Source organism: Flagellimonas flava (assembly GCF_050617915.1).
GTDB lineage: Bacteria > Bacteroidota > Bacteroidia > Flavobacteriales > Flavobacteriaceae > Flagellimonas > Flagellimonas flava_A.
The window spans coordinates 1-115,343 of sequence record NZ_JBODQE010000008.1; the positions used below are offsets into that span (position 1 = coordinate 1).

Here is a 115,343-nt window from a genome sequence, read left to right on the forward strand (position 1 = left end):
ATTCTAATTACAATAATGTCAATGAACAAACTGATAACCAGTTGAAAATCAACTTATTTTAAGTGGACACTAGTGATGGTAAATACATTGGAAACTTTGAGCCTAAGGGCACTTCATCCCTGGAAAAATATAGAATACAAGACAAAAAGCTACTCATGTGAGTGGCTTTTTGTTGATGGATGTACCGGTTATTTAAACAGGTGGTTTCTAAGCTATGTGGCTGCATGATCAAACATAGACTTGGTTGTCGGTAGTTCGGCCAAGAAGTTCAATAACCCAAAATCATGAATCATTCCATTGTAGCGCACTATGGTCACAGGTACACCCGCTTTATCAAGTTTTCCCCCATAGGCTTCTGCTTCATCCCTTAAGATATCGTTCTCTGCAACTTGAATCAAAGTCGGTGGGAGGCCTGTCAATTGTTCCAAAGAAGCTTGGAGCGGAGAAGCATAAATGGATCTTCTTTCTTCTGGATCTGTCGTATACTGGTCCCACATCCATTTCATGATCGGAGTGGTCAGGAACCTGTCCTTGGCATATTTTTCATATGACTTTTGGGAAAATGAAGCATCCGTTACCGGCCAAAGAAGCACTTGTAGCTTGATATCGGGTCCACCCTGTTCCTTGGCTTTAATGGCAGTTACCGTTGCCATATTGCCCCCTACGCTGTTTCCGACCAAGGCCAATCTTGATCCATCAACATTGATCTGTTTCCCATTTTCGGAGACCCATTTGGTGGCAGCATAAATTTCATTGATGGCCTTCGGGTACTTAGCCTCCGTGGATGGGGTATAGTTTACAAATACCGCCGATAAGCCAGATCTTACAACCAAGTCCCGCACCATCCGCTTATGTGTGGGGTAATCTCCCAAAATCCATCCGCCACCATGAACGAAGATGAATACCGGAAGTTCCCCTTCCACGCCTTCGGGGCGAACAACGTTCAAGCTGATTTCGTATCCATCCGCCTCGATTGTTTTTTCTGATTCCTCGATACCAGAAAAATCAACATCCGCAGCGGCCTGTGCCCCAATTAAGACCTGCCGGGCATCTTCTTTTGAAAGCGTCTCCAGGGCAGGTCCACCGGAGGTATTGAGAGCTTTTAAAAACTCTTTGGTTCCTCGATCAAGGTGTTGATCTGTCAAATAGTCCTCTACTTGACCCTTTACCGGATTGTTTATCGCAATAAGTATTAAAAGTTTAATTAAAGTCTTCATCATTTTAATGTTTTGTTATTTCGCGGCTGTTGCCTCCAGTTCCACCACTGTGGTTTCAAACAGTTTACTGACCTCCACCACGGTTATTGCCGTTCTAATGTTGTTCGATACAATCCATTCCTGAATGGTTCCAAAGTTCTGGCCCAATTCATCAAAGGATGTGGTATACAAAGTAATCCGGGTAATATCCGTGTTTTTGTATCCTGCCTTTGCCAGTACCTCTTCAAGGTTGGCAATCGATAAAAGCAACTGACTTTTGAAATCAGCCGTACTAGAGATGCCGTTGGCATCGATTGCGGTCTGACCTGATATGTACAAGGTGCTTTCAGGGTTCTTTACTTCAATGGCCTGAGCGTAATGACGCTCATCTTGCCATGTCCAGGGGTTGATTTCTTTTCTTTCCATGTTTTTCTCTGTTTTTTCTTGAGCACGAAGGTTTGCTATCGTTAGCAGCACAATTGCTAAAACTGTAATTCGTTCCATCTCAAATGTTATTAAAAGTTTATGGTACAAAGTTGAAAAATGGACAAAGGCCATACCTGTGAGCCAACTCACGTAAGTAGCCCATCAGTTGTGATTTGGGTCACAAAAACACTTGCTAGTAGTGGAGTCGACTTAGGGTTTCTCGGGAAACACCTAAATAAGCCGCTATTTGTGTCTTGGAAATTCTTTGCCCAAGGGAAGGGTATTCCTTTAAAAATTGCTCGTACCTTTCTTTTGGATTTGTGGTGAGCAGGGAAAGGATTCGTCGTTGGGAGCTCATGAATCCCCCATTTGATTTTTGGAGCCAAAAGGCCCCCATTTTTGGTAGTCCCTTACTTAGTTTTTGGTAGCCTTCCAAAGTAAGGTAACATACCCGGGTAGCTTCCAAGCATTTTAGGGAGTAGGTTGCCTCCGATCGGTTGAAAAAAGCATTAAAGTCACTCTCCCACCAGTCCTCCATGGCAAAGGAAACGATATGTTCGTTGGCGTTCTCATCATGGTACACAAGCTTCACAAGCCCGGAAACAATGAAATATGCATATTTGATCGGATCACCATTTTGAAAAATGAAATCACCCTTTTCGAATTCCCTTGTCTTGAACTGGGTAAGCACAAAAGCGAACTCCTGATCGGTCAGATCAACGATTTCTTCAAAATGGTTCCTAAGTCTTTCGTGCATTAAAGTTTATTTTAAAATGATGAATCCTATCATCGATGCTTTTACAGAAAGGAAAATCAAGTTCCATAGAGTTCATTTCCATTCGGGTATACGTCCAAACGACCAACGTATTTCTTGAAATTACTTCACAATAGGGAATATAACAAGCAGCAACCTTAGAACCCTGGCCGTTACGATGAGGTTGATGCGTAGAGCATCTTAGTTTTGTAGAACATTCCCATTCAAGCTATTTGTTAATTTAGTAAACCGGATGCGTATCTACAAAACAAATACTATTTTACCCTAGCAACCCTAAAAACACAACCATGATCTCAAAGGAACATAATACTATCATTCAGTGGAATGATTTTGTAAAAATAGAAATGAGAATCGGTACGGTAATTACCTGTGAAGTTTTTAAAGAAGCAAGAAAACCCGCTTATAAAATGATCGTTGATTTTGGAGATTTCGGATTTCGTAAAACATCTGCCCAGATAACCGACCTATACCGTCCAGAGAACGTGATTGGCAAACAAGTTGTGGCGGTCATGAATTTCCCGCCCAAACAGATAGCGAACTTTATTAGCGAGTGTCTGATTTTGGGTGGTGTTGGTGAGAACAATGAAGTGACTTTGATTCAACCTGAGCGAGAAATACAGAATGGAACCAAAATAGGATAAAATGATACTCGAAGTTGCCTACTAAAATTTCAGGTATGATAAATCAATCATCTAAGAAGGAAATCTTTCGCGTTCCCAACTTCTATCTTGAACCAGGGTAGACATTTTGTCTCGGATGGAGTTTAGATTAATCCCATAAAATCAACGTTTCTAGGGAATCTACTAATTCACTCCGAAAAGTCTCAATAACTCGCCCATTTAAGGGAGGTAAATCTGTAGAAAGGTGAGAAATATAAACGGTATATAATCAATGATGATATATTCCTATATTAGTTAATAACTATATTCCCCTGTTGTACGTCTTATGACAAACAACTGTTTAATAAAGCAAAACGGGATAGCTGAAAACCGATTAGAGTAAGCACTTAAAACTAAAACTGACCAAATATGAAATCAACTTCAAAATTTTTAATTACTACGATTTGCTATACAGTATTTTCAACTATTTCAGTATTCGGACAAATAACAGACGAACAAAAACTTTTGTATAAAACAGGAAATCCAGCTGATTGGCCAAAAGACCAAGATGCAGTTGTGTCTGCACCAAATAATCATAAAATACTATTGGAAAATGATAAAGTAAGAGTTTTAGAAGTAACCGTCTTACCAAACGAAATTGAGCCAGTACATCATCATCAATGGAAAAGTGTCTTATATATTATGGATGCAGGAGATTTCATTGACCGAGACGCAGAAGGTAATGTGATTATGGATACTCGGAAGTTACCTGAACCTCTTGTTTTTCCTTTGACAATGTATAAAGACCCTGAAGCACCTCATACGGTAGAAAATTTAAGCGATACGAAAACTATTCGGCTGATTAGAGTAGAAATGAAAGAATAAAATACGAACGCACAACAATGGCTATAAGTAATTGCTTGGTCTCGCCTGCTTCTGAAAATCCTCGCGGATTTTCAGTTCGGTATGTACTTGCAAAGTTAAGTGCTAACCCACGCAACTACTCATAGCCGAGACCGTTGTGCTTAATTTAAATTAAACGAATTCAATAACATTAGAAAATAGAGATATGAATGAAATACTCCAGGAATATGCTTTGATTGCTGAAATCATATCAGCGATGGCTGTGATTATTTCACTGATTTTCGTTGGTTTTCAAATTCGAGATAATACTAAAGCTACTCAAGCATCGACATTTCATGAAATTACGACTCTAGATATTCAATTACTTTTAAGTTTTGCAAATTCTAAAGAATCGGCAAGAATAGTTTCGTGTTTTAGAGCTAGTCCCGATTCATTGACCGAAGAAGAATACAATCAAGGTTTTTACTTTTTTGCTGCAGAAGTGCGTCACGTCGAGAATTTATTTTTACAGCACAAAAATAAAATGCTGAATGAAAGAGATTGGAATTCTAGAAAAGCTCTAGTTGAAGGTGTAGTGCAATCACCTGGTTTTGGAGCGTTATTAAAAAGTCCGTTCTTACAATTTTTTGATGGATCATTTATTGAATTTGGAGTAAATCAAAGAGAAAAATTAAGTGAAATAAAAGATAAATACCCTATTAACAGCCTCCTTTAAAGGCTAAAAATTTCTAACCAATCAAAATAATGGATTAAAGAAAGACTAAGCACAACAATGTGTATAAACCATTGAATCGGTTCATACACGAACACGTTAGCCACAAGTTTCATAATTGGGTAAAAGCAAACAATAATTAATCAATAAAAAGTTTTACTAAAGTGATTTCAACCTCAAATCCGATACTAGAATTTGGTCCTATCACTACCGCTATCATTTTTGGAATTGTTCAGGCAATACTTATTATTTACTTTTTCAGTATAAAAAAGAGATACCGACAACATAAACTGATTGTTTACATTATTACGGTTTTGCTCATTATGCAAATTGAATCCTTTTTTTTGCGTACGGGTTATATGAGCTATTACCCTCATATATTTATGACATCCATCCCATTTATATTCCTATTAGGTCCATTTACATTCTTATATTGTAAATCACAAATGAACCTAAAAAGGCTCAAGTTCGAATTTTTTCATCTAACTCCATTTCTGTTTTATTTTATTTATTCATTCAACTTCTTTTTTCAACGAGGTGTATTTAAAAAGTCCATATACCTCATGGAGTTTCGGACAAATATTCCAACAGAATTAGTAAAACCACATTTTTCGACTGACCCGTGGAACATTCAGGGTTGGGTAGTCGTTGAACTTTTGTCCTTGCATTTGTTTATTTATGGATGCGTTTCAATAGTACAAATCATAAAATATAGAAGAAATGATAAAAAAGTTGAACGGGAAAAAATTAACTGGTTGACGTATGTAACAGGTATTTTGATATTAGGCAGCCTGATTCTTTTCTTCTCGCAAGGAGGCAAGATTGAAGGTTATGTATTCTTTAAAAGTCCATTTCCACATTATTCTGCAGATCTGTTTAGTGTTTTTGCTATGTATCTTATTACTCTTTATCTCCTTGGTAAAACTGATCTTTTTAAATTCCCGAGTAAGAAATACTCTAAGTCATCATTATCCTCATTTTACAAGAGAGAAAAGCTTAACCAAATTACCACCTTGATAGAAACTGAGAAGCTCTATCTCAATGAAGATTTTTCATTAAAAATGCTTTCCGAAAAAAGCGGCCTAAGTACTCACAATATTTCACAAATTCTGAATGAGGAATTACAAGTTGGTTTTATAACTCTCACAAACTCCTATAGAATTGAAGAAGCCAAAAGACGGCTATTAGGTGATGAGTTTAATTTAAAAATGGAACAACTGGCTTATGATCTTGGTTACAAATCCAAGTCCACTTTCTTCTCGGCTTTCAAAAAGGAAACGAATTCTACACCTTCAAATTATAGGAAAAAAAGTATTCAATAGTATTTTCCGATTGGTTCGAACCAAAAATCTTAGGAAACATATCCAACCGTACTCAGTCAAAAGTACATTAGCTGGAAACTTTTAAATAATGAAAAAACCAATTATTATTGGAACCCTATTAATTATTGGACTCTTGACTTTGACACAATCTTGTTTTTACAGCCCAAGATATATTTATCGTGTTGTTGCTTGGCAAGATGCTGACTATGATGACTTTGAAAAATTTAAGTATGCAGACATTAAAAGGGCGCATGTAGCATATAAATTCATTAATGGCACAAAAGCACAAACAAGTGATGTGGTTAAAACCTTTGAAGAAGATTCAACCATATCCAATCTGGATAACTTCTTAAAGAAAAAAAAGACTCATTCCTTTATTGTAATAAGGAATGATACATTATTATACGAAAATTACTTTTCTGGTAATGATCGTAATTCATTACAAACATCGTTTTCGGTCTCTAAATCAATTTTATCGCTATTAATGGGTATCGCCATACATGAAGGTGCAATCGGCAACATTGAGGATCCAATTACAAAATATGTTCCAGAACTTGAGAAAGAAGATATAAGATTTAGAGATATTACAATTATGCATTTGCTAAAAATGCAATCAGGTCTTTCTTATTCCCATAATATAAGCTTCCCATTTGTTACTGGAGATAGCCCTAAAACCTACTATCATCCAAACTTGAGAAAAGTAGCTATAAAGCATTCTAAAATCGAGCAAAAACCAGGAATTAAATTTAAATACAATAATTACAATGCTTTACTAATTGGTCTAGTCTTAGAGCGCACTACTGGAAAGTCCATTTCAAAATATTTAGAATCCAAAATATGGCAAAAGATTGGAACGGAGTATGATGCCACATGGAGTACCGACGAAAATAATTTTGAAAAAATGGAAAGCGGGTTTAATGCAAGAGCCATAGATTTTGCAAAAATTGGAAAACTAGCTTTAGATAATGGAAAATGGCAAAATAATCAAATTGTGCAATCTTCTTGGATTGATGAATCTATACAACCTAAAATGGATAGCACGTATCAAAATTTTAGTAATCCAAAATTTTGGACTTACAACTACCTTTGGTGGGGAATTCCAGAAAAGAATACAAAATCTGACTTTATGGCTATAGGCAACTTAGGGCAGATAATATATGTTTCTCCAAGGGCCAACACTATAATAGTGAGAAACGGTGATGAAGCAGAACTTTTTGATGATAGTGATTGGATCATACTCTTTCAGAACTTTATAGAAAATACTCTTAAACCTAAAGAGTAAACTTATTATACATATGTTCTCCATTGACAACTTAAAAACTAAACCCATCTTAACATATGTTTATTGGACTGCTAAAATCGGAATGGGATTAACTTTTATAATATCTGGAATAAGAAAATGTCCTGGAATAAAATTTACTATTTTAACAAATGACAACCCTGTTGGCTCATACTTTAATGCAATGTATGAAACGGGATTTTACTGGAACTTTATTGGTTACTTTCAAATAATCATAGGTGTTCTAGTTTTCTTTAATCGATTTGTAGTGCTATCTAGCATTCTTATGATACCAGTAACAATAAATATTTTTATTATTTCTGTGGGGCTTCATATGAAAGGAACACCTGTGATAACTTCAGCAATGGTTCTCGGGAACCTATATTTATTGCTTTGGCATTATAGAAATTATAAAACAATATTTATGCGACCATTATAAGAGTATTGCTCAGATAACATAAGACCCAGTGTCTACCAATGTGTATAATCCATAGTTACTCTATAATTCAGATAATATTACTCCTTTTAATTTGTACTGATTCCTTACCCGGAAATCCTTAGGGATTTCCCGCAACGGATTCATACATAAACCGTTAGCCACAAGCTATTTAAATATTAGAATATGAAAACAGTATTATTATTTATCTTAATTTTTACGATTACTATATCCTGTAGTAAAAAAGGTGTAATAGATATATCAAAGGAACGAGAAAAAATTTTAGAACTACATAATGCTCAAAGAGATTATCATTTTAATAAAGACTCAAATGCCTTTGCCAACCAGTTTTCCGATAATTTTATAGGTATAGGTAATGGAGTCATCAGCAGTTCAACAAAAGAAGAAAGAATATCACGCTATAACAAATACTTCTCAGCAGTCGAATTTGTTAAATGGGATGATGCATCAGAACCAATAATTAGGTTTTCAGACGATGGAAGTATGGCGTACACTTTAGTTGACAAAATCGTAACCCTAACTTATAAAGATCAGAAAGGGAATAAAATTCAAGAAGAAACACACTTTGCTTGGACAGCAATTTATAAAAAGTATAATGAAGAATGGAAAATTGATAGTGTTACGTCAACCCAAAAACCTGTTGATACAGAAGACTAAAGCCAGTGGCTAACAACGTGTATAATTAATTGCGGCAGGAATTTCCAAACGGAAAATCCAGCCTGATTCGCTAAATTAGTGGCTATGGCGGAAAAGTCCATTTGACGTTTTCCGCAACGAAGCCATACACGAGACCATTGTGCTTCATTATGACCAACCAGTAACCAATGATAAAATTCTTTAGAAAAATTAGACAAGATTTACTTTCAGACGGTAAAACAGGAAAGTATTTTAAATACACAATTGGAGAAATTGTCCTTGTCGTTATTGGAATTTTGATTGCTTTACAAATTAACAATTGGAATGAGGAAAGAAAGTTAAGAGATACCGAATTAACTTATATCAACAATATCAAGAGAGATTTACAACTGTCAATTACGGAAATTAACCGATTTATCAATAGACGCAATTCACTAATTAATTCAGCATATATCGTATTAGAATATTTTAATGGCAAGCCTGTAGCAGATTGGAATTCTTTTAATAAGCATATAGTAGACATCTACACATGGCAAAGTTTCTATCTAATTGACAATACCTACCAAGAATTGAAAAACTCGGGTAATTTTGCTGTTATCTCTAATGACTCAATCAAAAATGAATAACTGAATTTGGACTTACTCTATAAAAAATTAAAGACTTCCGAAAATCATTGGAGACATGACGCAGAACAAACACTATATCCGGGTAGTTATGAAAAACAAGATATAAGTTCTATGTCAAGGAATTACTTTTTTCAGCAGTCAAACGGAAAAATGGGAGCATTTGGAAATTTAAACGAAGAAACCTTTGGAGGTATATTTAGTGACCAAAAACAAAAAAATGGTTTCGCTTTTGCCATAAACAATTTTGAAATAATGAATGGAATATTTTTTGCAAATGAATAAAAAATGTGAGGAGATTATTTTACTAATTGACAATGAATTAAATAAATAACGAAAGCACAACAATGTATAACCGTAATTACGGTTATACGAGACCGTTATGAGTCAGCGACCAACTTCGACATAAATTTGAAAACATGAAAATTTCAACAATCATCTTAGCAATTGCATCGGTTCTTGCCATTTCGTGCAAAACTGACAAAGAAGAAACCTTCGGAAAATTTCAGTTTGCTACTCCTGAGCAAGTCGGCATGAATATGGATTCGCTTGCCAAAATTGAATCAATGGTTAAAGAATATATCGAGGCAAAAAAGTTCCCTGGAGCTGTCACTCTAATTGCTAAAAACGGAAAAATTATATACGAATCGGAAGTGGGTTTGGCAGATTTTGCACAGTCTGTGCCCTATCGTAAAAATCATTTGTTCAGAATGGCAAGTATGACAAAACCTGTTGTATCCGTAGCGGCGATGCAACTTATAGAAGCTGGCAAACTCAAATTGAATGATCCGGCTAGCAAATACATTCCATCTTTTGATTCAATGGAAATTATCACTGGTTTTAATCCTAAGGACACCACTTGGACTAGCGTCCCGACTAAAACACAACCTACTGTACATCAACTTCTTACTCATACTTCAGGCTTAACATATGGATTTGAGGACCATGGAGATGCTATTTTTATGAAACATAAAATACCTGCTCTTAACACGTATCACGATTGGACGCTTCAAAATAAAATGAATCGATTTGGCAATCTTCCTCTTGTTCATGAGCCTGGAAAAAAGTGGACTTACGGATTGAGTACTGATGTACTCGGGCGGGTAATTGAAGTAGCTTCAGGAATGGAATTGGATGATTATATCAGAGAAAATATTACTAAGCCCATTGGTGCTACCACATTTGATTTCTACTTTAGTGATTCCAGCGCTTCAGCAAATCTGACTCCTTTATTTGGTGCCGATTATGTAACCGATACCTTAGGCCAGTTTGAGCCTTTGAAGTTAGAAGATCATCCGCTATATATTCCAGATTACCCAATTGCAGGAGCGCAGACCTATTTTTCAGGTGGAAGCGGAATGACAGGGACTGCAAGAGATTATTTCCTGTTTTGCCAGACCATGCTGAACGATGGGATATTGGGTGAAACACGAATATTAAAACCAGAAACTGCTCAACTGATGCACCAAAACCAAATTGATACTATTTCTTATCCTTGGGGTCCTGCACGATTCGGGTTTGGTTTTGATATTGCAACAGCAGACCACCCCAATAAACCCGAAGGAACTTATTCTTGGGGTGGAGCTTTTAGCACTACTTTTTGGATTGATCCGTTGAATGAACTTATAGTCATCCAACTTCGACAGGTCGCATTTTCAGGACATAATGATGAAATTAATGCAAGACTTGAGAAGGTCGTCTATAGTGCATTTATTGAGAATTGAATAACTGCTGAAATACAGCTAACGCCCAGCTAAAATGAACCATGCTAGAGACACCCCTTATTTTCTTTTCAGTTCCAAAAACAGGAACAAAAAGTCTCTTTATCCCGAAATCTGAACTGTTAAACACCTACTTTAATTCCTCATGTAACAAGTTGTGTATCATAAATCCAAAAAAAGTGAAATCTCTTATTCTGATATTGGCAATTTCCTTATTGGTTCTGTCCTGTAATTCCATTTCTGATAAAAATCTAGAGCAAGTGAAGATTACTAGACAAATGGCCGAATTTGAAGAAATTGACGCTCTTTGGCTAATTTGGCCAACCACCGATCATAAAGAAGGTGAATCGGTAGAGAAGGTAACAATGGCTATTATTGATGCGCTTATAAGTGATTTAAAAATTGTTATAAGCTGTGCTGATGACATTGTACTTCGAAAAGCTAAATCCAAAATAGTTGAAAAACATTCAGATTCAAAAAATCTAATTTTTCGTGTCATTCCGTCAATAGAAATTTGGGCAAGGGACATGGGACCGGTATTCGTCGAAGCCAAAAATGGACGCCCTGCCATTGCGGACTTCAATTTCGATTCTTGGGGTTATGGTGATACAACGGACCTGAATTCAGTAACTGAAGAGAAGTATGACGAAAGGGTTGCTGAATTATTGAACCTTCCCCTTATATCAAGTGCAATGGTGAGCGAGGGAGGTAACCGTGAGCTTAACGGTAAAGGGACTGTAATGGTGACTGAGACCGTTGAAAAAGGTCGTAACCCGCGGATGTCCAAGGATGAAATGGAGGCGGAATATCGAAGACTACTTGGAGTCAAAAAAGTTATTTGGTTAAAAGAGGGACTTCTTGAAGATAGTCATACGTTTCTTGGCCCATTATCAACATCTGACAGCACCAAAGCATACACGGTTGTTACGACCAATGGCCATGTGGATGAATTTGCTCGATTTGTCAATGATTCCACTATTCTTTTAGCTAGTATTGACAGTGCTGAATTAAAAGATCCAATCGCCAAGGAAAACCATAGGCGTTTGGAAGAAAACTTCAAAATACTTTCGAAAAGTACCAATCAAGATGGCAATGCATTTAGAATAGTAAGAATGCCATTGCCGCAAACCATCCTCACAACAATGAATCCAGGCGATTACGTATACGATTATATCAAAACACTTGATTATGTTGATGGGAGCGAATTTCCAAAAGGAGATACCATTACCGTGGTAGCACCTGCCAGCTATCTAAATTTCATTATTACCAATAAGGTCGTCATTGGTCAGAAGTATTGGCGAGAGGGAATGCCCGATAAAATCAGACTACAGGATGAAGAAGCAATTCGGATACTTGGGCAAGTTTTCCCAACAAAAAAAGTGGTAATGTTGGATGCGTTAGCTGTAAATTTAGGAGGTGGAGGCTTGCATTGTATTAGTATGCATCAACCAAAGTTGCCATTATATTGAACAATAAATTCAATGCACAACGACGCCTATAACCTATCACCAGCCACGGCTTGTCTTAAGATTCCTATATTGGAGCTTATAAATAATTCTTAACAGTCTGCGCATCAAGGTGCCAGGTCATCGCATAGACAGTAAACAGTAATCCTTTCTAGTACGGTTAAAAGAACATTTTAAGGGAATTCTTTTTCGATTAGTTATCTAAAATCACTGTTTTTTGAAACCGTATAAATCTTTGCTACACAGTTGCACGAAAAACTTTTTATCTTTGCAAGGTGAAATTTTTGGCAATCATATTATCAATGTACTTCCTGGCGCTCAATGTAGTGCCTTGTAGCGATGCAGGCAACGTATCTGATGATTCCCAAGTTATTACAAACCTAGCTTTTGATGGGCACCCTTGGAAATCACTGTGACATTACGGAATATGAGCTATTATATGGAAAGCCCTAATTCTTCTATATTTCGCCCTCAAAAGATTTATGGATTTGCAGAATAACTAATTTTTAGTGCTTCATGAAACCTTTTATCCCTGCTTTCCAGTTTTTGCATAGGTGTTGCATCGATTTTTTTATATTTTTATACCGTGAAATTTTTAACAATCATATTGTCCTTTTACTTTTTGGCGCTCAATGTAGTGCCCTGTGGCGATTCGGGCACAGCTAAAGATGATGCCCAGGTCGTTTCGGCAATGGACTATGATGGCAATCACGACCAAGATTGTGAGCTATGTTCACCATTCTGCCAGTGTCATTGTTGCCATGTGCATACCATTGATTTTGATATAGTCGAATTTCAACCGCTTCAATTAGTGATTTCTCACGTAAACTTTGCCTATTTTAACAGCCTTGGCAAAGATTTTACCCTTTCCCTTTACCAACCACCGCAAGTTTAATTCAGTAGCGGGATAACTATATCCTGTTGTGAGCAAACACCCACTTTCCAACAAGTAGGGATATTAAATCTGTTTTCAACTGAATTAAACATTTCTTTTCTATGATTAACAAAATCATTTCTTTTTCCATAAAGAATAAATTCATCGTGGGTCTGCTTACGTTGGCCCTCATCGGAGTAGGCATCTACTCCATGTCCACGGTTAACCTGGGCTCAGTACCTGATATTACCAACAATCAGGTACAGGTAATAACTGTTTCCCAAAATCTGGGTACAGAAGACATAGAGCAGTTCGTCACTTATCCGGTCGAACTGGCTATGGGCAATCTTCCAGGTGTGGAAGAAATCAGATCCATTTCCCGATTTGGTCTATCGGTAGTCACCATCGTTTTTGAAGACGATATGGGTACCTATCTCCCACGGCAACTGGTGCAGGAAAAGCTCAACGAACTGCAGGAAACCATACCACAGAAATTTGGAAGTCCTTCCATGGGTCCGATTTCTACCGGGTTGGGGCAGATTTACGAATACACCATTCAGCCAAAGGAAGGCTATGAGACTAAGTACTCACCGACTGATTTGCGAACGATTCAGGACTGGGTGGTAAAGCGACAACTTACCCTGTTGGATGGAGTCGTTGAAGTTAATTCCTATGGTGGATACATCAAGCAATATGAGGTAGCCGTCAGTCCGGATAAGCTTAATGCACAAAACATCAGTATTTCACAGGTATTTGAGGCCCTGGCAAGAAACAATGTCAATACTGGTGGGGCTTACATTGAAAAAAACCGGATGTCTAATTTCATCCGGGGTGAAGGGTTGATTCGGTCACTGGATGACATTCGAAAGATCGTTATCAAAACCGAAAACGGTATTCCTGTTACCATAGATGATGTGGCTTCCAAAGTACAGTTTGGTCATCAAGTAAGGTATGGAGCATTTACGCAGGATGGCAAAGAAGCTGTTGGTGGAATCATTATGATGCTGAAGGGATCCAACCCCAATGCGGTGATTCAAAATGTAAAGGAGCGCATGGAAGAAGTGGAGAAATCTCTTCCTGAAGGATTGGAAATTAGCACCATCATTGATAGGAGTGCTTTGATTGCCAGAACTACCAGTACGGTTAAAACCAACCTGATCGAGGGGGCATTAATCGTCATTTTCGCATTGGTGATTTTGCTGGGAAGTTTACGTGGCGGGATCATTACAGCGACTACCATTCCGCTATCCCTACTGTTCGCTTTCATCCTGATGAAGCAGTTCAATGTGTGGGCTAACCTGATGAGTTTAGGAGCCATCGACTTTGGGATCATCATTGATGGGGCGGTGATTATTATTGAGGGGACTGTATATGAAATTCAAAAGCGGATCCGCACAGGTAAAATTAAATTTAATCAGGATGTAATGGACGAACTGGCTTATGAAGCCGGGAGTACCATGATGGGCTCTGCTTTTTTTGGTCAGATCATTATCCTCATTGTGTTTGCCCCTATTCTTTTCCTCACTGGTGTAGAGGGCAAAATGTTTCAGCCTATGGCCTACACCTTTGGATTTGCCATGATTGGAGCTATTGTTTTGTGTCTCACTTATGTCCCCATGATGTCTGCCTTGCTTATGAAGCCCATTGAAAATAAGAAAAATTGGTTTGGCCGCTTTGAGCGATGGTTGGAGAAAATCAGCGATAAAATCATTGGAGGCATTCAACGTGTCTACCTTCCATTGCTGAAAAGTGCTATGCGCTTTAAGGCTGCGGTAATTGTTATAGCCATTGTTCTGCTGGGTATTGCAGGCTTTGCTTTTTCACGAATGGGTGGAGAATTCGTACCTCAACTAGATGAAGGAGACCTAGCCATGCAGGCCTTGATCCGTCCGGGTAGTTCGTTGACTGAATCCCAGGATGTTTCGATCAAAATTGAAAATATCTTGTTGGACAACTTCCCTGAGATCAAAACGGTAACAGCCCGTATCGGAGTAGCTGATATTCCAACGGACCCTATGCCCATGGACATAGCAGACATGTACCTCATTCTGGAAAAAGACAAAGACAAATGGGTAACCGCAGAAAGCAAAGACGAACTTATTGATAAGATCAAGGATAAATTGGATCAGGAACTCGTAGGTGTCAATCTGGTATTTACCCAGCCGGTAGAGCTTCGTTTCAATGAATTGCTGGAGGGCGTGAGAGAAGATATTGCTGTCAAATTGTACGGTGAAGATTTGGAGATTCTTGCTACCAAAGTGCAGGAGATGGCTGATATCATTTCCACAGTGCAGGGTGCAGGAGACGTTAACCCTGAACGGACTTCAGGTTTACCACAAATGACCGTTCGCTACAATCGTGATAAAATAGCACAATATGGATTGGACATTCAAAAACTGAATGATTATGTGAGTGCTGCTTTTGCTGGCGGAGTTGCTGGAGTGGTATTTGAAGGCGAAAAGCGATTTGAGCTCGTCATCCGATTTGATGAGGCGCACCGTCAAAGTATCGACGATGTACGCACTTTGTACATCGACCTTCCGGATGGCATACAGGTACCAATCAAAGAAGTAGCTGACATCAGCTATGTGCCGGGACCTATGCAGATTTCGCGGGACAATACCTACCGAAGAACGTATGTGGGGGTCAATGTAAGAGGCCGGGATGTGGAGTCTGTGGTCAATGACATTCAGGCAAAACTGGACGCTCAACTGGATCTTCCTGCAGGATACTACATCACCTATGGAGGTGAATTTGAAAACCTGCAAAGGGCAAAGCAGCGTCTGCAAATAGTGGTGCCGATCGCTCTGTTTCTGATTTTCATACTGCTCTATTTTGCTCTGGGATCATTTTCCCAATCCATTATGATTTATATAGCCATCCCCATGGCAGCAATCGGTGGTGTATTTGCCCTTTGGTTACGAGATATGCCATTTAGTATCTCTGCGGGTGTGGGCTTTATCGTGTTGTTTGGCGTGGCCGTGTTGAACGGGCTAGTGTTGATCAACCGTTTTAATTCATTAAAGGAAGAAGGCGTGACCAATATCAAGGATCGCATTTTAACTGGGACAAAAGAACGAATCAGACCTATTATGCTTACAGCAACTACAGATATATTCGGCTTCTTGCCGATGGCATTTTCTGGTTCTGCCGGAGCTGAAGTACAGCGGCCCTTAGCTACTGTAGTGATAGGCGGAATGCTTACGGCTACATTGCTTACGCTTGTCGTACTGCCAGTGCTCTATACGTTCGTAGAGGGGCGAAGTGACAAAAAGAAAGAGCTTAAAACCCCTAATGCAAATCTTATTCTTGTATTGCTTATGGTGGGCGGACTTGTAGGAATGCCAACACTGGCGAATGCTCAGGTAACTAAACAGGTTAATACCCTGGAAGAAGCTATCTCCATTGGGTTGGCCAATAATGGAAATGTAAAAGTGGCCAAAACCAACATAGACGTTCAACGTCAAGGAAAGAAGGCCGCATTCAACCCAGGTAAGACAGGTATTGGAATGCAATATGGACAATACAACAGCTTTGAAAATGACCTTTCATTTAGTATTGGGCAGTCCTTTGAGTTTCCCACAGTTTATGGTAAACAGCGCAACCTGGCCAACGAACGGATAGAGGGGGGACAAAGACAGCTTGAAGTAACCGAGAATGAACTTAAATGGAATATCCGTCAAACATGGTACGAATTGGCCTATTTGCACGAAAGGCGTAAGTTGCTCGTATATCAGGACACCATTTATGGACGATTCCTCAATGCAGCAACCATACGGTACGAGACGGAAGCAACTAGCTACCTGGAGAAGGCTTCTGCCGAAACACAGGTAATGGAGGTTCAGAATCAGCTCAAGTTGTTAGAAGCCGATATAGTCATTCAGGAAAAGCAGCTTCAAATACTGTTAAACGATACGACCGGTTTAACATTTTCACCATCGGAGCTGGAGGAACGTCAGGTATTGTCTTTTCAAGACCCTGTGCTGATTGCCAATAATCCGTTCCTCCGGTTTGCGCAGCAACAGGTTGATATTGCCGGAGCGGAGAAATCTGTCACTTCTGCCAGGGTGATGCCGGAATTTTTTGTAGGGTATTTCAACCAGTCTCTGATTGGTGGTGAAACATCGGAAGGAGGTATTGCCGGGTCTTCTGACAGGTTTGGGGGCGTACAGGCAGGCATAGCCGTTCCACTGTTTTTTGGATCCTATAAGGCTGATGTAAAGGCCGCTGGCTTGCGTGAGCAAATGGCCAGGACAAATTGGGAGTATTTTCAGACAACCATTAGGGGGCAGTTTAGTAAGCAAATAGAAGAGATCAACAAGTTTCGAAACAGCCTGAATTATTACAATGAGAAAGCGATTCCTCAGGCCGATCTCATCATTGATAACGCCCAGAAGAGCTTCGAAAGTGGGAATATAGACTATGTCGAATATTTTCAAAACCTAAACCAGGCATTGAACCTCAAATTCAATTACCTCAACACACTGAATGGCTATAACCAGTCGGTAATCAATCTGGAATTCCTAATAGGTCAATAAAAAATTTAAAAGAACAAAATACTAAAAAGAATGAAAAAGCAAATCATATATATACTGGCCCTGGTACTGATGGTATCGGTATTTACAGGGTGTGGCAACAAATCGGCTGATACGGCTGAAGATTCACATGAAAACCACATAGAAGGTGAAGACGGAAATGAAGGTGAAGAAGGCGAACATGGTGAAGAAGGGATGGCCGAGGTACACCTTTCTGATATGAAGTTCCAAAGTTTGGACATTAAGGTAGACGCCCTACCTACTCGGGCACTATCAGGAGTGGTTCAGGCCAATGGCCAGTTAGAGGTACCTCCACAGCACGAGGCAACTGTCACTGCTATTTTAGGTGCCAATGTGACTTCTATTAAAGTAATTGAAGGGGACCAGGTGAATAAGGGACAGGTATTAGGTTACCTTGCTCACCCCAATCTTAGCAGCATTCAATCAAATTATGTTCGTGCATACAGTCAGTTGAAATTCCTTGAAAAGGAATATGAAAGACAGAAAAAATTGTACGAAGAAAAGGTGGGTTCAGGCAAGACCTATCAACAGACCTTAGCTGACTATCAAACCATAAAAGGAGAAGCAAAGGGCTATGAAGCACAGCTAAAACAACTTAATCTGAATGTATCGAAGATTCAAAATGGTGACATATATGAGTACGTACCTGTGGTAAGTCCCATCAAAGGTTACATTGAAAAGGTAGAAGTGCAGCTGGGTCAATTTGTTGATCCTCAAACGGTCATGTTCAGGATTGTCAATACCGATCACATTCATGCCGACCTGATGGTGTTTGAAAAGGATGTGTATAAAGTAAAGAAAGGGCAAAAAATATCTTTTACAGTAGAGTCTGTTCCCGGAACTACCTTGACAGCCAAAATCTATTCGGTAGGTAAGCAGTTTGAGCAAAATCCCAAGGCCGTGCACGTACATGCAGAGATTGATCAAAAAGAAGATTTTTTAATCCCCGGCATGTACATCAATGGGAAAATTCATACCAATACCCAGGAAGTATATGCCCTACCAGAAGACGCTATTGTAGAAGAGGAAGGCAAACCTTACATTTTTACCGCCGAAAAACACCAGGAAGACATCGAGACCGAGTGGGAACTGAAACCGGTGCAAGTAAGAACAGGAGTATCCGAAGATGGCTGGGTGGAAATAAAATTATTGGAACCGCTGCCGGAAGGTACGATGGTCGCCTATAACAATGCCTATTACCTCGTTTCCGAGATGCAGAAAAGCCAGACCTCCCATGGCCATTGAAATTAAACAGGCAAATGCCTTAAAAGGTATAACCCCCAATCGCTAGCAAATGGAAAAAATCGTCAAGAAATTGGAGAGCAAGGGCATACGGCCCACCCCAATGCGTCTGTTGACCTATAAAAAGCTACTGGAAAGCGAGGTGGCCATCAGTTTGGGAGAGTTGGAGAATTTTTTCGAGAAATCGGAAAGGAGCACACTTTTCCGGACGATGAAAACATTTGAGGAAAAAGGCGTCGTACATCAAATAGAGGATGGTACGGGAATTATGAAGTATGCACTCTGCGAGGAAGACTGTGAATGTGAGGTAGGCAACGACCTGCACCTGCATTTTCATTGCACCCGGTGCAACGAGACCGTTTGTTTGACCGACCGTAAAATTCCACAGGTAAACCTGCCCCAAGGATATATGGCGGAGGATATCAATCTGGTCGTAAAGGGAGTATGCAATAAATGCAGTGACAATTTGGAGTAGCCTTTTAGGCCAACAACATCAAAAGAATACGACAATGATAGCAATCTACAAAAAAGACCAAATCATATATACCATCGCAGATCAAGAAATGGATGCCGATGATGGGGCGACCTTGGTCAAGGCCCTGAACGAACATTTGAAAAGCTATGAACGGGCCGCTTGGTATATGGAAATGGAGCCTCCTAAAAAAGGAGTGAAGAAAAGCAGCGGTGAGAGGTTGGATTTTTCCTTTCCCGAAGAAACACGGCTTAAGAAAATAGCCTTGGTGGGCGAAAAAACTTGGCAAGAACGGTTCACCGAATCGCTATTGCCGTTTAGTGAAGCCCATATAAAATATTTCGGACCTGAAGATGGAAACATGGCCAACAACTGGCTCGAACAAACAAGCAATAGCAATACTAACTGAAACATTAATCTTTAAATCTAGAAAATTATGATGGACGATTGGTATTTCGGGGGAATGCACTGGATATGGTGGGGGTTATGGATAATCCTAATCCTTTGGATATTTTTAATTCCCTACCCCACACCGGGACAGAAAAAAAGGAAAGACCGCGCAATAGAGGCCTTGCGGGATCTTTACGCCCTCGGCGAAATCGATGAGGAGGAGTTTGAGAAACTCAAGGCGGTCCTGTTAAAGGACAAAAAATAACAGCGTTTTGCTTTTGACCGGAAGACTATAACACAGTTATCAATGCAAAGAAGAAAAATAGGGATATGGTTTTTGGCAGGTTTTGCCTTTGGGGTCTTTATACTGCAACCCTTGGGGCTATCCCTTTTTCTTTTTGACCGGTTGGGCGATTCCGGTCACTGGCCAAGCTATTTTGGCGAGGCCTTCAAAACCGTATGGGGTCTTACCGATTTTGACCAAATCCTAAAGAACTTATTGTTCGGGATAATGGGAAGCAGCCTTGCCCTGATGTTCTTTTTCAGAAAAAGGCTTTTTCGACTGGACAGTAAACGGATGGAAGGGCATACCGTTCACGAACTGATAAACAAGGGAGAGAGCAGCCAGATGGAATTCAAGTCAAGCTTGCGATGGAACGTACGCCAAGGCAAGGTAAACAAACAACTTGAATTTATAATTGCAGAGAACATAGCTGGGTTTATGAATACCGAGGGTGGTAGGTTGCTCATAGGTGTTCATGATAACGGCAACATCCTTGGTCTAAATCGGGATTTCGAAACCTTGAAAAAACCTGATAGAGATGGTTTTGAGCAATACCTGATGCAGTTGATCTCCCAAAAATTGGGTACCCATTTATGTACACATCTAAAAGTGTCTTTTTGTAAATATGGCGAAAATGACGTATGCCAGATAGAAATAAACCCGGCTAAAATGCCCGTCTATGTGAACCAGGCCGGAAGGTCACGGTTTTATATTAGAATAGGCAATGCCACGCGCGAACTCGATTTGCCCCAAGCCCTGGCGTATATAGATAAGGAAAAGGCACAGTACAACTAAAAACGGGAGGTTATTGGGCCATGCAGGAAGGATTATTTGCACTTCCGTTGCACGATTGTTTTAATTAGTTTGATTAAAAATATACAAATATGGTACAGATAATAAACATAGAGCAGGAACATCTTATTGCCGCTAAAATCAGCGGAAAACTTACAGAAAAGGATATGGAAAAGATGCATCCGCTCATCCACACATCATAGAAAAAGGCCATAAAGTGGATTTCTATTTTGAAATGGAAGATTTTAAAGGCTATACTCTTAAAGGCTTTTGGGAAGACCTAAAGATTGATTCGGCACACTTGGGAGATTACGGCAAGATGGCCTTTGTGGGCAACAAGAAATGGCAGGAATGGGCCGCGAAGGCAACTGATTTTTTCACCAACTCAGAAGTTAAGTTTTTTGATATTTCCGAGAAACAACAGGCCCAAAAGTGGATTAAATCTTAATTAACGATAACAAAACCATTAATAATATGAATGACAAGGAAAAACACGGCAAAGACGATGGTCAAAGCCACGACCACGGCGGCATCTTCGGCAAAAACACCGAACTCTATTTTGCAATTTTGAGTGGGGTTACACTAATCACGGGTTTCTTGTTGGAAAAATTCACAGGGGTTTCAGATAACATCCCTTTTGGACTCTATATAGCAGCCTATTTTTTTGGAGGTTATTTTACCCTGAAGGAGGCCATTACCAAAGTGTCCAAAGGCGAATTTGAAATCGATTTCCTGATGCTGGTCGCGGCTGCGGGGGCAGCCTATCTGGGCGAATGGGCAGAAGGTGCCTTGTTACTGTTCCTTTTTAGTCTGGGTCACGCACTGGAAAACTATGCAATGGGCAAGGCAAAAAAGTCCATCGCAGCATTGACTGACCTCGCGCCTAAAACCGCACTGTTAAAAAAGGATGGCGATACCGTTGAAGTCGGAATTGAAGAGTTACAGATAGGTGATACTATCGTGGTACGCCCCAACAGCAAAATTTCTGCCGATGGTGTAATTGTAAAAGGCAATAGTAGTATAGACCAGTCACCCATTACGGGGGAAAGTGTTCCGGTGGACAAAACACCGATAGAAAATCCCGATAAGGAATATACATCAAAAAGCGATATTCCCGACGAGAATCGTGTATTTTCAGGAACTATCAATGGCAACAATACCCTCGAAATAAAGGTTATCAAAGAGGCAAAAGATTCTACCCTCAACCGCTTGGTTACGATGGTTCAAGAGGCTCAAGACCAAAAATCACCTACACAATTATTGACCGACAAGTTTGAGCGGTACTACGTGCCCTCAGTAATCTTATTGGTCATAGTATTAAATTTTGCTTTTCTGGTCATAGATGAAGTGTGGAGCGAAAGTCTCTATCGTTCCTTGGCGGTACTCGTGGCTGCAAGTCCTTGTGCGCTCGCAATTTCTACGCCTTCGGCTGTATTGAGTGGTGTGGCAAGAGCAGCACGTGGCGGGGTTTTGATAAAGGGTGGCCGCCCGTTGGAAGACTTAGGGGTGCTTACCGCACTGGCCTTTGACAAAACGGGAACACTTACCGAAGGAAAACCAAAGCTTACCGACGTCGAAAGTTTTGACAGTATAGATAAAAAGGAACTGTTGGAAATCGCGATTGCGGTAGAGGAACTAAGCGACCACCCCCTGGCAAAGGCAGTTGTACGGGATGGGATGGAACGGCTCGGGAAAGACACAAAGATTCCAGATGCCGATGATTTGGAGGCCGTACAGGGCAAGGGCATAAAGGCAAACTATCAAGGGAATTCCATTTACATAGGCAATTTGGAGCTCTTCGAGGATATTGATAAGGGCGTTCCCAGCGAAGTATCAGAAAAGGTAAGAGCACTTGAAGGGGAAGGAAAGACCACGATGCTAATAAAAAGGGGCGATGAATTTATAGGGATGCTCGGGCTAATGGATACACCACGACAAAAAGCCAAGGAAACACTTGCCCAACTGAAGAAAATCGGCATCAAGAAGATGATAATGCTTACTGGCGACAACCAGAAAGTAGCAGATGCCGTGGCTGAGGAAATCGGGTTGACCGAAGCACGTGGAAGTCTCCTTCCGGAGGAAAAAGTGGAAGCCATCAAAAAACTTGCGGAACAGGAAAATAAACTGGCAATGGTGGGCGATGGGGTCAATGATGCCCCTGCAATGGCGAACAGTACCGTTGGTATTGCAATGGGTGCAGCGGGCAGCGACGTGGCCTTAGAGACCGCAGATATCGCCCTGATGGCAGACAAACTGGAAACCCTACCCTTTGCCATCGGTTTGAGCAGAAAGGCAAAGTCAGTTATCAGGCAGAACCTATGGGTAAGCCTTGGGGTGGTTGCACTGCTTATCCCGGCGACAATTATGAGCTGGGCAAGTATCGGTATCGCAGTGGCCATTCACGAGGGTTCTACGTTGGTAGTTGTGGTCAACGCGCTACGACTTTTGGGGTACAAAAAATAAGTGCACGGGTCAAATGTGCGCGTGAATGAGGGTATTATGGGCAGAAGACTGAACAGTACAGAAAGAATTCTGATAAAAAGGGAAATCAGGCCTACGCCCGTTCGTTTATCAATTTACAGGCACTTGAGACGAAGAAAAGGCGCGGCAAGTTTCGGTGAAATAATGGAAAAATTTGCCAAAATAAATAAAAAAAAACAACACGGCCAACAGGACCACCTTCTTTCGAACGCTAAAGTTGTTCGAGGAAAAAGGTCTTGTGCATCAAATAGATGATGGGACGGGAATTTTAAAATATGCCATTACGAAAAAGTTAGAGTTGAAAGAGGCCGAACTTGATTTGCATATGCATTTCCATTGTACTCATTGCGGTAAGACCTTTTGCCTGCCCAATGAGATGAAACAGGAGCGGCTGCCCATTAATTACAAAATAAATGAGGTAAATACCGTCCTCAAAGGGACCTGTAAGAATTGTTTGAAAAATGAATAAAAGCACTTTTAAGGTAAGTCAAATGGATTGCCCTTCAGAAGAACAGATGATAAGGATGAAACTGGAGTCAAACCCTCAAGTCAAATATCTGGACTTTGACATTCCAAATAGAAGGTTGGACGTGTACCATCAGGGGACTGCCCAAGAAGTAAACAGAGCGTTGGGCGATTTGAACCTGGGTGAAAAATTCGTGGGAACGGAAAAGGCCGAAATGCCCATTGCCGAAGACGAGACCAAACAAAAGAAAATACTCTGGTGGGTTTTGTACATCAATTTTGGCTTTTTCGTTATCGAAATGACCACGGGTTGGATTTCAGGTTCTATGGGTCTAATTGCCGATTCGTTGGATATGTTGGCAGATTCCATCGTATACGCATTGAGCCTCTTTGCTGTAGGAGGTGCTATTGCGCGAAAGAAGAAAGTGGCAAAATTTAGCGGTTACTTTCAAATGGCGTTGGCCCTGCTGGGATTTTCGGAAGTTGTGAGAAGGTTTTTAAGCAGTAGCGAAACCCCTTCGTTCCAATGGATGATCATCGTTTCCATTTTCGCCCTTATCGGCAATCTCGTTTCCCTATGGCTCATAAACAAGGCCAAAAGCAAGGAAGCGCATATGCAGGCCAGTGCCATCTTTACGTCAAACGATATTATTGTGAACGGCGGAGTAATCCTGGCAGGGGTGCTGGTTTATTTTTTAGACAGTAAATGGCCTGATTTGGTCATAGGCGGTGTTGTGTTTGCCTTTGTGCTGCGTGGGGCTATAAGGATTTTAAAATTATCAAAATAATATGAAAAAGAAAAAAGTAAACTTACGCGATTTAGATACTAATAAACACCAGGGCGAGCACAGCCACGATGATGGACATAATCACAGTAGCCCGAAAGAAATATCCAATTTCGAAACCTATTTGCCAGCAATTTTCAGTTTTGTAATGTTAATGATAGGTATTGCCATTGATTATTTTGATGCCTTTCCCTTTTTTAAGGGATGGGTCAGAATCGTTTGGTACACGGTAGCCTACATTCCCGTTGGGTTTCCCGTTATCAGGGAAGGTTGGAATAGCATCTTAAAAGGCAACTTCTTTACGGAATTTTTCTTGATGTCCATCGCAACTTTAGGGGCGTTTGCCATAGGCGAGTATCCGGAAGGTGTGGCCGTGATGTTGTTCTATGCCGTAGGCGAACTGTTCCAGAACGCTGCGGTCAATCGGGCAAAAGGAAATATCAAGGCTTTGCTGGATGCACGACCTGACGAAGCTTTGGTATTTCGTGATGGGGATTTTGTTTCCGTCAATCCCGAAACGGTCGAAATTGGAGAAAAGATACAGGTGCGTGTGGGCGAAAAAATTCCCTTGGATGGCATTCTTTTATCTGAAAAAGCGTCGTTGAATACTGCTGCTATTACAGGCGAAAGCAAACCCGATACCATTGCAAAGGATGAAAAGGTCTTTGCCGGTAGCATCAACCTCGATGGGGTCATCGAAGTAGAAACGACCAAGGAATTCAAGGATAGTTCCATAGCACGAATTTTGGATATGGTACAGAACGCCACCGCACGTAAATCGAAAACGGAATTGTTTATCCGAAAGTTCGCAAGGATTTATACGCCCATCGTTGTTTTCCTTGCTATTGGCCTGACTTTCTTACCCTACTTTTTTGTGGACGATTATGTGTTTAGGGATTGGTTGTACAGGGCTTTGATATTCCTAGTGATTTCCTGTCCTTGTGCATTGGTTATTTCTATTCCATTGGGGTATTTCGGTGGTCTTGGTGCAGCATCGCGAAACGGGATTCTGTTCAAGGGTGCATCCTTTTTGGATGCAATGACCAAAGTGAACACGGTCGTAATGGACAAAACGGGAACAGTAACCAAAGGAGTGTTTAAGATTAAGGAAGTAGTCAATAAATCCGCTTTCGAGGAAGCGGAATTTATGCAATACCTAATGGCGATGGAAGAACAATCCACCCATCCGATTGCAAAGGCAATTTTGGAGTACAAGGCGGATGGTGCGGATTTTGAAGCGGCCGAAGTTTCCGAAGTCGCCGGAAAGGGACTAAAAGGAACGGTCAACGGAAAAACCGTATTGGTCGGAAACAAAGCATTGATGACCTCAAACCAAATAGAAGTACCTACTGAAACCGATAGCATTGTAGAATCGACAGTAATGGTTGCTATTGATGGGAAATTCGCTGGATATGTGACCATTGCCGATGAGCTTAAGGAAGACGCGCACCAAGCTATCAAACAAATAAGGGAAGCTGGTATTTCAAAAATCATAATGCTTTCGGGCGATAAAGATTCCATTACACAACAGGTTTCCAAAGAATTAAATATTGATTGGGCAAAAGGTGGCCTACTACCCGAAGATAAACTGAACGAGGTCGAAGAACTCAAGAAACAACCTGATACAACGGTTGCCTTTATGGGCGACGGCATCAACGATGCACCAGTACTGGCGGCAAGTGATGTAGGAATCGCAATGGGCGGTTTGGGCAGTGATGTGGCCATTGAAACGGCAGACGTAATTATCCAGACCGACCAACCCAGCAAAATAGCAAGAGCGGTTAAAATAGGTCGTTCTACCCGAGGCATCGTTTGGCAGAATATCGGATTGGCCTTTGGTGTAAAAATTATCGTGCTTATTCTTGGTGCAGGTGGACTTGCCACAATGTGGGAGGCCGTTTTTGCGGATGTCGGCGTGGCGTTATTGGCGATTTTTAATGCAGTACGGTTACAGCGGATGAAATGGACATAAACGCATAGTAGGCATCCTCGGAGCATTCAAATCTCGATTATTGAGTAAAAATCGAAATAGATATATTCAATCAAGCCAACCGGCAATATCCCACAGTAAGGGATTTGCATGATCCGATCAACAAACCTTTTAAGAATTACCTACCCCTTTACTGGAAGATTAATGTAGATATATTTAGGCTAATCTAAAAATATATTTATTTTAGCATAAATATTATTATAGCAATGTCTAAAATCATTCATTTCTTTATTGGCCTGTTCTTAATCGCTCTACTTGGCTGTGAAAATTTTGGGCCCGAAGAACCTATGGAATTTGAGCTGTTGGACGGGCCATTGGACGGCTTGTCCGTAAGCGAGCAACAACTGTTTTTAGCTGGGGATATTGCCTTTAATGATGATGTTTTTACCGTTGAAAAGGGCCTTGGCCCCTTGTTTGTCGGCACCAGCTGTGCAAGTTGCCATTCAGGGGACGGAAAAGGGCACCCCTTTAATCAACTCATTAGGTTCGGTGACAATGATTTGACCATACCCTCGATGTTGTCCTTTGGTGATGGCAGGAACCAAATTCAAAATAAAGCAATACCTGGTTTTGAACCTGAGAGCGTGCCGGACGGTTACCCATTTTCCATTTTGGTCGCTCCGGCGGTGACGGGATTGGGTTTGTTGGATGCTGTCCCTGATGCGGATATTTTGGCTCTTGCGGACCCATTTGATGAAGACCAGGACGGTATTAGCGGAAGAGCGCACTACAATCTGCCTCCTGAATTCTCAGAGATTCGTGAAAATAGTGTTCCCCAGGGCAACAATTACATCTTCAGATTTGGCAAAAAGGCGGGTAGTTATGACTTGTTGCAACAAACCGTTGGTGCATATAACCAGGACATAGGGATTACATCCCTTTATGACCCCATTGACCCGTTCAGTGGACTTGAAGAGGATCCTGAGATTAGTACCCAAACCTTGAATGATGTCGTTTTTTACCTTAAAACCTTGAAAGCGCCTATTCCCAGAAATCAGACAGACCCTGATGTCATTGCCGGAAAAGAACTCTTTGAATCCGTACAATGTACAGCCTGTCACACTCCCACTTTGACCACAGGGTTTTCCCAGATTGAATCCTTATCCTTTAAGGAATTTCATCCCTACACGGATTTATTGTTACATAATATGGGGCCCGTACTGGATGATGGATTCACTGAAGGCAATGTCGAGACTTCTGAATGGAGAACCCCACCGCTGTGGGGAATCGGTTTATCGGCCAATTCCCAAGGCGGGCAAATGTTCCTGTTACATGATGGAAGGGCTTCGAGCATTGAAGAGGCAATTGAATTGCACGGCGGTGAGGCCGATAATTCAAAAGCCCGGTACTTGTCTCTGACTCCCAAAGAAAAATCACAACTGATAAAATTCATTAATTCCCTATAGGTGCATAGAAAAGATTTTATTAAAAAATTTGGGTGTCTGATAACGGTCCTGCCGGCTTCCTCCGCTTTAATCAGTAGTTGTGCAGGCCTGTATTATGCGTCCTTCGTAGAAGAAGGGGAGATGCTACGAGTTTCAAAGGGTGAGTTTCAACAGATGAAAGGGGGAAAGCAGATTGAACGGGATTTCGTGGTCATCCAGAGCGATTCCATGGGATATCCGATCGGAATATTCAAAACACCAAACAATGGTTATCTGGCCAGTTTGATGCAATGTACCCACAGGGGCTGTGAACTCAACATTGGCGGTGGCATATTTAATTGCCCATGTCATGGCAGTGAGTTTGACAGTTCGGGCAGAGTTTTGGAAGGGCCGGCCGAAGAAAATCTCAAATCATTTGAAATAACCGTCGATAATGAAAATATCTATGTGCATGTCCCGTAAAATATATGCGGCCCTTGTTTTAATGAACATCTACGTTTTAACCCTTAGCTCGCAAACTATCGATAGGGACAGTATTCGGGAATCGATGAATATGGATGCGGTTTATGACCGTCCGTTTTTGACTTTCGATAAGTTTCCTGTCAATCTGGGTGGTTATCTAGAGGCGAACTCAATTTACAGTGTTCAGGACGGATTGTCAGAGGGGCTTTCTTTTCAGGCCCGAAGATTGACCCTTTTCGTTTCGGCATCTATTTCTAAACGCATTAAGTTTTTGACCGAATTGGAATTTGAAAATGGGACAGAGGAAATTGCCATTGAATTCGCCTCCATGGACATTGCTTTGCACCCCTTGTTGAACCTTAGGGGAGGCATCGTACTGAATCCAATAGGATCCTTTAACCAAAACCATGACGGACCAAAATGGGAGTTCGTCGAGCGGCCAGATGTCAGCACCAATTTGTTGCCCGCCACTTTCTCCAATGCCGGATTTGGTATATATGGAAAGGCATATAAGGGAGCCTGGACCTTGGGCTATGAAGCATATCTCACCAATGGCTTTGATACAAGCATTATAGATAACGAGGAAGAAAGAACATTTTTGGCTTCGGTGAAGGAGAATTCCTCGCGATTCGAGGAGAATTTTAGCGGCAATGCCCTCCTCAATGGAAAGTTCGCCATTAAGCATAGAAAATTAGGGGAATTGGGCATTTCCTATATGGGCGGGACCTACAATAGGGAAGAAGTTGACGGCCTTCAGGTTGATACCAAATCAAGGAGGGTAGATGTTCTTGCCCTGGATTTAAATACAGCCATTAAAAAAACGGGGACAAGGTTTATCGGTGAGATGGCCTACATATGGGTCGATGTTCCGGACACTTTTACGCAGCAGTTTGGTAATCGGCAAGTTGGTTTTTTTGTGGATATTGTTCAACCGGTACTAAGGACCGAAGTATTGGACTGGGAAGATGCCGTACTCAACCTGTCGCTCAGAACGGATTATGTGGACTACAACATTGGCAGGTTTGCCCAAACCAATACGAATATTGGGGATGATTTATTCGCAATTACACCTGCAATAAGCTTTAGACCGACGCCACAGACCGTTCTAAGGATTAACTACAGATACCAGTGGCAACATGATATTCTCAACAATCCAGCCTCAAGAACCGCTACATGGTATTTTGGATTCAGCACCTATTTTTAATAAAATATTCTACAAAGCTGCTTTGATTTCATACCGGGTAGAATGTACTTAAGTAAGGTGTGATTTTAAAAGAGCATCGATGGATAATATAATTTAAGTATTTGCTTAAATAATTATATTAATATATCTTTGTCAAAAACAGTACTATGGCACTTGAATTAAGTTGTACACGCGCCGAGGCCGACCAAAAGCAGCTAATGCGTTGTCGCGAAACCTTGGGAACAAACTCAGAGGCGATTGTCGAAATCAGCAAAGTGCTAGCCCTGGCCGGTAACGAAACGCGATTAAGGATACTATTCCTGTTGAACGAGGAAGGTGAGCTTTGTCCCTGCGATTTTGCCGATATACTTGAAATGAGTGTTCCTGCGATTTCGCAGCATATCCGTAAAATGAAGGATGTGGGATTGATTGCTCCGAGACGTGAGGGGCAGACCCTGTATTATTCATTGGTCCGGAATCATAACGAAGTATTGGACAATGTATTTACCAAAATTCAGAAAAATAAAAAGGTAGCATAAAATGGAAACAGGAAAAACCTCGAACAAGGTCGCCTATGCAGGAATATTGACGGCCATAGCGGCATCAGTATGTTGTATAACCCCGGTTTTGGCTTTGATTGCAGGAACCAGTGGAATCGCATCCACGTTTTCTTGGGTGGAGCCATTTCGGCCTTATCTTATCGGTATCACTATACTCGTATTGGTCTTTGCCTGGTACCAGAAAATACGACCAAAAACACAGGAGGAAATTGACTGTGCCTGTAAGGATGATGCAAAACCCTCCTTTTGGCAATCCAATAGGTTTCTTTTTATAGTTACGGTTTTTGCGGGATTGATGCTGGCATTTCCATATTACTCGACTCTATTTTATGCGCAGCCCAGTAAGGACATTGTCTATGTCTCGCAATCCAATATTGTAAAGCATAGTTTTGATGTTGAGGGAATGACCTGCGCAGGGTGTGAAGCCCACGTAGAGAGCGAGGTAAATAAACTGGACGGAATACTATCGGTCAAGGCAAGTTACAAAGGTGCGAATACCGTAGTGGAATATGATAAGACCAAAACCGATTTGGCCGCAATCCAAAAAGCGATAAACAGCACAGGTTATAAAGTAATCGATGGTGAAAACAAAGAAAACGAGTAGATGAAAAAGTACGATGTTTTTGTTATCGGTTCCGGGATGGCAGGGATTACCATTGCCAATAAATGTGCTTCCAAAGGCCTTAAGGTAGGCATTACTGACGAGCTGCCCTACGGTGGAACCTGCGCGCTAAGAGGTTGCGACCCCAAAAAGGTAATCATCGGTGCGACAGAAGTAAGGGATTTTGCAATACGCTTAAAGGATAAGGGTATCGATACGGTTCCCAATGTCAATTGGCGGGATATTATGGCCTTCAAACAATCCTTTGTGGATGCAATGCCGCCCAAAATAGAAAAAGTATACAGGCATAATGATATAGACACCTATCATTCTTCGGCAAAATTTCTGTCCAAAAATACCCTACAGTTGGGAACAGATACTATCGAAGCCGACAAGATTGTGATTGCAACGGGTGCAAAACCAAGGGTACTGGATTTTGAAGGTGGGTACTTGGCACTTTCGAGTACCGATTTCCTCAATCTAAAGGAGCTGCCCCAATCCCTGCTCTTTATTGGCGGAGGTTACATCGCCTTTGAATTTGCACATATCGCCGCCCGTTGTGGTGCCGATGTAACTATTGTACATAGGGGCAAACGACCTTTGGAAAACTTTGAACAGGATATTGTAGTACACTTGATAAATGCCACGAAGGAATTGGGAATAAAACTGGTTCTAGCGACCGAAGTTTCTAAAATCGAAAAGAGAGATAACCACTATACAGTTACAGGAACTACCGACGGTAAAGAAATGACATTTAGAACGGAAACCGTTTTCAATTCGGCCGGTCGCCCGCCTGCAATTTTTGATTTGGAGCTGGACAAGTCCGGAATATCCTTTTCAAAAGAAGGGGTTGCCGTCAACGAATATCTTCAAAGCGCATCGAACCCAAATGTTTATGCGGCCGGAGATGCGGCAGATTCAAAAGGACTGCCCCTGACACCTGTAGCCGTTATGGAAGGACATATTGTAGCTTCGAATATCATCAAGGGGAACACGAAAAAAGTGAGCTATCCACCGATGCCCTCCGTGGTTTTCACTTTGCCAACATTAGCAGCCGTAGGTCTGACCGAGGCAGAGGCCAAATCACAAAAAATCGAATATCAGGTCAATTATAACGAGGTGGGCAATTGGTTCAACGCAGAGCGGTTGAATGTTAAGGAATATGCCTTTAAGACTATTGTCGATAAAGAAGATCATACGATACTGGGAGCACATTTAATTGGTCCCAACGCCGAGGAAACCATTAATTTGTTCGCAATAGCGATAAAGACCAAGATGAGGATTAACGATTTAAGGACGATGATTTTTTCTTATCCAACATTATCCTCGGATATTCCCTATATGCTTTAACAAAATATCAAAATTTATGAAAAGTGATGAATACACTAAAAAGCACTGGGAAGAGGTTTATACCGGAAAAAGTGATGAAGAAGTAAGTTGGTTTGAAGGGAAACCCTCGACTTCATTGGATATTATAGCTTCCCTTGACTTACCTAAAGATAGTTCAATTATTGATATTGGCGGGGGGAACTCAAACCTTATAAGTCATTTGTTGAAAAATGGCTATAACAACCTGTCCATTCTTGATATTTCAGAAAATGCACTTCAGCGTACCAAATCAAAATTAGGCAAGTCAGCCGCAAAGGTGCAGTGGATAAATTCGGACATATTGAATTTTGAACCGACCCAAGACTTTGAGTTATGGCACGACCGGGCTACTTTTCATTTCTTCACACGGGAAGAAGATATCTTAAAGTATATTGACATACTAGGTCGTTCCCTTAAGACGGGAGCGTATTTTATACTGGCAACTTTTTCGACCACCGGGCCAAAAAGATGTAGTGGATTGGAGATTACCCAATATTCTCCTGAAAAACTAAAGGAATTGTTTAAAGTAGATTTCACCCTATTGGAATCCTTTGAAAAAATTCATAAAACCCCTTTTAAAACAGAGCAAAATTTTATTTATAACCTGTTTCAGAAAAAATAATATGGACTACGAGAGAATCCTTTTAAATTCAACCATTACCTGTCCCGAATGTGGACATACGAAAGAAGAGGAAATGCCAACAACGGCCTGTCAGTTTTTCTATGAATGTAAAAATTGCAATAAATTATTGAAACCAAAGGAAGGCGATTGCTGTGTGTTCTGTTCCTATGGTACAGTGGCCTGTCCGCCCATACAGTTACGGTCACAATGCTGCCAATAATTCTCGAAAAAAGTTATCTATTTCTGTTTGTCCTTAACACCCCATTTAAAAACTAAATTGTAACCCTGCATTGATTCCAAACGGGTGTCCAGGTCTTAGTCCTGCCGGTACTCTGGCTACGGCATAGGTTTCATCCAAAAGATTAATAATATTTGCGGAAAGTGTAAAATTCCTATTATAGAAGTACCTTCCGGAAACATCTATTACTAAGTTAGAATCTACCCTGAACGGTCCAGTTATCGAACCGTTACCGGCCTGTGTCCTGATTGCACTGGTATATCGTGCCCCTGCGGATAAATCAAATTTTTTGTGCTCAAGGGCAATATTCAAATTTAATTGGTGCTTTGCGATGTAGGGTATTTCGTCACCTGCAGTTACCTCTCCAAAGATATCGGTATCGCTTTCAAACGAATTTAGGAACTCGGTATCGGTATAGGTGTACGATATTAAAAGTGGTAAACGGAATTTTTTGGTTATCTCATTCAGGGGATTGTAATTCATTTGGATTTCCAAACCACTTACGCGTACCTCACCAGCGTTGAACTGGTCAAGGGTGCCCGTACCTCCTGTTGCCGCTAAGTCACTGCCCAATAAATTTTTGTAATCATTATAAAAACCGATTACTTCCCCTTGTAACCCCTTGTAATTGAATCGGCTACCCAGCTCATAGTTTACGCTTTCCTCCGGCTCTTGCCCTTCTTGACTTCCAGGAGGGGAAAATCCTTTGTGAACCCCACCGAAAATGGACCAATCGTTTGAAAAGTTATAATTGGCTCCCATCCCCGGAATCCATACATTGACAATGTTGGCACGTTTTGATAGATCTGCCCCTAATCTGTTGGGGTCATTACCCCCATAATCTAACCTACCCAATTCAATATTTTCGTATCTCAAACCTGGAGTCAAGGTCAAATTTTCAAGACTCAGTTTATACAAAAAATAGGTCGCCCAAGCTTTTGAAAATGCAATGCGATTGCCCTCGGCCCCTTTTTCACCAACAGTGGTACGAACCAGCTCATTATCTTGAAATGCATAACGGTCTTCCCATTGAAACCTATCTTCATCATCCTCGTGGTACTTTATGCCCAATTCTAGACTTTGGAACCAATCGGTACCCCAATATGCCCTCGCGGTGGATTGAATACCCTTTGAATTATATTTTCTGTTGTTCGCTTTTATTCCAAAAACATCCGCCGGGGTATCTTCATTGCCCAACAGCGCAGTGTATTCGGAAGCATAGGTGCCGGAATCGGAAACAACATTGCTTATTCCAATACGCTCACCAAGGTCCACATCATCCAATTTGTACCAATTGCGCTTGAATCTATTGATATATCCCGTGGTTGTGATGCTAAGAAATGAAGAAGGTTTTATAAGATGAGTCAGTTGATACTGTTGGTGTTCCGCACTCATCACATCTTCAGAGGAAGCCCTGTATCTTTTATAGGGATTTGCATTAAAATCAGCCTCGGTGAGCCCTAAATATGTTTCATTGGATGTTTCTTCTGAAAATTGAAATTTGAAAAGAATTGCTTGGTAAATTTTTGCGTCCTTGCTCGTTTGAAGCTTAAATTTTGCTAAATAATCGGATTTGTCAAATCCGGTATTACCTCCACCATCAAGAATTTTGAATCCATCGGAATTATAGTTGAAATATTGGCTAACGAAACCAAAATTTTCGTAGCTGTCACCTATCGTTATTTCAGTATTTCTTGAATTGTAATTGCCAGCGGACAATATGGCACTGCCAGAAAGGGTTTCCGGTATCTGAGCTGAAATAAGGTTGATTGCTCCACCGGTCGTATTGGGACCGTATTGGATTTGGCTGCTACCCTTTAAGATTTCAACTGCTTGCATTCTACCTATTGTCGGAAAGTAATAGGCCGCGGGCGCACTATAAGGTGCCGGTGCAATTAAAACTCCGTCTTCCATCAAATTAATTTTGGCACTTCGTTCTGGAGATGTCCCGCGCAGGCTTATATTGGGCCGTAAGCCAAAGCCATCTTCCTCATAGACGTTGACGCCGGGTACACTTTTTAACGTTCTATTGATATCGTTGTAATTAAACTTGCTAAGTTCTTTGGCCGAAATATAACTGGCTGACCCTGTTCTATTCTCTGCTTCAAATTTACTCCCTAAAATGGCATTTCCACTTACAACTACTTCTTTTAGCACTTCGGTTTTAATGGATGTAGAATCACCTTTAAAATCGTTATCTTGGGAGAATGCCTCGGTACTGGCAACTATGAAAAGTAGCAACATGAACAGTATAACCTTCATTTTATATTTATTTAGATTAAATACAGATAAGCAAATATAGAAGCATTAGACAATTAAAAAAAATTATTTAGAATGTTTCTAATTAATTATTGTTGAAAGGAAATCGAGCGATGTGTAATTTGGAATGTTTCTCATATAGTTACTTTAAATAATTGTTTGGAGACCACCTTATCAACTTACGTATATTGCATGAAATTGTAGATTATGATACCACGAGATTTAAGCAAGGACGTAAAAACGAGGTTGCAAAGTATCAATGGGCAAATTTGTGGCCTCATTAAAATGCTCGATGAAGATACAGACCCAGAGAAGATTTTAATACAGTTCAAGGCAGCACAGAAAGGATTGGATAAAGCCCATTTTCTGTTACTGGACGAAGTTTATCGAAAAGCTTTGGCCATAAAAATATCCGAAACTGTCAAGGCCTGCCCTGGAAATTGTGGCAATGAAGACCGTATCGAATTTATAAGAAAACAGTTTCCAGATTTGGAATTGGACAACCTAACTGAAAAGATGAAGGAAATCGATGTGCTCAAGGCCAAGCTTGAAGCATACAAAAATGGTTGAATCCTTCCAATTAGCATAGCATTTATGGCCCACGAAACGTGGGTCATTTTTTTTGAAATTTTACTTGGAGACCACCCCACCCACCATTCTACCTTTAAACTGTTGTTATGATTTACTAACAATGAAACGATTTATGAATAATTAAAATTGAAAGAATGAAACGTCAAGTAGAAGTTTTTACGGCCAATTGTCCAGTTTGCGACCCGGTGGTCAAAATGATCAGGGAATTGGCTTGTGATAAATGTGAGGTAACGACCTATGATTTGGTCCAGCAGTGTGAAGACAAGATTTGTCTTGATAAGTTGGATGAATACGGCATAAAGAAAGTTCCCGCTGTGATAGTGAACGGCAAATTGCTGGACTGCTGTAAGGACTCGGCCATTACTAAGGAAAGATTGATGGAAGCAGGAATTGGACAATCATAATTAAAAAACAGTTAAGTATGATTCGCAAAATATTCCCGAAAATATCGCTGAACATTAGCTATCTACTATTGATATTGCTATTGGCCGTAACAGGAACGGCGATGGCCCAGGGTCACGGCCCTTTATATGGTTTGCAGACACCGACTTTGGCCAAAGGTGGTGTAGATCTGAACGTGGCAAGTATGAGTTTGAGCACGGAAGATGAAACGTCCTATATGCTCCGCTATCTGTTTTCCTATGGCATTACGGAAGACCTGCAGATCAACCTGACCACCCCCACGACGATAGAACGGTTGGGTGATGCACCAAGGACAAGGGGCAATAGCAATATGCCCGCCAACGGAGATATAGAGGCTTCCCTTTGGTACCGGTTTTTCTCGAATGCTTTTGGTGTGGGGAAGCGTTTTGAGTCCACCGCCATCGTGGGCGTTTCTGCACCAACCGATGATGTCAGGGGACAGGTCAACGTGGGCAACTCGGTACACGCTGCCATTTCAACGGGCTATGCCTCGCGTACTTGGTATGGATGGATTGGGGGTGGTTATCAATATTATTTTGAGAAAGATGGCGAACAATTGGGCGACCTGCCCTACGCCAGTGCGGTAGTGGGGTATCGCCCCAATATATTTATGGGCGATTACCCAAAGCCCGATTGGCGCATCTTTATAGAATCGTTGGCCGAATTCCCTGGCGACAATAAATTTGAGGGGCAAATGGACTTTACAGATTCGCGCAGTACAAAAATACTGGTCGGGCCCTCTTTTCTGGGACTTTACGGTGCTTGGGGAATATCGTTCGGTGCGATGTTTCCGGTCGTACAGGACTTGACACTTGGGGCAGTGAAAGAAAGGTATCGATTGGCCATAAACTTAAGCTATTGGTTATAAAGCAAGAATTTTAAAAATGTATAAAATGAGAAATATATTTAGAATTATAATAATAGGTCTATTCGGAATTGGTACAGCATCGGGGCAAATTACCAAAGTTGACCAAGAAGTTTATGGAATGGATTGCGCCCCTTGCGCCTATGGCCTAGAGCGGGGACTGAAAAAGATGGATGGGCTTCAGGAAGTGCGTGTCAGCCTCAATGACGGAAAGGCATATATGGGATTGGCTGCCGAGAACGGACTTAAATTACGTAGCATTCAGGAAGAGGTAAAAAAGAACGGTTTTTCGGCAAAAAAAGCTGAAGTGACCCTAATTGGAAACGCAACGAAAGAAGATGGCCAATGGTACATTGAGACCGCTAATGAACGATTTTCGGTATCGCAGGATACGCCTACGGCGTTGTTACAAAAATTAACCGTTGGAACAGCAACCATAAGCGGAACGGTGCAGGATGAGAGAGATGATAACCTCTCTGGCCAATGGTCCATCGTACTAACCAAAATCGAATAGATTTTATGAAGACTATTTCCAAAATGGTATTGGGAAGCAGCTTGGTTGCCGCCCTTCTTCCCTTGATGTGCTGTTTTTGCCTGCTCTGCTATCGGTCGGCGCGGGATTTGGTTTCTTGGGTTCAACTTTTGAATGGGTACATCCTGCCCAACCCTTTCTGACCACCTTTTCGGCCGGTGCCCTTGGGTTCGCCCATTTAAGGAATTTTCAAAATTCAAGAAAATGCAGTGGAGAGGAAACCTGCCAAAACGACAAAAGGAAACGCATTATCAACACTTGGTTTCTCTGGACATTTACATTGCTGATTCTTGCTCTTATGATTTTAAACTACTGGCATGAACTTTAGAAAGCTATTCATTTTTTCGGTTTTTGCTTTGGTTCTTCTCAAATCCGGTTGTGAAAGAACGAAAAATCAATGGCAGTTCGAACGGAAAATTATACTTCCCAAAGAAGCCCGCCCCTTGGCTTTGGCCAAGGATGGGGAAACACTGTGGTTTTCTGACCCGGATTATTTTAGGCTTTATAAAATTGATGATAAAGGCGGGGTATTGGATTCCATCAAAGGCATACAGCGACCGATGAACATCCATTTTGATAATGGCACGCTGTTCATCCCTGAATTTTTGACGGACACCATCTGGCAATATGGATTGGAAAAAAATAAGCCTTTGAAAATCAATAAACGGCCACAGGCCCCCGCAGGGATTTCCGTATATGGGGACACTGTTCTGATAGCCGATTTTTATAACCACCGGATTATCGTTCAGATACCTAACGAAAGTTTTACCATTGGCAGACACGGGCATAAAGATGGAGAACTGCACTATCCGATAGATGTAAAGATGAAAGACAACAAGATATACGTGGCCGATGCGTACAACAATAGGGTTCAGGTCTTTGGGTTCGATGGAGCACACCAAAAAACTATTGGTCAAAACGATAAAATAAGCGTGGCCTCTGGCATTGCTTTAAACCATAGCGAATTAGCCATCACGGATCAAGAAAATAGTAGGGTATTAATTTTTGATCATCAAGGGAAGTTGCTGCAAATATTAAAGGAAAACATTTTCTATCCGACAGATGTTCACTTTGACAAGGGAAGGCTTTTCATAGCCAATTTTAAGGAGAATTCTATAGCTCTTTATAGTAGGTAATATCAATTGGATATTTTTATAAAAACTACCTTATGCGTTCATACTCCGTAAATTCGTACGTAGACTCGCCATTATCGCCTTTATCCAATTCACTCCTGACACGTAATTGTTGGGCAGTTAATAGAATTACAATATGGTATTCTATTGCATTTGAATTAATGTGTTTCAGTTTTCCAGACTCCTCGATAGACCAAGTACCAATTTCGATAAACGAATTGGAAATCTGGCTATGACATGCGAGATCACCAATTCCCCAGGAATAAGTATTTTCTCTTTGTGTATCTCCCTTTACATAACGAATCAAGTCATCCCTGCGACAGTTGTCGAACTGCGCAAATAAGTCTTCTGTTGGTTCCAAATTCCCTAAAGTATCGTTCGCTTGCCCTATGAACTGAGCGGTTCTTTTCCAATCTCCCACCAAATTATCGGGCGTAAAGGAGAGGTTGATCGTTTCTTCAGAAGAATTTTCACCATTTTTTTCGCATGATGATGACATCAACAAAAACAGGGAAGAAAAAAGAAGTATATGTTTTCTCATAGCATAAAGGAAATTTAGTGGTTTTTTGAGTGTTTCACTTTTTCAGGGTTCCCTCAACTTCCCTGTAATTTCAATAATTTTGATTCTGTAGACTATTGGAACCTTACTCATCGGCATTTTGCTCGAAAACTCATCAATAGACTTAAAATGCTTGTTTTCTATTTGGCTCGCTAAACTTCTTACACCTTCGGTAAACAAATGTAGTTGGTATTTTGCATCTGTCCCATGAAGTTCTTCAAATGCACCATGTACCGCAATCGATTTCCAATTGTTCGTTGTGACTATTTCATCTACCTGAATAGAAACGAAACGGTTGTTTCTCATTGCATTTATTTTGTGGCCCTCTCCAGAATAGCTTATAACACTATTACTACTTTTATCATAGTAGTATGTTATGGGAACAACGGATGGGGCTCCTTGTGAAATATAAGCTAGGCGACCAATATAATTGGAGCCAAGTAGGCGCAGACTATTCTTTTTGTCTAGGTTTTTTATCATTACTCTTAGTTTGATGCTTAAGCTTATCTTTTTACCATTATCCTATAACCTGAAATTTTGAAAAAAACGTAACTGTGGCAAAAAGGTCAGAAAGAAGATCGTCGTTCGTGTAATACGATAAGCAAGCCAATTGGCAAGCTTGTCGATAATACTTGTCCCTTGCTTCAGTGAACTAATTGTTACTTCCCTGCACTCCCTTATTACCTTTTCAAAGTCTGTACGAAGGTCCTTTGCAAAAACTGGAGAAAATATTTCTACGTTCATTTCAATACTCCCATAGCAACTAAGGCTGTTTAGATTAAATGACCCTATAGTCGCCCATTTATTATCAATTACAGATGCCTTGCCATGTAGAACAGACCTGTTCCACTCATATACCTGAATGTGATTATGTAGAAAGGATGTATATAAATAGGTAGCTGCCCTATGCACCAGGGGTACATCACTGATTCCTGCCAATATCACAATTATTTTTATGCCCTTTTTACTTGCTTTTTTTAGGGCTTTTGATATCCTGATTCCAGGCAAGAAATAAGAGCCAATGATCACCACCTCTTTTTCGGCGTGGGAAATGGCATGGGTATAGGCATCACAGACTTCCGTTTTGCTTTTTAGCCAGTCGTTTTGAAGGATTCCAAGTTGTGCAGTGCCCGTAGAATGGGGAACGGCTTTTATTTTGTTTGAGCTTCCTTGTCTAAAGAAATAATCCCTACAGAGTTTTTCCAGGTCTGCCGCCGCGGGGCAATCCAGATGTACGGCATAATCAAGCCAGGGATTTGAATCAGGGAAACCACGGTATTTGTCGGCAATATTGATTCCGCCGATCAATGCTGATTTTCCATCACCAACGACCACCTTGTGGTGCATGCGCCTGCCGAGATAAAAATTGTTCCAAGAAAACAAAGGGGAGAAGAAACGAAGCGAGATACCGTGTTGAATCAAATCGTCAACAAAACTATCGGAAAGGCGGGCACTTCCATAGGCATCCAATAAAACATATACTTTTACCTTTCTTTGGGCAGCTTCTTTCAATTGAGTTGCAACCCGACTTCCTGTGGAATCGTTTTCAAAAATATAGGTCTGCAGATGGATTTCTTTTTGTGCCCCCTTGATTATTTTTTCCAACTGCTGGAAATACTCTTCCCCTGAATGTACCAGCTGGATGTATTTTTCTTCATGATTCATATCACACGTTATTTTGCTCGTATTTCTTTTGTTGATTTATGAACGTCCCATCTATTGCCTTAAAAAATAAACCAAGCCCATGGCCACCAAAACGACCGATCCTGCAATAACAAAAGGATAGTAAAACCCGCCAGCTAGCAACCAAGTCCCCAAAATGGGCCCCAAAATCTGCCCAATGCTGTTTGTGGAGCTTTGTATGGAAATGTTTCTTCCGGTATTCTCCTTGGATATTAAAGAGACCGATGAAAGCAGATTTGGGGTTACCATTGCCCCACCACTGGCGAACACTATTATCAGACCATATACAGCTAGCTCGTTAGTCAAAAAAGGAAATACAATAAGCGAAAGCCCGGTTATCAATAGTCCTACCGTGATTTGCTGTTTCAAGCTTAGTATCTTTTCTCCATAAGAGGCAAAAACAGGCTGTAAGACCGCCATCACCGAACCACAGAGCATAAATCCAATCCCAACTTGATTGCTATTGAATGCAAGTTTGTCCTTGCCATAAATCGAAAAGACGGTTTCAAAGAGGGTCACGACAAATTGCATCACGAATGATAGCAATAACAAGATGACAAAATAGCCACTAAAGGTAAAATTGAATTTTATCGTTTTACCCCTATCCCGTTTTTCGATTATTGTGTTTTTCAACCATTTTGAAACAACGAAAAATATCATCAAACCTAATACCGCGGTAAAAAGGAATGGGACTGAGAATCGGTCGAAATGAAACAGACCTAAAGAAAGTTTCAAGTGAACGTTTGTCTGGGACAAAAGGCCACCCAGCACAGGGCCAAAAATTAGACCAGAACTGATAGCCACCCCAGACCATGCCATTATCTTGGTCCTGCGCTTTTCCGTGGTAATATCACTGAGGTAGGCGTTGCAGACGGGAATCACCGAGGAAGTAAATATTCCCCCCAAGATACGGGCCACATATAGCATTAAAAGTGAAGTGGCCAGACCCGTTAAGAGGTTCATCACTATAAATCCTATGAGGCCCACCAAAATAACAGGCTTACGACCGTATTTATCGGAGAGCCTTCCCCAAACGATTACAAATACCAGTTGAAAAAATGGATAGATGCTGGTCAACATTCCTACATGGAAGTTGATAAGGTCGCCATCCAGATTATCCTGTATTGCCAGCCTTTCCGTATAATATGGAAGAATGGGAAGCAGGATACCATACCCTAGCATTACCACAAACAGGCTCGATAGAACCAAAAAAATCCTGTTGAGCCTTTCCTTTGCGTTCATTATTTTTTAGCAATTTTTCTTTTTAATAATTGGGCGTTGATTGCCACAATAATCGTAGACAAACTCATAAAAACCGCACCTACGGCTGGACCAAGAACAAATCCCGAGGAATACAATACCCCTGCCGCCAGTGGAATGGCCACAACGTTATAACCTGTCGCCCACACTAAATTTTGAATCATTTTGTTGTAGGTTGCCTTACCAAACAAAATAAGGTTGGCAATATCTTTTGGGTTACTGTTCACTAAAATGATATCGGCAGTCTCTGCCGCAACATCGGTACCGGAACCAACGGCAATTCCAACATCGGCTTTTGCCAATGCCGGGGCATCGTTGACTCCGTCACCCGTCATGGCAACAAACTCTCCTTTGCTTTCCAGCTCCTCAACGATTTCTACTTTTTGGTGGGGCAGTACTTCAGCGTAATAACCATCCAAGCCTAATTTTTCGCTGACGGCTTTTGCAGTTCTCTGATTATCACCAGTGGCCATTAAGACTTTGATATTGTTCTTTTTAAATACTTTTATGGCATCGGCAGACTCCGGCCTTATTTCATCGGCGAGGGCAATATAACCTGCAAGTGCTCCATCGATTAATACGAAAACCACCGTTTCAGCTGCATCGCTATAAGCGTCCTCTGGAATTGGGGTGTCTTCGTCCCTGAGATAGCCAGGGCTCACCACTTTAACATCTTTACCTTCAACTTTGGCCTCAACCCCTTTACCAGTTATGGCGTTGAAGTTTTTGGGCTTTGGTATCTGGATGCCCATTTCTTTGACTTTCTTGATGATGCCCACTGCAATGGGGTGTTCTGAGCTTTGTTCTAGAGCGCTGGATAGCCTTAGTAGTTCATCCTTGCTATACGATTTGTTCACTGACTCAATTCGGGTCACCCCAAAATCTCCTTTGGTGAGAGTTCCTGTCTTATCGAACAGCAGGGCTGATATTTTGCGGGATTCCTCAAAGGCCGTTCTGTTTCTTATCAGTAGCCCATTCTGTGCTGATACTGCCGTTGAAATGGCCACGACCAAAGGTATGGCCAACCCGAGGGCGTGTGGGCAGGCAATGACCATCACCGTCACCATTCGCTCAAGGGCAAAAACAAAAGGGAAGCCCAAAATCAACCATACGGCCAAAGTACCAAAACCGATGGCCAATGCAATATAAGTCAACCATTTGGCTGCCCGATCTGAAAGGTTTTGCATCTTCGATTTGGTTCGCTGGGCCTCATCGACCATTTTGATGACCTTGTTCAGGTAACTGTCTTTGCCAGTATGTTCCACTTTAACTTTTAGCGTACTATTACCATTTATGGAACCTCCGATGACCTTGTCCTGTATTTCCTTCTTCACTGGTTTTGATTCACCTGTCAACATGGATTCGTTTAGGTAACTGGATCCTTCGGTGATGATTCCATCAGCAGGTACTTTTTCACCGGGCTTTATCAGTATAAAGTCATCCTTTAGCAAATCTTCAAGACTGACGTCCTCAATCTTGTCACCAACCACTTTATGGGCCTCCGCAGGCAGCATGCTTACCAAAAGTTGGAGTGCCTTGGATGCCCCCAGAACTGATTTCATTTCCAACCAATGTCCCAAAAGCATGATAACTATCAAGGTGCTCAGTTCCCAGAAAAAATCCTCGCCACGAAGCCCAAAAACTGTGGCGGCACTATAGAAATAGGCCACGCTAATGGCCATTGAGATAAGGGTCATCATTCCTGGCCCCTTTGATTTTATTTCATTGTAAAACCCCTTTAGGAATGGCCAGCCGCCCCAGAAATAGACAAATGTTGATAACGCAAATAGGATATATGGGTTCCCAGGTAGCAATAGGTCATACCCAAAAAAATCCTGAATCATGGGCGAGAAGAAAAGAATAGGGATGGTCACAATCGTGCTTACCCAGAACCGTTTTCTGAAGTCTTCCACCATCATTTTATGATGGTCATGCCCCATTTGTCCGTGAGCGGGGTTATGGCCTGAATGGTCGCCACTTCCATGATTCATTTTAGAATGGTCTTCTTTTTTGTGTTTCATTTTTGAATGGTCCATTGCAGAGTGGTCCATTTCTTCGTGATTGTGATGTTCGTGGTTTTCCATTGATCTATTTTTAAGTGTTATTTTAATTTTTTTCGTATCCGTTCCGCATTGTGTTCTGCATAGGCGCAATGGGTGTTGGCCAAAGTGCCGTCGGCACCGTTTTTTGACAGTATGGCATTGTCTTCGTTACTGCTCATACCTTAAAAACGATGGATTTCCTCCGCTCCGGAGTGTTCAGGGCCAATTTCCAGCTTGAGACAGGCACATTCCAAATTGCAGGGCTTGAGATTGAAATCAAAATTATATTCTCTTTTTTGGAGTTCGTCTTGGCTTTTAAAAACGTATCGTAATTTTTCATTCTGGTTCGGTGTAAGTCATTGTAAAATAGCTCTTGTCTTGTTCTGTAAATTTTTGAAAGGTCAACAAGCCGTTATCACTTAGTTTTTCTACCACATTATAGTTCAGCTGCTTGATGCGGATGCCCAACGTATAGGCTTTGATATTGATTTTGGAAATAATGGATTCTTTATTTCTATCCAGTTTCCTTTCGTAAATCCTTATTTTGCTTTTCGAACCGAAGAAATCCAAAAGTCCCGAATCGAACGTCATTTCCAATTCTATATCTTCCAAGTTTTCCAAATTGTACAGCTCTTTAAAATTTGCTGATGCCGTATTGATTTCGGTTTCCTTTGATTTTGGCTTCGCAAAAGGAAATGCCATTACCATGACAATTGCCTCAGCAGGTTTGCAGCGATAGGTCGTGGTATACTTTTCCGTTGACTTTCCCTCATCATCGAACAGTTCCGTTATGACCTGGATTTGATAATACCCATCTCTCTTTATAATTTTTCCTGCTTCAAAAGTCTGTTTATTAAGAAAAACACCATCTTCATCAAAATTTTCGCGGGCTACGGTCCTGCCTGAAATCTGCCCGATGAGCATATCGGTCTGTCCGCTCAATGAGATACTGGATAAAATAAAAAGTAATATACAGCTTCGTTTTATCATGTTGGGTGCATCAGTTCTTTGACTTCCTTGGCGATGACATCGCTTAAATCGATACTATTCGATTGATGGGGGATGGTATTGCAGGTAATGATATCCTTGACATGGGCATCCCAAAGATCTTGATAGGCATTCCCCGAAAATACGGCGTGAATACCGATACATATGGCAGGTTTCATGCCTACATTCTTTAAATGTTCGGTGGTCTCAATCATGGTACGGGCCGTAGAGATGATGTCGTCCACCAAAACAGGGGTTGCGTCCTTATATTTATCTACTTGAGGCACAGAGACTTCAACATCATGGTCGCCATAGCGAGTCTTTTGTAATACCGTAAAGGGCACCCCCGCCTTTTTTGCCACCTCCGAAACCCATTGCTCACTTTCGGAATCGGGTCCGATAAGTACTGGATTATGGATATTTTCCTTGATATATTTTGAGATTTCGTCTGCGGCATGGATGACCCTGTTCGGAATGCCGTATACTTCGCCCAACGAACGTATTCTATGTAAATGGGGGTCAATGGTGGTGATGCTATCGGCGAAACCAGAAATCAAATTCCCAAAGAAACCAGAAGTGACCCCTTCCCCTTCATTAAAGACCTTGTCCTGCCGCATATATGCTAAATAGGGGGCTACCAGACAAGTACACATCGCTCCCAACGACTTGGCCGTATGGCTCAAAAAATAAAGGGGCAGCAGTTTTTCATCGGGCTGATGGAGGGTACATACCAAGACCACACATTTACCTTTTACATCGGAAAGTATGCGTGTATAAGATTCACCGTCCGGAAATTTTCGTATGGTACATTCCCCGATTTCAGCTTTCATTTTTTTAACCAACAACTCGGTGAGTTCCTGATTTCCGGGAAGACTGAATACTATTGTTTTCATAGATTGTTTTGTTTGTAATTGTTATGTTTTGCCTTTCTAAATAACTTCTTAATTCATCCAAATCACATATTTCTTCTATGTGCCTTAATCCGTTCAAGGTTTTGTTGGTATAGAGCATCTCTGATACGAACGCAGTGACCGAGGCCGTGGCCAGTGCCTCATTGTGGCCAGACACCGAATACGTTATTTTCAAAGGATTTTGTTTTTTGTCAACCCCTCCAATTTCTACTTGTAGCGTGTATCGGTCAGACCCCACACCCATGAGGTCGAGGACTTTCTTGAAACTTTTAGGGTCTATTCTATTGTACCAATTCGTAGCACCTATTTTTCGGAATAGGTGGAACAGTTTGGTCACTGTTCTGGAGTCAAATGCGATACGGGTATCTATGGCTTTGGTCTCTATGAAAAGCGGTATGATATGATGGTCTGAAAAATCGAACAGGTAAAATGTCCTTTTTTTGTTTTCGTTCAGCAAAAAGGTCGATTTGGGGTGGGTAAAACCTTTGACACGAACATTGCCTGCCCCAGTTTTGATTTCAAAGGGGCTGTTCATCTTGTTCAACATCCAGCGGATGGAATCCACTCCATGGGATTCCCCGAGGCCAAGCATTACATAGCTGTGTATTTCTTCCACGCTGTCGAACAATGTGGCCCCGTTATATGCCAAAACATTTGATAAGCCCGGTATCAGACCCACACTGGGAACAACCAGACTGTTTGAATGGTTGATGTAATCTGCAATTTCAAAAAACCTTTTATGGGTCTCATAGGAAGCACCAACTTCAACGTAATTGATATCGAGGTTGACACACTCCAATAAAAAGGTAATATTGTCGGTTTCCAAGCAATTGATCACGGTGTGCAGTTCCTCAAAGTTGACCTCCTGAAAGCCTCCTACAACGATGTCCATATAAATGGCATGCGCACAGAGTCTATGCTCACCTATAAGTGCTTCTGCCTTCGCCCTGTTTCTTCCGGCTATAATGATTTTTGAGGGGTATCGCCTGGCCAATTGTATTGAAACCAAAGAGCCAACAGTACCATATCCGCCTATGATCAATATTTTGTCCCTTATTTTCATATTTGTTCTATTTCAATGATGTCATTTTGGTTGTCATAGTATTCCAGGGCATAGTTGAGCTCACCTTGGGATTCAGCGTAAAGGATATAGAGCAATTGCCCTTTTTCCACTTCTTGGTTCAAGCGAACATTTAGTAAGATACCTGCGGTTTTTGATTGGGGAGCCCCTGACAGCTTTGCGAGTTTTGCAATCTTTCTATTATCGATGCCCTTGATTATGCCACATTTGGGCGCATGCATCTCAAAATGATAGGGAGCCATCATAGGTCTGGAGAATCTACCTTGTGCCACACAAATGGCCTTGAACTTTTCGTGTGCCTTTCCAGATTCCAAAACGTTTCTTGCCACATTTTTGCCCATTCCTTGAGCGGCCTCGCCGGATAGTTCCAATATCTCTCCGGCCAACGTTAGGGATCGTTCCTTGAGGTCTTGGGGTGCCTTTTCCTCGTTTTGCAATACACTGATTACATCTGCTGCTTCAAGGTTGGGGCCGATGCCCCTTCCCACAGGTTGCAAGCCATCCGTAATTACCACCTTTACTTTTAAGCCAATAGCTTCACCCACGGTTTCCATAAATTCCTGTAGTTGGAGGGCGGCCTTTTCACTTCGGACCTTGGCGGTCTTACCCACCGGAATATCGATGACCACATGGCTAGCCCCAGCGGCCGCTTTTTTTGAGAGGACAGAGGCAATAAGTTGCCCTTCACTATCAATGTCCAAGGCCTTCTCGACCTTGATTAATATATCGTCTGCCGGACTTAGCTCTGCCGTTCCTCCCCAAACAAAACATCCGCCTTCCTGTTCGACCACTTTTTTTATCTCTTCGGGGGACAGGGTTACATTGGTGAGCACTTCCATGGTATCAGCTGTCCCAGCTGGGGATGTGATGGCCCGGGAGGAGGTTTTGGGCATGGTAAGCCCATGTGCGGCAACGATTGACACGACAATGGGGGTTGTTCTATTGCCTGGTAAACCTCCGATACAGTGTTTGTCCACCACAATGTCCTTCTTCCAATCCAATTGTTTTCCTGAGCTTATCATAGCCTTTGTCAAGGAGATGATTTCGTTGACGTTCATCCGGTTCCCAGCACAGGCCGTAATAAAGGCCGAAAGATGAATATTGGAGTAGTCGCCCTCTATAATGTCGGTAATAATATTATGGTAGGCTTGATAATCCAGTTCTTGATTATAGATTTTTGCCCGTACCAGACCCAATGATTCGATGGGTTCAAGGTGTGATACGTACAAAGTCCCACTTTCAATAACCTTCAGTTTATCCGCCGCAGTTTCCGAAAGGGCGATTTCCCCTGGTTGGAGTATTTCAGAGGAAACCACATGAAGACTGGCCACAATTGAAGAATTCAAAGTGGAAACACGGATGCGGGTGAGGGCCTCGAAACCCTCCGAGATACAGACATGGCAGTCTTTTCTCATGTAGGCCACATTTTCGTTTTGCGTGTAAATCCCTAGATGTTTGTATTTGAGTATGTTCGATTTATCGTTCATTTTACAATTTGTATTTGCTTAATATTCTTTTTCCCTTTTCGGTAAAGCAGAACCATCCGACTATGGCACCACCAATTGTGGCCATTACAATACCGCTGATGAAAAACAGCAACGGGGTTTCATTGCCACCAAAATGATTGAAGTGCATATCCAGAGAATAGCAGAGGTAATTGCAGAAAAGTCCCAACACCAAAGCTGAAAGCTCTGCACAGAAGATTACGGCAAAGATCCCTGTCCATCTCCCTACGACCACAAGGGCAATGATCGCTCCTATGGCGGCCCCCATACCCAAACCGCAAAACACAATGGCCCATAAAAACTTATGCAGAAGATTTCCCTCGGGATACAGTACCATACCCCATACTACCAATATTACGGCCTCTGCCAAGATGGATAACAAAATTGACAACTTCAAGGGGCGAAGCACATCTTCTGCTGTAACCTCGAGGGTCTTCTCCATTTTAGTATTTTTTGTGTCTGTTGTTTTCATGATATTTCGATTCAATTGTTGTACTATTTAGATTGACGCAATGCCCATAACAGTCGGGATTCAGGCACGACATCAAATCCTAGGCAAAACGGCGGCCACCGATCAGGAGCCTTAGTTATGTAAGGAATGCCTTTATAAAATAGGTCATAGGTCCCAAGCATGGTCATACCCGCAGTCACGGCCCACAAAATTCTCTGATGACCGATAAGAACCAGAGCTGCAAAAATCAATGCTATGCTCACATCTGATCGGGTGTAGAAAACCCAGTCTTTCGAAAAATCCGCTGCCTTTGTCAAAGCTGCGGTGGCAAGGCCCAAAATGATTCCTTTCAGCAGTTCCATTTATATACCCATTAGTTACGTATTGTCTCAATGGCGTACAACTCTGGAATTTCACAATCCCAGCCATATTGTTCCCTGATTCCTTTTTTCAGCGCCATGGCACTCTCGGACTCACCGTGAGTGATAAAGATGTGTTGGGGTTCCGATTCCAATTCATTCAACCAATCCAACAGTTCTTCATGGTCGGCATGGGCAGAAAGCCCTTCGATTTCGGCAACTTCCATTTTGAAAGGCACCGTTTTACCATATACCTTTAGCTCTCTCTCACCTTCCAAAAGTTTTCTTCCCCGGGTACCCTCGGCTTGATAGCCCACGAACAACAGTGTGTTTTTTGGATTCTGCGCCTGTTTCTCCAAATAGTTCAGTATGCGCCCTCCTGTAAGCATTCCGCTGCCTGCTATGACAATTTTTGGCTTGCCATCATCCCGCAGTTGCATGGTTTCATGAAAACTGCTCACAATGGTAAAGTGTGAACACATGGCATCGCATTCTTCCTTGTCCAGCCTGTGCCAGTCCCTGGTCTTATGGAACAGTTCCAATACATCAACACCCATCGGACTGTCCATTACCATACCAACCCTTGGTATCTTGTTTTGCTTTACGAGCCGAAAAAGTATCAACATCACCAATTGTGCCCGTTCAACCGAAAAGCTCGGTATAAACAGGCTACCGCCCCTTTGCAGTGTTTTGTTGACCAAGGCTTCTATCTCTGGGAACACTTCATCCTCCTCAGGATGCTTACGGCCACCATAGGTAGACTCAAGGACAAGTACATCTGCCTTTTTGGGTTTTATAGGCGGGTATAGCAGTAGGTCATTGACTCTTCCGATATCACCTGAAAAGACAAATCGCTTTCCACTTACATCAAGTTCAACGGATGTTGCCCCCAAAATATGGCCACTGTACTGAAACCTTGCCTTAACCCCTTTTACAATGGGCAACCATTGCGATTGTGGTATCCCCTTGAAATGTGTTTTGGTATTTTCAACGTCTTTGAGATTATACAAGGGTAGTGCTGGTCGATGTTTGGAATAACCTTCTTGGTTGGCCCTCTCGGCTTCTTGCTCTTGAATTTTGGCACTATCGTTGAGGATAATCTCCGCAATATCCAAAGTTGGATATGTACCGTAAATCGGCCCCTTGAACCCTTGTTCGACCAATCGGGGCAGGTATCCCGTATGGTCCATGTGGCCGTGGGTGAGCAGTACGGCATCGATTTCTGAAACTTTTACCGGAAGATATTCCCAATTCTTTAATCGTAGTTCCTTCAATCCTTGAAATAGCCCGCAATCGATTAAAATTTTGCGTTCTCTGGTATCCAGTAGATATTTCGATCCGGTAACGGTTCCGGCCGCCCCCAAAAAGTGAATGTTTATTTCGTTGTCGCTCATTGATATATTTCTCTACTATAGTATTCTACCCTTAAAAATCTATTAAAGTTTTAATGACCTCCACAACATGAGGCTTGGTTTCCCTTACTTTCACTTTTTTCAGATAGTGCGACAATCTCTTTGTACAACCCATGAAAGTCTTTCTTGATGAATACTGCCATTTTTTTAGCGGACCTAGGGCCGGTGCTTATCATCTCCAATAGTGTTTCAAAGGCCTCTTCAAGCAATTCGGAATCATCTTCCAATGCCCGGTAAAATGGCTCTAGATCAATGCTCTTTTGTTTTTTTAATTCTTCAGTTGCCATCTATTCTAAATTTTTGAGTTCGTGGATTTTTGTTTTATGATTGTTCATGGCTTGTGCTGCACAATGCCCTAGAATCCTCTAGGATGCGCTTATGTCTTTTTTTGTCAACACCTACTTTGAACAACAATTGTGGGGTGTCGGCCACTTCTCTACACAATACAATACCTTCTTGCAGCAATTTTGATTTTTCTGATTTGGTAAGGGTGGTTAACGAGGTAAGGGGGTGGAGGCCTGCACGGTCAATTCTAAATTTGAGGCTATTTTTTTCAGGATAGTCCCAACTTACCAGCATAAGCCCCACGCAGTTGCCATAGGTGATGGCATCGGTGGTGAAACGTGTGTTGGTAAAGACCCCTCCTTGATGAAATCTATAGATATGGCCGGGTTGCCTCTCCCATGGACCTTTGACATCCTGAAAACGTGATTGGATGTACAAGGGGATCTTCACATTACAGAACCTACCTTGGTCGCCATGGTATTTGCATTCTATCATATAATGCTTCTCATCCTTTTGGGCAATAACATCCACTTCATGGGTCACACAGCTTCCCTGAATGATGCTACCGACCTGTGTCCGAAATCCTTCGTGTTCCAGAATTTTACCAACAAACCTTTCAAAGGGGTACCCTGATGGACCTAGTTCCATCAGCGCTTTTTTGAGTTTGTATTTTGAAGCACTTACCCGAGATTTCCCTTTCAACATTTCAAAGGCCATTTGATAGATCTTCTTGGTGGTCATTCCGTCGAAAACCATATCTTCAATATTTTTGACAATCTCATCAATTAATGTTTCATTCGCACCGGCCCGTTCCAGTGACCGCTTTACTTTTTCCATTTGAAAAGGTGCTTTCTCGCCGCTTGCCTTTATAATAGTTATCTTATCCATTAATGTGTATTTTTTTAATATTGGCCAAAGCAAAGACGACCAAGAAAAAGCTTAGGAATATTTCGAGCATGACAACGAATCGGGCCACATCGGAAGTTGGAACAATATCACCATAGCCCACAGTTGAAAAAGTAATTACACTGAAGTAAAAAAAGTGATACAAGTTATACAAGTACGAATTTGAATAATCGGGAACTCCCTCAAAAGTGGTATGATTAAATTGGAAAAGACAGGCATAATCGGTCGCATAAGAGAAAATGCTAATGATGATTATCAATCCAAAAACCCAAAGCAATCGTTCCAAAGAATGACAGATCTTGATTAATTTTGACAAACGTTTCAGGGTAGTTGCCGTTATCACAACGGTCTTTCCTAATGCTGCCGCTATAATAATTATGTGGAATGGAAAAGAGGGGTGGTCTATCATCGACATCAAAACAACATAAAGGATGCCTATTCCCAGTATGGTAGCCAGTGGCAGTACCGTTCTGTCCAGTAATAACTTATAAAAGGGTTTTACCCTTTTTTGACGCAAGCTTTCCGACATGATGCTATACTTTTTAAATTTTCATTGTCATCACAGGTAGGGAAGCATGGTTCGCAACCCCTTCGGCTATACTTTTTGAGAACAAACTCAAAAAACCGGTATGGCCATGTGTACACATGGTAATAAGATCACCCTCATTGTGTTGCAAATAAGTGTTGATGCCCGTCTCCACCATCATTTCATTATACACGTTCATGGAGAAGTTTTTTAGTTTGGGAAAACCCTCTAAAAATCTTCGTATAGGGTCCAGGCCAAGGGCAATACTGTTACGGTCCGATTCTGTATTGATACGCAAAAGGTGAATTTTTGCATTGCATTTTTCTGCAATGGATAGCACCTCTTTAAAAGCATTGCTGACATCTTCCACAAAATCCGAAACGAAGACGATATCCTGAAAAGGAAACCTTACAGCATCTTCTTTTACCACCATGACCGGCACATCCGATCTGCTTACCAAGCGTTCTACATTGCTCCCTAAAAGTTCCCGTACAATACCCTTGGTGCCACTGCTGCCAGTAACGATGAAATCATGGCCATAATGGCCAGAATGTTTCAATATGTTTTCGTGGTCCACATGAAATTGCAAAAATGTCAGGCATTTCAGATTCTCTTTTTCGGCCTTTTTTTCCAATGCACGCAACGAAGCTTTTGCCGTCCCTATTTTTTTTAAAGTCTCCGGATATCGCTTTTCTTTTAGCTTATCCAATTTTACCCAATCCACCGGTGTTTTCAGCAAATGGAAAAAATGGATTTCTGCGTCATAGAGCTTGGCTATCCTGATTCCAAGCTCAGCTGCCTTGTTGCAGTTCTCGGAAAAGTCTGTGGGCACTAATATGTTTTTCATCCTAACTATGGTTTTATGGGTTGTTTCACTTCACTAGTATTTCATTTCCTGAAACTGTTCCTTTTTCAAAACAGTCAAGGTTATAAATGGTGGTCTCAGCAATGTTGGTGAGAGCTGTATCGGTCAAAAAAGCTTGATGACTGGTAATCAAAACATTGGGAAAGGTCATTAATCTGGCAATCACATCATCCTGTAAGATGTCTTCTGAGTGGTCTTCAAAAAACAACCCTTCCTCCTCTTCATAAACATCAATACCGAAATAGCCGATTTTCCTTGATTTCAGACCCTCTATGACCGCTTTGGTATCGACTAGTGCGCCCCTACTGGTATTGATGAGCATGACTCCCTTTTTCATGTGCCCGATTTGCTTTGCATCTATGATATGCCTTGTTTCCGGTGTTAATGGAACGTGTAGGCTTATGATATCCGATTCGCTGCAGAGCGTTTGGCAGTCAGTGAAGCATACACCATACATTTCTTTTAATTCCTTATCCTCTTTAAGGTCGTATGCAAAAATCTTACAGCCAAAACCATGAAGGATTTTTATAAGTACCTTCCCAATTTTACCTGTCCCTATCACGCCGACTGTTTTGCCGTTAAGGTCAAATCCTGTGAGTCCGTTCAGTGAGAAATTCATATCCCTGACCCTGTTGTGGGCCCTTACTATTTTTCTGTTTAGGGTCAAGATGAGGGCCACGGCATGTTCTGCAATGGCATAGGGCGAGTATTCGGGTACCCTTGCTACAACTACTCCAAGCTCATTGGCTTTTTTGATGTTGACGTGGTTGTAGCCCGCAGATCGCAGTGCTATGAGCTTAACGCCGAATTCATTTAATTTTTTCACGATACTCGCCGATGCGTCATCGCCGGTAAAAAGACATATTGCCGAATGTCCTTTTGCTAGAGTTACCGTTTTTTTGGTAAGTCGGGCCTCATAATAATTGAGGTCATGCTTTTTACCATTCGCATGATTTAGATATGGTCTCTCAAATTCGTGTGTGCTGAATACGGCCGTTTTCATTTTTTAAAATGGTTTCAAACATTAAAAAGATTCAGGAGCTCATCTAATTCGGCATTAACTTGATGCTGTTTTACGACTTGCCCAAATGGGGTTAGGCACAATTGGTTGTTCAACACCCCCACCATGGCATTTTTTCTGCCCATCAGAAGCGCCTTTATAGCGGATGCTCCCAACCGAATTCCGAGCATCCTGTCCTGGGCTGAAGGATTTCCGCCCCGCTGAACATGCCCCAGTTTGCTTATTCTGAGGTCCACCTTGGAATTGATTTCCTTAATCTTTGAGGCCACCAATTCAGCTCCTAGCTCGTCACCTTCCGAAACAACTATGAGAAAAGCGTTTTCACTATCGTAATTCCTTACTTTTTCAAGGAGCCTAACAAAATCCTCACCACTTTCGGGCACCAAGATAGAATCCGCGGCAACACCCAATCCTGAGGTAATGCCTATATATCCGGAATCCCTTCCCATCACTTCGATCAGAAAAATACGGTTATGGGATTCGGCCGTATCCCTGATTTTATCAATATTTTGAATGGCGGTGTTCACCGCCGAATCAAATCCCAACGTGTAATCGGTACCGGCCAGATCATTGTCTATGGTACCGGGAACACCCATAAACGGTAGGTTGCAGATTTCCGAAAATGCCATTAGCCCTTTGAAGGTGCCGTCACCACCAATGGCAATGAGGGCATCGACCTTGTTTTTTTGAAGGACTGCCAAAGCTCGCTTTCTTCCTTCCAGTGTTAAAAAACGTTTGCTACGAGCGGTTTTCAACATGGTCCCGCCCCTGTGCGCCCACTGTTTTAGTTCATTGGAATGCAATTGCACCATATCGCCGTCGATGAGCCCCTCGTAACCCTTTCGAATGCCCGTCAGCTTCAGCTGGCTCATTTCGGCGCTTTTTGCTATTCCGTATAAAGCTGTATTCATTCCAGGGGAATCCCCCCCTGAGGTGAATACGGCCACATGTTTAATTCCATCTTTCTCCATTATCGCAATATGTCAACTGTTTTGTGCTTTAACGCTGCCATAGAATCCGATTGTCTTCCAAGGGCAAAGTGATATTTCCATAATTTGGTACTACTCGGGCGGTATAATCGGATGCAGGTCTTTTGGTAAGTACCTTTGCATAATAATTATGTTCCCCCATATCTCCCATCCAATCCATCTTCATTGGTATTTTTACTGAAGGTTGGTCACCTGTTCCTTCCGCAAACAGTTCCACAAGGATATCCTTGGGCTTAACCCCGTTCAACCACAATTGAATGCGGAAGGAATGTCCATTGATAGAGCTTTCGACCCTAACCTTGCCAAATTTCATTTTGCCCCAATAGACTTTTAAATCCCTATCCGCGTTTGCCATGCGCCTACCCTCGGCCCCCTTCCTTGCTGCACGCTTTTTATAGTTTACTGCCGCAGGCAGGTAATAGTTTTCGGTATACTCCCTGACCGTTCTGTTGGCTGAAAAATTGGGAGCAAGGGTACCCATACTTTTGCGCATACGTGCTACCCAAGGTTCAGGGATACCTTTTTCGTTACGAGAGTAAAATTCAGGGATTACCTCTTGCTCCAAAACGTTGTACAACGACCTGGCCTCATGGGCATCCCGAGCGCTATCATCGGCCTGCTCCTTCTCAGTACCAAAGGTCCAGCCAACCTCGGGGGTATACGCTTCGGCCCACCAGCCGTCGAGCCCGGATAAATTGATACCTCCATTGACCAGTACCTTCATACCACTCGTCCCACTGGCTTCCCAAGGCCTTCTTGGCGTATTCAACCATACGTCCACTCCTTGCACCAGGTTTTCGGTCAGCATCATATCATAATCGCTCAGGAAAACCACATGTTCTTGAAGTTTGTACCGTTCAATAAACTGTATCCATCTACGAATCAGTGCCTTGCCGGATTCGTCGAATGGAGGTGCTTTCCCGGCCAACACCAGTTGGACAGGAAACTCCGAATTGGTAAGAATACGGACAAACCTTTCAGGGTCATGCAGGAGTAGATCGGGTCTCTTATAGGGAACGAATCGGCGTGCGAATCCCAATGTCAAAACATCGGAATCAAATATTCGATTGGAAACTTTTATAGTGTCCGGAGATTGGCCTGAAGCCATTGACTGCCTTTCAAATCTTTTTCGCACGAAGCCGACGAGCCTTTTTCTTGATTTGTTCCTAAAATGCCAGAGCTCTTGGTCCGACATTTTTGATATATGTTCTTCATGGTCCCCAAGTTCACCACGCCAACGGTCTTTTCCGCAAGCCTCGGTCCATACTTTATCGGCGTATTCAGAATCCCAACTGGACATGTGGACGCCATTGGTCACATGGCCTACTGGAACCTCATGCAACGGCCAACGCGGGAAAAGGTCCTTGAAAAGGCTCCGGCTCACCTCACCATGCAGACGACTTACCCCATTAATGGCACCACTGCCCCTGATTGCCAGGTAGGCCATATTAAAACTGTCCCATGGGTTATGTATTTCTCCACGGCCAAGCGCCATTAATTCCCCCAAATCAATATCAAGTTCTTTTTTTGCATAGATGCCCAGATACTTTTCCATCAGCATAGGACTGAAATAATCAAATCCCGCCGATACTGCGGTATGCGTTGTGAATATGTTCCCCGCTCGGGTTATGGTAAGGGCTTCCTTAAAGGTGGTACCGTGCATTTTCATGAAATCGTTGGCCCTTTCCAGTACGAGAAACGCTGCATGGCCCTCGTTCATATGGCAAACTTCCGGTTTGATGTCCAAGGCCTTGAGAAGTTTGTAGCCACCTATTCCCAATATGATTTCCTGTTTGATACGAAGCTCCGGACCGCCACCGTAAAGCTCATCCGTTATCCCCCTATGTATGGGCAAGTTGGCGGCATCGTTGCTGTCCAGGAGATACAGTTTTAAGCGTCCTACCTGTACCTGCCAAACCCTTAACCAGATCGAAAGGCCCGCCAAAGACACCTGAAATCGAAGCCACTCCCCATTTGGGCGGCGTAGTGGAGTTATCGGTAATTGACCTGGATCATTATGTGGGAAGAGCGCATTCTGGGTACCATCAACATCAATTTCCTGCCGGAAATATCCTTTAGCGTATAGGAGACCTATGGCAACTACGGGAACTCCAAGATCACTAGCGGATTTGAGCTGATCTCCTGCGACGTTGCCCAAACCTCCGGCATAAATTGGCAGGGCCTCGCTGAGCATGTACTCCATACTGAAATAAGCGACATTGGTTAGCGCTGCTTTGGGATGGCTACGTTGAAACCACGAAGAGCCGGAGACTGCCTTTCTGTTCGCTTTTGAAAGATCATCGATCGTTTTTCGAAAAGATTGATTTTCCAAATGCCTCTTTAAACGGTCTCTTGATACAGTTTGTAGGATAAGCCATGGGTTTTGGGTTAACTCCCATAATTCGGGATCCAATTTCTCCCACACTTTATCGGTAGCGTGGTTCCAGGACCAACGCACGTTCAGGGCAAGCTCGATAAGTATTTCCATACCTTCGATATCGTGGTGAAAGACTCCTTGTAGACCTTGATCATTAATCACTTCTGTTATCATGGTTCATCAATTTTTGAATATTAAAAACTCCATTGGATCAAGTACAAGTTTTATATATGAGCGCCCCTTGTCGTGCATATCTCTTCTTATCTTAATTCTCGTTCTGTTTCCATAAATACACTTCATATAAGTGTTTTCATTGTTGATGCCGTTGTCAACAATGATGTACTCTTCTTTGGTATCGGTAGGAGAGGAATTATAGACCACTAAAATCTCACCATCGTGAAGTACCCTCGAAAAGGCCAATAGGCACTCTTTACAATCGGGGTGATGAAAATGAATTCCATCCTCTGAAGTCTCCCTAAAATACATTCTACCGAACTTAAGTATCGGTTCTTTTTGGCGAAGTTTTGCCAGCTTGGCCATTGTCCTGTATATCCAAGAATTTGAGTTCAGGATATTTGTCGACGTATCATCGGGATTGAACATGCCCTCCCTAACATATCTGTCATCCGTACCGTTTCCGTCCAAACCCTGTTCGGTTCCATAATAGATACAGGGAGTACCGAGGGCACAGAGCAGAAACCCTGTGCCGGCAAAGATTTGTTCGGGAGTGGCCCCGTGGCCAAAACGATGCTTAAAATCAGTGCCGACCTGGTCGTGGTCGTCTATATAGGTTACTAAGAAATCCCCATACCCCCCCCTTCTTTCAGCATTCCGCTGTAAAGAGGCATATCGTTCCAATAGTCTTTCAGGTGAAGAAACCCCTTTTATGACATCCGCCAAAACACTATGTAATGGATGGTCTAAAACGGAATCCAAACCATAATATACGTTTTGGTCCTCTGGGAACACTTTTGGTCCAATATATGGATTGCCTGTCTCATCGTTTCCGATGATCTCACCGAACAAAAAGAAATTCCTTTTGCCCAATGAGTAGGCATATTCACGTATCGTAGAGCAAAAACGGCTAATATCCGGCCCTTTCATATGTTTGACAGCATCCAACCGGAAACCGTCTACGTCGGTTTCCCGTATCCAATAACAATGAATGGTGGCCAGTAGACTTGCCAATTTCCAACTTTCTGCGGAACCATCGTTCCGAAATGTTTTTAACGTCAAAAAATCCCCTTCCTGGGTCTCTGGATATGCATCGAAATTCCTTACCTGTCCCTTTCGATTATAAAGCTCCGGATCCCTTAGCTCCATGGGAAGCGGTCTGTCTTTCTCGCGCCAATTTCCCAAAGGAAAACGTTCCCCGTTTAAATAGAAATACGTGTGGTCGAAAGGATACGACCAATTGTCCCCTGAATGGTGCAGAACGACATCTAGAAAGACCCGCATATCCAAGTTATGGGCCTTGACCACCAATCTCTCCAAATCCTTTTTTGAGCCCCAGCGTTTGTCGATATCCAAATAATTCTGGATGGCATACCCATGGTAGGATTGTGGATTATTTTCAAATACCGGACTAAGCCAAAGGGCCGTACAGCCCAAGTTTTTGATATAATCAATGTTATCGATGATTCCCTGGATAGTACCCCCAAAAGTTTTTCGTAATTGATTGTCATTGCCAAAACCAGAATGCCTAATATCGAAGTCCAATGAGCTTCGTTTGTTGCTGTCATGAAACCGGTCTACCATAAGAAAGTAAATGATCTCCTCCCGCCATTCCCTATGGCAGTTTACCCAGTATTCCTTTCCACGTTTGGGAGTAAGATCTATATCTTCGATTGATTTTATCATCTTATGGTTTTTAAATGAGGGAATACCCTTTTTTTGATTTTGAAATACTATCACGGCCCATGGCGAGCTTGTTTCCATAGAACCGATTGAAAACCATACAAGCGGTGAGGTCCCCGGTAACGTTGACCGCAGTTCTGAACATTCCCAGCAAACGTTCCACCCCTATGATTATGATGATGCCTTCTGCCGGTATACCGGCACTGGACAGTACAGAGGCCAAGATCACTACCCCACCACCTGGTATTGCTGGGGTGCCAATGGAGGCTGCCACTATGGTGACTACCACCACAATAATGCTCATAATGCTCATTTCCAGCCCATAGGCCTGGGCAATGAACAGGGTAGTTATGGTTTGATACAGTGCCGTACCGTCCATGTTTACAGTGGCTCCGATAGGAATGATAAAGTTACTGATGGCCGGATCTACTTCAAGTTCTTCTTCGGCCGTTTCAAGGGACAAGGGCATTACTGCCGCAGAACTCGTTGTCGAGAAGGCCAGTAGCTGAACATCCCTTATGTTGCCCAAAAATTGAAAAGGATTGCTTTTTCCCAATAGGCTTACCACAATGAGGTAAACCACGACCAAGAGCAGCAGCCCTATCAGCACAACCAGCACATAAAAACCCAGCCCTGATAGGGAATTCAATCCGACGCTGGAAGTAAGCTGGGCCATTAGGCCGAACACGGCAACGGGTACCAAGAACATGGCCCATTTGACAACGGTCATACAGATTTCCTGTACGGCACCCAACAGTAATTTTACAGGTTTTAGCAAATCATTGGGCAGGGAAAGTACAGCTACACCGATTATAATGGTAAAAATGACGATACTCAACATTTCACCACTGACCATGGATGCCAACGGGTTGTCGGGGAGCAAATTTGTTATGGCATTCGGAATGTCGTTTATTGCAAATGATAATCCTGTGCTCTCCGCGCTATTGGTCAAAGCTTGTTCATGATCCACAACTGCCTGTTGGTGCAGATACTTTCCAGGCCTAAAAATCAAGGCCAATATTGTGCCTATGCTCACCGATATACTGGTAGTGCTTATAAAATATAATAGCACGCCACCTCCCAACCTTTTTAGATTTTCTTTATCATTGCTCGCAATCCCAGTAATTATTGAAGCTACGATTAAGGGAATCATGATCATTTGGACCAACTTGAGAAAGAGCATGCCCGGTAGGGCCAACCAGTTCCCTAAAACATCGGCAGTGCCCTTTGTTATCCAACCATTTTGAGGGCTTAACATGAGTCCAAGGCCTACACCTAGTAACAGAGCAATGATTACCTTTAGCCATAGTCTGTTTTCTACCAACTTTTTTAAGTAGTGGTTAAGGGATTTTAATGATTTTATATCAGCATCGAACATTCCTTGGATATCTTTTATGCTATCGTTATTCTCTTTTCCAGATAAACCCCTTGTACTGCATGTAATAGCTCCACACCCTCTTTGAAAGGCCGCTGAAAGGCCTTTCTCCCTAAGATAAGACCGGAACCTCCCGCCCTTTTGTTGACGACAGCCGTGACAATTGCTTCGCCCAGGTCCGATACCCCTTTGGACCCACCTCCCGAATTGATCAACGCTATGTTCCCCATGTAACAGTTTGCCACTTGTAATCGACAAAGATCGATGGGGTGCTCCGCAGTCAACGCTTCGTACATAGCATCGTTAAATTTTCCAAACCCAATGTCTTTGAAACCATAATTGTTGGTGGGCAGTTTTTGCTTTATGATATCGGCCTTTATCGTTACCCCAAGGTGGTTTGCCTGCGATGTCAAATCGGCCGATGAATGGTAATCTTCCCTATCGGTTCTAAATGCTTCATTTCGCGTATAACACCAAAGGATAGTGGCCATACCCAGACCGTGGGCCTCGGTAAAGGCCCCTGCAACTTCCTTCAGTTCGCGCTTACTCTCACCTGATCCAAAATAAATGGTCGCCCCGATTGCCGCCGCACCCATATTCCATGCTTCCTTGACAGTACCAAAGAGGGTTTGGCCGTATCTTGTGGGATGGGTCAATAGTTCATTGTGGTTTATTTTGACAATGAAAGGGATTTTGTGCGCATATTTCCGAGCATATAGGCCCAGCCCACCAAAAGTGGAGGCCACACCATTGCAACCAGCCTCCATTGCCAATTTTATGATGTTCTCTGGATCAAAGTAATCAGGGTTCTTATAAAAGGAAAAAGTGGCACTATGTTCGATGCCCTGATCTACTGGAAGTATACTGAGATATCCAGTGCCCGAAAGATTTCCATTATCGTAGAGACGAGATAGGCTCCCAAGGACCCTAACATTACGATCGCTGTTCACGAACACGGTGTCCACCACATTTTTTTCAGGCAACTGTAGTTCGTCCTTCGTTATTTTCTCGCTTACGTGGTCCAGATAAAAAGATGCTTTATCTCCCAAGTGTTCCACAATGGCTTCAAAAGTTTCCATTCTTCTCCTTTTTAATTGATTCCTAGACTTTCATTGGTTTTGGCAATGGACTTTTGACCATCACATTCGATTCCCGTCAAGGCACGGATGGCATCGATGGTCTCGGGGATGACGATGGCTTGATTGTCCACGACATAGGCATAAAAAAGTTCGTCGCCAACCACTTTGAGCATATCTTCCCAAAGGGCCACCTCGTACATATCGCCCCAAGGTCTGCCCCAATCCATAAACATTTCCTTTATGGTGTTGTTGGAGACCAGACCCTGGTCATAGCTTATCAGTTTAATCCGGCTAGAGGCCCTAAGAGCGCTGAGCACTTCCTCCTTAGAGGTCTCACGCTTTAGTTTTACATTCCAATAATGCATATGGCTAAGGGTTTCAGGGACCTTTACCGCTGATGTGATCACATCGAGGTCGGGATCTACACTTTGCGCATCAGGGCCTTGATGACTGGGGATGTCGCGTTCGGGCACCATGGTGTTCATAATACCTCCCAGATGGCTTTCCCAAGGGTCCGTGGCCCTTCTTAACAAGGTGCCCCTGGCATAGTCCAGCATATCGGCCGTTTTTAAGGCGGTCAAGGTGCGCAGAATGGAAGTGGTATTGCAGGAAACTACCCTGGTGGCATCCAAACCTAGCGCAGATTCGTAATTGTTTTCAGCACTAAAGGAATGTCCTGTGGTTTCATGTTTTTCCCCACCCTGAACAATGAATTTAATACCTTTTTCCCTATAGATTACAACATTTTTAGCTGCAATCTTTTTAGGGGTGCAATCCACTACAAGATCCACATGTTGCAGTAGTTCCTGCATGGAACCTGCAACCGATAGTCCCGCCGATCGCATTTGTGCATCTGCTTCCTTGGTTGCCGCAAACACCTTAAAGCCCTTTTTCAGGGCCGTCTGTATACGCCAATCGCTTATTACGTCACACACCCCCACAAGGGCCATATCATTCTGTAAACTCACGGCATCGGCCACTCTTTTTCCGATGACGCCGTAACCCACCACTGCTATATTTTTCATGTTATCTAATTTTAGTTACTATTGATTTTTTGTTATGTCGATATAATAAAATGGCGCCGAAAATACCAGCCAATAGGGAGGCAAAAAGGATGTTTACCTTGGCGGTGAACAGCATCGATTCATCCGTAAAGGCAAGTTCATTGATGAACAGCGACATGGTAAAACCGATTCCGCCAAGAAAGGCTGTCCCGTAAATCATGTTCCAATTCACATTTTCAGGAAGTTTGGCAAGTCTGAATGCCACCAGTACCCTGGAAAAGCCCGCTATGCCAATGAACTTCCCGAAAACCAGTCCCAAACCTATACCTAAGCCAACGGGACTGGTCATTACCTTCAGTAAATCTCCATGAAGGTGTATCCCTGCATTTGCCAAGGCGAACAAGGGAAGAATAACGAAACTTACCAATGGATGTAAGGCTTTTTCAATTTTTTGGAGTGGGGTTTCGGCTTCGGAACTTGTGGTTTTTATGTCCTCCAATATTTCCAACTGTTTCCTGGAAATGAGGGTTCCCTTCACCGGTTTTTCTTTTTGGAATCTTTTATGGAGTTTATCCAAACGTCGCAAAAAGGTTTGCTCTTTGATCTTGACCCTTCCGGGAATGGCCATGGCGGTAAGTATCCCGGCAATGGTGGGATGTATCCCGGAAAAGAAAAATGCCAACCACACACCGCCTATACCTATAATGGCGTAAAACCATGTACTACGAACCCCGGCATAATTGCCAATTATAAGCAGGCCGAAGAAAAGTAGGCCATGGAGCAAGTCCATTCCCGATATTCCGGAGGTATAGAATAGGGCGATGACCAAAACCCCTCCCAAATCGTCAACTATCGCCAAGGTTACAAGGAAGACCCTCAAAGCCGTGGGCAACTTTTTTCCGAAAAGTGCCAATACTCCAAGGGAAAAGGCAATGTCAGTGGCCATCGGAATTCCCCAGCCCTGAGAGGCCTCACCTGAACCGTTGAATGAATAATAAACAAGGGCAGGTATTACCATGCCTCCAATGGCGGCACCAATGGGTAAAATTGCACTCTTCGGGGATGAAAGTTTACCACCAAGAATTTCTCGTTTTAGCTCCAGACCGACCTGTAAAAAAAATAAGGCCATCAGTGCATCGTTCACCCATAACAGAAGAGGTTCGAACAATTCAAAACTACCAATGGTGAACCCTATCTCAACCTTCATCAAAGCTTGGTAAAATTCTTTCCAAGGCGAATTGGCCCAAATCATGGCAATAACGACCGTAATAAAGAGAACAACACCTCCATTGTTCAGCCCTTTTGCGGTAGAGCCGACCATATTCTTGAAAAATGTAGTATTCTCCATGTTATGCATTCATCTCTGATTTAATCGTTCGTTTTATTTGATCCGGTTTTTTATCCGACGGATGGTCGAACGATTTGGGCTTAAAATTTCTGATAATGACCCTATTGCTTTTTTCGTAGCTGAAATAGCTGATGGCCCAGTTGAGGCCCACCAACAATCTGTTTCTAAACCCACTAATGGACATCAAATGGACAAGGGACCACAACAGCCAAGCAAAATATCCACCAAAACGAAGCTTACCCAGGTCAGCCACGGCTTTTCGTTTGCCCACAGTGGCCAAGGAACCCTTGTCCTTATAGGCAAAAGGTTTCGAAAGCTTTGACCGCATAGTGTTCAGCAATATTTTGGCAAGGTGTTTCCCTTGTTGAATAGCGGCCTGTGCTACTTGTGGGTGTCCTTTTGGTGTCTCTTCCGTAATGATTCCCGCTATATCGCCGATGGCAAAAACATTGTTCAGTCCTTCGACTTTCAAATAAGTGTTTGTTCTTAGTCGATTGCCCTTGACAAGATAGCTTTCATCCATCCCATCCGGCAATTGGCCAGTAACACCTGCTGTCCATACTAGATTTTTGGCCCTAATCTTCTTACCACTTTTGGTACGTACCACCTTGCCGTCATAGCCGCTAACGGCTTCGTTAAGCAATACCTGTACATTCAAGCTTTTCAGATATTCCAGTGTCTTCGAGGAGGCCTTATCCGACATACCGGCCAACAGCTCACCCATGGCCTCGATAAGATAGATGTTCATGATGGAGGAAGGATATTCTGGATAGTCTTTGGGTAAAATGTATTTGCAGAACTCCGCTAGGGCACCTGCCATTTCAACCCCTGCAGGTCCACCACCCACAATTACAAAATTGGTAAGGGCGTCCCGATGGTCATCATCACAGGTTATTGCTGCTTGCTCTAGGTTCTGAAGCATCATATGGCGTATATTGAGTGAATCCTTGATATCTTTCATGCCCAGGCTATTTCTTGCCACTTCGTCCATTCCGAAGAAATTGGTCTTGGTACCGGTGGCCAAAACCAGATAATCATAGGCCAACCTACCCTTATCGGTGATGACTGTATTTGATGAAGTTTGGACTTCTTGTACCTCTGCCAATCTAAAGGTGACATTGGTATAGCCGCTGATTTGTTTCCTGAACGGAAAGACAATACTGTCCGGTTCCAAGCCACTGGTAGCCACTTGGTAGTATAGGGGTTGGAACTGGTGAAAGTTGTTTCGGTCTATCAGAACTACCTGTACCTCTTTGTTCTTGAGACCTTCTACCAATGCAAGGCCGGCAAACCCGCCCCCTACAACGACTACCCTTGGAAATCTTGAATTTGGCAAACAAATTTCATCGGTGGCCCTACAAGTGGCATCACTAGTATTCTTGGAGCCATAAGTGTTCTTCATACCAATTTGGGGTTTAACGACTATTTTTAATTCTTGTGCTGTAAAACAGTCTGTTTGTTATTTTTCAGTATCCCTTTCCATATTTTTTTTCTTGCTATCAACACGGAACAACTGGCATGCATGGCAATGTACTGTGATACTGAACCTAGCAAAAAGCGAGAGAAAGCACCATGGCCCTGAGATCCAACAACAATGAGGTCCGCACCAAAATTTTCGGCCTTTTCGAGAATGGCGCTTTTTGGGAGACCATGGATCACTTCGGTGGTTATTGATATTTCAGGTTTCCTGCCCTCAACAGATCTAGCTGCATTTTTTACTATGGTTTCTGCCGATTTTTGGGCAAGGGACACCGCTTCCTCATAATAGTTGCCAAGTGGACTACCAAGGGTGGCAGCGCCAGGAGCGGTCAGCAAGGGATTTTCCAAAACACTCAGTACACATACCTCAGTGTCCCCCGGCAAGGACATACCACTGAGTTCATTAATGGCGTCCTCGCTAAAATTGGAGCCATCTATTGCCAATACTATCTTCATCTTTTCATATTTATTTGTTCATAGGTTCTAATGAACACTGCTTGTTTGACCAATCTACCCCGTGGTAATGGGACCCATTAATTTTCTCCAGTATAAATGCTCATACAATCCCGACCAATACATGCCAAAAGTGAAGGCGAACAGGAGTTCTTCGATTGGAATACCGGCCACTAGAATATCACTTAGGTTTTCCAGATTCCAGAAAAGTTCTACGTAGTTGGGATGGAAAGGAAGAATACTCCCAAAATAAACAAAATACAATGCCGTGAACAGAAATCCGCTGATCCAGATTTTAGTCTTGAGGTCCTGCCGGCAATATAGTGTAGACATTCCTCCCAGGAACATAGCTGCAATCCCACAATAGATATGGTTCAAAGTAGTGGACATGGCCAATATCAGGAACACGGCCGCCGGTACCAATAGGATGTATAGGTGCAACCTGTGCTTTGCATGCTTACGTTCACTATGCGGCATTTCAACATACTTTCTTCTAAAAATAAGGTTGTAAAAAACCGTACCGATACCACCAATTGCGAATGAAAAGATCAGGCTTTCAATATCAAAACCGGTCGTTATGGCCAAATCAAAAAGGGAAGGGGGATGCCAATATTCGGGAACGAACAGAGGTTCCGTAAGCCCAAAAGGCATGGTTATCCAACTCATCTTCAACATTTCGCTTCTAGAGTCCTTTTTCAATAGATATACCATCCCCCATAGGGCTAGGATAATTAGGGACCATATGAACCAGACGTATTGCATGGGAACTAGGTATTTTGAATATTCAAATAGTTGATAGCCTCTTCGACCGATAGGGGATGGGTGGCGTTACCCGTTCTGACATAAAAAGTGATGTTTTTGCCATCCTTTAGGTACACTGGAATGGTAGATGGCTCCACATTTATCAGGCAAATGTCTTTTTCACCGATGGCATGAAACGATACTTGATTATTGTAGCAGGCCTCCCTACCTATATAGTCCGTGATGACCTGAAATACTTTGCGTTCAAAACCATCCCTGTTCTTGTGCTTTAAGGTCTTTAAGTCCTTTTCCAATCCAATAACATCGCCTTGGTCGCTGACTCCAATGAGCAGTTTTCCCCCCTTGGCGTTCATGAAACCCACCAAGGTTTTTGCAATGACCAGTTCCAAATCACGGTTGGTGGTTTTTCTATGGTAATCGTACCGAACCGAAGATTTGAATTCCACTGAATCATTTTCCCCTTTTTGGATCAACTGTTTGAGGTCCATTTCACCAAGAAGTTCCCCTTGGTGCCTCAGTGATCTTTTTTGTTTTATCCGTATCCAGAAAAAACCTGAAGCTATTCCCAACATTCCCCCAAAGAAACTCAGCAGACCGGCCATTCCACCCATTTTAAAAGAAAATGATTCCAGCAAGTGTTGCTTTAATATGTTCCGAAATAGGGAAGGGGTAAAGTCGGGATGGTTAAACTCAATATTGTAAAGTACCATCGTGAACGGATGTACCAAAAAATAAAAGACTCCCGCTCCAATGAAAACATGGATAAAAATGATTTTCAATTTTTGTCTTGCTATTTTTTGCTCCATCTCCAGCAATTACACAATAATGTCCAAAGCATGGAATGACTTTACATTCCCCTTATTGTTTAAAAACATTCCATGAACTGGACACCGCGAGTATGATCTATCCATAACTTTTTTATTTTCTGATCTGTACATTGTAGAATGCCGCGATACAAGCACCTACTAGCCATCCTAAAATGAACGTTTGTACAATTCCAAAAAATGCCTCCAAGAGGGGAACATCCATTCTAATAATACTTGTAGTGTCCAGACCGTGCAAGAGACTGTTGAAGAAGGCAATACCTGCTTCCTTACTTACAGTGGCGAGAACTATCATACATCCGGCATACACCAGTGCACCGGTAAACCCAAAGGCAAACCCAAATTTTTTGACGTTGATACGATTCATGATTCTTGTTTTAATGTTATTAGTTGTCGTGCTACATTTGCTCGGCGAACGTTTGGTGAGCGGGCCGTAAGCTTTGCATCAATGGTTTTGTTCAAGGCTCTTTTTATACTCCATCTTATTGTGCATGGCCCTGGAAAGCTCTTCATGCTTCAAGGTATGATCGCAAAAAGTATCCCTCATGAGACTATCTGAGGCGATAACAGGCATAAAATGATGTGTTGTAAGCAACATCAAATCAGGATATTTGGTGATCATGCCACTTAATTTATTGGCCAGTATGGTATCGTTTGATGCCGCTCTAACCAGTTCATCAACCATCATGCCCGTACCGTGGTCGCTATCCATCATTTTTCCAATATACTTTTTGCCCAATTCGTGGTTTTCGGCAAGAGTGGTCAATACCATTTCTTGCTGGGAGGTGTCCTTGAGCATGTCTTTAACTGAGCCATGCTGTTTTTGTGAACAGGCCGAAATCAGGAAAGTGGCCAATACCATTGCGCCAGTCATGTAAACCGTTGTCTTCATTTTGATTTTTTTAGTGATTAATATTTTACCTAAATCCCTTATTTTGATTTCAAGATCTTTTTTGATTCCTCATATTCCTCCTTAGAGATTTCGCCATTGGCGAAGCGCTTTTTTAGGATTCTTAAGGGGTCTTCTTTTTTTGCTCTCTGATAGGGGATATCATAGGGGACAAAAAAGATCCACATCAATAAAATGAACCATATGATCCACCAGATAAAGTGCATACCACCCCAATGTCCATCGAAAAAATGCATAGTTTATAGTTTTTAGGATTGTTAATTCGTTGTTTATGTATTACTTGTCCGGTTCCAAAATCTTTTTTTGGTCCCTGTATTCCTCCTTTGTGATCTCACCCTTGGCAAACCTTACCTTAAGAATGGCAAGCGCATCACTTTCTTCTTCCGTTTCTTGCAACGGCCAATTCGAGGGAGCAAAGAAAATCCAGCCTAAAGCCACTAGCCAAATTACCCACCAAATAAGGTGCATGCCCCAAAAAAATCCATCTCTAAAAAACATAGTATTACTCTTTAATTATTGTCCTGAATGATTTTCGTTATGGTATAGCCCTCAAGTTCATTGAGCTGCTTTTGAATATCCTCTATGGAAAGTTTCCTTTTCATAGTAATGATAGTGGCACCTTTTGGGGCCAAGAAAATCTCGGTTTTGCCAATTTCAGGGTGCGATTCCAAAACTTTCTTTACCTTGGACACACAACTGCCGCAACTAATACCATTTATTTGATATCTACGTCTCATCCTTTTACCGCTACTAATGGTGTCCATGGCCTTTATGCCCTCCTTGGCTCCCAGTGCCCCGTCCTTCTTTGCCATGTCCGTGTTTGTCGGATTTACCTTGCTCCCCATGCCCATGCCGTCCGTGCGGTATGAGTAGGTGGACTAGGAACATTAGGATAATAAAGGCAAAAAGCCCGTTGTATCCCGTTATTCCAAGTGCCGGTGCGAAAAAAATCAACAATAGTGGAAGCCCGCAACCGATGACCATCCAAATCCAATGCCCTTTCATATTTTCCAGTTTTTAAAATTAATTTCCACTTATCTTTGGTATTGGGGATGGTCACCTCGATTGGTTTTCATAAGGTTATCACCCATCATTACCAAATCTGTGCATGTTCGTTCCCTTTTTGGACGATGATTTTCATGCGGGAACGTATACTATCATAGCTCGCTATACTTTTTCGCACATCATTCGCATCATACTGTCCATCATCTTTTGATTGCCCTGCGACCTCCGTATGGCATCGTTAACCCCTGGCATATAATATTCGGGAAATTTTACTCCCATGGACAAATTGACTTGTTCACCATGGGAGCAATTTTCTCGTCAATTGGCTGACTTAAGAAACTCCTCGATTTTCTTGCTTTCATGTTCGGTCAGGTTGGCCCTGATCCGCATATGAAGGCTGATCGTTTCCCAATCCGTATCATTGTAATCTGCAGGGGATGGAGCGATATGGCACCTATTACAGGTTTCTCCCCAGAGTTGTGCCCCTGATTTTTCTAGTTTAAACCCCTCTTCCGCGACAACCGTCTCGGAATCCGGAACATCAGAATATCCTTTCTTTGTTGAGGAACAGCTTACAACTGTAGCCCCGATTGTTGTCACAAGTATGACCCCAATCACTATTTTGTTCATTATTTTCATCTTACCCGATTTTAAATAGTCTTATTACAATCCCATGGTGTATGGCCAGAAAAAAAGCCTTTGATATTTAACTGATTTACCGCTTTCATGTTTTCCAGCCTTTGTTTCTCGATTAGAATCCTATGGCCCAATGCACAAACAGGCCATCTGTATTGGTCAGTCCGTCTCCGTCGTGGCCCCCTTCGGTTTCGGTGGTCTGATAGCTAAGCTTGACGACAGATCGCCAACTCAACCAGTAGTTTAGACCAAATGCGTATTGCGTGGATTTTTCTTCCCACTCCGCGCCTTCGGGTGCATTGAAATCCGAATACCTGGCTACGAACTCCAGATTTTTTATGAACTTGTTTCCGGACATGGTGGGACGATAACTCAATTGTCCATAAAAGGAATTACTTTGGTTGTCAAATGAGTATTCTTCCTCATCGCCATCTTCGTGCGTTTCTATAAACGTTGCCGTATCCACGTTCGAGTTGTTGAATTGGGACTTTACATCCACTATCCCCCCAATCGCGGATATCTGTTTTACAAAAGAAAAGTCAAGGGCGAACAAAAATGCCCCAATGTCCTCGTATTCCGAGTCTTCTTCGCCCGTTCCACTTGTCGAATAGGCCGAAAAACCGATTTCTGTCGAAGAATCTGGGAAAGGCAATAGACCAAGGCGACCCCCATAGGCCTTGGCCAAGTTGGTATCTTCATAGTTCTCAAATTCTAGAATACCCGCCTCCTCCGGTTCCTCTGAACCATCTTTGATTCGTGGACCGTTGGTGGAGTATACCGAATAATTCAATTTGGGGCCTCCCAAATCAAATGCACCCCTAAGTTCTACACCAATGCCTGAAGAGGGTGCGATTCCGTCATGTCCGTAGCCCAAGGGAGCATTGGGCAATCTATTTATCCATGCGGGATGTAATCTTTCCATAAATGTGCCAAAGGGCAAAAGAAATTTTCCTGCCCGAACGGTCATGTTCTTGTTGAGCACGTACATCACATCGGCATACTCAAGACCGGTTTCCAACTCATCGCTTTCCAGCACAAACTCAAGTTCGGCCTCGAACATCAATCTATCCGAATGCTTGTAAAGAAAAATCGGGGCAAAGGCCGATCCCAGAAAAGTGGATTCCGTTTCATCTCCCGAATCCATGTATTCAAAACCAGTGTGGCCATAACCACGCAACATGAATTGTGTCTTGCTCGGTTCAAAAGTGTTGTAGGTCTGGCCGTACATTTGACCACAAAATACAACTGCTGTTAGTACTACTAGTAGCTTTTTCATTTCTTAAGTGTTCGGATATAATTAATAAGTTCCCATCTTTTCTTTTCGGGCAGAGCTGTCTTATAGGAAGCCATTGGGGATCGCCCTTCCGTTAGTTTCCAGTATAGTGCGCCGTCGGTTTGGGCCTGTACGTCTGAATCGGTAAAATCAGTAGGCTTTGGGGTTAGGCCCGCACCTCCCATGCCATCTCCCTTTCCTTTTGCTCCGTGGCAGATCACACAGAGCATTCTATAGGTCCTCTTGCCGGATGCTGCTGCACCCGCATCACCCTTTAATGGGTTGACCAAATTATCGGCGCTGGAGGGCGCCGTCCACTTCTCTTGTGCATGGGAGTTGAACCCCACGAACAGAAAGCACATGGCCACAATTGCCATCATGTTAGGCAAAATTCTTTTTTTGTTCATTTTTTGGTATTAAGCTGTTATCAAATCTATTTTTATTGCTTCAGGTTTATCTGCATAATTTTCTATATTATTTATATAATTTCGTCATAGAAATTACGCTCTAAATGTTCTGAATTTTTAAAGTCCGTCATGCTCATTCCCGTAATGCGCTTAAATTGTCTGGACAAATGGTTTACACTACTATAATCAAGCATATAGGCTATGTCGGAGAAGGTATATTGCTGTAATTGTATCAATTCTTTGACCTTCTCTATTTTTAGCTTTATGAAATACTTTTCTATGGTGGTGTTTTCGGTTTTGGAAAAAAGTCTACTTAAAACCTTATAATCACGACGTATTGTGGATGCCAGGTATTCCGAGGTTTTTTCCTTTACATGGGTCGGCAGCTCCTGTATGAGCTCTATAAGTGTAAGCTTCACTTCCTCGACCAACATTTCCTCTTCGCTTTTTGCAATTTCAAATCCGTTGGAATGAATCACTTGTAGCACTTTGCTATCAATATCCTTGTTTGTACCCTCGATTATGCGTACGGAAAGTCTTCCCAATTCAACGGAAAGCACCTTTATATGTACTTCCTCAAGTTCTTGTTTCAAGACCTTAAGGCAACGTCTACAAACCATATTCTTGATCCAGTATACTCTGTTGGATTCCATATGTATTAGTGTTAATGTTACCCGTCTGTTAAACCATTAAGAGTCTAAAAGCTCTTATTGATGATGTTGCCTGAAATGTTTGCCATTGAATTATGAGTTCGGCAAAAAGTTGGCCCAATAAGGATTATGGCCAAATACGGAAGGTGCTGATTACCCTAAGGTAATTAGCGCGAGGAATAAATCAAATTAAGAAAGTTTCGTGAAGTACAAGAATGTCCCTCTCTATCCATGGGGGGTGATAGTCCCGGAAGGGGACAATGTTGGTATCAAGTCCTTCAAAAAGATTTATATAGGTATGGAAAAACGTTTGTAAGAAGACAAACGTATCAGCGCCCAATTCCAATTGGGCATTTTTTAGGTTTTCATCTATCGACTTCACGAAAGACTGACTGCTACAACATTCTTGTGTTGCTAAGGAGCATTCCTTTGAAGGCCTTTCTTCTTGCCGCTCAATTTTCTCGTCACAAGGTTTCGCTTTGCCTAAGACCGCAAGATCTACCAACTTATCGCAACAGAAATGCATATCCGCAGTGAAGGAAGAGCCTGCGAACAGCACTATACAAGTTAGGAAAAAGGCAATTATTTTACGGTTAAGGTGTTCCACTATATAAAATTAGGTAAAAATGTTTAATTTTTTTTATTTGATTGATTTTAACAAAAAATACATAAAAAACATGTTATCAATACTTTATATTCAAAAATGGGATATTAGGCATGGTAAATTTAAAAGATAAGGTTAGACAGAAATATGATAAATGTCATATTTGTGGAGAATCAGGCTCAAAACCAATACAAGGAAGCAATCAGGGTAAGGTTGTGTGCTACCTTACATACGATTTTTGCCTAAAAAGCGTTGGATTTAGTATATGCAATAGCTATGGAACGAAAGAAATTTTTACAGAATCTAGGGGCAGGTGCAGCCTTTGCCCTTGTTTTTCCCTGTTTGAACGGATGTTCAAAAGACGGTGCGGTGGGGGGGCTTCCAGTCCCGACGGGAATTGATTTTACGGTTGACCTTGACTCTCAGGAAGGTGCCCCTTTACAGAATAATGGGGGCTTTATCTTGAAGCAATTTGTGGTGGTGGCCAAAAACTTGGAGGGGCAGTATGTGGCCGCCAGCCAGATCTGTAGCCATCAACAAACGGAAGAAGTGCGTTTCATTACCGAAGATGGGGGTATCTATCGTTGTGCAACCCATGGTGCTAGATTCGATCAGACCGGAAAACCTTTGAACGCTATCACACCCAATCCATTGAAAATTTTCAGTACGGAATTGACAGGAAATTTATTGCGTGTTTTTGAATGAGCTTTTTTATGGTTTAGGGTATAACTCTTATTGTCATCTTCTTTAGTGCAATAATCGACAGTTCCTCCAATTTACCATCCTCGAAGGCTCTATCGATTTGTTCAAAGTCAATGCTTCCCTTTAATTTAGGTGCAAAGTTTCGGTAATCCTGGATTCTGACACCATCGATGGTACGGGGATTATAGGCCTCACGGAAGCGCATCCCACCTTTACCTGTGAAGTATTTGTAAGCAAGATAATCCAGACTATAGTCGTCTGCATCGAACCAGTATAGAAAAACGTCCTCAAAATCATCACCACCACCCTCCTTTTTAAAGGTAACGCGTATTTTATGGTATTCTTTGTCTTGGATTTTGGATATTCCCATATTTTCAAACATGACAGCGGGGTCTTTGAGCCATAGGGGAAGAAAAGCGAAATAGATTACTGAATTGACCGAATTGGCATAGGCCTTTTTTCTTTTCTCGCTAAGGCTTACCAAAGTATCTGCCACATAGCGGAACAGTCCGTCATTGGTATAGACATCACGTATTTTGGTGCCATCAGGCCGTCGGTTAATTCTAGTATATTCAAACCGTCCTTTGTTCCTTTTGTAGATATAGTGATAATCCCTAAAGTCAAATGAGACTTCGGCATTTTTTAGTTTTTCGGCTCCGGAATGTCTTATGGCCTTATCAATGATACTCTCTTGCCCCAATCCGAAGTTTGGACTCAAAAAGGCCAACAGTCCTAAAAGCATCCAAAAGGAAATTTGAGAATGGAATAATGGTCTCATTAGGTCTTACTTTATACGTTTTAACATCAATTGCATCAAAATCTGTGCACTTACACGGGCCTTTTTCTTTACAAAGTCCCTTGGGGTATTGTCACCAATTTCAAAGACCAAGGCCTCGGCCCCATGTTCCACAAAAAAATAATTCCGTGATACATTGGTTGGCCGCATCTTGTCACTTGGCCTGATATTGGGGTCGTACCCTTCGAGCTCAGCTTTAACTTCTGACAGCCAATCAGTCACCAAACCTGGCATATTTCCTTCCAATTTGGAGTCCACAGTATAATAGATATCGTCCCAGGTGGAATGAAAATCGATACCAAAATAAAACTTTCCTTTCGTCTGTTTCACTTTCCCTTCCATAAAGTTCTTGACCGAACGTGTTTCCGGTTGGTTAAAATTCGCCCAGTCCCGATTCAGATCGACTCCGCCGGCATTGTGTCTCCAGTGTCCGTTGTCGACCCCGTCAGGGTTCATCAATGGCACTACATAGGTCGTAAACTTTTTTCTGAAATTTTTGGCTAGCTTTGTATCCGATGCAATGGTTTCTACAAAGGTTTTCATGGCCAGATAACCTGTTACCTCGGGTGGGTGTTGCCGTGAAATGACCATCAACATGTTTCTTGCATTTTCGTTACCAATCGCCAACAGCCCCAAATCTCTATTTTCCCTACTTTTTCCAATTTTCTTTTTTGTGATAAAAGATTTGGTCGATAGGTCTTCCGCCCAACGGGAAACATGATGCGAAGTGTGGAGCTCCTGGCCCGAAACCCAAAGCGTATCGGTGCCTATTTCCAGTTTCATATTTACTTTGACCGGAAGCGAACCTGGGCCGAACGCTCTTTCGCCTTTGTCATATTCCTTGTATCTCGTGGAATCAAGGAGGGACCAATTGACCCCATCCTTGCTCAGCTTTGGAAAGTATCGGTGCTTCCCCGATTCTTGATAGGTCAGCACCACATTGACCTGTGTCCTGTTGTTTGCCCATACCTTGAAGGCGTACCACGGACTGGTGTTAATCGGAGTGTTTTCAGGGGTTATCAATACTGTATAGGTGCTGTCGTTATTTTGAACAATACCATTGAGCCTTGACCCAACAAAATCATTGGAAAAGGTAATGCCGTTGCGGGCGAATTTGAAATTGCCCTTCCACTGTTTTTGTACCGGCCTGGTTTTGGTTGGGACCGCTGCGATTGGGGGTTGACCCTGAAATCGCTGCTCTTGGGCATAAGTTGCTGCCAAGCCCAGTAGATAGAGAAAAAGTACTTTTTTTTTCATAGAAAATGACTTAAATAACGTTTGTGTTCAACGATATTTTCTTGAAATATTCCCGTGTTGCCTGATTTACTTTTGCTGATAGGATAATGGCGGATAACATGGTTGGAATGGCCATCAAGGCAAAACTGATGTCGAAAAGACCAACGACACCTGCCATACTGGAAACCGCTCCCAAACAGATACTGAGCACATAAATGTAATTATAGAATTTTTTGTACCTGGTACCAAAAACAAATGCGATACACTTAGCGCCATAATAGGAGTAGGTAAACAATGATGTCAGGGCAAAAATGGATACAATAAACACCAAGAGTACCGCACCGAATTGGGGCATGGTCTTGACAAAAGCAGATAAGGTGACCGTCACGCCCCCAATATTCGGGTCTTGCCAGCTATCGGTGACCAATATGGCAATCGCAGTCAAGGTACATACCACTAGTGTATCTATAAAGGGCCCGAGCATGGCTACCAACCCCTCTTTTACGGGCTCCACATTTTTTGAGGCCCCATGGGCCATTGGGGCGGTGCCAATACCGGCTTCGTTTGAAAAGGCCGCCCTACGTACCCCCACAATAATTATGGAACCCAAGCTACCACCAAGAATCGCATTACCGGTCATGGCATCTGAAAATACCTGTTGAAAAACCGGTAGGATCTGAGTATGGTTGACAAATAGGATATAAGATACCGAGAGAAAATACAATACGACCATTAAAGGAACCAATTTGCTGGCATAGTTTGCAATTCTTTGAATACCGCCAAAAATAACGATGGATACCAGAATGCTAATCACTACCCCTATCAGCAAAGAGGATCCGACCGAGCTTGTAAGGTCAAAAACCGGCACTAATACATCGTTCAAAACCTGGGTAAGCTGGTTCGCTGTAAAAATGGGCAGCGAACCAAAAATGCCCGCTATTGAAAAAAATATGGCAAGGGGCTTCCATCTTTTCCCCAATCCCTCTGTAATTACGTACATCGGCCCTCCCTGTACAATTCCGAAATCATCTTTCCCCCGATACATTATGGCCAAAGAGCAGGTGTAGTATTTAGTGGCCATACCGACTATTGCGCTCACCCACATCCAAAAAAGTGCACCAGGGCCTCCCATACTTATTGCCAGTGCTACACCGGCAATGTTTCCCATCCCCAAAGTAGATGACAAGGCCGTGGATAGTGCCTTGAAGGCACTGATCTGACCAACACCCGAGGTGCTGTCATATTTTCCGCGAACGACGGCTATGGCATGCCAAAAGTGTTTGAAAGGCAACAATCTGGAATAGAATAGAAAGAATATTCCACCCCCCATGAGCAACAATAATAATGGCAGGTCCCAAATCCAATTGCTAAGGTCAATAATGGTGTTCTCAACGCTTTTCAGAACACTATTCACCATGCCCATACTTCGCAGAATACCGTTTATAGCTTTCTTGATGAGCTCCATCAAGCACAATCTCCTTGCCACGGATAAATGCCATGGAAAGCGCATTGGTTTGAACGTCCAGGGCATCCCCACGTGAAACAAAGATACTCGCATCCTTGCCAACGGCTATCGATCCGATGCGGTCATCAACACCCAAGATCTTTGCAGGGTTCAGGGTGATCAATTTAAGGGCCTCTTCCTTTTCCATTCCAAAGGTTACCGCCATTCCCGCATAAAAAGGCAGGTTTCGGGAGGTTGAAAGCATTCCATAGTGGTTCAGTGCCACGGTAATTCCTTCTTGAGAGAGCAAATGGGGCAAGGAATAGTAGGCATCATAATCCATACCGTCATGGTCAGGATAATCGTAGGTGGGGGGCAGTACGACAGGTATTTTGTTTTCCTTGATAAATTCCTTTACCGAAAGCACGGGGTAAGTGGCGACCAAAACAATATTCTTGACCTGATGTGATTTAGCAAACGTAATGCCCTCTATAATTTCTTTGGGTTCCTCGGCATGCACTGCCAATACTTTCTTGCCCTCAAAAAGACCTTGTAGGGCCTCCAGCTTCAGATTGGTGGTTTTTCCATCAATGGACTTGTAGGAATGGGCTGCCGAAAACAAATTTTCAAGTTGCATTACTTTTTCATCGTAGGAACTATTTTTCTTGATATTTCTGGTATTGGTACTCTTATCGTAGGAAGTTGATATTGAAGAGGGCCAATGCAGGTGTAGGGCAGCCTCTTCTTTAAATATAGCTTCCTGCCAGCTCCACCCGTCCATTTCCATTACAGCGGAAGTTCCTGAAATCAATCCTCCAGATCGGATGGACTCTACATGTAGAATACCGTTGAAACGTAAGGTAGGGATGTGTTCCGACCCAGTGTCAAAGGCAAAAACGGTTTTAAGGCTGGGGTTGATATCCCCTTCCTCCAATTTATCATTGGAATGGGGCACGCCGCTGATCTCTTCGATACCGATCAACGAATTCAACAGTATGAACCCTGGGTATATATGTTGACCGCTCACATCTTTAGTCTTATAATCGGCTTTTTGTTCCCCTATTCCCTCTAGAGGGCCTACATAGGTGATTTTTCCTTTTTTAAAACCTACGGCCCCATTGGCAATAATTTCTCCCGTTCCGGTATGTACAGTAGCTCCCACTAGCAGTATAGGTTCGGTTTGGGTTTGGGCAGGTTTTGGCATTAATTGCCCGACAAGTTCATTGGAATAATGGAAAAATAAAATCGTGAATGGGAGAAGTATGGATATGCTCTTTTTCATCATCTAGGTATAATTATATTTATTCGGCTTGTGCTTGTTCGATATATTCACAATGAAACTCAGGCTTGGTTTTGGAAATTTTCAAAGACTTAGTTCCTGCTGAACCTTTAAAACGCATGAGTTGGATGATACGGGTACGTTCTTTTTGGTTCTGCTTTCTTAACCGTTTGTCCGTTTCGATGTCAAAGTAAACGGCTCCCTCGATAATGGTTTTTTCAGGTTTCGAATAGATTGACATGGGGGAGGCGGACCAAAGTACGACATCAGCCGATTTTCCCGTTTTAATACTACCCATGGTATCGTCCAAGTGTAATAGCTTCGCTGGGTTAAGGGTAATCATTTTCAAGGCATCTTCGGCACTTGACCCTCCATATTTGATGGCTTTGGCGGCCTCATGGTTTAGGTGCCGTATCGTTTCGCGGCTATCGGAGTTTATGGCGGTAACAACCCCCTCTTTGTCCATGATGGTGGCATTATAGGGAATGGCGTTCCGGGTTTCCCATTTGAAGTTCCATTTATCGGAAAAAGTACTTCCACCGACGCCATGAAGCTTCATCTTATCCGCTATGCGATAACCCTCTAAGGCATGGGTAAAGGTGTTCACGGTAAATCCATAGCGTTCGGCAACGTCCATTAACATCAACATCTCCTTTTGTTGATAGGAATGGCATGAAATATGTCTGTTGCCCTCCACGACCTCTAGCATGGCCTCCTTTAAGATATCTTTTCTCGGTTTTGCGGTATTCTGTTTTTGTTTTCTATCAAGTTGATCATAAATGGCCCAATCCTTTTTGTAATCCAAGGCCTCGGAAAACGCATTTGAATAAAACTGCTCCAGTCCCATAAGACTTCTGGGAAAGCGAACGGATGGTGCACTTTTGGATCGTTTGGGGTTTTCCCCCAAAGCAAATTTTATGAAAGGCGCGGCATTCTGGATTTTTAGATTTTCAGGGCTCTCTCCCCATTTAAGCTTGATCAATGCCGACTGACCTCCTATGGGGTCGGAAGAACCGTGCAAGAGGTGTGCGGCCACTACACCCCCTGCCAATGCCCTGTAGATACTTGCATCCTCGGAATCCAAAACGTCCTGCATTCTGACCATACCCGAATTAGCCGCAATTTCATTGACCGAACTAATGGCGATATGTGAATGCTCATCGATAATGCCAGGGGTCAAGTGTTTGCCCGTACCATCGATTATTGTGGCGTTTTTTACGGTAAGGTCGTTCCCGATTTTGGCAATCTTACCGTTTTCCAGAAGAACATCTGAATTTTTGAGAATGCCTTCTTTTTCATTGGTCCAGACCGTTGTATTCTTGATTAGGATGGTCTCGGGCTTTATTTTTTCCTCAGATCCAAAAGCCATAAAGGGATAAATGACTTTTCCCTTCTGGACGGCTATTTTTGAAACTTCTTTTTTCGTACCGTTGTTTGTATCATCACTTTTTTTGATGGCTTTCCATGAAATATTTCTATGAAGATCTACGGTTCCGTTGCCCTTCAAAACGGTTTGGTTTCCAGATGTAGAAACCCACCCGCCCAAATTGTATTTTTTTTTATCAATCTCAAATGCAAGTCCCAGCATCTCGCCATCAATTGAAAAGGTTATATTTTGAACAGTACCTTTAGGGGCCTCCAATTGTGCCATATAACCCTTGTTTTTTGGTTGGATTTTAAGAGTGGCCGACAAACCCCTTGCTTCCAATTGGTACTCGCCCAGAACAGTTTTATTGGGCGGTTGAACCACAGCATGACCCTCACCTTTGATATAGTTCTCAAGCAACATGGTGCCATCATCGAACAAATTCCCATCCAAGAGGATAAAATTGGCGAGTTTACCCTTTTCCAACGTACCGATTCTATTGGATACTTTTAAGAGGTTGGCAGGTATTGTGGTCAAGGCGGCCAGTGCTTTTTCTTGGCTAAGGCCATGGAGGACCGATTTTCTTAAATTCCGTAAAAAATCGGTAGCTTGGTTGATAGGGTGGGATGTGATGGCAAATTGAACATTGTTTTCCGCCAAAAGTAGGGGATTGAAAGGGGCCAGTTCCCAATGCTTCAGGTCCGTCAAGGATATTTTTGGCAATAGATAGGGATCAGAGACATCAAATGGCTTTGGAAAGTTCAAGGGGATGACCAAGGGAGCGTTCATACTCTTTATCTCTTCGATGCGCTGGTATTCGTCGCCCCCACCCATAATAATAAAATCTAGCTTAAATTCCTTGGCTACCTTGTTTGCCCTAAGTGCGGTTAACCAACCTTCCGTATCGATTATTTGGGGTAGGTTACGATTGTCGATGATGGCCTGTAAGGATAGATCTGTAAAAGGTTTCCATTCTTGGGAGGCATACCATTGGGCATCGTAAAATGTTTGTCGTAACAGGGCGATAGCACCCATGGGAGACACAGGATAATCTTGGGTAGAGCTCCCTTTGTTAAAAGAGTAATGGGCGGCTACCTTAGGTTGTAAGAGCATATTGTTCTCATGACCCTCCCCTAGAACAACAAGTGCCGCTGTGCCCCGGGCAATACCATCGGGTCTGAAGGTCGCCACGGTTCCGAACCCTTGCGACCTTAATTTTTTGGCCATTTTCTTGTCCACCTCAAAATTGTGGGCACCGTTATATTCTGATTTTATGGCCTCATTGGCATTGTACCCCCCTTTGGTATCCGATTGGATTTGTTCCCTTTTAACATATGGATTGCCCCTTCTCGGAATGACAACTTCCGGTTGTCCGTAATTGCTGAACATATCTATAAAGGAGGGATAAATGAAGTGTCCTTCCGCTCGTATTTCAGCGTAACCATCAGGTACTCTGATTTGGGTTCCGACAGCCTCGATTTCCCCGCCCTTTATTATTAACGTGGCATCCTCCAACGTGGTTGCCGGATCAATTACGATTGTGGCATGGGTAAATGCAAAAGCTTTCGGCCGTTCATCGGAAATATCGTTTTTGGGAAAAGTCTGTTGGCCATGGACGGCCAAAAAGGTTAAAAGAAATAAACAGTTTATCGTGAAGTTTAATTTTTTCAAAGTAATCATGTGGCTAATGTGATTTCAGGTTAGTCTTATATATCGAACCAATGGGCCAAATCTTCTTTTATTTGTTTTTCGGATTTGTGGAGAAAGGCATTGGTGTGTTTATTATATTCATATTCGCTGCCCATTTCCGTTCCCTTTTCCGATACTTCTTTTATGGCTGACAGGATATAGTCCAATTCTTCATTGGTCATCGTGGGGTGAAGCGAGAGGCGTACCCATCCCGGTTTTTCGGTAAGGTCGCCTTGGTCTATTCGGCTCGTAATTTTCTGGGATCGTTCTTTGGAAACTTCCAACAGAAGATGCCCGTAGGTACCAGCACATGAGCAGCCGCCCCTTACCTGAATGCCAAAATGGTCGTTCAACAGTTTTACCACCAAATTGTAGTGAAGATGTTCCATGTAAAAGGAGAAAACTCCGAGCCGATAGCGCACATCTTTTGCCAATACGTGCAGCCCTTTGATTTTGGGCAATTCTTCATAACATTTGCGTACCAATTCGTTTTCACGCTGTTGAATTTTTTCAACACCCATCTTCTCCTTTAGCTGTATCACCAAGGCCGTTCTCATGGTCTGTAAAAAACCGGGGGTGCCACCATCCTCGCGAGCTTCTACACTTTCAAAGAAGCTGTGGCCGCCCCAGGGGTCCGTCCAGGTGACCGTACCGCCACCGGGATTATCAGGAATGCGGTTTTGGTATAGCGCCTTATTGAACACCAATACTCCCGAACTTCCGGGACCTCCCAGGAATTTATGGGGTGAAAAGAAGACGGCATCCAATCTTTGTGTCTTTTTTTTGGGATGCATATCAATATGGACATAGGGTGCGGAAGCTGCAAAATCCACAAAACAAAAACCCCCGTGGGCATGCATGACCTCTGCCAGTTCATGGTAGGGTGCACTCACTCCGGTAACGTTCGAACAGGCCGTAAAAGAGCCTATTTTTAGCTTTTTATCCTTATGCTTTTCCAACTCTTCTTTCAGGGCTTTTGCATCTACAAACAAATCCTTGGTAGGTTGCATTACAACCACATCTGCAATAGTTTCCAACCAAGTAGTTTGGTTGGAATGATGCTCCATGTGGGTAAGAAAAACAACTGGACGTTCGTTTTTCGGGATGGTAAAGGATTTTTTTAGTTTTTCAGGAACCTTAAGTCCCAGAATACGCTGAAATTTACATAACACCCCTGTCATGCCCGTATCGCTAGTGATAATGACATCCTCTTGCGAAGCGTTTACGTGTTTCTTGATCTGGCGTTTGGCCGTCTCATAGAGGCCCGTCATCAACTTACCCGTATAGCTGGTCTCTGAATGGGTATTCCCGACCATGGGGCCGATTCTTTCACGCATAATTTCCTCAATCGGAGCATACAATCTGCCGCTGGCGATCCAGTCGGCATATACCAAAGGTTTTGTGCCGAAGGGTGTCTTTATCTCTGTATCAATGCCGATGATATCCTTTCTGAAATCCCAAAAATAAGATTCCAAGGTTTCTTTTTCCTGTGCTATCATTTCTCTTTGAAAAAATAAAAGGCCGCCCTTGCTTAATTGAACTCCAAGATTGACTAGGTAACTAACTCAAACAATCAAAATCTGTAGCAAAACTTCCTGCTTCTATGCTTTAATCGCCAATTTGGATGTTCAACTAAGAGGACGGCCCTGTACCAAGGATTTATTGCATTCTATCGTATTGGCAGCAACCCGGCAAATCATCATAAGTAGACGCCTCTGCCCTGTGGAACTCGGTATCATGGCCTATCGCCGCAATGGCCTCGGAAACCTTGTCCTTGGAAACGGCCTTGTCAGAAACAGCGATATTTACCATTTTGGTTTCTTTGTTCCATTCTGCATTGGTAACCCCAGGGACCGCTCTAGCCGCTTTCTCGATTCTTTTTTTGCACATGCCACAATTGCCCAATACCTGAAAATCAAAGGAAGCTACCGCAGTTTCGGTGGAAACCGAACTACTATCCGATTTGCGGTCGTACTGGCAACAACCTGGCAGCGCGTCATAGGCACCGTCGCTCGCCCTGCCGAACTTGGTATCGTGTCCCACTTCATTGATGGCCTTGGAAACCTCTTCCAACGAGGTTTTATTGGAATCATAGGCCACCTGTAAAATTTTCGTATCCTTGTTCCATGTTGCACTTGCCACCCCTTCCAAGGAATTGGCCGCCTTCTCGATACGTTTTTTACAACCATTACAATTGCCCAACACCTCAAACTCACTTGATTTTTCCTGTGCGTTTGACAAGAACACGGCACAAAGGACCATAACTAAAGACACAAAACTTTTCACTTGCTTTTTCATTTAATTTTAATTTTAAGAAAATTGATATTTATTATTGATTAATGGGATTTGGAACAAAAAGACCCGGGTCCTCTGGCACGCTGGTATTGGCCAATACTTCATCCTCGGGATATAAAAACCGCTCCACTCTGCCAGGGGCCGTTGAGGTATTATTGGGAAATGGCACTGCCACCTCGTTCTCTGTTCGCAGCCTTCTGGCGTCATCAAATGGCATAAATGTTGTGAAGCCCGTAACATAACGTTCCTCAATGATCTCTCTCAATAATGCTGTATCTGAATCCATGCTGTCAGCATTCTCCATACCCCCGGGGGCGAAGTCCGCAGCGGTATATGCATCATACAAAATGGGTTCCCCCGCAACACTGGAATTGAAAAAATTTCCAGTTCCCAATGCTGATCTCCAGGCATTTAAATGCCCCAAGCCAATATTGAAGCCTTGGGCACGGGCACCTGCCTCGGCCAGGATCAACAGATTTTCTCCATAGGTGACCAAGGGTTGTGGCTCCAACTCATTGGCAATACCTAAATTACCATCGGGATTCGTCTCATCTATCCGATAATATGACAGTCTGGCCGCTTCATCGGTCTTTGCATTGTTCCTCGAAATACCGCTGTTCGTATCCAAGAGTTGAATCAAGTAACTGTTGCCCGTTCCAACGCTAGGTGCATTGTTCAGTATGATCCAAAACTTATTTTTCGTGCTCGTGACATCCTCTAGATCAAGGGGGACAAAAATCATACTGTTTTCTTGCAGGGATATTCCGTTCTGTGCCGCTGCATAGGCTTGGTCATACTGCCGGGTAAGCATATAGAACCTTGCCTTTAGGGTCCAAGCGGACTGCAGCCATTTCATAGCGTTGCCATTGAACAGAAAATCCTCTAAGACCACATCTTGCGGGGTGACGTTGGATAGGTTGCTGATGGCATCATCCAATAGGGACTGCAAGGAATCGAATACTTCGGCCTGACCATCAAATTCGGGATTGTCGATGTCCAATAAGGCATTGGAATAAACAATATCCCCGTACATAGAGGCATAGTTTCCGATAATCTGTGCTTCCAAGACCCCAGTAATACCTTGATATAGTTTATTGTCGGGGGTACGGGACCTTATTTCCCGTAACGGAGTAACGACCTCTTGATAGCCGTCCCAATCAAAGTCTGTAAAGGTTACATTGTAATTGTATCGCTCCAACTCTGTTTGGTCAAAACCAATCAACTGACCGGACCAATAGCCCGCCATTCGGCTGGTCGAACCTAATAAGATGTTTATCGAGTTTAGCTCGGCCCCATTTAGAAAAAGACCTGGGTCAAGTTCGTCCAAAGTGAAGTTGTTCGGGTTCTCGTTGATATCGTCTACCAATTTTTCGCATCCAACAAATAAAAAACCGATAATTAGTATCAAGAGGATATGTTTGTTATATACTTTTTTCATTTTGTACTGTTTTAGTGTTGGTGGATTAAAATGTGGCAGTTATGTTAAAAAGAACCGAACGTGTCGACGGATTCGTAAAATAGTCCATGCCAGACGCATTGCTGATGCCATAATAACTGGTTTCCGGGTCTGAACCGATAATGTCGGTCCATAGGACAAGGTCCCTTCCCGTCAAGGATACCCGCAAACTCTTCAAAGGAAAGTTTTTGTACCTAGTTCTATCAAATGTGTATCCCAAGGTAACGTTCCGGAGTTTGGTCCATGTGGCATCCTCGATGTACAGGTCATTGAGTTTGTTGAACCCAAGGCCCCCACCACGTGTTCTATAGAAGTATTCATCGAGCAATACGTTGCCCGCTCCGAAATCGGCTACATTGCCTCTCACCGTAGTTCCGGCACTGAACACATCGCCATTCACATTTACCAAATCCTCGGTTAGGGTGATTTCGTTGCCCACATCGGCATGGGTGCCAAACCCATACATAACGATTCTTCCACGGTTGATGAAATCTCCGCCCTGTGAGTGTTCAAAGAGAAAGCTAAAGTCAAAACCCTTGAAGTTCAGTTGCATTCCGGCACCGCCCCTCCAATCGGGATTGGGATCTCCTATGACCCTTCTTTCGGTATCCACCTCAGGAAACCCGTTCTCATCCAGTGCACGGGTTCCATCTTCGTTCAAGACCGAAGCAGGGAGCCAGAACGAACTCATTGGAAATCCTTTGACAGCCTTTGAAGTGCCCCCGATATCTACCGTCTCCGCCCCAAAGATATCTACTACCAAATTCTCGTTGTTATTAAAATTGGCATTGAATGATAGTGAAAAATCCTCTTTTTCGATGAGTTTGCCCAAGAGATCAATTTCCCAGCCTTTGTTTTCTATGATACCTGCATTTCTGTAGCTGTTGTTGAAACCCGAACTGGGATTGGTTTTGACCTCGAACAGAATGTCATCTATTTCATTTTCATAATAGGTCACCCCGAGGTTCAGCTTGTTTCTGAAAAAACGTAGGTCTGCACCAATCTCGTATTCCGTTTTTATTTCCGGTCTTAGATTGCGGTTACCGCTAACATCCGAAACCTCGAAAACACCACCAAAATCTTGGAAATTGGTGGTTGCTAGCGTCTCGAAACGATAAGGCCCAGGTTGTATCCCGACCTTTCCCCAGGATGCCCTCAACTTTCCAAAAAACTGTTCATCACTTTCAAAAAGGTCGCTGAATTGCCATGCCATATCCACTGAAGGATAAAAGAAGGCCCCTTCAATTGTGGAAGATGCTTCTAAGGAGGCGGATGCATTGACGAACAACTGTTCGAACAATCCAAAATTGATGAGCGCATAACCTCTATTGGTACGGATTTGACGTAAATTCCTGCTCCAGCTTGTGGAAGCATCGTCCGGATTCAAATCTGATATAGGTTGTCTGGAATCCACTACAAATGGGGTCAATCTTATGGATGATGTCGCTCTTTTTCTGTTATTGAAGTTAAAACCCAACGTTGTGTTCATATTTATGTCCGGAGTGAGATTATGCTTGGTTTTCATAAGAAGGTCAAAATTGTACTCCTTACTTACGGCCACCGTTGAACGCATGTCACCAAATCGCGACCCACCTGCTGTATTGATTGGCAAAAATTGCAACCTCTCATCGGAATAATAGTCCAATCCGCCACGAAGGGTAAAGTCAAGCCAGTTTGAAGCCCGGATATTTATTTCGGGAGTCATTAAAAAACGGTCTACCCTGGTTTCGTTTCGTTGCTCGTATATTGTCCATAATGGATTGTTGTACCCTGCATTGTTGGAGGCCCCAATCTGATTTCGATAAGATCGCTGTCTGTTCTGAAAAACATCGCCATTTCCATCGACATAGGTCCCAATGTGACCACGGATATCAAAGTCCGCGGGATTTCTCAAGAGCCCAATGTATAGACCCGTGATACTTCCACCTCCTCGTATCCTGTTGGATTTTGTGTAGGTATAGGCCACATTATTCCTGATATCCAACCAATCAGTGAGGTTTACTTTGGTGTTCAATCTAATGTTCTGACGGTTATAATCGGCATTTTTAACAATCCCGTCCTGTTCCAGGATGCCATAACTAAAAAAATAGGAGGCTTTTTCCCCACCTCCGGCAACAGAAAAATCGTGCTGTAGAAACGAACCGTTTCTAAATACGGCATCAAAATTCTCATCGATGAAGGTTTGCCTTGAATTTTTGGTGGCAATGGGATAATAAAGTTCACCTGAAGGAGTAACAAAATACTCTCCACTGGTGTCAAGGTCATCTTCTCCTCCCGCTCGATCCGCAATGCGGTCTCCCCATGATTCAGTCCTGTTCAAGGCCCGAACACCGTCCCGGCCTTGTCCAAACTTGTCCTGCAAGGGGACCCTTACCGATATGTCATCAATTGAATAGGTGGAACTGTATGTAAAGGTTGGCCGTCTATTAAAAGATCCTCCCTTGGTCGTAATCAAAATAACGCCATTGGCCGCCCGTGAACCCCATAAAGCGGCAGCCGAAGCTCCTTTTAGAATCTGGACATTTTCAATATCATTCTGGTTGATGTCGTTCAATCTTGATTGCTGGGTGACACTCGTACTGCCTCCTATACCGTCATCATCAAAAGAATCATTGCTAATAGGGACACCGTCAACAATAATTAAGGGGTTGCTATCACCTTCAATAGAGTTTATTCCCCTGATCTGTATATTGGCCCCTGCCCCGGGATCCCCGTTTTGTCTGGCAATACGAAGACCGGAAACTTTTCCCGAAAGGGCATTGATGACCCCTGTTTCACCGGATTTTACTATTCGCTCAGGTTCTACGGAAGAACTCGTTGCACCTGTTTCATCCTTGAGCTGTCTCGTCCCGATGGCCGTGAGGATTACCTCATTTAATTGATTGGCACTCGGTGCCATCTCAAGGTTGATGACATCATCTTGACCAACGGGCACCTCAACTGTCTGAAAGCCTATGTATGAGAACATCAAAATATCCCCGGTTGAGGCAGCTATCTTATATTTGCCATCAAAATTCGTGGATGCGCCCTTTGTAGTGCCCTTGATTATAATATTTACCCCAGCCAAGGGAACCCCCTGCTTGTCAGTGACCGTTCCCGATAATTGTTTTATTTGTTGTTCAATTGACTTTTTTTGCGGCCGGACGTCTATGTTCTTCTTAATTTTTAAGATGATATATTTTTTTCTGACCACATAATCGACATCGGTTCCCGAAAACACTTGTTTTAAAATTTCGGAAATGGTTTGTTTGTCTACATTGATCGATATTTTTCTGTTGACATCGACTTTTCTGTGGTTATAAGTGAACTTGAACTCCGATAAGGATTCGATTTTATCAAGTACCTTTTCAAGTGATACGTTTTCCTGCTTTAGCGTTATTTTTGTGTTTTGGGAGTAGGTGTTCGCATGAATTTTAAACAGTGATATGACCAATAGAAAAGTTGTAATCTTCATTTTCAAGTCAAATTTATGCGCTCTTTTTAGTGCAAAAAGCGCACCTGGCACTAATTTTTTCATAATTTTGATTAGTTTATTTGTGGTTCAATAATTTTATTTGAATCATCTTACAATCGGGAAATGTTGGCGCATTTTCCGATTTTTTTTGACGACGATTCACATGCTAAATAAGAATGCTTTATTTCATTGGCCTTTGTATTTTAGGTTTACCATTAATTTTAATTAACTAATAGAGGTTTACTGATGATTATCCTATTGTTTTCAATCTGATATTCAAAAGGTGTGTCCTCCTGAAAGACTTTTAAAATTTGTTCTATGCCTTCTTCCCGATAAAAAGAGGCTGTGTACACTTGGGTGTCCAAAAAGCCATAATTGTTTTCTATGGAAACATTGAAATGGCGTTCTAGCTTCTTTTTGATACTTGAGAACGGGGTACCCCGGAAAAGCAGAATGCCGTCCTTCCAGGCCGTGTAGATATCGGTATTGACCTCACTCACGCTCATGAAATGCTTTTCCTTGTTATAGGCAGCCATTTGATTCGGGGCAAGTAGCAAGGGTGGTCTGGTATTACCAGATCGCGATACTTTTACGGCACCCTCCACCAAAACCGTATTGATGGCCATATCCTCTGGGTAGATTGATACATTAAATTCAGTACCCAATACCTCAATGTCTATTTGGTCCGCATTTACGATAAATGGCTTTTTCTTGTCCTTGGTAACAGAAAAATAGGCCTCTCCCGTTAAAAACACCTCTCTAGGGCCCTGCTCCATGAAGGTGACCGGATATCGAAGTGTGCTTCCCGCATTCAAGTATACCCTGGTTTTGTCGGAGAGAACCAATTCGAACATTTTTCCATAAGGTACCGTCAACTCATTGTAATCAAGTTTTTTTGGTTCCGGGGAATCTTCATAAAGAATCATGTTTCCCCTTTGTGTTCCAATAACTTTTCCACCTTGGGTAAGGATCTTGTCCTTTGATTGAGCTGAAATGACCCTTACCTCCCCATTGCTCAATTTTAATTTGATGTTATCATCGGTACTAGTTGAAATCGTCCGAAGGGAAGGGCCTGTTTCAGAAACGGAGTTCTTGTACAAAAACATCAGGCCAAAAATAACCACGAACAAGGCCGCATACCGGAAGAAGAGCGTTGTTCGCCTTCTGTAAGATTCTTTAGTGCTTTTTCGTTTGACTACTTCAATTAGAACATCTTTCCCTTTTTTCGCATTGCCCAACTCAAAAGAGCCCTTAATCAGAGCGCTCACCCGAATATATTCGGCAAACTCCCCTTCGTTTTCCTCGACCCAGTCGCTAAGTATTCGAAGTTCGTCGGTGCTGGCCGTGTCGTTCAAATATTTAAAAATCAATGATTCGATTTTTTTATTGATCATTTTACAGATTTTAATGCTTAAAAGATAGAATCCAATAGTAAGACGGGGAAATAGTTTTGTACCCTTGTTTTTTTTAATAAATATTTAGGATATTGTAAAAACTCTGTTATTTGAGTATATGAATTTAAAGTATGGAGACGAGTATGACTTGATTATTGGCCTTAATAAGGGGGATCGGCGTGCCTTTGAAATTTTGGTCGATAAATATTACACTGTTCTATATCTATATGCGCTCAATCTTACCAAGGAAAAATCTGTTGCCGAAGATCTATTGCAAGATGTGTTTCTCAACATATGGGCTAGAAAAGGCTTGCTTAACATAAGTACTTCTTTAAAAAGCTTTTTATACAAATCCATTTATCACGAATTTGTCAATCACCATAGGAAAAAGAAGAAGGAAATGAACTATTTGGACACCCTTTCCACAACTACCTTAAATGCCTTTTTTCAAGAAGATACCATGCAATTGGAATCAGCTATTGAAAAAATGAAAAAAGAAATAGAAACCCTTCCGAAAAAGTGCAAGGAGGTTTTTATATTGAGCAAAAAAGAGGGCCTGACAAATGAGGAGATTTCACAATATTTGAAGATTTCAATTAAGACGGTGGAAGGTCATATATCCAATGCCTTTAAAACGCTAAGGGAGCATTTGAAAAAAACCTGAACTGGTTTTTTGGCACTGGTTGGGTCCGTCAAGTTTCTTCGTCACTGTAATTCACCGGTTTTTATATCCTTCTTTAAAAAGCCAGGTGCCAATGTTTGTATCTTGTCATATGTTTTTTTTGCCATCACATCTTTCCGCTGGTCTATATATTGAAGATAGCGAAAGTATAGAGCCCCTACTTCGACAAATTTAATTTCGTCAATTGGTAGGCCCGAAAGATATGGGTCATTACGGGAAAAGTTATCTGAAATCTCCACAAACAGGTTTGCCAACTCCTTGCCCACGATATAGTTTGCACGCCCAGCATTGGCTTGTTGTGATAATATGGGGGCTTTAAATTCGATGGCCCTTCTGTCATCGGTGTTCAGTTCAACATGGGATAAACGGTTTCCAATGTTGTTCAGGTTGCCCAAATAAAATAGGCCGGCCATGTGACTTTTGTCCTGATTGTCCTGTCCCCCGGTGACATGTACAATATTGCGGCGTAGGGTATCCTCGTCCAGCTGTGCACCAGCTTCTTGGCCAATTAGCACAATACTTGCTCGGGTGGCCGAAAAATCGGCCCTCCAAAGTGTAACATGGGGAAAAACTGCCGCAAATGTGGCGGCTATGGTATAGAAGTTTTCAGGGGTAAGCTGGTATAGGGGCAACCATTGGGCAAAGACCCCACCGGCCCCCAACCGCTTTTTTGCCTGCTCAAAATGCTCAAGGGAGTAAAGACTTCCCGTGCCAGCATGCCAAGGGGTAAAAAGGTCGCCCACAATGACATCGAACTGTTCCTTGGTGCCCAAAAGAAAATTTCTGCCGTCGTCGGCCACTATGCTCGCCCGACTATCTTGGAAGAGCCCATTGGCCCAAGGTGAAAAATAGCCTTGTGCAGCGGGAATGACATTGGATACCAATTCCACGGCCACGACCTTTTCCACATCATGGTAAAGTGCCGCCCCAGCGGTAATTCCCGTGCCCATACCCAAGAAAGCCACTTTTTTCGGCGCGGGATGTATCATGAGTGGTACATGGGCCTGCATTTGTTCGACCAAAACCGATTCCGAATCCCCAAGCACATAAAAGTTATCCAAGCGCATCTGAATATTTTTGGATTTACGTACGATGGAAACCACTCCATCACTGGATTGCCATGAATCCAATAGTTTTTCATCGGTTTCCAATCGCAACAACGGAGGATTTTTCAAAAGAAGTATCCCCGACACAGCTAAAATCGGCAATAGCAACCGAACATTTTTCTTTTCGCCATAAAAAGAAAAAAACACCCAAACAGCAAGGATGCCATAGAAAATGGCAATAACCTTTACACTGTTCCACAGTCCAAGGATATCGAGCAATACAAAGCCCGCAATTGCTGGGCCGGCAAAGCTACCCAGCGAATTGAAAAACACCAGCACGCCTACAATACGCCCGGCCGGCCTATTGGTAACCGGAGCTGCTTTCAGCAAGAAAGGGAATACTGCGCCCAAAACAACCGTAGGTGGCAAAACAACTAAAAGAGCCAATTTAAAAACGGCCCATACATAAGTGTGCCAAGAGGCGCCCATTGCTACATACTCAAGTCCGTTTGTGGCAAGGTTGAATATAGTTGGGGAAATTCCGATGAATACCGCTGCTATGCTCAATAGAAGTACTATAACGCGGTTGGACCCCATTCTTGACCTTACCAGTAGATGTGATAAAAAGCCCCCCATCCCCAACGCCAGAAGGAACACCACAAGGATTAGAGCGAAGGAATACACTGAATTCTGCAAAACTTGGGCAAACATCTGGGTCCATAATGTTTCTACCGATAATGCTAGTGCCCCTGATGAAAAGGCCACTATGATAAACTGGAGGTTGCCCAGTTTGGACGGACCTCCAAAAGATTTTCCCTGAGTTATGGAGGTCCTTGATGTTTTTCGAACAACGGTGGTAGGTGTTGATAGGCTATCCAGAACAACGGCAAGAAGGCCTATGGAGAACATCAAGGCCACGGCCAAGTAGTATGTAAAGCTTACCCCATACTCCAAAATGAGGTAAAATCCGGTCAGCAATGCACCCAGGGCGGCCCCAACTGTATTTACTGCATATAAAGCGGTCCCTCGTTTTGAAAGTTGAGTACGATTTTTTCCAATGTACTGGGACAGGACTGGGAAAGTACCTCCCATAAGAAAAGAGGGAAGTATAAGCAGTAAGGCCGAGAAAATAAATTTCATTGGCAAAAGAATCCCCTTTGAATTCCCTAAAAAAGAAATGCTCTCCGCATAGTACATTTCATAGAATTCCAGACCCGGAACAAACAACAAAGCCGTCAACGCAACGCCCAGCTCCATAAGTCCATACATCTTAAGGGGCCTCCTAAATTTGGCAGAGGCACGGCCTAAAAACCATCCTCCAAGTGCCAGCCCAAGAAAAAAAGCGGACAAGGTTGCGGCGGTAGCATATGCCGCATTCCCGAAAACAAGACCCAGCCTGTACATCCAAATCACCTGGAATATTAGGCCGGCAGTACCGGAAAGAAAGAACAATATACAAAGCAAAATAAAATGGTCAGCATACAAAGGTGCTTTAGTACGAATTTCTTTACTCATAAAAATATGCGCTAGGTCCCGCTTGGAACGTAATAAAAATAAATTAAAAAGAGGCCTTTTTTTAAGGCCCCTTTATTGATGTTATCCAAAACGTCGCTAATCCAAACAACCCACATAATTGGGATTGTTTGATTCGGATTGTGGCACGGGAAATTTAAGGTTTGCACTGTATTGCCCTCCCTTGAAATAATCTCCCCATGGAAAGACTTCTGACGCGGGCATTCCATAAACGTCGACCAGTCTTCTGAGATCCCCTTGCCGGTGGCCTGTACTGAACAACCAAAAGGCGCGTTCTGCGAAGTGGGCCAACAATAGGTCATCGCCGCTAATTCCTGTAAGATCTAAATCTGATAGACCCATTGTAGCCCTAAGCCCGTTGTGAATATCTTGGACGGTGCCGGCGTCATCGGCATTCGCAGCCGCCTCCGCTTCGATTAGCCGTGCCTCTATTCCCGAGGCCAAGGCAACAGGTGCACTGGAGGAGTTGAATTTGAGTTGGTTGTAATAGAGGGTAATATCATCTTGACCAAACTCCGTTCCACCGTCCCAGGGTACTCTTGGATCCATAGCTGAACGGTACATCAACCCATTTTCTCCCTTACCATCAGCTATGGAAAATTGACGTCGTACAGTGGTCATGATGTAAATTCCGTTCTCTTGTCTTCGGCTGTTGTCCGATTGTTCAATATTGTATGCAAAATCCGTAGGGACACTTACCACTTCAGCAGCTGATTCTTCAATTTGACCCAAGCCCAAAAGAGAACGGGCCTTGCCCAAACGGGCTAAGTTGGCTAATTTCTCGTTATCCCCAGCATTGGCTATGGCTTGATCGAACCAACTGACCGCAGTGGTAAACATTTGTTCCGTGGTAAGGGGTTCCCCAAAGATTAAATCGCCACCATCGGCAGGGGCCTTGCTGAAAGAAACTCCACCACAGAATGTTTCTGCGAACATTATGTAGGAAAAGCCTACAACACTTTGCATTTCACTTTCAATTTCAGGGTCTTCCCCGAAATTGGCAAGAAGGTCGATGGTAGTTTCAGCTCCTGCCCTCGCCAAATGTAGGTTTCCGTAGATCGTGTTCATATCAGTGTTGATATTTTGAAGATTTCGTGTATCAGCTTCACGTCTTGTGGGAAAGGTACCGGAGTAATCATATTCGTCAGCCATAAGTCCGCTCATTACAATAAGTCCCGTAGTTGCCCCATGTCCCGCTGCCGATCCGCTCATTGCTACTGCTAAATCGCCCAAAGACCCCGCGCGGAGGGTCTGTAACCCCGCTTCGTTGTTCAGCGATTCTGGCGTTACGATGTCAGGATCGGTTACTTCTACAACCGAATCGCAAGAAAAGTTCATAGAAGAGCATATAATTAACGCAAAAGTTACGAACGTAGCTCTGATATAATTTTTATCAATTTTGAATAGCTTTTTCATAATATTTGTTTTTGGTGTTCTTAAAATGTTAAATTAAGTCTTGCCTTCCACGAACGAACGGGGGGTTGGCTTAGAAATTCCTCCGTGGTGAAATTAGCCTGACCTTCAGAACTAATTTCAGGATCAAGACCTGTATAATCGGTCCAAACCCCTAGATTCTGACCTGAAAGTGTTAGGCTGATTCGGTCAAAACCCAGCATGTCAGAAAAACTGCCCGGAGCATTATAGGTCAATGAAATTTCACGAAGTCTCCAAAAAGAGGCATCTTCGATATAACCCGCATTTGTTCCCAGGAATTTTGATGCTACCGCCCTAGCCTGATCGAACAGTGAGGCATTTGGGTCGTTCAACTCGCGGTTATTACTATTACCATTTCTCCATGCACCAGTATTGTTGTACAATTTTTGACCACCTCGATAATTCAAAAGCCCCTTTATAACGAATTGATTTTCAAAAAAGCTCATCACAGGAGTGAAAGAGATATCGGTAGTTGCGAACGGAGTTCCCAGATAGGCCACTTCACCTACCTGTATCTCATCTTGCCCAATGAAACCGTCACCATTGGCATCGTTGAAAGTATATGTCTCATCCCAATAGCCGCCAAGTGGGAATCCTTCAGCATGGCGTTGTTGGTCAAAAATGACAGGTTCTATCCCTTCACCCAGTTCGATCAGCTCATTGTCAATGAACGAGCTCACGATATCCAATCCTAGGAAAAACTTATCCGTCTCAATGATCCTGGTGTTGAGCGCTATTTCAAGGCCTGAGTTTTTGACGGACCCCAAATTTTCAAAACGTCCTTCGCCAACTCCAAGTGACAAGGGCAATTGTCTAAATATCAGTGCATCACGAGTTTTTTTGTAGAAATAGGTCATTTCAAGGCCAACCCGATCGGACAATAACTTTGCGTCAAAGCCCAATTCAAGTTCCGTGGACCTCTCAGGGCTTAAATTTTCATTGCCCACACTACCTATCGTTACACCCGTAACACTCTGACCATCCAAAGTGGCGGCTATGGGATTGAAAAACCTTAGGGCGTCATTGGTACCGGGTTGCACGCCGGATGCGCCCCAAGCACCCCTGAGCCTTAGTGAACTGATGCCCAAATTCTCCGAGTTGTTAAAAAAGTCTTCTTCCGATATCAGCCATGAGGCACTTACTTTTGGATAAAATACCGAATTGAAAGATGCCCCAAACGAACTACCACGGTCCGCCCTTACGGCTCCTGTGACAAATAACTTGTCCTTAAAACTTACCTGTTCTTCCAAAAACACCCCGACCGTTCGTGATTCGATGGTCTGTTCATTGCTTTGGGTAACTGCGGCGCCGGCAATCGAATTACTTCCCGCTACCAATTGTAAGCCCGTTGCAAAAGTGCCCTGAGAAAGATTCTGCAAATATTGGAACCCAAGAGAGGTACGGGAATTTATGTTTTCATTTAGATCGGTTTTGTATGAGCCTACAGCATCCAAAGTATACACAAAATCATTAAACCTGTTTGAGAACCGGGCACCTTCATCATAATTTAGAAAATCAGGGGCTTCACCCGTAGGAAAGAACTGGCTGTCCCAACGCGATGTGAAGTCAAGTCCTCCGGCTACCCTAATGTTTAATTTTTCATCGGGTTGCCAAAGCGCTTCAAGTCCTGTGGTAAAACGATTTATTCTTTGGCGGGTGTCAATAGTAAAAAGTTCTTCAGGTGTAAATTCGCCCCATCCATTGTTGATGTCAATCGTTGGTGCACCGTTCAGGCCCTGTCCCATCAGACCCAATGAGAAATTATCGTTCAAGGGAAGTTCAAGGTCGCTGTTGGTATATCCGGTGCTCAAATTGACCTTAAGTTTTTCCGTTATTTTTGCCCCAAAATTTCCCCGGAAATTTGTTCTTTGAATATTATTAACCGGCAGAACGCCCTCGCCATCTGTTATGCTGCCCGAAAGAAAGTATGAAAGCGTTTCGGATCCCCCGGAAACACTCAGTCCGGCACCGTATGATTGCCCCGTTCGAAACGGCGAGGTGCGAGGGTCGTTCAAAGGTTGGAAGGAGTTGACCACATTGGGCACAAAAGTCCCTTCGGCCGCTTCAAAATTAAAACCTGGATTTCCATCAGCGTCAAGTGCTTGGTAGTTCCTAGGGTAAGTGATTACATCTTCAACCAACCCACTTTCTAGAAATGCCGACCACCTTGGCTCTCCCTGTTTCCCCTTCTTTGTTGTGATTCTTATGACTCCATTGGCGGCAATGGACCCATAGAGCGTTGCCGCAGAAGGGCCCTTGATAATTTCAATGGATTCGATATCTTCCGGATTGATATCGTTCAAACGTGATGGGGACTGTCCTCCGGTCTCGAACGAAATTGAATTTGCCTCATTATTGATCAGTACACCGTCTATATAAATTACGGGCTCATTGGATAACGATGCACTATTGGAACCTCTGATCCTGATACGAGAGCCAAAACCGGTAGAGCCACCACTACTTGAAATTTGGACACCTGCGGCCTGACCTTGGAGCAAATCGGAAACATTGCCGATAGGTCTTTGCTTCACGTCATCGCTCACATTGAGATTGGCAATTGAGTTTCCCATTTCCACCTTACGGCGTACACCGGTCGCTGTGACCACCACCTCGTTCAAATCCATCATATCGGGCTTCATGATTACGTTAATGGCCGTTTGTTGCGTCACTTCCACTTCATGTTTGGCAAAACCGATATATGAGAACACAAGTATATCCCCCTCGGAAGCTTCAATCTCATACTCCCCGTCAAAGTTGGTGGAAACACCTTTGGTAGTACCCTTAACGACGACACTCACCCCGCCTAACGGAACGTTTCCCTGGTCGGTAACCAAACCTGTAACGGTAACAGTTTGTTGCGAAATGTGTGTGCTCCGCGGAGGTAAGGGCGATGGATCCGACAAGGGCTTCTCATTGATTTCAACTAATACGATTAGCTTTCGCCTGACTTCAAATGACACTTTGGTGTCCCTAAGAATCAAGTCCATAAGGGTATCGATTTTCACCTTGTCCGCTTTGACCGTAATCCTTTTGTCAATGTCCAAAACTGAAGTCTTGTACAGGATATTATAGTCCGTATTTTTCTCAATTTCATCAAATATGGACCCAATTGTGGCATTCTCCATATTGATTGAAATTTTGGATTTTTGCGAATACGCGTCGTTTGCATGTAATTGGAACAATGCAATAAACAAAAACAGCGCGGTAATCTTCATTTTCAGGTCTATTTTGGTCGTAAAATAGTTTTTACATAGTGCGTTTTTCATACTTTTGAGATAGTTTAAAAATTGGTCAATCAGTTTTTTAACTTTGTTTGGAATCATGGGGTTGTTAGCGCAATCCCTGATTCTTTTTTTGGTTTATTCAGTCCATAGGCTTATTTTTTAGGGTTATTGTTATCTTCTCTTTAGTGATAGTGAAGTCAAAGTGCTTAATCCTTTGAAATGCACCTAAAACTTCCTCTATAGTTTCCGTTTTGAACCTGCCGGTATACGTTTCCTTGCCCACTCCTAAATCCTTGAGCTCAATTCGGACGTCATAATGTCTTTCAAGTTTCTTAATAATGTTCTGGAAATCTTCGTTTTTGAACAGCAATACGCCCTCTTTCCATGCTACATAGCTACTGATGTCGACATTCTCCAGGAACAGCTTCTTATTGGAATTGGAGTATGAAACCAATTGATTGGGTTCCATTAACACCGCCTTGCCATCCGAAACGTCCCTTTGGTCGACAGAAAGGCTTCCCTCTACCAATACGATTTTCACATGGCTGTCGTCGGCATAATTTGAAACGTTAAATTCAGTTCCCAAAACGTTGGCTTCCAGATGTCCTGTGCTTACCGAAAATGGTCTTAGCGAGTCTGAGGTAACGGTAAAATATGCCTCGCCCCGTAATGCTACATTTCTGGGTCCTTTATCTTTAAAGACCACCGGGTAGGTCAAGGAAGATCCGGAATTCAAATAAATATCCGTTCCATCGGACAGTGTTACCTGAAACTTTTTCCCATAGGGCACCTCCAACGTATTATATATCAGGGGACCCTCACTGTTTTGATTGGAAGCCAGTTTTTTGTAGGAAATTTTAGTGCCTTTTTGTTCTACGATGTAAGTGTTTGATTTAGAAACTATACCAGAATTTTCTTCATTCAAGGCTTCCCTTGTGGAACCATCTTCCAAAGTAATCATTACTTCTTGTGTAGGGATGGTCGTTTTTGAATCGATAAAAGTATAATAGGAATACATGCCAAACGTAATGAGACCGACAAAGATGGCCGCGTATTTGAACAATCGGTTCTTCCCACGTCGTATTTTAACCGCGTTTACTTGATGGAAGTTCTTCAAAAGTTCTTCTTTCAAATGTTCCGCCTTTTCTTTTTTCGTTGCCCCCGTTATTACATGGTGAAGTTCTACTTCTTGGCGAAAGGCCAATTTATTTTCTTTGGCCCAATCAATTAACAACCCTATCTCCTTTTCCGTGGCCGAATGGTTTAAAAACTTATGGATGATAATTTTTATATCCCTATTTTTCATCTGTATATTTTAAAGAAAAATCAATAGATATCCCTTAAACGACTAAATACCATAAAACCCTCGTTTTTTATCGCAAAAAACGTCAATGATATTTTTTTTTGTTAAAATTGCCTATGGATTTTGTGTTGCAAAATGGGAATTTCGAAACGGTAACAGCTTCTGCCATAGATGATAAAGGCTTTGAAATTATTATAGAATGCTATTATGATCAGGTTATCGGCTACGCCCGAAGTTTATGCCGTAACGAATCCTTGGCAAAGGACCTGACGCAAGAATCATTCTTTAAATTATGGAAAAAAAGGAAGAATTTAAAGGAAGGTGTTTTGATTAAAGGGTGGTTGTACAGAACAGTTCGCAATGGGTTCCTGGACCATATAAAAAAATACAAGAAAGAAACCCATTTACTGGAAAAAGCATTTGCCGATACTTTGGACGATGTTGTTTCAAAAGCCCAACAGGAAGAAATACAGCGAAAAATAAGAATTGTGGAAAATGAGATTGACCTACTTCCCAATAAGTGTGGCCAAATATTTAGGTTGAGCAAGATGGAAGGTCTGACCAACATAGAAATTGCCGGACACTTGGGCATCTCCGTAAAAACTGTGGAGGGGCATCTGACCAAAGCTCTAAGGACGTTAAGGGACAGGTTAAATGAAAAAATCCAAGTGCTATTTTTGGCCGTCAGACGTTTGTACTAAGCTGCTGGAAACCATCGACTGGTCCCATATCCCGGTTCAACAACTTCCCATATGTCAAAACCCATAGGCCATTGAAAAATTGACCCCAAAGGGATGTCCAGGCCTTAAACCGGCAGGAACCCTTGATACCGCGTAAACTTCATCCAACAGGTTTATGATATTGGCGGAAAACACAAAATGTTTGTTGTAAAAATATTTTGCCGTCATATCGATTACAAAATTCGATTCCACCCTTAGATTTGGTGCAATAGTGCCAGTTCCAGCTCGGGTTCTGAAAGCATCCGTGTAACGTGCCCCTAAATCAAGGACAAATCTCTCATGTTCCAGTCCCAAATTCAGATTGAATTGGTTTTTCGCTATGTAGGGTATTTCATCTCCTGCGGTGACCGATCCAAAGATGTCGTTGTCGCTTTCAAAGGAGCTTAGAAATTCCGTATCCGTCAAGGTATAGGTAAAGGACACCGGAAGCCTGAATTTTTCAGAAGTATTCTTCAGGAGATTATAATCCAACAACAGTTCCGCCCCACTGACCCTCACAGCCCCCGCGTTAAACTGATCCAAACTGCCAGTGCCCCCACTAGCGGCTAGATCGCTGCCCAACAGATTTTGGTAATCATTATAAAACAGAACTACCTCGCCACGAATTCCCTTATGGTTAAAACGGGTACCTAGTTCGTAATTGATGCTTTTTTCGGCATCCTGGCCGTCGACGGTTCCGGGAGGAGAAAATCCTTTGTGTGCCCCGCCAAAGACGGACAGGCTATTGGTAAAGGTATAATTTGCCCCTACTCCGGGGATCCAAACATCCACTCTGTTGAATCGCTCTGAAAGCTCCGTGCCCGATCTTGTCGGGTCGTTGGTCCCATAATCTATTCTCCCCATCTTAATGTTCTCGTATCGTAGGCCCGGGGTCAATGTGAACCTACCGATATTTAGTTTGTACAACGCATGGGCCGAAAGTGCTTTGGCATTGTTGATTCTGTTTGCATTGGCTCCCTTGGCCCCCACTGTTGTGCGTATGAGATTATTATTTGAGAAGGCATATCTGTCCACCCATTGGAATCTATCTTCCTCGTCGGAGTGGTACCTGACCCCCAGCTCCAGGCTTTGGACCCAATCCGTTCCCCAGCGCAGCTTGGAAACGGACTGTATGCCCCTAGAAAGGTATGCTCTGTTATTGGCCTTAATTCCAAACACGTCGGCCGCCGTATCCGTATTTCCCAGCAGCGCTGCGTATTCCATGTTATATGTGGTAGGGTCTGAGAGCACCGCGCTTATTCCAACGCGCTGCCCCAGGTTGACGTCGTCCAATTTATACCAATTACGTTTAAATTTGTTCACGTATCCAGTGGTATTGATGCTGAATACCGGAGAAAATTTAAGAAAATGCGTGAATTGGTACTGCTGGTGCTCTGAATCCATGACGTCCTCGGAAGAGGCCCGATATCTTCGATACGGGTCCAGGTCAAAATCAGCATCGGTCAAGCCCAAATAGGTTTCGTTGGCCCGTTCCTCGGAAAATTGGATTTTGAATACAAGTGCTTGGTAGATTCTGGCATCTTCATTTGTATTTATTCGGAATTTTGCCAAGTAGTCAGATTTGTCAAAACCTGTATTACCGCCCCCGTCTAGATTTTTGAAACCATCGGAATTGTAATTGTAGTACTCACTTACAAACCCAAAATCCCCAAAATTATTTCCGATGACAACTTGGGTGTTCCTTGAGTTGTAATTGCCAGCCGATAGGGAAACCTGACCGCCAAATTGATCGGGAATCCGTGCCGAGATCATATTGATCGCCCCACCCGTCGTATTTGGGCCGTATTGGATCTGACTGCTTCCCTTTAGAATTTCCAAGGCCTGCATTCTGCCAAGAGTGGGAAAGTAGTACGCCGCAGGTGCGCTGTAGGGGGCAGGGGCAATTAGGACCCCATCTTCCATAAGGTTGATTTTTGCGCTCCTTTCGGGTGAAGTGCCCCTTAGGCTAATATTAGGTCGTAGACCAAATCCATCCTCCTCATATATGTTGACCCCGGGAACTCGTTTCAACGTTCTGTTGATATCGGTGTAACCAAATCTTTTCAATTCCTTTTCTGAAATAAATTGAGCCGATCCCGTCCTGTTCCTTGCTTCGAATTCGCTCCCCAGTATTGCATTTCCATTGACTACCACCTCATTAAGCATCTCGATTCCAGTTGTGGTCGAATCCTTTTCCATTTCATTTTCTTGAGAAACGCTATTATGCGCTACCAACAGGACCGCAGAGGCCGATAACAAGAAATTCCGCATTTAATATTTATTTAGATTAGATAAAAATAAATTGCAAACCTAGGGATGTTTTTAGTGACGGCAAAATAATTATGAAGGATTCCGACTAGTTTTTTGGGGCTTCTTTTTCAATGGTGCGAAATTCCCACCATGACCAATATCATTATTACTGACGTTCTTGTTTGGCTACCTTTGAAAGACAAAAAACAAAAATGATGGCCAAAATTGAAGTTGCCCTTTTTATGGTACTCTTTTTAAATTTTTCTCTTTTTTCACAGGAGGAACTTGATGATTATATCATAGAATACCGGGCCATTGCCAGAGGAATGTCCAGAAGAGTAGTGGTTAAGCATAAGATATTTGTCTATCACGCCACGCGAAATCACAAGACCGCCGATAGTTTGGAAATAAAAAATGAACAACGGGCAAAATTGGTTGAACTTTTGGAAGGCTTACCCATAAAAGGGATACCTTATTTGAAGCCCCCGTCGGATAAAAGATTGGCTGACGGTGCCCCCCACGCCAAATTAAAAATCTCCTTAAAAAAGCGCACCTACGAATCCCCCGGCTTTGATCATGGCAACCCCCCAGAGGAACTCAAAGATCTTGTGGAATTTGTGTTGAATATCGCTGAATCTGTTGTTCAAAAGGAATGATACGACCGTCCTTCCGTTTCTAAAATTATGTTAAACACGGTTTTCATGTTAAAATTTTTGTAGTTTTGTCACTTGAATGAAGAGGATTCTATTTAAAATATCATCCTTTCTAATGGCACTGATTGTGCTGTTTTCTACCTTTTCCTATACGGTAAAGCAACATTATTGTTGTGATGTTTTGGTTGATTTCTCCTTCTTTGGCGAAGCGGAATCTTGTAATATTGAAGGTTCAAATCTGATGTATTCCGATGGAACGGGTTTTTCAAAAAAAGACTGTTGTGAGGACGAACTACTTGCGGTTGATGGACAGGACAAATTAAACATAACCTTTGAAAGTCTAAGCTTTGAGCAACTACAGTTCCTTGCTTCCTATGCGTATTCCTTTCTTAATCTCTTCGTCAAATCAACTGAGAACAACACTCCTTTCAATGCTTATCCACCACCTTTGTTGGTAAAGGATATTTTGATTCTGGACCAGACTTTCCTTATTTGATCTTAAATAGTTGAATACATTGCCCTTTGATAGACCGTCGGGGGGCTAAGTACGTTTTTGTTGAATTTTTCAACACAAGTTTCAATTATTTAATAATCAAATACCATGCTAAATAAAACAATCCGTTATTTTCTTGAGAACAGGTTGATAACATTTATGCTCCTCCTTGCCTTTGTTTTTGGGGGAATCGTAACGGCCCCGTTCAACTGGGAACTTTCTTGGATGGACAGAAGTCCGGTACCAGTTGATGCCATTCCCGATATAGGTGAGAACCAACAAATTGTGTTTACAGAATGGATGGGTCAATCACCTCAGGACATAGAGGACCAAGTTACCTATCCGCTTACCACCGCCTTATTGGGTATTCCAGGAGTAAAGACCATCCGGAGCAATTCCATTTTTGGTCTTTCCAGTATTTATATCATTTTCGATGACGATGTGGACTTTTACTGGAGTCGGACCCGAATATTGGAAAAACTGAATTCGCTGCCGCCAGGTACAGTACCCAATGAAGTAACCCCTGCCTTAGGGCCTGATGCCACGGCCCTGGGCCAAGTGTACTGGTACACTTTGGAAGGTAGGGACCCCAAAACAGGGAAGCCCGCAGGTGGATGGGACCCACAGGAACTTAGGACAATCCAGGATTTTTACGTCCGCTATTACCTAACTGCGGCCAGCGGCGTCTCAGAGGTGGCCTCCATCGGTGGATTCTTAAAGGAGTATCAGGTTGAAATCGATCCCGATGCTATGAAGGCCAATAATGTCGATGTAGGGATGATCATGAACGCGGTAAAGAACAGCAACCTTGATATCGGCGCGAGGACTTTGGAGTTCAACAGGGCCGAATATCTGGTTCGGGGCTTGGGGTATATCAAAAACTTATCGGATCTTGAGGAAAGCGTTGTCACCGTAAGGGACAATGTTCCCATTCGTATCAAGGACGTTGCCAAAATACAATTTGGCCCAGCCGGACGAAGGGGCGGTCTCGACAAAAGTGGTGTTGAGGCCGTTGGTGGGGTCGTAGTTGCCAGGTACGGGGCAAACCCACAGGAGGTAATCCACAACCTTAAGGACAAAATAGCGGAAGTGGCTCCAGGTCTCCCATCAAAAACCCTGGCCGATGGAACGGTTTCAAAGATAACCATTGTTCCCTTTTATGATCGTTCAGGGCTTATCCAAGAAACTTTGGGGACTTTGGAATTGGCCCTTTCCCATGAAATATTGATAAGCATTTTGGTCGTAATCGTCCTGGTACTTAATCTCAGGGCATCGGTATTGATCTCAAGTATATTGCCTGTCGGAGTGTTGATGACATTCATCTTGATGAAATATTTTAAGGTGGACGCCAATATTGTGGCTTTATCGGGCATTGCCATTGCCATTGGCGTAATGATAGATGTCGGGATAGTCTTTACCGAAAACATAGTCAGACATTTGGAAATGCCTGAAAACCGTGGGGCCAAGGGGAAGAAACTGGTTCAACTCATATATGTGGCCACTGTGGAGGTGGCAACCGCTGTGATTACGGCACTCGCCACTACGGTGGTGAGTTTCTTGCCTGTATTTGCCATGCAGGCAGCTGAAGGAAAATTGTTCAGGCCCCTCGCATGGACCAAAACCTTTGCCTTGGTTTCTGCTTTGTTCATCGGGATCATGTTCATTCCGGCGATGGCAAAAGTTATGTTTTCGATCAGAATAGACACCAAAAGAACCAGTAGGGTTTTCAATGCCATTTTAATTGGTTTTGGGCTTGTTTCCCTTATTGCATATGGCAGCTTTCTTTCAATAGCCCTAATTGCGATTGGGATAAATAATCTATTGACCCAAGTACCAAATTGGAACGGTTTTGGCGAGAAAATCAGATTGCCCTATTCTGAAAAACTGGCCAATTACATCAACATTGCAATTGCCATTGTTGTTTTGGTGTACCTATTGACCATCGAATGGATGCCTTTGGGAGTGGCAAACTCGACATTTATCAACTTCATGTTTGTAATCTTGGTCGTAGGATTGGTCCTTGGGGCCTTGATGGCAATCGTGCATTTCTATCAGAGAATCTTGATTTGGTGTTTGAACAATAAATGGAAGTTTTTGTTCATTCCCATCTTTGTTGTCTTCCTTGGGATGAACATTTGGTTGGGGTTTGGTCAAGTTCTTGGGTTTATGCCCGAATTTGCTAAAAACAATGTTGTCTGGGATAAATTGGACAAAACGTTCCCCGGGCTGGGCAAAGAGTTCATGCCCGCACTGGACGAGGGTTCTTTCCTGTTGATGCCGACCACCATGCCGCACTCGAGCATTACCGAAAACATGGAAGTCATTGCATCAGTTGACAAACATTTGAATTCCATACCGGAAATTGCATCCGCCGTGGGCAAATGGGGACGTGTTAATTCTGCTTTGGACCCTGCGCCCACCTCCATGTACGAGAACACCATTAACTATTTGCCCGAATATATTTTAGACGAGGATGGCCATCGTATGCGCTTTAAGGTAAACGATGAGGATGCCTTTGTCCTGAAGGATGGGTCCACCTATAAATACGGGGAAGATGAATTTAGGAGAATTGGCGTTGAGCAGCTCATACTGGATAAGGACGGAGAAAATTTCAGGCAATGGCGGGAAAAGATAAAGAGACCTGACGATATCTGGAATGAAATCGTCAAGCACTCCAAATTTCCCGGGCTTACATCGGCACCAAAACTCCAGCCCATACAAACCAGATTGATCATGCTTTCGACGGGTATGCGAGCACCTATGGGCATTAAGGTATTCGGACCTACGTTGGAGGTTATCGAAAAAGTGGGCTTTGAACTGGAGAATATCCTAAAGGAAGTCCCTAGTGTGAACCCGCCTACCGTTTTTGCCGATAGGGTGGTTGGCAAACCATATTTGGAAATGAAGTTGAACAGACAGGCGATGTCACGATATGGCTTGACAATCAAAGACATGCAAATGCAACTGTCCGTGGCAGTAGGAGGTAGACAATTATCCACTACGGTAGAGGGTAGGGAGCGGTTCCCCGTTCGGGTTCGCTATGCTCGGGAGTTTAGGGACAACCCTGATGACCTCAAGAAAATATTGATTCCTACCCCCGCAGGTGTTCAGGTAGAACTGGGAGAATTAGCGGATATAGAATACGTCCGAGGCCCCCAGGTCATCAAAAGTGAGGACACTTTCTTGACCGGCTATGTCATCTTCGATATGAAGGAAGGTTATGCCGAGACGAATGTAGTAGAGGATGCCCAGGAGTTGATCGAAGCAAAAATGGAAAGTGGTGAGTTCCAGCTGCCTGCGGGGGTAACCTATCGTTTTACGGGCAACTATGAAAATCAGATAAGGGCCTCAAAACGATTGATGATTGTGGTGCCGATTTCATTGATCGTCATCTTGTTGATATTGTATTTCCAGTTTAAATCAATGACCCCGGCCCTAATGGTATTCACGGGAATATTCGTTGCTTTTGCCGGTGGTTTTATCATGATTTGGCTCTATGGCCAGGATTGGTTCTTGAACTTCGGTATTGCCGGTGTGGAAATGCGAAACCTGTTCCAACTGCACACGATAAACCTGAGCGTAGCCGTCTGGGTCGGTTTTATAGCACTATTTGGCATCGCCACGGACGATGGAGTCATTATGGGGACCTACCTCATGCAGACCTTTGAAAAGGAAAAGCCCAAAACCATACAGGAAATAAGGACTTCCGTTCTGCACGCGGGCTCCAAAAGGGTCCGTCCAGCAATGATGACGGCAGCTACAGCAATTATCGCTCTGATTCCCGTTCTTACCGCTACCGGTAAAGGTTCGGACGTAGTTATTCCCATGGCCATTCCGACCTTCGGTGGCATGTTGTTACAAGTAATGACCATGTTCGTTGTGCCGGTACTATACAGTATGTGGAAAGAGAAAAATTTAATGAAACAATTAAAAGAAAGCGATGTTTAGATCAACAAAGATTATTTCAATAAAGGACACCATTGTTTTCATGCTATTCTTTTTTGCATTAGGTTCTTGCGTATTCGGGCAATCTGAACTCGAAGGCTACCTAAAGCTTGCAGCTGAAAAAAATCCTGGACTAAAAGGAAAGTTCAATGACTATATGGCGGCAATGGAAAAGGTTCCCCAAGTGGGTTCCTTGCCCGATCCCACCGTCGCCTTTGGATATTTTATACAGCCCGTGGAGACTAGGGTAGGTCCCCAGGAATGGCGTTTTAATCTGGCGCAAAGTTTTCCATGGTTTGGTTTGTTGAACGCAAGGGAAGATGTAGCCACGGAGTTGGCAAATGCCAAATTTGAGGAATTTGAGAACTCAAAGTCCAATCTCTTCTTTGAGGTTAAAACAGCCTATTATAATTATTATTTTATAGAAAAAGCCATTGAGATCACCCAGGAGAATATTGAAATCCTAAAAATTTTCAAAAATTTGTCCTTGGTGAAAATAGAGGCGGGGAATGCCTCTGTGGTGGATGAGCTCAGAGTGGAGCTCGAACTGAACGACCTTGAAAACCAATTGGCCTTGTTCCGTGATACGAAATACGCTTTACAGGTAAAATTCAATAATTTATTGAATACAGATGTACAGACCCCAATAGCAATACCTGCGGTTTTGTGGCAAGAAGGGCTGCCAGAAGGCCAATTGGATATCGTTGATGAGATATATACGTCCAATCACCAATTGAAGGCCATTGAACATAGGTTGAACGCTTTTGTAAATCAAGAGGTGGTAGCGAAAAAAGAGGGGATGCCCAAATTCAACGTGGGATTGAGCTATACCATTGTCGGGGAAAACCCCTTGTCAACGGCGGCGGATAACGGAGAAGATGCCTTTTTGTTCCCATCGGTCGGCATTTCCATTCCCCTGTACCGCAAAAAGTACAGGTCCATGATCAAAGAAGCGCAATATTTACAGGAGGGCGAGATACAAAGAAAGGAAGACAAGAAAAACAGCCTCAACACTATATACGAGAACACTTCCAAGGACTTCGATGACGGGGATAGAAGGATTGCCCTCAACAAAAGGCAATCTGAAATTGCCAAGAAGGTACTGGACATCCTCATTACCTCGTATTCCACGGATTCCAAGGATTTTGAGGAGGTATTGCGAATAGAAAGGCAATTGTTGCAATATGAACTGGCCTATCAAAAGGCATTAACGGATAAAAATGCCGCAGTGGCATTCATATATTACTTACTAGGAAATTAAACGCTAAAAAATCAAGACATGGAATACTTTCAGAAATACAAAAATTATTTCATCGCTGCCGGCATTCTGATTGTTGGTATACTTATAGGGAGTCTTTTTTCAGGAGGAGGTTCGGAGAATTCCCATAAAGATGGTGAACATGAATATGTCCAAGACCCGGAGACCCAACTATGGACTTGCTCCATGCATCCACAGATTAAAATGGAAAAACCTGGTAATTGTCCCATTTGTGGCATGGAACTGATTCCTCTTGAGGAATCGGATGCTTCGGAAAGTATCGCTTCCAATGAAATAGTGATGACGGAGGAAGCCATACAATTGGCAAACATACAGACCACGGTCGTTAAAGAGTCGGATGCAGCCAAAGAGATCCATTTGTTGGGCCGGGTAAAACCTGACGAACGTCTTTTATTTTCCCAAGTTTCCCATATTCCTGGTAGGATAGAGCGCTTATATGTGAACTTTACCGGGGAAAAGGTATATGCAGGGCAAAAGATTGTGCGCATTTATTCCCCGGAACTGATCTCCGCACAAAAAGAACTCTTTGAAACCATCAAATCCAAGGAGGTGTATCCTCAACTATATGCAGCTTCAAGAAACAAACTGAAGCTTTGGAAGCTGTCCGACGCACAAATTGATGCCATTGAAAAATCTGGAAAAGTTCAGGAGCAGATAGATATTTTGTCAGACCATTCGGGTTACGTTATGCAACGTAACGTCGAATTGGGGAATTACATCATGGAAGGACAGACGCTTTTTGAAATTGCCAACTTGAGTACGGTTTGGGTCATGTTCGAAGCCTATGAATCCGATATTCCTTGGATCAATATCGATGACAAGGTGACTTTCGCGATACAGGCACTCCCTGGAAAGACCTTTGCTGGAAAGGTCACCTATGTGGACCCCTTTGTTTCTTCAAGTACCCGAGTGGCAAAAGTAAGGGTGGAAGTAAAAAACCCCAACAATAAATTGTTGCCGGAAATGTATGCCAATGGTCGTATCACGGCAGAGATGTCCGATGTTGAGGACGCCATTATAATACCAAAATCCTCGGTACTCTGGACGGGAAAGCGGGCCGTGGTATATGTCAAAGTGCCCCACGAGAGAACCATATCATTTGTGTTTCGAGAAATTGAACTAGGTGCGGACATGGGGGATTACTATATCGTTGAATCGGGATTGGAAGCCGGTGAGGTAGTTGCCACAAATGGGGTCTTTCGAATCGATGCCTCCGCTCAACTGGTAGGGCAAAAGAGCATGATGAATCCCGAGGGCGGAGCCGTGATGACCGGACACAATCATGGGGCAATGGACATGGGTGATGGAAACAGCACAAAGGGGGCCATGGATGACGATTCCTCCATGGACCATTCCAAAATGGAAACTAAGACTGACCATTCGGCAATGGATGGGCGTCTAAAGGTCTCTGAGACATTTAAGGGACAATTGGAAAATGTGTTTGATACCTATTTGAGCATCAAGGATGCCCTTGTTAAGGATAATGGGAATATGGCCAAAACGCAGGCCGCGGCACTCTTGGATTTCCTTGCGAAAGTAGATATGAAATTATTGACAGATCATGGCGCCCACGATCATTGGATGACAATCTCAAAGGAAATAAAGAGTTCTTCGAAATCAATAAGTGAAACCGCGGATATTGAAGAACAGCGGGGGCATTTCAAACACTTATCGGCCCATTTGTCAAAAGGTGTAAGACTGTTCGGGGTCAACCAAAAGATCTATGAACAATTCTGCCCGATGGCGGACAATAACAAGGGAGCTTATTGGCTCAGCCTGGAAGAGGCGATACAAAATCCCTACATGGGAGGCAAAATGTTGACCTGTGGCACGACAGAATCGACGATAGATCAATAAGTCCTAAAATAAACCAAAGATATGATAAAGCATGTAATTGTTTATGCATTTGCCGCCGTTGCTCTAATGGGCTGTAAAACCGAGACCGGAAAAACAAAGAATACAGAGGTGCCACGGCCAACAACGGTCGAAAACAAGAACAAGGAGGCACAGCCCAAGATGACTATGGCCCAAAATTATCGGGTAGGGTCACAAGTGCCCACTGAACTGGTCTGTATGGTGAACGATGCCTATATGGGCAAACTGCAGATGCCTGTTCCCGTCAATGGAAAGACCTACTATGGTTGTTGTCAAATGTGCGTTAAGACGTTGAACAACAATGATGAAGCTAGAATGGGTATAGACCCTTTTAGCAAACAAAGAGTAGATAAAACCGAGGCATTTATTGTGCTTATGGACGTTGAAGGTAAAGTGGCCTATTTCGAATCAGAGGATAATTTTAAAAAGTTCAAAGAAGTTGGCCGAATGAGCCATTAAGGAAAGTTTTCATGAAAATCGAAAATTTTTCCAATACCAGCTTTCGGCGGTACGCAGAAAGATGATGATGAAATCGAGTTGAAAATGATTTTGAAAAGTACACAAAACATAAAATGATGGGCGCATATTGGTGGGCCTTGGGATCCTTGTGTTGATGATATCATTGGCCGTGGGCAGACTCAAAGGATGGTTGGACCGTCCCACCGAGCGAGGGACCTACCCCAGCACTGTTGTATGTTTTCAAATAGAGTAAATGAGACAGTTTTAATATCATTCCGGCCAAGATATGTACAATCGTAGAGCTAAGATGATTTATGAAAGCTTAAAACGAAAAAAATGTTAAGGAAAATTACAATATTGTTGGCACTTCTTGTTTCCTGCTCGGGCATTGCCCAAGTAGGAACCAATGGGGGCGATAGAAATGAAGAAGGACGACCTGTAAAGGAATACAATCTTACCATTGAAAGAAATAAGATGACACTCGGTGGGGTCACTGCTAATGCGATGACCATCAATGGGAGTGTTCCAGGACCCGTCTTAGGGTTTAAGGAAGGTGACCTCGCCCTGATTAATGTGACCAACAAAATGGATGTGGAAACCTCTGTGCACTGGCATGGGTTGATCCTCCCTAATTTTTATGACGGAGTGCCTTATCTAACAACACCACCCATTGAACCGGGCACAACCTTTCAATACAGAATTCCCATTAACCAATCGGGCACCTATTGGTACCATTCCCATACCATGCTTCAAGAACAAAAAGGGGTATATGGGTCCATTATCATTCACCCGAAAGAAAAAACATTGGAATATGATAAAGACTTGGCTGTGGTGCTATCAGATTGGACGAACGAAAAACCGATGAACGTATTGCGCAACCTTAAGAGAGGCAATGAATGGTATCAGGTAAAAAAGGGTACAGCAGTTCCTTTGGGCAGGGTCATCAAAGAAGGTGCTTTAGCTGCACAGCTCAAATTTTGGCGAGACCGTATGGAGGGTGCCGATATCTCGGATATTTACTATCCTGCATTTTTGACCAATGGCAAAACAGTGGCAGAATATCCGGAATTTAAAACCGGTGATAAAGTACGACTTCGCTTTGTCAACGCCGCCGCTTCGTCATACTATTGGGTCGATTTTGGCGGAGGTAACCCGATTATAGTGAGCAGTGACGGTATTGATGTACAGCCTGTATCCAAAAGTCGTTTCCTATTTGGCATTGCCGAAACCTATGATGTTATAGTGACAGTACCAGATGGTACCTTAGAAGTAACGGCCACGGCACAAGACGGCTCGGGAAGCACTTCGTTACGGTTGGGCCAAGGAACCCTGTATCCAGCAAAAAGAATGGATAGGCCAGACAAAGTAGAGATGATGAAACAGATGGCCAATATGGATATGAAAATGGGTGCCCCCGCAATGGTAGGCAATCAAAAAAAGAATACCCCTGAGGTGCTTATGGGAAAGTATGGGATGAAGATGGGTGAAGGGCAAATCAAAGGCCATATGAACATGGGCAATACCGCTTTGAAGGAAGAAAGACATCAACAGCACACTATGGAGATGGGAATGGAAGACGGGCAGATGTCGGACAAAATGAAAGATAATATGCCCATGGTACAAAAAGACACTTCTTCTTTTGATTTCGGTGCCCGGAAGGCCTACTTCAACTATGATTACCTGAAGGCAAGCGAAAATACAACCTTTAAATCCGACGTTCCCGTAAACGATATTTTGTTGAATCTAACGGGCAACATGCAGCGATATGTATGGAGTATGAACGGTGTTCCTTTGTCAGAAACAGATCAATTAAAAATTAAGGGTGGTGAAGTAACAAGGATCACTTTGAACAACCTTACGATGATGCACCATCCGATGCACCTGCACGGGCATTTCTTTAGGGTAATCAACAAAAACGGTGAGAGATCCCCATTAAAGCATACGGTAAACGTTCCACCGATGCAAAAAGTGGTCATAGAGTTTTACAACGAAGAGTACGGTGACTGGTTTTTTCATTGTCACGTTCTTTACCATATGATGGGAGGTATGGCAAGGGTTTTTGGTTATGATACCCCACCAGATGAGAGAATGAAGGGTTTTCCTGCGCAAAAAATTATCAACGAGACGGATCATTATTATTCTTGGGGATTGACTCGTGCAGGCTCGAACTTTAATGAGATCTTTTTAACCTCGAGCAATATTCGCAACGAATTTGGTTTAAGGGCAGAGTTCGATTACAACCAAAACCTTGAAGTTGAGGTGAACTACAATAGATATCTCAATGACTGGGTGCGAATATATGCGGGCATTAACAGCGAGACCGAAATACCTGATTCATTTGATGAGTTCAACACGGTTGGACTAGTTGGGGTTAAATATTTTACGCCCTATAGGTTCAATGTGGATCTGAGCATGGACCATCAATTACGCCCAAGAATTCGTCTGGATCGGGACTTCCTAATTTTCCCAAGGATTTTCCTTGAAGGTGAATATGAGTACAGGGCCGATTTCGGATGGGTCAACAACTTGGAAAACAACGCGTCTTATGAAGGAGAAACACAATGGTTGGTGGGAGTTTCATATATCCTTTCCCGCAACTTTTCCTTACAAGGGAATTATAACAATCGATATGGCTGGGGTGGCGGTCTATTGGTCCGATTTTAGCCTTTATGGCATAGTATGAACAAAGAATAGAGGAACATTTTAACAATCTATATTAATCATAAATCAAATCATAATGAAAAAAGCAAACGTAAAAACTGGAATTTTGGCCATAGTGATGATAGCCCTAACAGCCACATCTTGTAAGGACAAGAAAAAAGAGAAGGAAGGCCAAGAAGGGCACCATACCGAACAAATGGAAGAGGGCGGCCACATGGACGGGACCATGGAAGACCACTCCCAAATGGATCATGGTGAAATGCGTCATAACGAAATGTCAATGCTATCGTCTGATATAGTAACTGACTACCTTGCACTAAAGAATGCCCTGGTGTCCGACGATCAAGACGATGCGGCGATGGCAGGGGGAAAACTCGAGAGCAGCCTAAAAAGCTTTAGTTCTAGCAAATTTACAAGTAATCAACAGGCAGAGTTGAACGATATCATTGAAGACGCCACCGAGCACGCCGAGCATATTGCGAAAAGTGAGATTGGGCACCAGCGGGAACATTTTGACGTATTGAGCAAAGATATCATTGACCTTCTGGGCATCACAGGTTCTGATCGAACCCTTTATCAAGCCTATTGCCCAATGTACAACAAAAACAAAGGCGCACTATGGTTGAGCACTTCCAAAGAGATCAAGAATCCTTATTACGGAAGCAAGATGATGACCTGTGGGGAGGTACAGAAGCAAATTCAATAAATGAAAGGGCTTAAAACCATAGCAATTGTGCTTTTGGTAGCGTTTGTGGGGATACAGTTTTTCCCCACATCTCGCAACCAAAGTGATACCATCCCCACCGTTGATTTTATGTTGGTCAACAATGTACCTTATGATGTAGGGGCAATTGTACGGACTTCCTGTTATGACTGTCACAGTAACAATACCCGCTATCCTTGGTACAATAAAGTACAGCCCGTTGCTTGGTTTTTGGAGGGCCATATAGAACATGGCAAGGAGGAATTGAATTTCAACGAATGGGGCGAGTATTCATCTCGCAGAAAAAAAAGCAAGCTAAAATCCATAATAAGTCAAATCGAGGGAGATGAAATGCCCCTTTCTTCTTATACTCTCGTCCATAGGGACGCAAAACTTTCGGATATCGAAAAGAAAACGGTATTGGACTGGGTATCAAAATTAAGGGACAGCCTGTAGTTGG

At 42.8% G+C, this 115,343-nt stretch carries 108 protein-coding genes; 50 read left to right on the forward strand and 58 right to left on the reverse strand.

Annotated elements, in window-relative coordinates; translation table 11 throughout:
- Nucleotides 1–212: 212 nt before the first annotated feature.
- The 3 genes from ACRHOZ_RS17140 to ACRHOZ_RS17150 form a co-directional block, all read right to left on the reverse strand.
- The gene (locus ACRHOZ_RS17140; protein ID WP_431128157.1) at nt 213–1,220 is read right to left on the reverse strand and encodes an alpha/beta hydrolase; all 1,008 of its coding nucleotides are present in this window, start codon (nt 1,218–1,220) and stop codon (nt 213–215) included.
- A 12-nt stretch (nt 1,221–1,232) separates the two neighbouring features.
- Nucleotides 1,233–1,622 carry a RidA family protein gene (locus tag ACRHOZ_RS17145; RefSeq protein WP_431128160.1) on the reverse strand — a complete coding sequence of 130 codons (390 nt, stop codon included), beginning with the start codon at nt 1,620–1,622 and terminating at the stop codon, nt 1,233–1,235.
- 193 nt (nt 1,623–1,815) lie between these two features.
- Entirely contained in the window at nt 1,816–2,379 is a 564-nt protein-coding gene (locus tag ACRHOZ_RS17150) for a Crp/Fnr family transcriptional regulator (protein WP_431128163.1), read from the reverse strand.
- Nucleotides 2,380–2,684: 305 nt separating this feature from the next.
- On the opposite strand from ACRHOZ_RS17150, the gene ACRHOZ_RS17155 reads away from it, so the two are divergent.
- From ACRHOZ_RS17155 to ACRHOZ_RS17310, 32 genes are all read left to right on the forward strand, one after another.
- A complete protein-coding gene (locus ACRHOZ_RS17155; RefSeq protein WP_431128166.1) occupies nt 2,685–3,038 on the forward strand; it encodes a tRNA-binding protein in 354 nt (117 codons plus the stop codon).
- Between the two features lie 387 nt (nt 3,039–3,425).
- Nucleotides 3,426–3,881 carry a hypothetical protein gene (locus ACRHOZ_RS17160; RefSeq protein WP_106143224.1) on the forward strand — a complete coding sequence of 152 codons (456 nt, stop codon included), beginning with the start codon at nt 3,426–3,428 and terminating at the stop codon, nt 3,879–3,881.
- A 184-nt stretch (nt 3,882–4,065) separates the two neighbouring features.
- On the forward strand, nt 4,066–4,575 hold the full coding sequence (locus ACRHOZ_RS17165) for a hypothetical protein (protein WP_211297979.1): 510 nt from the start codon (nt 4,066–4,068) through the stop codon (nt 4,573–4,575).
- A 560-nt stretch (nt 4,576–5,135) separates the two neighbouring features.
- Entirely contained in the window at nt 5,136–5,894 is a 759-nt protein-coding gene (locus tag ACRHOZ_RS17170) for a helix-turn-helix domain-containing protein (RefSeq protein WP_431128170.1), read from the forward strand.
- Nucleotides 5,895–5,982: 88 nt separating this feature from the next.
- Entirely contained in the window at nt 5,983–7,176 is a 1,194-nt protein-coding gene (locus ACRHOZ_RS17175) for a serine hydrolase domain-containing protein (protein WP_431128173.1), read from the forward strand.
- Between the two features lie 13 nt (nt 7,177–7,189).
- Nucleotides 7,190–7,612 (forward strand): hypothetical protein, encoded by a 423-nt coding sequence (locus ACRHOZ_RS17180; protein ID WP_431128176.1) that lies wholly within the window; start codon nt 7,190–7,192, stop codon nt 7,610–7,612.
- Between the two features lie 183 nt (nt 7,613–7,795).
- Nucleotides 7,796–8,287, forward strand: a complete 492-nt coding sequence (locus ACRHOZ_RS17185) for a nuclear transport factor 2 family protein (protein ID WP_106143218.1) — start codon at nt 7,796–7,798, stop codon at nt 8,285–8,287.
- Nucleotides 8,288–8,454: 167 nt separating this feature from the next.
- Complete coding sequence (locus ACRHOZ_RS17190; protein WP_431128180.1) at nt 8,455–8,892, forward strand: DUF6090 family protein; 438 nt, start codon at nt 8,455–8,457, stop codon at nt 8,890–8,892.
- A 6-nt stretch (nt 8,893–8,898) separates the two neighbouring features.
- Nucleotides 8,899–9,174 (forward strand): hypothetical protein, encoded by a 276-nt coding sequence (locus ACRHOZ_RS17195; protein WP_431128183.1) that lies wholly within the window; start codon nt 8,899–8,901, stop codon nt 9,172–9,174.
- A 134-nt stretch (nt 9,175–9,308) separates the two neighbouring features.
- Nucleotides 9,309–10,613 (forward strand): serine hydrolase domain-containing protein, encoded by a 1,305-nt coding sequence (locus ACRHOZ_RS17200; RefSeq protein WP_431128186.1) that lies wholly within the window; start codon nt 9,309–9,311, stop codon nt 10,611–10,613.
- 257 nt (nt 10,614–10,870) lie between these two features.
- Nucleotides 10,871–12,079, forward strand: coding sequence for an agmatine deiminase family protein (locus tag ACRHOZ_RS17205; RefSeq protein WP_431128189.1), 1,209 nt, complete (start codon nt 10,871–10,873; stop codon nt 12,077–12,079).
- Between the two features lie 272 nt (nt 12,080–12,351).
- Nucleotides 12,352–12,492, forward strand: a complete 141-nt coding sequence (locus ACRHOZ_RS17210; RefSeq protein ID WP_431128190.1) for a DUF6660 family protein — start codon at nt 12,352–12,354, stop codon at nt 12,490–12,492.
- 170 nt (nt 12,493–12,662) lie between these two features.
- The gene (locus ACRHOZ_RS17215) at nt 12,663–12,971 is read left to right on the forward strand and encodes a DUF6660 family protein (protein WP_431128193.1); all 309 of its coding nucleotides are present in this window, start codon (nt 12,663–12,665) and stop codon (nt 12,969–12,971) included.
- Between the two features lie 101 nt (nt 12,972–13,072).
- Nucleotides 13,073–17,488 carry a CusA/CzcA family heavy metal efflux RND transporter gene (locus tag ACRHOZ_RS17220; protein ID WP_431128196.1) on the forward strand — a complete coding sequence of 1,472 codons (4,416 nt, stop codon included), beginning with the start codon at nt 13,073–13,075 and terminating at the stop codon, nt 17,486–17,488.
- Between the two features lie 30 nt (nt 17,489–17,518).
- On the forward strand, nt 17,519–18,751 hold the full coding sequence (locus ACRHOZ_RS17225; RefSeq protein WP_431128199.1) for an efflux RND transporter periplasmic adaptor subunit: 1,233 nt from the start codon (nt 17,519–17,521) through the stop codon (nt 18,749–18,751).
- A gap of 49 nt (nt 18,752–18,800) precedes the next feature.
- Nucleotides 18,801–19,223 (forward strand): Fur family transcriptional regulator, encoded by a 423-nt coding sequence (locus ACRHOZ_RS17230; protein ID WP_431128202.1) that lies wholly within the window; start codon nt 18,801–18,803, stop codon nt 19,221–19,223.
- Nucleotides 19,224–19,257: 34 nt separating this feature from the next.
- Nucleotides 19,258–19,629: an STAS/SEC14 domain-containing protein gene (locus ACRHOZ_RS17235; RefSeq protein ID WP_431128205.1), complete on the forward strand. Its 372-nt coding sequence runs from the start codon at nt 19,258–19,260 to the stop codon at nt 19,627–19,629.
- Between the two features lie 27 nt (nt 19,630–19,656).
- Nucleotides 19,657–19,875 carry an SHOCT domain-containing protein gene (locus ACRHOZ_RS17240; RefSeq protein ID WP_431128208.1) on the forward strand — a complete coding sequence of 73 codons (219 nt, stop codon included), beginning with the start codon at nt 19,657–19,659 and terminating at the stop codon, nt 19,873–19,875.
- Between the two features lie 42 nt (nt 19,876–19,917).
- Nucleotides 19,918–20,688: an AlbA family DNA-binding domain-containing protein gene (locus ACRHOZ_RS17245; protein WP_431128211.1), complete on the forward strand. Its 771-nt coding sequence runs from the start codon at nt 19,918–19,920 to the stop codon at nt 20,686–20,688.
- 214 nt (nt 20,689–20,902) lie between these two features.
- Nucleotides 20,903–21,133: an STAS/SEC14 domain-containing protein gene (locus tag ACRHOZ_RS17250; RefSeq protein WP_431128214.1), complete on the forward strand. Its 231-nt coding sequence runs from the start codon at nt 20,903–20,905 to the stop codon at nt 21,131–21,133.
- 26 nt (nt 21,134–21,159) lie between these two features.
- A complete protein-coding gene (locus tag ACRHOZ_RS17255) occupies nt 21,160–23,148 on the forward strand; it encodes a heavy metal translocating P-type ATPase (protein ID WP_431128216.1) in 1,989 nt (662 codons plus the stop codon).
- A gap of 235 nt (nt 23,149–23,383) precedes the next feature.
- Complete coding sequence (locus ACRHOZ_RS17260) at nt 23,384–23,635, forward strand: hypothetical protein (RefSeq protein ID WP_431128219.1); 252 nt, start codon at nt 23,384–23,386, stop codon at nt 23,633–23,635.
- Nucleotides 23,628–24,419 (forward strand): cation transporter, encoded by a 792-nt coding sequence (locus ACRHOZ_RS17265; RefSeq protein WP_431128222.1) that lies wholly within the window; start codon nt 23,628–23,630, stop codon nt 24,417–24,419. Before ACRHOZ_RS17260 ends, ACRHOZ_RS17265 begins: the two co-directional genes overlap by 8 nt.
- A 1-nt stretch (nt 24,420) precedes the next feature.
- The gene (locus tag ACRHOZ_RS17270; RefSeq protein WP_431128225.1) at nt 24,421–26,388 is read left to right on the forward strand and encodes a heavy metal translocating P-type ATPase; all 1,968 of its coding nucleotides are present in this window, start codon (nt 24,421–24,423) and stop codon (nt 26,386–26,388) included.
- Nucleotides 26,389–26,612: 224 nt separating this feature from the next.
- Nucleotides 26,613–27,812: a di-heme oxidoredictase family protein gene (locus ACRHOZ_RS17275; RefSeq protein ID WP_431128228.1), complete on the forward strand. Its 1,200-nt coding sequence runs from the start codon at nt 26,613–26,615 to the stop codon at nt 27,810–27,812.
- Complete coding sequence (locus ACRHOZ_RS17280) at nt 27,813–28,253, forward strand: ubiquinol-cytochrome c reductase iron-sulfur subunit (RefSeq protein WP_431128231.1); 441 nt, start codon at nt 27,813–27,815, stop codon at nt 28,251–28,253.
- Nucleotides 28,243–29,457, forward strand: a complete 1,215-nt coding sequence (locus ACRHOZ_RS17285; RefSeq protein WP_431128234.1) for a hypothetical protein — start codon at nt 28,243–28,245, stop codon at nt 29,455–29,457. Before ACRHOZ_RS17280 ends, ACRHOZ_RS17285 begins: the two co-directional genes overlap by 11 nt.
- Before the next feature lie 146 nt (nt 29,458–29,603).
- The gene (locus ACRHOZ_RS17290) at nt 29,604–29,975 is read left to right on the forward strand and encodes an ArsR/SmtB family transcription factor (RefSeq protein ID WP_431128237.1); all 372 of its coding nucleotides are present in this window, start codon (nt 29,604–29,606) and stop codon (nt 29,973–29,975) included.
- A 1-nt stretch (nt 29,976) separates the two neighbouring features.
- A complete protein-coding gene (merTP, locus tag ACRHOZ_RS17295) occupies nt 29,977–30,600 on the forward strand; it encodes a mercuric transport protein MerTP (RefSeq protein ID WP_431128240.1) in 624 nt (207 codons plus the stop codon).
- Entirely contained in the window at nt 30,601–31,947 is a 1,347-nt protein-coding gene (locus tag ACRHOZ_RS17300; protein WP_431128243.1) for a dihydrolipoyl dehydrogenase family protein, read from the forward strand. It begins immediately after the preceding gene.
- Nucleotides 31,948–31,963: 16 nt separating this feature from the next.
- A complete protein-coding gene (locus ACRHOZ_RS17305) occupies nt 31,964–32,587 on the forward strand; it encodes a class I SAM-dependent methyltransferase (RefSeq protein WP_109649878.1) in 624 nt (207 codons plus the stop codon).
- 1 nt (nt 32,588) lies between these two features.
- Complete coding sequence (locus ACRHOZ_RS17310) at nt 32,589–32,807, forward strand: GDCCVxC domain-containing (seleno)protein (RefSeq protein ID WP_431128247.1); 219 nt, start codon at nt 32,589–32,591, stop codon at nt 32,805–32,807.
- 45 nt (nt 32,808–32,852) lie between these two features.
- On the opposite strand, the gene ACRHOZ_RS17315 is transcribed toward ACRHOZ_RS17310, so the two are convergent.
- The gene (locus ACRHOZ_RS17315) at nt 32,853–35,087 is read right to left on the reverse strand and encodes a TonB-dependent receptor family protein (RefSeq protein ID WP_431128249.1); all 2,235 of its coding nucleotides are present in this window, start codon (nt 35,085–35,087) and stop codon (nt 32,853–32,855) included.
- 204 nt (nt 35,088–35,291) lie between these two features.
- Here ACRHOZ_RS17315 and ACRHOZ_RS17320 point away from each other — a divergent pair, with 204 nt between their 5' ends.
- The 6 genes from ACRHOZ_RS17320 to ACRHOZ_RS17345 all read left to right on the forward strand — a co-directional run bounded on the left by ACRHOZ_RS17320 (nt 35,292) and on the right by ACRHOZ_RS17345 (nt 38,631).
- Nucleotides 35,292–35,654: a metal-sensitive transcriptional regulator gene (locus tag ACRHOZ_RS17320; protein WP_431128251.1), complete on the forward strand. Its 363-nt coding sequence runs from the start codon at nt 35,292–35,294 to the stop codon at nt 35,652–35,654.
- Nucleotides 35,655–35,809: 155 nt separating this feature from the next.
- Nucleotides 35,810–36,079, forward strand: a complete 270-nt coding sequence (locus tag ACRHOZ_RS17325; protein WP_275615871.1) for a thioredoxin family protein — start codon at nt 35,810–35,812, stop codon at nt 36,077–36,079.
- A gap of 17 nt (nt 36,080–36,096) precedes the next feature.
- Entirely contained in the window at nt 36,097–36,966 is an 870-nt protein-coding gene (locus tag ACRHOZ_RS17330; protein WP_431128255.1) for a hypothetical protein, read from the forward strand.
- Nucleotides 36,967–36,991: 25 nt separating this feature from the next.
- Entirely contained in the window at nt 36,992–37,477 is a 486-nt protein-coding gene (locus tag ACRHOZ_RS17335) for a heavy-metal-associated domain-containing protein (protein ID WP_431128258.1), read from the forward strand.
- A 5-nt stretch (nt 37,478–37,482) separates the two neighbouring features.
- Entirely contained in the window at nt 37,483–37,638 is a 156-nt protein-coding gene (locus ACRHOZ_RS17340; RefSeq protein WP_431128261.1) for a hypothetical protein, read from the forward strand.
- Nucleotides 37,639–37,812: 174 nt separating this feature from the next.
- On the forward strand, nt 37,813–38,631 hold the full coding sequence (locus ACRHOZ_RS17345; protein WP_431128264.1) for a hypothetical protein: 819 nt from the start codon (nt 37,813–37,815) through the stop codon (nt 38,629–38,631).
- Nucleotides 38,632–38,656: 25 nt separating this feature from the next.
- Here the strand turns inward: ACRHOZ_RS17345 and ACRHOZ_RS17350 are convergent, their stop codons facing one another.
- From ACRHOZ_RS17350 to ACRHOZ_RS17540, 39 genes are all read right to left on the reverse strand, one after another.
- Nucleotides 38,657–39,169 carry a hypothetical protein gene (locus tag ACRHOZ_RS17350; protein WP_431128266.1) on the reverse strand — a complete coding sequence of 171 codons (513 nt, stop codon included), beginning with the start codon at nt 39,167–39,169 and terminating at the stop codon, nt 38,657–38,659.
- 42 nt (nt 39,170–39,211) lie between these two features.
- Nucleotides 39,212–39,667 (reverse strand): pyridoxamine 5'-phosphate oxidase family protein, encoded by a 456-nt coding sequence (locus ACRHOZ_RS17355; protein ID WP_431128269.1) that lies wholly within the window; start codon nt 39,665–39,667, stop codon nt 39,212–39,214.
- Between the two features lie 42 nt (nt 39,668–39,709).
- Nucleotides 39,710–40,852 (reverse strand): phospholipase D-like domain-containing protein, encoded by a 1,143-nt coding sequence (locus ACRHOZ_RS17360; protein WP_431128272.1) that lies wholly within the window; start codon nt 40,850–40,852, stop codon nt 39,710–39,712.
- A 51-nt stretch (nt 40,853–40,903) separates the two neighbouring features.
- Complete coding sequence (locus ACRHOZ_RS17365) at nt 40,904–42,112, reverse strand: MFS transporter (RefSeq protein ID WP_431128276.1); 1,209 nt, start codon at nt 42,110–42,112, stop codon at nt 40,904–40,906.
- Entirely contained in the window at nt 42,112–44,214 is a 2,103-nt protein-coding gene (locus tag ACRHOZ_RS17370) for a copper-translocating P-type ATPase (protein WP_431128279.1), read from the reverse strand. The genes ACRHOZ_RS17365 and ACRHOZ_RS17370 overlap by 1 nt, the downstream gene beginning before the upstream one ends.
- A gap of 294 nt (nt 44,215–44,508) precedes the next feature.
- Nucleotides 44,509–45,162 (reverse strand): hypothetical protein, encoded by a 654-nt coding sequence (locus tag ACRHOZ_RS17375; protein WP_431128281.1) that lies wholly within the window; start codon nt 45,160–45,162, stop codon nt 44,509–44,511.
- Complete coding sequence (locus ACRHOZ_RS17380; RefSeq protein ID WP_431128284.1) at nt 45,159–46,052, reverse strand: ribose-phosphate pyrophosphokinase; 894 nt, start codon at nt 46,050–46,052, stop codon at nt 45,159–45,161. The genes ACRHOZ_RS17375 and ACRHOZ_RS17380 overlap by 4 nt, the downstream gene beginning before the upstream one ends.
- Complete coding sequence (locus ACRHOZ_RS17385) at nt 45,994–47,133, reverse strand: hypothetical protein (protein WP_431128287.1); 1,140 nt, start codon at nt 47,131–47,133, stop codon at nt 45,994–45,996. Before ACRHOZ_RS17385 ends, ACRHOZ_RS17380 begins: the two co-directional genes overlap by 59 nt.
- Nucleotides 47,130–48,638 carry a thymidine phosphorylase family protein gene (locus ACRHOZ_RS17390; protein ID WP_431128289.1) on the reverse strand — a complete coding sequence of 503 codons (1,509 nt, stop codon included), beginning with the start codon at nt 48,636–48,638 and terminating at the stop codon, nt 47,130–47,132. The genes ACRHOZ_RS17385 and ACRHOZ_RS17390 overlap by 4 nt, the downstream gene beginning before the upstream one ends.
- Before the next feature lies 1 nt (nt 48,639).
- Entirely contained in the window at nt 48,640–49,098 is a 459-nt protein-coding gene (locus tag ACRHOZ_RS17395; protein ID WP_431128292.1) for a hypothetical protein, read from the reverse strand.
- Nucleotides 49,099–49,151: 53 nt separating this feature from the next.
- Complete coding sequence (locus ACRHOZ_RS17400; RefSeq protein ID WP_431128295.1) at nt 49,152–49,469, reverse strand: hypothetical protein; 318 nt, start codon at nt 49,467–49,469, stop codon at nt 49,152–49,154.
- 11 nt (nt 49,470–49,480) lie between these two features.
- Complete coding sequence (locus ACRHOZ_RS17405) at nt 49,481–50,860, reverse strand: MBL fold metallo-hydrolase RNA specificity domain-containing protein (RefSeq protein ID WP_431128298.1); 1,380 nt, start codon at nt 50,858–50,860, stop codon at nt 49,481–49,483.
- Between the two features lie 50 nt (nt 50,861–50,910).
- Nucleotides 50,911–51,165, reverse strand: a complete 255-nt coding sequence (locus ACRHOZ_RS17410; RefSeq protein ID WP_431128301.1) for a hypothetical protein — start codon at nt 51,163–51,165, stop codon at nt 50,911–50,913.
- A 34-nt stretch (nt 51,166–51,199) separates the two neighbouring features.
- Nucleotides 51,200–52,051 (reverse strand): ATP cone domain-containing protein, encoded by an 852-nt coding sequence (locus ACRHOZ_RS17415; protein WP_431128303.1) that lies wholly within the window; start codon nt 52,049–52,051, stop codon nt 51,200–51,202.
- Nucleotides 52,044–52,598 carry a potassium channel family protein gene (locus tag ACRHOZ_RS17420; RefSeq protein WP_431128306.1) on the reverse strand — a complete coding sequence of 185 codons (555 nt, stop codon included), beginning with the start codon at nt 52,596–52,598 and terminating at the stop codon, nt 52,044–52,046. The genes ACRHOZ_RS17415 and ACRHOZ_RS17420 overlap by 8 nt, the downstream gene beginning before the upstream one ends.
- A gap of 13 nt (nt 52,599–52,611) precedes the next feature.
- On the reverse strand, nt 52,612–53,442 hold the full coding sequence (locus ACRHOZ_RS17425) for a universal stress protein (protein WP_431128309.1): 831 nt from the start codon (nt 53,440–53,442) through the stop codon (nt 52,612–52,614).
- Nucleotides 53,443–53,467: 25 nt separating this feature from the next.
- Nucleotides 53,468–54,463: a 2-hydroxyacid dehydrogenase gene (locus ACRHOZ_RS17430; RefSeq protein WP_431128312.1), complete on the reverse strand. Its 996-nt coding sequence runs from the start codon at nt 54,461–54,463 to the stop codon at nt 53,468–53,470.
- Between the two features lie 14 nt (nt 54,464–54,477).
- Nucleotides 54,478–55,452: an ATP-dependent 6-phosphofructokinase gene (locus ACRHOZ_RS17435; RefSeq protein ID WP_431128315.1), complete on the reverse strand. Its 975-nt coding sequence runs from the start codon at nt 55,450–55,452 to the stop codon at nt 54,478–54,480.
- Nucleotides 55,453–55,480: 28 nt separating this feature from the next.
- Nucleotides 55,481–58,021 (reverse strand): alpha-glucan family phosphorylase, encoded by a 2,541-nt coding sequence (glgP, locus tag ACRHOZ_RS17440; protein ID WP_431128317.1) that lies wholly within the window; start codon nt 58,019–58,021, stop codon nt 55,481–55,483.
- A gap of 6 nt (nt 58,022–58,027) precedes the next feature.
- Nucleotides 58,028–59,707 (reverse strand): alpha-amylase family glycosyl hydrolase, encoded by a 1,680-nt coding sequence (locus ACRHOZ_RS17445; RefSeq protein WP_431128320.1) that lies wholly within the window; start codon nt 59,705–59,707, stop codon nt 58,028–58,030.
- Nucleotides 59,708–59,717: 10 nt separating this feature from the next.
- Nucleotides 59,718–61,082 carry a dicarboxylate/amino acid:cation symporter gene (locus ACRHOZ_RS17450; protein WP_431128323.1) on the reverse strand — a complete coding sequence of 455 codons (1,365 nt, stop codon included), beginning with the start codon at nt 61,080–61,082 and terminating at the stop codon, nt 59,718–59,720.
- A gap of 14 nt (nt 61,083–61,096) precedes the next feature.
- Nucleotides 61,097–62,158 carry a class I fructose-bisphosphate aldolase gene (locus ACRHOZ_RS17455; RefSeq protein WP_431128326.1) on the reverse strand — a complete coding sequence of 354 codons (1,062 nt, stop codon included), beginning with the start codon at nt 62,156–62,158 and terminating at the stop codon, nt 61,097–61,099.
- Between the two features lie 11 nt (nt 62,159–62,169).
- Nucleotides 62,170–63,183 carry a type II glyceraldehyde-3-phosphate dehydrogenase gene (locus ACRHOZ_RS17460; RefSeq protein ID WP_431128329.1) on the reverse strand — a complete coding sequence of 338 codons (1,014 nt, stop codon included), beginning with the start codon at nt 63,181–63,183 and terminating at the stop codon, nt 62,170–62,172.
- A gap of 1 nt (nt 63,184) precedes the next feature.
- Complete coding sequence (nhaA, locus tag ACRHOZ_RS17465; RefSeq protein WP_431128332.1) at nt 63,185–64,519, reverse strand: Na+/H+ antiporter NhaA; 1,335 nt, start codon at nt 64,517–64,519, stop codon at nt 63,185–63,187.
- Entirely contained in the window at nt 64,512–65,912 is a 1,401-nt protein-coding gene (locus tag ACRHOZ_RS17470; protein WP_431128335.1) for an NAD(P)/FAD-dependent oxidoreductase, read from the reverse strand. The genes nhaA and ACRHOZ_RS17470 overlap by 8 nt, the downstream gene beginning before the upstream one ends.
- 26 nt (nt 65,913–65,938) lie before the next feature.
- Nucleotides 65,939–66,445: a universal stress protein gene (locus ACRHOZ_RS17475; protein WP_431128338.1), complete on the reverse strand. Its 507-nt coding sequence runs from the start codon at nt 66,443–66,445 to the stop codon at nt 65,939–65,941.
- A gap of 54 nt (nt 66,446–66,499) precedes the next feature.
- The gene (locus ACRHOZ_RS17480) at nt 66,500–67,204 is read right to left on the reverse strand and encodes a lycopene cyclase domain-containing protein (protein WP_431128341.1); all 705 of its coding nucleotides are present in this window, start codon (nt 67,202–67,204) and stop codon (nt 66,500–66,502) included.
- A 5-nt stretch (nt 67,205–67,209) separates the two neighbouring features.
- A complete protein-coding gene (locus ACRHOZ_RS17485) occupies nt 67,210–68,010 on the reverse strand; it encodes an AlbA family DNA-binding domain-containing protein (protein WP_431128344.1) in 801 nt (266 codons plus the stop codon).
- A gap of 112 nt (nt 68,011–68,122) precedes the next feature.
- A complete protein-coding gene (locus ACRHOZ_RS17490; RefSeq protein WP_431128347.1) occupies nt 68,123–68,395 on the reverse strand; it encodes a DUF5676 family membrane protein in 273 nt (90 codons plus the stop codon).
- A gap of 78 nt (nt 68,396–68,473) precedes the next feature.
- Nucleotides 68,474–68,920 carry a hypothetical protein gene (locus ACRHOZ_RS17495; RefSeq protein WP_431128350.1) on the reverse strand — a complete coding sequence of 149 codons (447 nt, stop codon included), beginning with the start codon at nt 68,918–68,920 and terminating at the stop codon, nt 68,474–68,476.
- A 38-nt stretch (nt 68,921–68,958) separates the two neighbouring features.
- Entirely contained in the window at nt 68,959–69,174 is a 216-nt protein-coding gene (locus tag ACRHOZ_RS17500) for an SHOCT domain-containing protein (RefSeq protein ID WP_431128353.1), read from the reverse strand.
- Between the two features lie 40 nt (nt 69,175–69,214).
- Nucleotides 69,215–69,436 (reverse strand): SHOCT domain-containing protein, encoded by a 222-nt coding sequence (locus ACRHOZ_RS17505; RefSeq protein ID WP_431128356.1) that lies wholly within the window; start codon nt 69,434–69,436, stop codon nt 69,215–69,217.
- Nucleotides 69,437–69,447: 11 nt separating this feature from the next.
- Complete coding sequence (locus tag ACRHOZ_RS17510; RefSeq protein WP_431128359.1) at nt 69,448–69,750, reverse strand: heavy-metal-associated domain-containing protein; 303 nt, start codon at nt 69,748–69,750, stop codon at nt 69,448–69,450.
- Nucleotides 69,689–69,943 carry a hypothetical protein gene (locus tag ACRHOZ_RS17515; RefSeq protein ID WP_431128362.1) on the reverse strand — a complete coding sequence of 85 codons (255 nt, stop codon included), beginning with the start codon at nt 69,941–69,943 and terminating at the stop codon, nt 69,689–69,691. The genes ACRHOZ_RS17510 and ACRHOZ_RS17515 overlap by 62 nt, the downstream gene beginning before the upstream one ends.
- A gap of 318 nt (nt 69,944–70,261) precedes the next feature.
- Entirely contained in the window at nt 70,262–70,573 is a 312-nt protein-coding gene (locus ACRHOZ_RS17520; protein WP_431128364.1) for a hypothetical protein, read from the reverse strand.
- A gap of 121 nt (nt 70,574–70,694) precedes the next feature.
- Nucleotides 70,695–71,855 carry a hypothetical protein gene (locus ACRHOZ_RS17525; protein WP_431128367.1) on the reverse strand — a complete coding sequence of 387 codons (1,161 nt, stop codon included), beginning with the start codon at nt 71,853–71,855 and terminating at the stop codon, nt 70,695–70,697.
- Nucleotides 71,852–72,259: a c-type cytochrome gene (locus tag ACRHOZ_RS17530; protein WP_106143161.1), complete on the reverse strand. Its 408-nt coding sequence runs from the start codon at nt 72,257–72,259 to the stop codon at nt 71,852–71,854. The genes ACRHOZ_RS17525 and ACRHOZ_RS17530 overlap by 4 nt, the downstream gene beginning before the upstream one ends.
- A 71-nt stretch (nt 72,260–72,330) precedes the next feature.
- On the reverse strand, nt 72,331–72,912 hold the full coding sequence (locus tag ACRHOZ_RS17535) for a helix-turn-helix domain-containing protein (RefSeq protein WP_431128371.1): 582 nt from the start codon (nt 72,910–72,912) through the stop codon (nt 72,331–72,333).
- A gap of 181 nt (nt 72,913–73,093) precedes the next feature.
- Nucleotides 73,094–73,516, reverse strand: a complete 423-nt coding sequence (locus ACRHOZ_RS17540; protein WP_431128374.1) for an HYC_CC_PP family protein — start codon at nt 73,514–73,516, stop codon at nt 73,094–73,096.
- Between the two features lie 273 nt (nt 73,517–73,789).
- On the opposite strand from ACRHOZ_RS17540, the gene ACRHOZ_RS17545 reads away from it, so the two are divergent.
- Nucleotides 73,790–74,218 carry a ubiquinol-cytochrome c reductase iron-sulfur subunit gene (locus ACRHOZ_RS17545; RefSeq protein WP_106143158.1) on the forward strand — a complete coding sequence of 143 codons (429 nt, stop codon included), beginning with the start codon at nt 73,790–73,792 and terminating at the stop codon, nt 74,216–74,218.
- A gap of 13 nt (nt 74,219–74,231) precedes the next feature.
- On the opposite strand, the gene ACRHOZ_RS17550 is transcribed toward ACRHOZ_RS17545, so the two are convergent.
- The 10 genes from ACRHOZ_RS17550 to ACRHOZ_RS17595 all read right to left on the reverse strand — a co-directional run bounded on the left by ACRHOZ_RS17550 (nt 74,232) and on the right by ACRHOZ_RS17595 (nt 90,624).
- A complete protein-coding gene (locus ACRHOZ_RS17550; RefSeq protein WP_431128378.1) occupies nt 74,232–74,957 on the reverse strand; it encodes a DUF6503 family protein in 726 nt (241 codons plus the stop codon).
- Nucleotides 74,958–74,999: 42 nt separating this feature from the next.
- Complete coding sequence (locus ACRHOZ_RS17555; RefSeq protein WP_431128381.1) at nt 75,000–76,268, reverse strand: M14 family metallopeptidase; 1,269 nt, start codon at nt 76,266–76,268, stop codon at nt 75,000–75,002.
- 10 nt (nt 76,269–76,278) lie between these two features.
- On the reverse strand, nt 76,279–77,712 hold the full coding sequence (locus ACRHOZ_RS17560) for an alanine/glycine:cation symporter family protein (RefSeq protein ID WP_431128383.1): 1,434 nt from the start codon (nt 77,710–77,712) through the stop codon (nt 76,279–76,281).
- Nucleotides 77,654–78,976 (reverse strand): amidohydrolase family protein, encoded by a 1,323-nt coding sequence (locus ACRHOZ_RS17565; protein WP_431128386.1) that lies wholly within the window; start codon nt 78,974–78,976, stop codon nt 77,654–77,656. The genes ACRHOZ_RS17560 and ACRHOZ_RS17565 overlap by 59 nt, the downstream gene beginning before the upstream one ends.
- 16 nt (nt 78,977–78,992) lie before the next feature.
- Complete coding sequence (locus ACRHOZ_RS17570; protein WP_431128389.1) at nt 78,993–82,016, reverse strand: amidohydrolase family protein; 3,024 nt, start codon at nt 82,014–82,016, stop codon at nt 78,993–78,995.
- Nucleotides 82,017–82,042: 26 nt separating this feature from the next.
- Nucleotides 82,043–83,524, reverse strand: coding sequence for an aminotransferase class V-fold PLP-dependent enzyme (locus ACRHOZ_RS17575; RefSeq protein WP_431128392.1), 1,482 nt, complete (start codon nt 83,522–83,524; stop codon nt 82,043–82,045).
- Nucleotides 83,525–83,684: 160 nt separating this feature from the next.
- The gene (locus ACRHOZ_RS17580) at nt 83,685–84,323 is read right to left on the reverse strand and encodes a heavy-metal-associated domain-containing protein (RefSeq protein WP_431128395.1); all 639 of its coding nucleotides are present in this window, start codon (nt 84,321–84,323) and stop codon (nt 83,685–83,687) included.
- Between the two features lie 31 nt (nt 84,324–84,354).
- Nucleotides 84,355–85,758, reverse strand: coding sequence for a SusD/RagB family nutrient-binding outer membrane lipoprotein (locus tag ACRHOZ_RS17585; protein WP_431128398.1), 1,404 nt, complete (start codon nt 85,756–85,758; stop codon nt 84,355–84,357).
- A gap of 25 nt (nt 85,759–85,783) precedes the next feature.
- On the reverse strand, nt 85,784–89,293 hold the full coding sequence (locus ACRHOZ_RS17590; RefSeq protein WP_431128401.1) for a SusC/RagA family TonB-linked outer membrane protein: 3,510 nt from the start codon (nt 89,291–89,293) through the stop codon (nt 85,784–85,786).
- A 158-nt stretch (nt 89,294–89,451) separates the two neighbouring features.
- A complete protein-coding gene (locus tag ACRHOZ_RS17595; protein ID WP_431128403.1) occupies nt 89,452–90,624 on the reverse strand; it encodes a FecR family protein in 1,173 nt (390 codons plus the stop codon).
- Nucleotides 90,625–90,742: 118 nt separating this feature from the next.
- Here ACRHOZ_RS17595 and ACRHOZ_RS17600 point away from each other — a divergent pair, with 118 nt between their 5' ends.
- Nucleotides 90,743–91,288 (forward strand): RNA polymerase sigma factor, encoded by a 546-nt coding sequence (locus ACRHOZ_RS17600; RefSeq protein ID WP_431128406.1) that lies wholly within the window; start codon nt 90,743–90,745, stop codon nt 91,286–91,288.
- 41 nt (nt 91,289–91,329) lie between these two features.
- Here ACRHOZ_RS17600 and ACRHOZ_RS17605 read toward each other — a convergent pair whose 3' ends face one another.
- From ACRHOZ_RS17605 to ACRHOZ_RS17620, 4 genes are all read right to left on the reverse strand, one after another.
- Entirely contained in the window at nt 91,330–93,867 is a 2,538-nt protein-coding gene (locus ACRHOZ_RS17605; protein WP_431128409.1) for a fused MFS/spermidine synthase, read from the reverse strand.
- 96 nt (nt 93,868–93,963) lie between these two features.
- On the reverse strand, nt 93,964–95,301 hold the full coding sequence (locus ACRHOZ_RS17610; RefSeq protein WP_431128412.1) for a hypothetical protein: 1,338 nt from the start codon (nt 95,299–95,301) through the stop codon (nt 93,964–93,966).
- Between the two features lie 20 nt (nt 95,302–95,321).
- Nucleotides 95,322–98,585 (reverse strand): SusC/RagA family TonB-linked outer membrane protein, encoded by a 3,264-nt coding sequence (locus ACRHOZ_RS17615; protein WP_431128415.1) that lies wholly within the window; start codon nt 98,583–98,585, stop codon nt 95,322–95,324.
- 97 nt (nt 98,586–98,682) lie between these two features.
- Nucleotides 98,683–99,849 carry a FecR family protein gene (locus tag ACRHOZ_RS17620; protein WP_431128418.1) on the reverse strand — a complete coding sequence of 389 codons (1,167 nt, stop codon included), beginning with the start codon at nt 99,847–99,849 and terminating at the stop codon, nt 98,683–98,685.
- 113 nt (nt 99,850–99,962) lie between these two features.
- On the opposite strand from ACRHOZ_RS17620, the gene ACRHOZ_RS17625 reads away from it, so the two are divergent.
- Nucleotides 99,963–100,547 (forward strand): RNA polymerase sigma factor, encoded by a 585-nt coding sequence (locus tag ACRHOZ_RS17625; protein WP_431128421.1) that lies wholly within the window; start codon nt 99,963–99,965, stop codon nt 100,545–100,547.
- A gap of 54 nt (nt 100,548–100,601) precedes the next feature.
- Here ACRHOZ_RS17625 and ACRHOZ_RS17630 read toward each other — a convergent pair whose 3' ends face one another.
- On the reverse strand, nt 100,602–102,836 hold the full coding sequence (locus ACRHOZ_RS17630) for a TonB-dependent receptor family protein (protein ID WP_431128424.1): 2,235 nt from the start codon (nt 102,834–102,836) through the stop codon (nt 100,602–100,604).
- Between the two features lie 191 nt (nt 102,837–103,027).
- On the opposite strand from ACRHOZ_RS17630, the gene ACRHOZ_RS17635 reads away from it, so the two are divergent.
- From ACRHOZ_RS17635 to ACRHOZ_RS17675, 9 genes are all read left to right on the forward strand, one after another.
- The gene (locus ACRHOZ_RS17635) at nt 103,028–103,471 is read left to right on the forward strand and encodes a hypothetical protein (protein ID WP_431128427.1); all 444 of its coding nucleotides are present in this window, start codon (nt 103,028–103,030) and stop codon (nt 103,469–103,471) included.
- 76 nt (nt 103,472–103,547) lie between these two features.
- Nucleotides 103,548–103,964 carry an HYC_CC_PP family protein gene (locus ACRHOZ_RS17640; RefSeq protein WP_431128430.1) on the forward strand — a complete coding sequence of 139 codons (417 nt, stop codon included), beginning with the start codon at nt 103,548–103,550 and terminating at the stop codon, nt 103,962–103,964.
- Between the two features lie 105 nt (nt 103,965–104,069).
- Entirely contained in the window at nt 104,070–107,909 is a 3,840-nt protein-coding gene (locus ACRHOZ_RS17645) for an efflux RND transporter permease subunit (RefSeq protein ID WP_431128433.1), read from the forward strand.
- A complete protein-coding gene (locus tag ACRHOZ_RS17650; RefSeq protein WP_431128435.1) occupies nt 107,902–109,167 on the forward strand; it encodes a TolC family protein in 1,266 nt (421 codons plus the stop codon). Before ACRHOZ_RS17645 ends, ACRHOZ_RS17650 begins: the two co-directional genes overlap by 8 nt.
- Nucleotides 109,168–109,185: 18 nt before the next feature.
- Entirely contained in the window at nt 109,186–111,042 is a 1,857-nt protein-coding gene (locus ACRHOZ_RS17655) for an efflux RND transporter periplasmic adaptor subunit (protein WP_431128438.1), read from the forward strand.
- A 21-nt stretch (nt 111,043–111,063) separates the two neighbouring features.
- Nucleotides 111,064–111,519, forward strand: a complete 456-nt coding sequence (locus ACRHOZ_RS17660) for a hypothetical protein (RefSeq protein WP_431128441.1) — start codon at nt 111,064–111,066, stop codon at nt 111,517–111,519.
- 336 nt (nt 111,520–111,855) lie between these two features.
- Nucleotides 111,856–114,183, forward strand: a complete 2,328-nt coding sequence (locus tag ACRHOZ_RS17665) for a multicopper oxidase domain-containing protein (protein ID WP_431128444.1) — start codon at nt 111,856–111,858, stop codon at nt 114,181–114,183.
- Nucleotides 114,184–114,256: 73 nt separating this feature from the next.
- A complete protein-coding gene (locus tag ACRHOZ_RS17670; RefSeq protein WP_431128447.1) occupies nt 114,257–114,886 on the forward strand; it encodes a DUF3347 domain-containing protein in 630 nt (209 codons plus the stop codon).
- Entirely contained in the window at nt 114,887–115,339 is a 453-nt protein-coding gene (locus tag ACRHOZ_RS17675) for a heme-binding domain-containing protein (protein ID WP_431128450.1), read from the forward strand. It begins immediately after the preceding gene.
- The last annotated feature ends 4 nt before the right edge of the window (nt 115,340–115,343 follow it).

Excerpts from the sequence above, each read along its gene's own strand:
- ACRHOZ_RS17140 (WP_431128157.1), bottom strand. The coding sequence starts at position 1,220 with ATGATGAAGACTTTAATTAAACTTTTAATACTTATTGCGATAAACAAT.
- ACRHOZ_RS17145 (WP_431128160.1), bottom strand. The coding sequence starts at position 1,622 with ATGGAAAGAAAAGAAATCAACCCCTGGACATGGCAAGATGAGCGTCAT.
- ACRHOZ_RS17150 (WP_431128163.1), bottom strand. The coding sequence starts at position 2,379 with ATGCACGAAAGACTTAGGAACCATTTTGAAGAAATCGTTGATCTGACC.
- ACRHOZ_RS17155 (WP_431128166.1), top strand. The coding sequence starts at position 2,685 with ATGATCTCAAAGGAACATAATACTATCATTCAGTGGAATGATTTTGTA.
- ACRHOZ_RS17160 (WP_106143224.1), top strand. The coding sequence starts at position 3,426 with ATGAAATCAACTTCAAAATTTTTAATTACTACGATTTGCTATACAGTA.
- ACRHOZ_RS17165 (WP_211297979.1), top strand. The coding sequence starts at position 4,066 with ATGAATGAAATACTCCAGGAATATGCTTTGATTGCTGAAATCATATCA.
- ACRHOZ_RS17170 (WP_431128170.1), top strand. The coding sequence starts at position 5,136 with ATGGAGTTTCGGACAAATATTCCAACAGAATTAGTAAAACCACATTTT.
- ACRHOZ_RS17175 (WP_431128173.1), top strand. The coding sequence starts at position 5,983 with ATGAAAAAACCAATTATTATTGGAACCCTATTAATTATTGGACTCTTG.
- ACRHOZ_RS17180 (WP_431128176.1), top strand. The coding sequence starts at position 7,190 with ATGTTCTCCATTGACAACTTAAAAACTAAACCCATCTTAACATATGTT.
- ACRHOZ_RS17185 (WP_106143218.1), top strand. The coding sequence starts at position 7,796 with ATGAAAACAGTATTATTATTTATCTTAATTTTTACGATTACTATATCC.
- ACRHOZ_RS17190 (WP_431128180.1), top strand. The coding sequence starts at position 8,455 with ATGATAAAATTCTTTAGAAAAATTAGACAAGATTTACTTTCAGACGGT.
- ACRHOZ_RS17200 (WP_431128186.1), top strand. The coding sequence starts at position 9,309 with ATGAAAATTTCAACAATCATCTTAGCAATTGCATCGGTTCTTGCCATT.
- ACRHOZ_RS17220 (WP_431128196.1), top strand. The coding sequence starts at position 13,073 with ATGATTAACAAAATCATTTCTTTTTCCATAAAGAATAAATTCATCGTG.
- ACRHOZ_RS17225 (WP_431128199.1), top strand. The coding sequence starts at position 17,519 with ATGAAAAAGCAAATCATATATATACTGGCCCTGGTACTGATGGTATCG.
- ACRHOZ_RS17230 (WP_431128202.1), top strand. The coding sequence starts at position 18,801 with ATGGAAAAAATCGTCAAGAAATTGGAGAGCAAGGGCATACGGCCCACC.
- ACRHOZ_RS17235 (WP_431128205.1), top strand. The coding sequence starts at position 19,258 with ATGATAGCAATCTACAAAAAAGACCAAATCATATATACCATCGCAGAT.
- ACRHOZ_RS17240 (WP_431128208.1), top strand. The coding sequence starts at position 19,657 with ATGATGGACGATTGGTATTTCGGGGGAATGCACTGGATATGGTGGGGG.
- ACRHOZ_RS17245 (WP_431128211.1), top strand. The coding sequence starts at position 19,918 with ATGCAAAGAAGAAAAATAGGGATATGGTTTTTGGCAGGTTTTGCCTTT.
- ACRHOZ_RS17255 (WP_431128216.1), top strand. The coding sequence starts at position 21,160 with ATGAATGACAAGGAAAAACACGGCAAAGACGATGGTCAAAGCCACGAC.
- ACRHOZ_RS17265 (WP_431128222.1), top strand. The coding sequence starts at position 23,628 with ATGAATAAAAGCACTTTTAAGGTAAGTCAAATGGATTGCCCTTCAGAA.
- ACRHOZ_RS17270 (WP_431128225.1), top strand. The coding sequence starts at position 24,421 with ATGAAAAAGAAAAAAGTAAACTTACGCGATTTAGATACTAATAAACAC.
- ACRHOZ_RS17275 (WP_431128228.1), top strand. The coding sequence starts at position 26,613 with ATGTCTAAAATCATTCATTTCTTTATTGGCCTGTTCTTAATCGCTCTA.
- ACRHOZ_RS17285 (WP_431128234.1), top strand. The coding sequence starts at position 28,243 with ATGTCCCGTAAAATATATGCGGCCCTTGTTTTAATGAACATCTACGTT.
- ACRHOZ_RS17290 (WP_431128237.1), top strand. The coding sequence starts at position 29,604 with ATGGCACTTGAATTAAGTTGTACACGCGCCGAGGCCGACCAAAAGCAG.
- merTP (WP_431128240.1), top strand. The coding sequence starts at position 29,977 with ATGGAAACAGGAAAAACCTCGAACAAGGTCGCCTATGCAGGAATATTG.
- ACRHOZ_RS17300 (WP_431128243.1), top strand. The coding sequence starts at position 30,601 with ATGAAAAAGTACGATGTTTTTGTTATCGGTTCCGGGATGGCAGGGATT.
- ACRHOZ_RS17305 (WP_109649878.1), top strand. The coding sequence starts at position 31,964 with ATGAAAAGTGATGAATACACTAAAAAGCACTGGGAAGAGGTTTATACC.
- ACRHOZ_RS17310 (WP_431128247.1), top strand. The coding sequence starts at position 32,589 with ATGGACTACGAGAGAATCCTTTTAAATTCAACCATTACCTGTCCCGAA.
- ACRHOZ_RS17315 (WP_431128249.1), bottom strand. The coding sequence starts at position 35,087 with ATGAAGGTTATACTGTTCATGTTGCTACTTTTCATAGTTGCCAGTACC.
- ACRHOZ_RS17320 (WP_431128251.1), top strand. The coding sequence starts at position 35,292 with ATGATACCACGAGATTTAAGCAAGGACGTAAAAACGAGGTTGCAAAGT.
- ACRHOZ_RS17325 (WP_275615871.1), top strand. The coding sequence starts at position 35,810 with ATGAAACGTCAAGTAGAAGTTTTTACGGCCAATTGTCCAGTTTGCGAC.
- ACRHOZ_RS17330 (WP_431128255.1), top strand. The coding sequence starts at position 36,097 with ATGATTCGCAAAATATTCCCGAAAATATCGCTGAACATTAGCTATCTA.
- ACRHOZ_RS17335 (WP_431128258.1), top strand. The coding sequence starts at position 36,992 with ATGAGAAATATATTTAGAATTATAATAATAGGTCTATTCGGAATTGGT.
- ACRHOZ_RS17340 (WP_431128261.1), top strand. The coding sequence starts at position 37,483 with ATGAAGACTATTTCCAAAATGGTATTGGGAAGCAGCTTGGTTGCCGCC.
- ACRHOZ_RS17345 (WP_431128264.1), top strand. The coding sequence starts at position 37,813 with ATGAACTTTAGAAAGCTATTCATTTTTTCGGTTTTTGCTTTGGTTCTT.
- ACRHOZ_RS17350 (WP_431128266.1), bottom strand. The coding sequence starts at position 39,169 with ATGAGAAAACATATACTTCTTTTTTCTTCCCTGTTTTTGTTGATGTCA.
- ACRHOZ_RS17355 (WP_431128269.1), bottom strand. The coding sequence starts at position 39,667 with ATGATAAAAAACCTAGACAAAAAGAATAGTCTGCGCCTACTTGGCTCC.
- ACRHOZ_RS17360 (WP_431128272.1), bottom strand. The coding sequence starts at position 40,852 with ATGAATCATGAAGAAAAATACATCCAGCTGGTACATTCAGGGGAAGAG.
- ACRHOZ_RS17365 (WP_431128276.1), bottom strand. The coding sequence starts at position 42,112 with ATGAACGCAAAGGAAAGGCTCAACAGGATTTTTTTGGTTCTATCGAGC.
- ACRHOZ_RS17370 (WP_431128279.1), bottom strand. The coding sequence starts at position 44,214 with ATGGAAAACCACGAACATCACAATCACGAAGAAATGGACCACTCTGCA.
- ACRHOZ_RS17375 (WP_431128281.1), bottom strand. The coding sequence starts at position 45,162 with ATGATAAAACGAAGCTGTATATTACTTTTTATTTTATCCAGTATCTCA.
- ACRHOZ_RS17380 (WP_431128284.1), bottom strand. The coding sequence starts at position 46,052 with ATGAAAACAATAGTATTCAGTCTTCCCGGAAATCAGGAACTCACCGAG.
- ACRHOZ_RS17385 (WP_431128287.1), bottom strand. The coding sequence starts at position 47,133 with ATGAAAATAAGGGACAAAATATTGATCATAGGCGGATATGGTACTGTT.
- ACRHOZ_RS17390 (WP_431128289.1), bottom strand. The coding sequence starts at position 48,638 with ATGAACGATAAATCGAACATACTCAAATACAAACATCTAGGGATTTAC.
- ACRHOZ_RS17395 (WP_431128292.1), bottom strand. The coding sequence starts at position 49,098 with ATGGAGAAGACCCTCGAGGTTACAGCAGAAGATGTGCTTCGCCCCTTG.
- ACRHOZ_RS17400 (WP_431128295.1), bottom strand. The coding sequence starts at position 49,469 with ATGGAACTGCTGAAAGGAATCATTTTGGGCCTTGCCACCGCAGCTTTG.
- ACRHOZ_RS17405 (WP_431128298.1), bottom strand. The coding sequence starts at position 50,860 with ATGAGCGACAACGAAATAAACATTCACTTTTTGGGGGCGGCCGGAACC.
- ACRHOZ_RS17410 (WP_431128301.1), bottom strand. The coding sequence starts at position 51,165 with ATGGCAACTGAAGAATTAAAAAAACAAAAGAGCATTGATCTAGAGCCA.
- ACRHOZ_RS17415 (WP_431128303.1), bottom strand. The coding sequence starts at position 52,051 with ATGGATAAGATAACTATTATAAAGGCAAGCGGCGAGAAAGCACCTTTT.
- ACRHOZ_RS17420 (WP_431128306.1), bottom strand. The coding sequence starts at position 52,598 with ATGTCGGAAAGCTTGCGTCAAAAAAGGGTAAAACCCTTTTATAAGTTA.
- ACRHOZ_RS17425 (WP_431128309.1), bottom strand. The coding sequence starts at position 53,442 with ATGAAAAACATATTAGTGCCCACAGACTTTTCCGAGAACTGCAACAAG.
- ACRHOZ_RS17430 (WP_431128312.1), bottom strand. The coding sequence starts at position 54,463 with ATGAAAACGGCCGTATTCAGCACACACGAATTTGAGAGACCATATCTA.
- ACRHOZ_RS17435 (WP_431128315.1), bottom strand. The coding sequence starts at position 55,452 with ATGGAGAAAGATGGAATTAAACATGTGGCCGTATTCACCTCAGGGGGG.
- glgP (WP_431128317.1), bottom strand. The coding sequence starts at position 58,021 with ATGATAACAGAAGTGATTAATGATCAAGGTCTACAAGGAGTCTTTCAC.
- ACRHOZ_RS17445 (WP_431128320.1), bottom strand. The coding sequence starts at position 59,707 with ATGATAAAATCAATCGAAGATATAGATCTTACTCCCAAACGTGGAAAG.
- ACRHOZ_RS17450 (WP_431128323.1), bottom strand. The coding sequence starts at position 61,082 with ATGTTCGATGCTGATATAAAATCATTAAAATCCCTTAACCACTACTTA.
- ACRHOZ_RS17455 (WP_431128326.1), bottom strand. The coding sequence starts at position 62,158 with ATGGAAACTTTTGAAGCCATTGTGGAACACTTGGGAGATAAAGCATCT.
- ACRHOZ_RS17460 (WP_431128329.1), bottom strand. The coding sequence starts at position 63,183 with ATGAAAAATATAGCAGTGGTGGGTTACGGCGTCATCGGAAAAAGAGTG.
- nhaA (WP_431128332.1), bottom strand. The coding sequence starts at position 64,519 with ATGCATAACATGGAGAATACTACATTTTTCAAGAATATGGTCGGCTCT.
- ACRHOZ_RS17470 (WP_431128335.1), bottom strand. The coding sequence starts at position 65,912 with ATGAAGAACACTTATGGCTCCAAGAATACTAGTGATGCCACTTGTAGG.
- ACRHOZ_RS17475 (WP_431128338.1), bottom strand. The coding sequence starts at position 66,445 with ATGAAGATAGTATTGGCAATAGATGGCTCCAATTTTAGCGAGGACGCC.
- ACRHOZ_RS17480 (WP_431128341.1), bottom strand. The coding sequence starts at position 67,204 with ATGCAATACGTCTGGTTCATATGGTCCCTAATTATCCTAGCCCTATGG.
- ACRHOZ_RS17485 (WP_431128344.1), bottom strand. The coding sequence starts at position 68,010 with ATGGAGCAAAAAATAGCAAGACAAAAATTGAAAATCATTTTTATCCAT.
- ACRHOZ_RS17490 (WP_431128347.1), bottom strand. The coding sequence starts at position 68,395 with ATGAATCGTATCAACGTCAAAAAATTTGGGTTTGCCTTTGGGTTTACC.
- ACRHOZ_RS17495 (WP_431128350.1), bottom strand. The coding sequence starts at position 68,920 with ATGAAGACAACGGTTTACATGACTGGCGCAATGGTATTGGCCACTTTC.
- ACRHOZ_RS17500 (WP_431128353.1), bottom strand. The coding sequence starts at position 69,174 with ATGCATTTTTTCGATGGACATTGGGGTGGTATGCACTTTATCTGGTGG.
- ACRHOZ_RS17505 (WP_431128356.1), bottom strand. The coding sequence starts at position 69,436 with ATGTTTTTTAGAGATGGATTTTTTTGGGGCATGCACCTTATTTGGTGG.
- ACRHOZ_RS17510 (WP_431128359.1), bottom strand. The coding sequence starts at position 69,750 with ATGGCAAAGAAGGACGGGGCACTGGGAGCCAAGGAGGGCATAAAGGCC.
- ACRHOZ_RS17515 (WP_431128362.1), bottom strand. The coding sequence starts at position 69,943 with ATGAAAGGGCATTGGATTTGGATGGTCATCGGTTGCGGGCTTCCACTA.
- ACRHOZ_RS17520 (WP_431128364.1), bottom strand. The coding sequence starts at position 70,573 with ATGAACAAAATAGTGATTGGGGTCATACTTGTGACAACAATCGGGGCT.
- ACRHOZ_RS17525 (WP_431128367.1), bottom strand. The coding sequence starts at position 71,855 with ATGAAAAAGCTACTAGTAGTACTAACAGCAGTTGTATTTTGTGGTCAA.
- ACRHOZ_RS17530 (WP_106143161.1), bottom strand. The coding sequence starts at position 72,259 with ATGAACAAAAAAAGAATTTTGCCTAACATGATGGCAATTGTGGCCATG.
- ACRHOZ_RS17535 (WP_431128371.1), bottom strand. The coding sequence starts at position 72,912 with ATGGAATCCAACAGAGTATACTGGATCAAGAATATGGTTTGTAGACGT.
- ACRHOZ_RS17545 (WP_106143158.1), top strand. The coding sequence starts at position 73,790 with ATGGAACGAAAGAAATTTTTACAGAATCTAGGGGCAGGTGCAGCCTTT.
- ACRHOZ_RS17550 (WP_431128378.1), bottom strand. The coding sequence starts at position 74,957 with ATGCTTTTAGGACTGTTGGCCTTTTTGAGTCCAAACTTCGGATTGGGG.
- ACRHOZ_RS17555 (WP_431128381.1), bottom strand. The coding sequence starts at position 76,268 with ATGAAAAAAAAAGTACTTTTTCTCTATCTACTGGGCTTGGCAGCAACT.
- ACRHOZ_RS17560 (WP_431128383.1), bottom strand. The coding sequence starts at position 77,712 with ATGGAGCTCATCAAGAAAGCTATAAACGGTATTCTGCGAAGTATGGGC.
- ACRHOZ_RS17565 (WP_431128386.1), bottom strand. The coding sequence starts at position 78,976 with ATGATGAAAAAGAGCATATCCATACTTCTCCCATTCACGATTTTATTT.
- ACRHOZ_RS17570 (WP_431128389.1), bottom strand. The coding sequence starts at position 82,016 with ATGATTACTTTGAAAAAATTAAACTTCACGATAAACTGTTTATTTCTT.
- ACRHOZ_RS17575 (WP_431128392.1), bottom strand. The coding sequence starts at position 83,524 with ATGATAGCACAGGAAAAAGAAACCTTGGAATCTTATTTTTGGGATTTC.
- ACRHOZ_RS17580 (WP_431128395.1), bottom strand. The coding sequence starts at position 84,323 with ATGAAAAAGCAAGTGAAAAGTTTTGTGTCTTTAGTTATGGTCCTTTGT.
- ACRHOZ_RS17585 (WP_431128398.1), bottom strand. The coding sequence starts at position 85,758 with ATGAAAAAAGTATATAACAAACATATCCTCTTGATACTAATTATCGGT.
- ACRHOZ_RS17590 (WP_431128401.1), bottom strand. The coding sequence starts at position 89,293 with ATGAAAAAATTAGTGCCAGGTGCGCTTTTTGCACTAAAAAGAGCGCAT.
- ACRHOZ_RS17595 (WP_431128403.1), bottom strand. The coding sequence starts at position 90,624 with ATGATCAATAAAAAAATCGAATCATTGATTTTTAAATATTTGAACGAC.
- ACRHOZ_RS17600 (WP_431128406.1), top strand. The coding sequence starts at position 90,743 with ATGAATTTAAAGTATGGAGACGAGTATGACTTGATTATTGGCCTTAAT.
- ACRHOZ_RS17605 (WP_431128409.1), bottom strand. The coding sequence starts at position 93,867 with ATGAGTAAAGAAATTCGTACTAAAGCACCTTTGTATGCTGACCATTTT.
- ACRHOZ_RS17610 (WP_431128412.1), bottom strand. The coding sequence starts at position 95,301 with ATGAAAAAGCTATTCAAAATTGATAAAAATTATATCAGAGCTACGTTC.
- ACRHOZ_RS17615 (WP_431128415.1), bottom strand. The coding sequence starts at position 98,585 with ATGAAAAACGCACTATGTAAAAACTATTTTACGACCAAAATAGACCTG.
- ACRHOZ_RS17620 (WP_431128418.1), bottom strand. The coding sequence starts at position 99,849 with ATGAAAAATAGGGATATAAAAATTATCATCCATAAGTTTTTAAACCAT.
- ACRHOZ_RS17625 (WP_431128421.1), top strand. The coding sequence starts at position 99,963 with ATGGATTTTGTGTTGCAAAATGGGAATTTCGAAACGGTAACAGCTTCT.
- ACRHOZ_RS17630 (WP_431128424.1), bottom strand. The coding sequence starts at position 102,836 with ATGCGGAATTTCTTGTTATCGGCCTCTGCGGTCCTGTTGGTAGCGCAT.
- ACRHOZ_RS17635 (WP_431128427.1), top strand. The coding sequence starts at position 103,028 with ATGATGGCCAAAATTGAAGTTGCCCTTTTTATGGTACTCTTTTTAAAT.
- ACRHOZ_RS17640 (WP_431128430.1), top strand. The coding sequence starts at position 103,548 with ATGAAGAGGATTCTATTTAAAATATCATCCTTTCTAATGGCACTGATT.
- ACRHOZ_RS17645 (WP_431128433.1), top strand. The coding sequence starts at position 104,070 with ATGCTAAATAAAACAATCCGTTATTTTCTTGAGAACAGGTTGATAACA.
- ACRHOZ_RS17650 (WP_431128435.1), top strand. The coding sequence starts at position 107,902 with ATGTTTAGATCAACAAAGATTATTTCAATAAAGGACACCATTGTTTTC.
- ACRHOZ_RS17655 (WP_431128438.1), top strand. The coding sequence starts at position 109,186 with ATGGAATACTTTCAGAAATACAAAAATTATTTCATCGCTGCCGGCATT.
- ACRHOZ_RS17660 (WP_431128441.1), top strand. The coding sequence starts at position 111,064 with ATGATAAAGCATGTAATTGTTTATGCATTTGCCGCCGTTGCTCTAATG.
- ACRHOZ_RS17665 (WP_431128444.1), top strand. The coding sequence starts at position 111,856 with ATGTTAAGGAAAATTACAATATTGTTGGCACTTCTTGTTTCCTGCTCG.
- ACRHOZ_RS17670 (WP_431128447.1), top strand. The coding sequence starts at position 114,257 with ATGAAAAAAGCAAACGTAAAAACTGGAATTTTGGCCATAGTGATGATA.
- ACRHOZ_RS17675 (WP_431128450.1), top strand. The coding sequence starts at position 114,887 with ATGAAAGGGCTTAAAACCATAGCAATTGTGCTTTTGGTAGCGTTTGTG.